Below are 115,343 nucleotides of genomic sequence, written 5' to 3' on the forward strand. Positions count from 1 at the left end.
GTCGTGTCGCTCAAGATAAATGTATTCTCTATTTTATAGGACTTTGTGGTCGATACAATTTCCGGTTCGACTGCGAGGTGCGTTATGTGTAGATGCCTGAAAATATCAACCGAAAGACCTGCAATAGTCATATCTAAAGTGAGCCCTAACGTCAATGCAGAAAATGGTCTAATTTAAGGTGAAACCTGCTCTTTAAAAAAATATCACTTGTCATTATTGCGCCGCAGACCTTTCGGTTCATGGCAGACTGCGGGCAAAGGGTGAATCAGTTTATCAACACAGCCCGAAGGACATTCACGCTTTGTCCATAGGCCTGTCACGCGGCATGTCTACTAGCCGAGACTTCATGTGGTGCCGCGTAATTCAGGCTTTGATATAGATATTTTCATACTTAACGCTCCATAAGCGTTCCATAAAGACATTGGCGGCCTCACCGAACGGCCAAGAGCAGTCAGACGAAGTAAACGTGCCAATGGCAAGTGTAAGGCCAAAAGCAGCCGGTGTGGTGAGTTTACGGACTGCACCGATCACGAACGGCCTGTGCAGGTTGTTTACCAGCTGCGGGCTAAAGCCGGGTATTATGAATACGGCACAAGTTCCATGTAAATGGATTGGGTTACGTTGGTTAAGGATATGGTTGTAGCATCTTGAATTGTGTTCATATAAGATCCTATACAGCGGGCGCGAAACTGCCGTCAAACTGGTTTTACGGCACTAAATCCGTGAATACTTTCAAATCTATCTGTAATTGTTCTTTCAACGCAGAAAAATAACTATCTCTATCCTCCATTTCCTGAATCTGTTGGTAAATTTTGCTCTCCTGCGAAACTGAAGGCATGCATAATGTCGTTATTTGGTATTTTATTTTTTGTTAAATCCCTTGTGTGTTTAGCCTGATACATATCTTGATCAGCTTGGTGTATCAGGGCATTAATGTTTGTCGCGTCGTCTGGATAAAGGCTGATGCCGATACTGACACCGACACTGATAGTTTCAGTGTTAATCACACAAGGTTGGCAAACTAAAGCCCGAACATTATTAGCAATATTTTGTGCATTTTCCAGTGAGCCTATGTCTTGCAAAATAATCAAAAACTCATCGCCACCTAATCTACCCGCATAATCACTTTCGCGGATAGCTTGGGGGAGACGTTGGGCAACAGCCACCAATACTATATCGCCTGCTTCGTGTCCTAGCGTATCGTTAATGGCTTTAAAACCGTTTAAGTCGAGAAATAAAACAGCCGTTTTAGCTTTGTGTCTCGCTGCAGTTTCTATCGATTGTTTCAGCTTTTCTAGAATCAAGGCGCGATTTGGCAGCGAGGTTAGCTTGTCATAATGTGCGGCGTGTTCAAGAGCTTCTTTCAAACGGTTTTGTTCGGTAATGTCCTGCGCCATGCAGATAATGAAGTCAGATTGATTTTGATTGTGCTTAAACGGGGCGTTCATCCATTGACATAAAACTTCACTGCCATCTTTTCTGATGTTGATATTTTCGTGGTGCATAATACGGTGATTTTTACGCACAGCCGCTAGAACCGCTTCCACTTCCGCGTGTTTTTCTGGAGGGGTAATGAGTAAAACGTTTTTTTTAATTATGTCTTTAGCCTGCCAGAGAAAAGTTTTTTCGGCTTCAGTATTCCAGCGTAGCACTCGGTTGTTCGCATCCAGCACTATCATACTTAATGGCGTATTATTGAATACGGTGTTGAGCTTGGTTTCATTAATACGCGCAGTTCTATAAAAACGAAACAAAATAATCCACAATAAAATTAACAGCGTTAAGCCAGCTGCCATATAGTAGAGTTTGATTTTAAGATTTTTTAAATAATCTGCCGAGAGCGGAAAATGTAACATGGGTTCAACATCGAAATTCTCTGGCAATAGGCCGAGTTTATGATACGTTTCAGCAATATGCTGCCAGCGACCCATATTCATATAACCCACTTCAATCAATTCAGGCTGCATTAAATCGTGCATCATCGCTGCTTCAAATCGTAAATGTTCAATACTGTGGCGTTGCGAATAATTTTTATAAATTAACTGCACAATTTCGTCAGGATGCTGCATGGCATAATGCCATCCGCGCATCGTTGCCTCTCTAAATGCCTCCACGCGTTGTGGGTGTTTTTCTAATTCGGTATCTGTGGTGAAGAAATTATCACCATAAAAATCGATACCACTCATTCGCGGGCTAAATTGATTGAAAGCGCGTTTTTGTTGCTTGAGTAGATAGGGTTCGTCAGTTTCATAGATTGACATTGCATCGATTTTACCCGCCAGTAAATCGCTTAAATCAAAGTTATGAGGCTCTAACTTAAAGGCCTTTTTAGTAAAGCCTTCTTGTTGTAAATAGGCGAACAACTCTGAGGAATTGGCTTCAATCATCACTTTTCGATCAAGTAATTTATGAATGTTATCAATACCCGATTCTTTTAAGGTCACTAGACTTAACGGCGAATGCTGTAAAACAACGCCAAGTACAAGCACTTTTTCACCTCGATGACGATTTAAAACCAATTCGCTAGTGCCAACACCAAACTGAGCGCGCCCCTTAATCACTTCTTGAACAACATCTATATCAGGCGTTGCTTCAATAATCGTGACATCCAGTCCTACGTCTTTATAAAAGCCTTTTTCCTTCGCGGCGTAGTAGCCAGCGAATTGAAATTGATGTTGCCATTTTAATTGCAGGGTAACTGAATCTAGTTCTGTCGCCCACACTGAAAGACTGCTGAAGACTAGGCAACCTATCGTCAGAAGTTGCATAAGTTTAGGCAAGGTCGCATTCTCCAATATCTTCAAGCCAAATGTGCGGCGACTTCTGGATAAATCGGTGCATCAACGCGATACAGTTGGCATCGTTCAAATCAATGATTTGAATGCCCGCTTCGGTGAGCCACTCTTTATGGCCTGCAAAATTAACCGATTCACCGATAACTACTGTGCCAATATTGAATTGCATAATCAAGCCAGTATAGTGGACCCCATTGTCCAGACAATTTATCACCGAGTTTAAGAGGGTGTTGTCTTTGTTACAGCTGACTGGCGCTGCCCCAATTCTTCTCTATTGTCTAAACCAATGACTCAAAAATTAAGTCATTTCCTTTTTCATTTTATTAAATTGTTATTATTGCGCCGCAGGCATTTTGATATTCCATCATGCTTGCTGCGGCGGAATGTGGTCAAAGGGTGAATTAGTGTGGGTAAGCTCGTGGTAAACTGCCTAAGCAGTTTTCTATCAGCTTATCCACACGTTCCGAAGGAAATTCACGCTTTGTCCACATGGAGTCCGCCGGTAGTCTCTTTATCTGTCCGTTCGTTAAATTTATCCACAATCATTGCCCCACCGCCTTCCGCTGTCTGATAGATTTGATCAGGTGTTTTATAGCCTAATGCCTGGTGATATCGCTCACCGTTGTAGAAGGCAAAATACTCAGTCAACCCCAACAATAGCTCAGGCATATAAACATAGTTTTTCGGATAAATATCCTCGTACTTAACACTCCGCCAGAGACGTTCAACAAAGATATTGTCCAATGCTCGCCCCCGTCCATCCATGCTGATTTTGATGCTGTTTTCTTGTAACACAGCGACCCATTTGTCACTGGTGAATTGCGAACCCTGGTCGGTGTTGAAAATCTCCGGTGCTCCGTATTGCTTGAGAGCAGCCGTTAAACAGTCCACACAAAACCCAACATCCATCGTGTTCGACACCCGCCAAGCCAAGATTTTGCGGCTGTACCAATCCATAATCGCCACCAGGTATACAAAACCATGTGCGAGCCGGATGTAGGTGATGTCCGTACTCCAGACCTGATTCGGGCGAATCACACTGAGCCCTCTGAGCAAATACGGATAAACCGTATGTTCAGGATGTTTTTTGCTAGTATTCGGGCCTGGAACCATCGCAATCAGGCCCAATATCCGCATCAAGCGTTGCACACGCTTTCGGTTCACGGCGTGACCTTGCATGCGTAGCCAAACCGTCATTTTCCGGCTGCCATAAAAGGGATGCCGAGTATATTCTTCATCCAGTAAGCGTAGCAACATCAGTTCGACTTCATCTACTTCGTGCTTGTCCGTATACACTGTCGATCGTGCGATGCCAGCCAGTCGGCACTGTGCGGCTACCGACAGTCCAGCACTTGAATTAATCCAGCCCTGACGCAGGCTTAAAGGTTGATCCCGGACTTTTTTTTAAGCCATTCCAGCTCCATGTTGAGCTGGCCAATCTTGGCGTACAAGCGCTCTGGATCGCTTTGCGGATCAATGGCCTTGGGGCCACGCTTTACGTCAAACAATTGACTGGCATTTTCCAATAAAGCCTTCTTCCATAGACCTACTTGGGTCGGATGAACACTATAGTCTTGTGCTATTTCATTAACCGTTTTACTCCCTTTTACAGCCTCCAGTGCCACTTTAGCCTTTTGTGTACTGGTCATCAACGTGCGCTTTTTTTCACTCATTCTCGCCTACCTTTTTTATGATAGACACCATCTTAAACTATTGTCTGGATTTTGGGGTCCACTATAATTGGAAAAAGCTCAAGCATTTAATAACAAGCGCGCCAAGATTTTTCGCGAAAGCTGAAATGGGGTCCGTCCGATTTCAGCAGCGAAAAATTACTTGGCGATTATTGCCTTCGGCGGCCCCGATTCGCCCTGCGTCCGTGCCACTACGCCACATCATCGTAAACTCGATGCGGCTCCGTAGCACTCCCACAAATGGCTTTACGCCGTGTCGCGATGCCTTGTATTTTGCCTCCGCCTGCGCTATTCGCGCAGACTCCGGCAAAACACCCGGCGCTACGGCTATCGGGGACTAAAAATCTTCACTTCGCTGGCGCTCCGTTTCCAAGATTTTCAGCGTCGGTGCAACGACAAAATGACGGCCGAACCGGCCATGGCTTTACTTCGGATAGTGCCCAACAACGAACATTGATGGCATCTAAGTCGTAGGCCGATTTAAAGGGCTGTTTCGGTTATACGGTACAAAACCGTTTTGTCACTTCCTCAGAGTGTTAAATTGGCCAATACCGTCAGTCGATAGCATATTGAGAAAACGTGCAATGACGATCATGGGTTGTTACAGGCTACAGGTCGGTGGAACTTTGATTAAAGAGTTGTAGGTTATTTCCAGGGCGCAAGACCTTTGCACGGCATCATTGTATTCAAACACGCGATTCTTCAGCCATAATTGGAGTAAAATCAGAATGAATGCCTTATGGCGAGGCTTAAATTATCGTTTACCTTAGGCTTGCTATGCTTGCCGAGCAATAGGAGTTGAAATCCATGGACACTATTCATCACATCGCCGTTCAAGTGGGAAATATCAAAGAGACCTCGGAGTGGTACAAAACACAATATGACGTAAAAGTGGTGTATGAGGATGAAACATGGGCTTTACTTCAATTTTCCAATGTTGCATTAGCCTTGGTTTTGCCGAATCAACATCCACCTCATTTCGCTATTGTCTCTGAAAACGCAGACCATTACGGTACTTTAAACACTCATAGGGACGGAACTGCTTCGGTATATATTCAAGACCCTGCAGGCAACCATATCGAAATGATTCAGCTGGACGGCAAGAATTGACTTCAGTTATCTGTAAGATAACTTATAGGCAACGAATTTTTTCAAATTATGTTGATGACATTGGTTCCTTCATGAAAACTAAATTTTTACTGATAAGCCTTTTATTCTTTATAACGCCAGTCGTCTGGGCCGAACCATGCACTGAATTATTGAATTACAAAATGACCAAATTAAGGTCGCGTGAGCAAGTTGATTTTTGTCAAGCCTATCAAGGGAAGATAATTTTGGCAGTTAATACGGCCAGTAATTGCGGCTATACGGGACAATTTAAAGGCTTAGAAGCACTGTATCAAAAATACAAAGATCAAGGTTTGGTTATTCTGGGCTTTCCATCCAATGATTTCAATCAAGAGTTTGCCGAAGAAGCGAAGACCGCAAAAGTCTGTTACATCAATTACGGTGTTACTTTTCCAATGTTCCAAACGAGTAAGATCAAGAGCCCAAATGCAAATAAATTCTTCCAAGACTTGATCGAATCTACCGGTAAGGCACCTGAGTGGAATTTTTACAAATATCTTATTAGCTCAAACGGTAAAAACATTTCAGCATTTGAAAGCAGTGTCACACCCGAACAGCTCGATGCGAAAATTCAAGCCTTAATTACGACTCAGTAAAGTTTTAAATTTTAGCCCATTGAACGATTTACGGTGAGTTATAACTCAACTTGGTGTTCAGACCCAGGGTGTCGAAATTTACCGATTCTCAGGTCAGAAAAATGACTGCTTTATAGATTTTGAGATAATAACTGGCGCTTTATAGCCTATGATCACCAAAAATTTCCAAGATATTCCCTGATTAGCAAGATGCTTAAACTTGCCGAAGCCAAGTGTCCGAGCGGAGGCCAGTTGTAGCCGCAGCCACTTCTGCGGCACGGGGTTGCAAACCCATACGCATCAAGCTAAAAATCGCCATCCTCGATTTGGTGGTCGAGAGCGTACTACGCGGTTTCACAAATCCGCTTTGGGATGTATAGTTTGCGGTCCACATTACTCAATGGATAACCAGAAATGGAAGCCGCCCCGATTGAAACGCTCACACATCAAATTGACCAGTATTTAGCAACTTGGTTCGACGAAGAAACCTGTGAAACCCTGGCCAAGTCTAGCGGATTTATTCAACGCAGCACGAGTCGCTTGACCGGCAGCGATTTTTTTAAATCTGCTGACGGTCGATACGCTTAGCGAGCCGACGATTAGCTATGAAGGTTTGTGCGATAGCCTGGAGGAACGAAGCGGCGTGGATCTGACGCCGCAAGCCTTGTGCGGGCGAATGAACAGCGATGGTGCGGTACAGTTTATGGAAGCGGCGCTGACCAAGACTTTGCGCGAGACGGTCGGTCCGCCGTTGACGGCACAAGAAGCCGCATGGCTAGCTCCGTTTCCTCGGGTTTTACTGCAAGACAGTAGCCAAATCGAAGTGAACGAAGCCTTGACCGAAGCGTTCCAAGGGAGTGGCGGTAACGCCAGCACGGCCAGCGTTAAAATCGATTTCAGCTATGACGTCAAAAACGAACGGGCCGAACATATCGCGATACGTCAGGGCACCGACAGTGATCAGGGTTTTGCCACAGACGTGCTCGCGCGAGTGCGTAAGGGAGATTTGATCATTCGAGATTTGGGCTATTTCAGTTTGGCCGCCTTTGCTCAAATCATGCTGATCGGTGCGTATTTCTTAAGCCGACTCAGCTATACCGTCAATCTCTATAAGAGCGCCGATGAAGCCGCGTCACCGATTAATCTGATCCAGTACATCAATCGTTTCGGCGGTGGTCAGCAAACGATGGAGTTTTCGCTGTTTGCCGGTGAGAAACACCGTCTGCCCATCCGCTTAGTGGTTTATCGGCTGCCGCAAGAGGTCTACCGGAAGCGACAAAAAGCGGCGATTAAAACGGCCAAACGCAAAGGGCGCCGGGCGCGCTTGTCCTACTTGAAATTTCTCAAGTATAGCTTCTTCATGACCAACGTCCCCGCCGATGTTTGGCCGAAAGAAGCGTTAGGTACCCTGTACCGCTTGCGTTGGCAAGTCGAATTGACGTTTAAACACTGGAAATCGTTGTTCTGCATCGACCTCTTGAAAGGCACGCGTCCGGAACGTATCCGATGTCTTCTCTATGGGCGTCTGATCGTCATTCTGACCGTGCAACGGTTGCTCGCGCTGGCTGCACGGCAGGCGGAAAACGAAGGTCGCGAACTGTCTTTTGACAAAGCTATCCAATGGTTGTTGCGACAGAATCGGTTTTTGAAAGCCTTTGTCGCGCGGCAGTTCGACACGCTGATGCGTAAGCTGTTAGGTAACCTGCGAAGGCTGCTTAAAGCCAAGCGAAAGCGGCGCACGACTCGGCAATTGATTGCACAACAAGTAGGATACTTGGACAGCTTCTCAGACTCGTCGGAGGAACTCGATAACGGTTTAGCTGCGGAGAGCTACGCTTAGCTTGATGCGTATGGGTTGCAAACCCCGGCCTGCTAGGGATATCCTGGTTTTTGGGCTTTAGATGAAGAAACTTGCTAATCAGGAGATATTTTGAGATTAAAAAGCGGGAACACAGAAATTAGCTAAAATGGCTTTTTTCGACAGCGTAATTCAGAACGACTTGAAGACAGGTCACATCTTCTGCTGAGTAAACCGTTTGTGCTAATCCAAGACGATTGAAGCATCCACTTTACACTTTATTCAATAACTTCTACGCCACGCCAGAAAGCGATGTAGTTTTTAATATTTAACGCTTCCGGTTTGCGATCGGCATAGAACCATGCGGCATCGCGATTAATCGCATCTTCCACGACAATGTCGTAATAGCTTGCTTTGCCTTTCCACGCACAGTAAGTGTGCGTGTTGCTTTCTCTAAGGAATTGGTCTTTGACCGAATCTGCAGGAAAATAATGATTTCCCTCGACCATCACTGTGTCATTGCTTTCGGCAATGATAACTTTGTTCCAGATAGCTTTCATAATTTTGCTCCTTGTTGTATTAAATGATTCAGGCTTTCAACTAGCTTCAAGAAAGTAAATACTGAAGAGATGCTTGTCATCAGACCATATTTTGAGCAACCTAAAGCCGCTGGAATTAGCCAGGGTAATAAATTCATCAGGACTATATTTGTATGAATTTTCAGTATGAATGTATTCGCCTTTTATAAATCGGAAATCTTGGTCGGAAACTCTGACATCATGATCTTCGCTACTGACCAGGTGCATTTCAATACGGCCTCGCTGATCGTTGTAGTAAGCACGATGTTCGAAGCGATCGAGGTCAAAGTTACCGCCCAGTTCATTATTGATACGGGTGAGCAGATTAAGATTGAATTCTGCGGAGATGCCGGCAGCATCGTTGTAGGCAGCATTCAAGACGGATGGATCCTTTTTGCGATCAAGTCCAACCAGCAAACCACCGCCTTTGCCGGTTATCCGGTGTATACCGGTCAGAAAATGCTGAACTTCCAGCGGGTCAAAATTACCCAGACTAGAACCCGGAATGAATACGACACGCCTCCCATGCGGGATACCATGAGGTAATATCATCTGTTGAGTAAAATCAAGGCAGGCTGGATAAATAGGTAACCAGGGATACTTCTGACTTAAACTGCAGGCCGATTGCTTGAGAAACTCACGGGAAATATCCATCGGTACATAGGCGGAAGGATGCAGACTTTCAAGCAGTAACTGTACTTTCTCGCAACTACCGCTTCCGGGTTCGATCAATACCGATCCCGGCTCAATCAGTCGACCAATTTCATCCGCGTATGTTTGTAGTAGGTCGCGTTCAACATTAGGAATGTAATATTCCGGCTGTTCCAGAATCGCTTCAAACAATTGAGATCCGGTTTCATCATAAAAAAACTTGGGAGGTATTTGTTTTTGTCCGCGGGATAGACCTTTAATCACTGCATCACGAAAGTTTTCCAGTTCAGGCTTGAAATCGTAGAAACTGATTTTTTGGCTTAGTAGGTTCATAAGTCTTCCGCTAAACGAATACCGGCAAATTGCCAGCGATCCTGTGGATAGAAAAAATTACGGTAAGTTGGGCGGATATGATTCTCTGGTGTGACACAGGAACCACCTCGCAATACCCACTGGTTGCACATGAATTTCCCGTTATATTCACCCATACTGCCCTCTAACGGTTTAAATCGCGGATAAGCCATATAAGGCGAAGCCGTCCATTGCCACAACGAGCCATAGAATTGACCTTCACCGGCTTGCGGGTGAAGAATGCCACTTTCACTAAAATGGCCTGTTACCGGTATTTCCAGTAATTTTGTTTCAATTTCGACTTCCGATGGCAGCCGCTTGCCAGCCCATCGGGCATAAGCATCTGCTTCATAATAACTGATATGCACGACAGGGGCGGACGGATTCAGCGTCTCAAGTCCATAAAGGGTGAACTCAAGCCATTGGCCGTCATGGCTTTCCCAATAAAGTGGCGATCTCCATTGGTTGTTTTGGATGTGACTCCAGCCATCTGATAGCCACAATTCGGGGCGGGAGTAGCCTCCGTCTTTTATGAAGTCCAAAAATTCGCTGTTTGTAATCAGCCGAGAACTTAAGAGGTGTGGTTCCAGCCAAACCTGATGCCTAGGTGTCTCGTTATCAAATGTAAAGGCATCATTATTATCGATTCCTATCTTTACCAAGCCGCCTGGTCTTTGCTCCCAATCTAATTTTCCGGTTATTTTAATCGCCGGTTGGAAGCGCTCCAGATAGCGCGGTTTAGAGGGATTATTCCAAAAGTTGTGTTTGATATCCATGAACAGCAATTCCTGGTGCTGCTGTTCGTGGTGTAAGCCCAGAGTCAGACGAAAAGCAGCTTGTTGCCACAGGGATTCGTCGCAGTCATCCAGAAAATTCAAGATGCGGTTATCGATTTCAGAACGGTAATGAAACACCTGTTCAACCGTCGGACGTGACAATAAACCGCGTTTCGCCCGGGCATGCATTGCACCAACCGTCTGATAATAGGAATTAAACAAATAACTGTATTCCGGGTTGACGGGGCGATAATCCGAATCGAATGCTTCCAGAAGAAAAGTTTCAAAGAACCAGGTCACATGCGCTAAATGCCATTTGGGCGGACTGGTTTCAACGCTGCTTTGAATTTGATAATCATCGACCATCAACGGCGCACAAACTTGAAGGCTGATATTGCGGACACGCTTATAGTCTTCAATTAATTTTTGCCGCCAATTTGCCGGTCTAGCCGGGTGAGGTTTTAATAAAGATGACATTTGGAATTCGTTAAAAGTTTAAGCAATTGCAAGCGATGCAAGGAGAGAGACCATAACAACCAAGGCTGTGACTTCATGAGGCAATGTACTTCCTGATCCCCTTTTGTCAACTAGCTGTAAGCTGTTCGGCAATATTTAACTTCAATAAAATGCTTTCTGGTCAGTGACATTCTGTTGAGATTTTTTGCGGCATCGAACTTTTTACGGATTAACCAGTCACCAAAAGAAGGGTTATGTCTGACTGTCAAACTCTTTACGTTCAGCTATTCAGTAAGCAGCACTGCTTCTTAACCGTTACCGGCTAAGTTGTAGTGTCACTTTAAATAAATATAAAAGGGTTTTGCAATAATGGGATATAAAAAAGCGTTAAAGGTCGGCTCGATGGCATTAATCTTGCTAATTAATCATGCCCTGCAAGCGGCGGATAAAAGTGATTCTTCCAACTATGCTCCAGGTGATGTTGGCCCTCATGGCGGCATAGTCTACTTCGTCGATGCTTCAGGTGAGCATGGCTTGGAAGCTAAGGCCTCCGATGAAATAAATACGCTTAATTGGAATGAAGCGGTTATAGCGTCCAGTGCTTATGGAGCTGAATGGCGATTGCCGTCAAAGACCGAATTAAAATTACTATATGAACAAAGAAGCCTGGTGGGTGATTTTGCCAATGACGACTACTGGAGCGCTACGGAACTCGACAGTAACAGCGCATGGATTCAGGGCTTTTTCAACGGCGATCAGGACCGTTACAATAAATACAGTACACTTAGAGTCCGGGCGGTTCGCCCCTTTTAATACAATTACCCTTCATGCCCAAAGCGGGTCATGCAAACCGATCGACCATCTTCCATAATCATGGCAACCCGATTCCTGACCTGATCTTGCATGTGAATTTTTCGTAGCATAGCGGTTCCCCTGGACACTGTTTTTATCGTTTGACAGCATAGGAAAATCAGATTAAAAAGAGAACATAACAAGAACAAATAAACCCGTTTTGTTCCATCCTTCTCATCATTCCGCTATGTCCAGCAATATGCCAACGACTGTTTTATCAGCCGCACCAGACCCAAAAACGGTGACCTTGCCGCTGTTTTCCGGCAAAGTCTCGGCCGGTTTCCCCTCGCCGGCCGACGATTACGTCGAGAAAACGCTGGATCTGAACGAGCTGTTAGTGCAAAAGCCCGCCGCGACGTTCTTCGTGCGCGCGCAAGGCGAATCGATGCTCGGCGCCGGCATCCACCCGAACGATATTCTGGTCGTCGATCGCTCGCTGGAACCGGTGCCGGGCAGGATCGTGATTTGCGCGCTGAATGGGGAGCTGGTCGTCAAGCGTTTGAAGCGCCGGGGCGGCCAATGGGTGTTAGGTTCGGAAAACCCGGCTTATAAAAATATCGTGCTTCGTGAAGAGATTGATACGGTGATTTGGGGCGTGGTCACCAATGTCATTCACCCGCTGTAATGCCCACGCAACGGCTTATCGCCCTGGTCGACTGCAACAACTTCTATGTGAGTTGCGAACGCGTGTTCAGGCCTGACCTGATCGGCAAGCCGGTTGCCGTACTCAGCAATAATGACGGCTGCGTCGTGGCCCGCAGTGCCGAAGTCAAGAAATTGGGCATTAAAATGGGTGTGCCGTTGTTCCAGATTCAGCAACTGGTCAACCAGCACCAAATTAAACTTTTCTCATCAAACTACACGCTGTATGCCGATATGTCGGCGAGAGTCATGTCCACTTTGGAAGAATTCGCCCCCAATCTTGAGGTGTATTCCATCGACGAAGGCTTTCTGGACTTAACCGGCGTTTACCCTTGCGGCAAAGACCCGATTGCTTACGGCCAGCTGATCAGAAAAACGGTGGTTCGAACCACCGGCATTCCGGTTTGCGTGGGGCTAGGACCGACCAAAACGCTNGCTAAACTGGCGAACTTCGCCGCCAAAAAATGGCCGCAAACCGGCGGTGTTCTGGATNTNTCCGACCCGGTGCGCCGGGAAAAACTGATGCGCATTGTGCCGGTCGGCGAGGTGTGGGGCATAGGCCCGCGCACTTCGGCCAAGCTGAACCAGCTTGGCATTCATACCGTTTGGGATTTGGCGTCCCAATCCAGCAAGCGCATTCAAGCCCAGTTCAATGTTGTGGTGGCCAGAACCGTGATGGAGTTAAATGGCACGCCTTGCCTGGCACTGGAAGCAATCGCCCCGGATAAACAGCAAATTGTCTGCTCCAGAAGCTTTAGCCGCCGCTTAACCGAATACGCCGAGCTGTCGCAAGCCATGGCCGAGTTCTGCAGTCGGGCCGCCGAAAAACTCCGGAATCAAGACTCAGTGACCGGCTGCATTACGATATTTATCCGGACCAGTCCATTCAATCCGGATGAGCCGCAATATCAACGGGCGGCCAGTAGTAAGCTGAATGCGGCTACGCAAGACACGCGGTCCATCATTGCTACCGCTAACCAGATGCTCAAAGAGATCTACAGGCCAGGCTATAACTATCAGAAATGCGGCGTCCAGCTGAGCCATATCCAGCCGGAAACCACGCCAGGGCAAATGGATGTATTCGACTTGACGTTTGACGGGCTATCTTCTGAAAACCGTCACTTGATGAAAGCCATTGATCAGATAAACCACCGCTTTCCGAGTGCCGTTTCGATCGCGGCAACTGGTTTTGATAAAAGCTGGAAGCCGAAGGCGGAGCGGATTTCGCAGCGTTATACGACCGATTGGGGGGAGTTGGTGGGGGTGAAGTGTTTGTGAGGTCCATGTCTGTTGACGACCCAAAAGAGCCAGACACTAGGTTCCAGTGAACGACTATAGTGGACCCCAAAATCCAGACAATAGTTTAAGATGGTGTCTATCATAAAAAAGGTAGGCGAGAATGAGTGAAAAAAAGCGCACGTTGATGATCAGTACACAAAAGGCTAAAGTGGCACTGGAGGCTGTAAAAGGGAGTAAAACGGTTAATGAAATAGCACAAGACTATAGTGTTCATCCGACCCAAGTAGGTCTATGGAAGAAGGCTTTATTGGAAAATGCCAGTCAATTGTTTGACGTAAAGCGTGGCCCCAAGGCCATTGATCCGCAAAGCGATCCAGAGCGCTTGTACGCCAAGATTGGCCAGCTCAACATGGAGCTGGAATGGCTTAAAAAAAAGTCCGGGATCAACCTTTAAGCCTGCGTCAGGGCTGGATTAATTCAAGTGCTGGACTGTCGGTAGCCGCACAGTGCCGACTGGCTGGCATCGCACGATCGACAGTGTATACGGACAAGCACGAAGTAGATGAAGTCGAACTGATGTTGCTACGCTTACTGGATGAAGAATATACTCGGCATCCCTTTTATGGCAGCCGGAAAATGACGGTTTGGCTACGCATGCAAGGTCANGCCGTGAACCGAAAGCGTGTGCAACGCTTGATGCGGATATTGGGCCTGATTGCGATGGTTCCAGGCCCGAATACTAGCAAAAAACATCCTGAACATACGGTTTATCCGTATTTGCTCAGAGGGCTCAGTGTGATTCGCCCGAATCAGGTCTGGAGTACGGACATCACCTACATCCGGCTCGCACATGGTTTTGTATACCTGGTGGCGATTATGGATTGGTACAGCCNCAAAATCTTGGCTTGGCGGGTGTCGAACACGATGGATGTTGGGTTTTGTGTGGACTGTTTAACGGCTGCTCTCAAGCAATACGGAGCACCGGAGATTTTCAACACCGACCAGGGTTCGCAATTCACCAGTGACAAATGGGTCGCTGTGTTACAAGAAAACAGCATCAAAATCAGCATGGATGGACGGGGGCGAGCATTGGACAATATCTTTGTTGAACGTCTCTGGCGGAGTGTTAAGTACGAGGATATTTATCCGAAAAACTATGTTTATATGCCTGAGCTATTGTTGGGGTTGACCGAGTATTTTGCCTTCTACAACGGTGAGCGATATCACCAGGCATTAGGCTATAAAACACCTGATCAAATCTATCAGACAGCGGAAGGCGGTGGGGCAATGATTGTGGATAAATTTAACGAACGGACAGATAAAGAGACTACCGGCGGACTCCATGTGGACAAAGCGTGAATTTCCTTCGGAACGTGTGGATAAGCTGATAGAAAACTGCTTAGGCAGTTTACCACGAGCTTACCCACACTAATTCACCCTTTGACCACATTCCGCCGCAGCAAGCATGATGGAATATCAAAATGCCTGCGGCGCAATAATAACAATTTAATAAAATGAAAAAGGAAATGACTTAATTTTTGAGTCATTGGTTTAGACAATAGAGAAGAATTGGGGCAGCGCCAGTCAGCTGTAACAAAGACAACACCCTCTTAAACTCGGTGATAAATTGTCTGGACAATGGGGTCCACTATACTGCGATGCGTCGAAAAAATCGAACCGCTGACCAAAGACAGCGGCAATCGCATCCGGATGACCGGCGAGGCGGCCGAGATCGACACCGATCAAGACAAGGTAGCGCATATCGTGATGAACCTGTTGAGCAATGCCAATAAATTCACCCAACAAGGACGCATTGAGATCGCCTGGTCGATTCACCGAGCGCATTTGAACATCCGGGTCTGCGATACCGGCTGCGGTATCGACGAAGCCGACCGCGATAAGATCTTCGAGCCCTTCTGGCAGGCGGACATGAGCCTCAGCCGCCCGGCCGGCGGCACCGGCCTTGGACTGGCCATCACCAAACTGTATTGCGAATTGCTATCGGGCGAAATCGACGTCACGAGCAACAAGCCAGGGAGCGTCTTTACCGTGACGCTACCGATTGCACAAGCTTGAATTGTTCGTCGTCACTCGGCGATAGGGCCGGAATGATCGCTTGCATGCGTTGCATGACGCGATGACTGTTGACATGATCGTTTTTGGCTAGACACCGGTCCAACAGCCAGAGCTGATGGCCGATCAGTTTGAATTGGTCTTCCCGGTAATGAATTTCTGTGACCAAGCGCGCCCGATGATGAACCGTTTGGCATAATTTACGCAGTTCGGTCAATGAATAGGGCTTGCCGAGAAACTCGCTGGCGCCATTGATCAGTAGGTTCTTGTGATTTTCCAGGCCGGAAAAGGCGGTCACGATGATGACCGGCTGCTCGCAGTCGACCGCCAGTATTTCGGTCAGCAAGCGGTCGCCGGAAAGCCCGGGTAACATCAAATCCAACAGAATCAGATCATGCCGTTGCCGCAACCACAACTCAAAACCCTGCCGCCCTTCTCTCGCCACATCGATCCGATAATGATCCGCCAATGCATGAAAAGCGATATTGGCGGCATCCGGCTCGTCTTCGATGATCAACAGGGTCGGCTTGAACGCATCGAGGTCCGGCGGGGTGATGAGCATCCGCGTCAATTGGTCCAAAGCGGCGACCTTGAATCGGTATTCATTGGCCAAGATGCGGGGAATTTCGGTCTCGCAGCTTTCCTGAATCAGATAGATCGGCACCGCTGGATCGGCGAATCGGCCGGAACGAACCAGGGTCGACAGTTTCCAGATATCGATGTCGTGGAGCGTATAATCGGCTATCAAGCCGTCGAAGCGCTGTTCCAACAAGGCTTCCACCAACTCATCGGCCGATTGAGCTGACGTCAGATCGGCGACTATGCCGTCAGTGCGGAGCTGTCGTTCGAGTTGCGCCGTGAGGTCACCGAAAGCGGAGGCTACCAGGAGATTCATGTTCTTTTCGAGTATTGGATCGTGATGCCCTTTCGGGCCTTCAGTGTCATGTGCGGAACGAACTTCACCGGGTAATTTTCCGGCAAGGTCCATTGAAAATGTTGCAGCAATAAAGCCACTACGGTCAGGATTTCCACGCGCGCCAGGTTCATGCCCAGACAGGTGCGCATGCCGCCGCCGTAGGGCATAAAGGCGAATCGTTCCTGCGCGGAACCGCTTATGAAGCGTTCCGGGTCGAAGCGCTCGGGATCCGGCCAGAAATCCGTGTGGCGATGGGTCAGATAGGGTGAAAACACGAGCAGTGACCGGTCGTGAATACGCACATCCCTCAGTTGCCGGTCGCCGATGACATCTCGGTAGGCGGCATAGGCCGGCGGCGCCAATCGCATCGATTCATAGATGACGCTGTTGGTATAGGGAAGCCGTTTCAAATCCCGATAGGCCAATGGCCCCGTTGCTCCCAAGACGGACTCGACCTCAGCCGCAGCCCGTTGCTGTATCATCGGATGCTTACCCAAATAATAGAGCGTAAAGGCGATGGCGTTAACAGTGGTGTCCTGTCCGCCGAAAAACAACGTGAATAAATGATCGCGCAGTTCCTGAGCATCGAAATGCGGCGCCAATTGGGCGATCAAACTGCTGTCATCGCCGGCCTGCTCGGCCTGCTCGGCCTTGACCCGTAAATTCGTCAGGGTCCGATCGATATCATCGAGCGCTCGATGAAATTTTCGATTACCGGGCGTGGGCAGGCGGTTGAATACGCCGTTCAGAATGAATGCCGATATCGAGCGGGTCACGTTGTAGCGGCTGACCGTATTGATCGCTTCCACGGCGCGGCGCGAATCGTCGTCGTCCAAGGGTCTGCCGAACAGTATCCGGCACATGATCGATTGCACCAGCGGCAAGATCTCGCGTTCCACATGAATGTGCGGTTGTTGCCGCGTTGTCAAACGCTGTATCGTTAGCTCTGTTTCCTCGCGCAGAATCGGGAACCAGGTTTCGATTGCCCGCTTCTGGAAGTAGGGCTGCAGGATCTGGTGCTGTTTTTGCCAGGTTTCACCGTAACTGTTAAAAATACCGTTGCCGAACGACGGCTTGTAGGCCTCATGAAAAAATTGCCGGCTGTAGCCCCCTTTTCTTTCATCGGCGAACAGCGTCGCCAAGTCTTTCGGGTGACTGATCAGATAGACCTTCTTTCGGCCCAATGTGAATAAGGCGATGTCGCCATGCTTGGCCGTCACGCGTTCAAAAAACCGCAAGATATTCGAGGCCAGCATCGGTAACGAACCGGTCACCGGGCAGCCTTTCGGTCCCGGCGCCTCCCGCAGGCGGTTTTGCGGGTCGCTTGTGCGGTTCAAAAGCTTAACTCCGCTTGCCCGAGAAAGGCGATCCCTGCGATCGGATAATCGTATGGGACCGCCTGGCCGTTGATGCTCGGATGCCGGGCTTTGACCTCGAATAGGTTATCGACCTTGAAGCTGAGCGCCAGGCCGTCCATGAACTGCTCGCGGCGCAAGTTGAATCCGACCAGGACATAATCGCCGATCGCATCACGTTCGTCACCCGCCGCCCGATGCCGGCCGATGATCCAATCGGAACGCACATTGACATGCCAATCCTTCACGAATTGCCAGTTGATCTGCGCAAAGATATCGTGCTGCGGTGCGCCGATGATGAAACTGTCATTGGCGCTGTTCTTCGGCTCGAGTCGCAGATAGGTGTAATTGAGATCGAACGTCAGACTTTCGTTGTATCGGTATTGACCGAGCCACTCGAAACCATAACCGATCGCTCCGGCGGAATTTTCGAAGGTGCGTAGCGTGCTACTCGTCTCGGCAATCAGATCGGCGCTGGAATACCCGAAGAGATTGATACCGGTCGAGAGGCCGTATTTCCATTTTTTGGCGACCGACAACTCTACGGTATCGATGGTTTCGGGCTTCAAGTTCGGGTTGCCCCGTAATTGCAGACCCTCATTACTGTAGAGTTCGATGAAAGACGGCGCCCTGAAGGCGCGCCCAACCATCAGTTTGGCCGACAACGCGGGGCCGACTTGCCAAACCAGACTGGCTCTGGGATTGGCCGTCAAACCGAAATCGGAATAATGATCGAGCCTGAGCCCGGTGGTCAAGGTCCAGTCATTGGCAATGTTCCATTCATCCTGGACGAGGCCGAATACGATGTGTCGGTCCGCGTCGTCGGATAAGGCTTCGACCCCGAGGCTGTCGGTGCTTTGCAACGGCCCGGCAGGTACGATCAGGCTATTCGGCAGGATCAAGAAATTGCGGTTTTCCGTGAGATCGTGTGCCACCGCATATTTATAGCCCGCTCCGACAGTGACTCGGTGATGCTTGAATCCGTCATAGAGTGTCTTGAAGGTCGCATCGACGGTATGAGAAAAATACTGATATGTCGAGGTCACCGGGTCGGAAAAAGTTCCGCCGAAGGCTCCGGCAGGAAAATGATGATTGAGACCGGTGGCTTTGTAGAAAAAATAGTTCAGATTGAACTGCGGTTCGAAATTGCCAAACCGTTGTTTGAGATCGAGCCCCGACGTCCAGGATTGATAGCGGATTGAACCGTCAGGATCCAACGCCAAGGTTGTGCCCACACCATTGGCGGATTCGAAATCCTGATAACGCAGATGCAGTTTGACCGTGTCACGATAGCGTAGCGACGCACCCACATCGATGTCGTTACGCGCGACATTGATCGGCCCCGGCGCCAATGATGCCTGCGTATTGAACAGCCGATCCATTCGGGTTTGCGCATCGGCTTTGACGGTCTCCCGCTGACCTTTGGTGGTTCGGCCTTGAGCCGAAAAAGCCAGATCAAAATCACCGAACTGCTTACCCAACAATGCCCAACCGCCATAGCTGTCGAAACTGCCGGCCAACGCACCGACTTCGCCGCCGCCGATTTCCCGACCGGTTTTGGTGATGATATTGATGACGCCGGCAAAGGCATCGGCACCGTAGAGCGCCGACCCCGGGCCTCGGATGATTTCGATTCTTGAGATATTTTTGGTCAGATGCGTGTAACTGAATAGCTTACCGGAATTGACCGGATCGTTGACGGGCACGCCATCCTGCATCACTAAAACATGAGAACTCAGTGGCGAAAAAATCCCTCGAACGACATAGGCCGGGACAAAACCGTTGGCCGAAGACACATGGAATCCCGGCACGGTTTCCAGTAACTCTTCAATCGAGACCGCGCCCCTCTTTCTGATGTCGTCTGCCGTGATGACCGTGACGACCGACGGGGATTCGGCCAAGGGACGGGAATAGCCGGTCGCGATACCTACCGTTTGTTCATCGCCATAGAAATGACGAAAATCATCGAGCTCATCGGAATAAACGATATGCGGCAAGGCCAGTGAAAATGATAAGGCTGCCTTAAGCGTTGTCGTCATGATAGTAAGCTCCTAATGAAAGTTCGGAACTGATACGACTCACATAGGCCTATTCAACAGACAAACCATTCACACAAACGGCAATGACCGAGTCAACTTAGCAGTAGGCCATGGATTTGCAAAGCAATAACTGCTCAAAAACAATTGCTTTTTTTGGATTATAGCCAGTCATTTTAAAAAAGCAACTTAGTTTAGATGAAAGCGTTGGATTTTTCAGACTTCATCCAGCGAATTGTTTCCGCACGCACTACAGAACTTGGTAAACGAATGGAACTCACGATTCAAAGGTTCCTCGGATTCATGAGGGACCAAAAGTACACGGCAGTAAAAAACCATCGAGGAAAGAAGCAAGAAGTTCGGCGGTTACCCATTGGCAAAAGTTAAATGCATTAAGTAGTCGGATTAGCCAATTCCCTGCTAACCGACTCAATACCAAAATTTTAATTGAAGGAATATTTCCGCCCGATGCCGATCGGGAGACCATCAGAAACGCAGCCAATAAAAAAGGGCCTAAGCGTTAACGTAAGCCCTTGCTTTATTATTAACCCCGGACGAGATATACGACCGATTGAGCGTCTATCTTTGACTGTTTAAATCGGTCTATGACCAAAATTGGAGGTTTTATCTAATTGGAAAGTCGCAGAAAAGATCGCTTTTGCCATCTTGGCGCCGTTTGCCGGTTTGTTCAGAAAATGACTCAACTCATTATCATCGATCCGGTCAATTATCCGTTTGACCTGCTCCACCTGGAGGATTTCTTTGCTGAGAAAAACGGTTCCTCCTGTTTGAATCGAAAAACCATCGAAATCGACCAAATAGCCCGCCAGAACCACTCCTAAACTAGTTGCTTTCGCCATGTTGTAATCGATAATCTGAAAAGTCGCTTTGCTGAATATATTCTCCGCTTTGATGGTATCTTTGCGATTCGTTTCATCCAGTCGGTAAATCGCATAAGGCGCTTGGCTCATGCGACGCAGCAATTCCAATTCATATTCGTCGGCTTCTTTGCTGAATAGACGCAAGAACTTCTCCGCCATGTTGAAGTCGTTCGGACGATAGCCGTAAATCGCATAATCGGTAAACAAGTCCATTTCGTTTTCTTTTTTGACCATCAATGTCTTTTGATGCCAAATCCCTAAATGCTTGCCGCAGGTTTTAATGTCGTCCTTCGTGAGCTTTCTGAAAATCTTACTGTTCAAATCCATCATACGATGACGAATCTCGGGATAATCGGCTGGAGTAAAGGTAAAATCGGCCATGAGCTATATTGAATGATGATGCGAAGTTTGTTCTTAACAGGTCGTGCAGATTTTTCCGACCCGATACCGCCCCCACCGGGAGACTGTTGGAATTATGGAGTAATACTGTATTTTTTCAAAGGCACTATAAAAGGCACTACAAATAAAAAAGGCCTGTAGAGAAAAACTCTACAGGCCTTAATTTATATGGCTCCCCCGGACGGGCTCGAACCGCCGACCTAGTGATTAACAGTCACCCGCTCTACCGACTGAGCTACAGGGGATTAATTCGGTATTGTCAATGGCGCGCCCGGAGAGATTCGAACTCCCGACCGCTCGGTTCGTAGCCGAGTACTCTATCCAGCTGAGCTACGGGCGCCTTATTGAGCCGCTTATTATCTTCTCTTTGTCTTATCTTGTCAAGATTTTATTTTAAAAAATAATCGATTTTAAAATCGATGGCGGAGAGTGAGGGATTCGAACCCTCGATGGGAGTTAAAGCCCATACTCCCTTAGCAGGGGAGCGCCTTCAGCCTCTCGGCCAACTCTCCGAAACTTCCTTAGGTCACTCGGAATCGCTTCTATCCGTTGATTCCGATTGTTCCTTTTTAATTCTTTCGTAAATTTCTTCTCGGTGAACCGATACTTCTTTTGGCGCATTGACACCGATGCGAACCTGATTTCCTTTGACTCCAAGAACAGTGACGGTTACCTCATCACCAATCATCAAAGTCTCCCCTACCCGACGAGTCAAGATAAGCATGGCTTCTCCCTATATTGTATGTAATTTCTACTGCTTTGCATGCAGTAACCAACCAAGAGCGCTATTCTACCAGGTTTTATTGATAAATAAAACTAACTTTCTACCGGCTCTCTATCCAGCTCGAAGGCCGAGTGCAGGGCTCTAACCGCCAATTCCAGATATTTTTCATCGACGACGACCGAAATCTTAATTTCCGAGGTCGAGATCATTCTAATATTAATACCTTCGTCTGCCAAGGCTTTAAACATCGTGCTGGCGATTCCCGCATGCGAACGCATGCCGACGCCGACGATCGATATTTTGACGATTTTGACATCTCCGGTAACGGCCTTGGCACCTAATTCGGCGCAAACCGAATCAAGCAGCCCTTTGGCTTTTTCGTAATCGTTGCGATGCACCGTGAAGGTAAAGTCGGTCGTCTCATCGCCGGCGATATTCTGAATGATCATATCGACTTCGATATTGGCATCGGCAATCGGTCCCAAAATTTTATAGGCGACGCCAGGCAAATCAGGCACACCGGTTATCGTTAATTTGGCCTCGTCCCGGTTAAATGCAATTCCTGAAATTAAAGCTTGTTCCATTTGATCGTCCTCATAGCTAATCAGCGTACCCTTGCCTTCTGTAAATGATGATAAAACTCTTAATGGCACATTGTATTTGCCGGCGAACTCGACCGATCGAATTTGCAATACTTTCGAACCTAAACTGGCCATCTCAAGCATTTCCTCGAAGGTGATTTTTTCCAATCGCCTGGCATTCGGCTCGACCCGCGGGTCGGTCGTATAAACGCCGTCAACATCGGTGTAAATACAACATTCATCGGCCTTTAAGGCTGCCGCCAAAGCAACTGCCGTCGTATCTGAACCGCCGCGACCCAAAGTCGTAATATTACCCTTCTCGTCAACGCCTTGAAAGCCAGCAACGACAACCACGCGTCCCGCCGCCAAATCCTCGCGCATTCTTTTATCGTCGATATTGATGATTCTGGCCTTCGTATGACTGCTATCGGTCAAAATTTTGACTTGCCCGCCGGTATAGGAGCAGGCTGGGCATCCCAGCTCATGCAAGGCCATGCTCAGCAAGGATGTCGTCACCTGCTCGCCGGTCGACAATAAAACATCCATTTCCCGGGTATTCGGATACTTCTGGATTTCATTCGCCAAAGCGGTCAAACGATTGGTTTCGCCGCTCATGGCGGAGACGACAACGACTAATTGATCTCCCTGGTCATGAACTCTTTTAACTTTTTCCGCTACCGCTTTGATTCGTTCGACCGATCCGACCGATGTTCCACCGAATTTATATACGTATAATCCCATTATTCAATAACCTTTAAAATAAGCACCGAGTTGTTCCCGAACCCATTGCGCAACCGAGTTGAGCGCCTCCGGCAATGCCGCCGGATTATTACCTCCCGCTTGAGCCATATCGGGTCGACCACCCCCTTTACCGCCGACTTGCGTGGCTACCACATTGACCAAATCACCGGCTTTGATTTTAGAAACCAGGTCTTTCGATACTCCCGCTATCAGACTGACTTTATCATCTTTGACTGTCGCAAGCACGACTGCCGAGCTGCCGAGCTTGTTGCGCAATTGGTCAAGCATGTCACGGAGCGCTTTCGGGTCACTATCGTCGATTTTAACCGCCAAGACTTTAACACCTTCAATATCAACTGCTTGACTACTCAACTCGCCGCCGGCGGAACTGGCCAATTTCGACTTTAAACGTTCCAACTCTTTTTCTAGTTGCTTATTTTTTTCCAGCAATTGCTCGACTTTATCGGCCGCCTTTTCCGGCGCGCTTTTCAAGCATCCGGCAATGATAGCTAAGGCCTTATCGCGACTGTCGATCCAATCCAATGCCACATTGCCTGTAACCGCTTCGATTCTTCTGACGCCGGCGGCAACACCGGTTTCGCCGATGATCTTGAACAAGCCGATATCGCCGGCCCGATCGACGTGCGTGCCGCCGCACAGTTCGGTCGAAAAACCGCCGATACGCAAGACCCTGACTTCATCGCCGTATTTTTCGCCGAACAAGGCCATTGCCCCGGCTTGCATCGCCTCTTCCTTGGCCATGACTTCTGCCAATACCGGCTCGTTCAAACGAATTTGTTCGTTGACCAAGCGTTCGATCGTAGCGATTTGCTCGGGCGTCACCGGTTCGAAATGAGAAAAGTCGAAACGCAGGCGATCGGCATTCACTAAGGATCCTTTCTGCGTTACATGATCGCCTAAGACTTCACGCAAGGCCGCATGCAATAGATGTGTCGCAGAATGGTTCAACTCGGTCGCTTTTCGTTTGATCTTATCGACGCTTGCGGTACAGTTTTCACCCACCGACAAACTTCCCGACAACAGTCTGCCGCGATGCAAGAACAAGTCGCCGCCTTGCTTTTGCGTGTTGACGACTTCGAATACGCCTTGCTCGGTCGCAATGCGTCCGCTGTCGCCGACCTGTCCGCCGGATTCGCCATAAAACGGCGTTTTTTCCAAGACGACGATGCCCTCATCGCCTTCGTTCAAGCTCTCTACCGCTTCGCCTTCTTTAAACAAGCCGATGATCTTGGTGCTGTCTTCAAGATATTGATAGCCTGTGAATTCGGTTTGACCATCGAGTTTTAAGGTTTGATTGTAATCGGCACCGAAGCTGCTTGCCGCCCGCGCCCGATTGCGCTGTTCGGCCATTTCGGTCTCGAAGCCGGCGTGATCGATCGTCAACTGATGTTCGCGCGCAAAGTCGGCGGTCAAATCGACCGGAAATCCGTAAGTGTCGTATAACTGAAACACGATGCTTCCGGGTATCGTCGAACCTTCCAGCTTGGCTACGCAAGCCTCCAGAATCTTCATCCCTTGCTCGAGTGTTTCGGCAAAGCGCTCTTCTTCTTTTTTTAGTACGCGCTCGACTTGGTCTTGAGCATTTTTCAATTCGGGATAAGCCTCGCCCATTTGTTCGACAAGCGGCGCTACCAATTGATAAAAGAAAACTTCACGGATACCCAATCGGTAACCGTGGCGAATGGCCCGGCGAATGATTCGCCTCAACACATAACCGCGCCCTTCGTTAGACGGCAAAACACCATCCACGATCAAAAACGCGCATGAGCGGATATGATCGGCGATCACGCGTAGCGAACTCTTGGTCAAGTCCTCGGTGCCGGCCAATTTCGCGGCCGCCTTCAGCAAGCCTTGAAACAAATCGATTTCGTAATTGCTATGCACGCCCTGCATGACCGCGGCAATTCGCTCCAGCCCCATGCCGGTATCGACCGACGGCTTGGGCAATGCATGCAGATTACCTTCGCTATCGCGTTCGTATTGCATGAACACTAGATTCCAGATCTCGATGAAACGGTCGCCGTCTTCATCGGGAGAACCCGGCGGTCCACCCGGAATCGATTCGCCGTGATCATAAAAGATTTCGCTACACGGACCGCACGGACCGATGTCGCCCATCGCCCAAAAGTTGTCTTTCGCGCCGATACGGGAAAAACGCTTCGGATCGACACCGACATCTTCCAGCCAGATTTTTTCGGCTTCGGAATCTTCATCGAAAACCGTCACCCATAATTTATCCGCAGGAATACCCAGTTCTTTGGTCAAAAAATCCCAAGCCAAGTGTATTGCTTCTTGTTTGAAATAATCGCCGAAACTGAAGTTACCGAGCATTTCAAAAAAGGTATGATGCCTCGCCGTGTAGCCGACATTTTCCAAATCGTTATGCTTGCCGCCGGCACGAACGCAGCGCTGACTGGTCGCGGCACGTGTGTAGTCGCGATGTTCGCGTCCAAGGAACACGTCCTTGAATTGCACCATACCGGCATTGGTAAACAATAGTGTCGGATCGTTACCCGGAACCAGCGAACTGGAAGGTTGGATCGAATGTCCGCGTTGGCGGAAAAAATCCAGGAATGCGGAACGCAATTCCGAGCTGGTCATATTTTTCATCATCTTTGAATACTAAATGTTCTTGGAATTACTTAATTTTGATGTTCAAGTGTTCGAGCAAAGCAGCGATCATGCCACCGGAAAACCCTCGTTGCAATAAAAAACGGCTTCGTTTACTCCATTCCGATAAGGTCACCTGTTCGTCTTGACGATATTTTTTGAGGTAGACCCGCTGCAACACGTTAAACCAACTCCCCGCCGCATCCTCTCCGGCTTCGTCCAAATCGAAGCGGTCTATGCCCAATTGCCGCAACTCATAATCGATACGGCTCGGACCGAAACCCTTTTCGATCCTCTGTCGAACGTAACATTCGGCGAAACGCCTGTCGCTCAACCAGTCATTCAGGACTAGTTTATCCAGGACATTATCGATATGCGCCTGTTCAAACCCTCTCGACAATAATTTATTATTCAGTTCCAATCGACTGTGTTCGCGCCGTGCCAACAATCGCAGACACACTGCTTCGATTTTTTTGAGTTCAGCATCCATGTCGAATAAAAGCACCTACCTTAATTTATACTCGACTTTATTCTTCCGAAAAAACCTCTTCGCCACTCTTCTCGGCCGGTGCTCGCAGTCCTCCAAAAGCCTCGGCTCTGATTTTTGCTTCGATATCCGCCGCTTTCTCCGGATGTTCTTTTAAAAATTGCTTGACGTTGTCCTTGCCTTGCCCGATTTTTTCGTCATTATAACTGTACCAAGAGCCGGCTTTTTGAATGAGTCCGTAAGACACGCCTAAGTCGACCAGTTCTCCATAAAACGACACGCCTTCGCCATAAAGAATCTCGAATTCAGCCTGCTTGAAAGGCGGCGCGACCTTGTTTTTGACGACCTTGACGCGGGTTTCGTTGCCGATCACTTCGTCGCCTTTTTTAACCGAGCCGATGCGTCGAATATCCAAACGCACCGAAGCATAAAATTTCAAGGCATTGCCGCCGGTCGTAGTTTCCGGACTGCCGAACATGACGCCGATTTTCATGCGAATCTGATTGATGAATATCACCAAGGTATTCGAACGCTTGATATTAGCGGTCAATTTTCTGAGCGCCTGAGACATCAAGCGGGCTTGCAAGCCCATGTGCGAATCGCCCATATCGCCTTCGATTTCGGCTTTCGGGGTGAGCGCTGCAACCGAATCGACGACGACGATATCGACTGCTCCCGAACGAACCAGCATATCGGTAATTTCCAGCGCCTGCTCGCCGGTGTCGGGTTGAGAAACCAATAAATCGTCGACGTTGACGCCGATTTTTTCGGCATAACCGGGATCGAGTGCATGCTCGGCATCGACGAACGCGGCTGTCCCGCCCAGTTTTTGCATTTGCGCGATAACCGATAAAGTCAATGTGGTTTTACCTGACGACTCCGGGCCGTAAATTTCAATCACCCTTCCACGCGGTAGCCCCCCGCATCCTAAAGCAATATCCAAGGATAAAGAACCGGTCGAGACAACCTGGATATCTCGAGAAGCGGCCACATCGCCCATCCGCATCACCGAGCCTTTGCCGAATTGTTTTTCGATCTGCATCAAGGCAGCGCCAAGTGCTTTTTTCTTGTTCTCATCCATTTATATTGCCCTCATCTAAACTAGTTTCTATTTCGAAAACACTCTGCGCAAAATGTCTTCTGTTAGGCGTTCGCTGTTTCTTTCCAAAAGTACATTTCATACTCAATTTTAAAAACCACCAATCCGATGCTTACCATTGGAAGAATCGGCATTGCTAGTCATCGCCTTTCGATTAAGCGGTAACAGCCATCGCTAAAAAGGGCTTATTATGACATAGCGTATTTTATTTGGCACAGCTAATATGTCTCGTTCAATTTAAACGACTTACTATACCTATCGCACTTCAAATTTCGGCATTAGCGTATGGAGGCGCCGGGGTGTTCGGCAAAGGCTTTGGCAGCATAGATGCTGTCATAGAGTCTACATGGACGTATTCACGGCGTCCTTTGACGGGCACCACGACGCCGAAATTTGACTAGCAAAGCGTATAACTATTCACTTGGTTATGGCAATGCTGTTTTGTTCGACGCTTACACCAAATGTGATCGGTAAACTGCGCCTGGAATTGCCAGTCTACACATACAACAATGTAAGTTTCGGTATCGAAAAAAACCATTTTAGCTAATTGCTGTGTTCGCGCTTTTCAACTGAAATATTTCGCTCTTTCCCAAGCTCCAGCTTGGGAAAGACACCCCGGAAGCTCCAGCTTCCTGAGACCGACACAACCTCCGCACATTCTCAATCAACCCCGACTCGCTCGTTCAATCTTTCTTGATTGTCGGGAAGCTAGAGCTTCCTGAACAGGTTACCCAAGCTGGAGCTTGGGTAACAGCATATTTTAGTTTTTGCGACTGCGTCTGCCCCCTGTGCCAATATGACCTGAGACACTTACCCCTCGGAAATTAGAGTATAAAGGTAGGCCAGAATCATGAGCAAATCAAAAGCAGAGACCATGGAATCACCACAATTAACTGCGCCGGAGGTCGCGTTGGAAGACGCCCGTAGGGCGGCTGGAAACGCGACCTCCGGCGCGCGGCCCGATCCGGAGGTGGTTGCCACCGCCCAGCGCCGACAATTTACCAGCAGCGACAAGCGCCGCATCCTGGATGCCGCTGATCGCTGTACTCAGCCGGGTGAGATTGGCGCCCTATTACGCAAAGAAGGGATTTACTCCTCCCAATTAGCCACTTGGCGCAAACAGCGTGCTGCCGATCAGCGTGCCGCGCTGGCGCCGCAAAAGCGCGGGCGCAAGGCCGACTCGGCTCAGGCCGAGGACCGTCGTGTGCGCCAACTTACCCAGGAAAATGAGCGCCTGCGTCGCAGACTCGCTCAGGCCAATGCCATTATTGATGTCCAAAAAAAACTTTGCGTCTTGTTCGGACTGCCGGCGGACGAGACGCCGAGCGAGTCCAACTGATGCAAGCCCTTAACCAGCTGGCCCCGGAGGTCGGCCTGGCTCCGGCTTGTGCAGCCCTGAATTTGAACCGCAGTTCGGTCTATCGCGAGGATGCCCGTCGGCGCCTCCTGACGCCTGTGCCGGTAACGCGGGTGCCTCGTCCATCCGCCCCGCTGGCTTTCTCGACTAATGAGCGGCAGCAAATGCTGGCGGTGCTTAACAGCGAACGCTTCGCCGACTGCTCGCCGTATTTTGTCTATGCCACTCTGCTGGACGAGGGGCGCTACATCGGCTCGGTGCGCACCTTGTACCGTGCTCTGGAAGCGGACGGCCAGTCAGCGGAGCGCAGGCGCCAACGGATGCACCCGGTCTATACCAAGCCTGAACTCCTGGCCACCGCGCCCAATCAAGTCTGGAGCTGGGATATTACGAAACTCAAAGGCCCGGCTAAATGGACCTGTTTCCACCTCTATGTGATCCTGGATATTTTCAGTCGCTATGTCGTTGGCTGGATGGTCGCCCCGCGGGAAACCGCCGAACTGGCCGAGCAGCTGATCGCCGAGACGGTGACCAAGCACAACATCCCGCCGCATACCCTGACGCTGCATGCCGATCGCGGTTCCAGCATGCGCAGCAAGCCCGTGGCTGCCTTACTGGTCGATCTGGATGTCGCCAAGACTCATAGCCGGCCTTATGTCTCGGATGACAATCCCTATTCCGAGGCCCAGTTCAAAACCCTGAAATATCGGCCTGATTTCCCCGTCCGCTTCGGCTGCATTGAGGATGCCCGCAGCCATTGCCAACGCTTCTTCCCGTGGTACAACCAGTCCCATTGCCACTCGGGCATCGGTTACATGACCCCGGCCACCGTCCATTTCGACCAAGCGGCTACGGTATACCAAGCACGCGCAAAAACCCTGGAGATTGCCTTCCTCGCCAATCCAAAGCGATTCAAAGGAAAGTGCCCTTTGCCACCCAGCTTGCCTAACGCCGTTTGGATTAATCCGCCTATTAACACAAAGGAGAACCTCGACTCATAAATACACAACAATTAGACACTAATTAAAACAACTTGGTGTCTCAATGTCATTGACACATTCCGCTGACCCCTGCTTGGACACTTGGCTTCGACAAGCTGAAGCATCTTGCTAATCAGGTACAACAATGTAAGTTTCGGTATCGAAAAAAGCCATTTTAGCTAATTGCTGTGTTCGCGCTTTTCAACTGAAATATTTTTGAAATTGTTAGTGATCATAGGCTTTTAAGCGCTTGATGTAATGTACTAGCAGTCGAGAGCAAGGCGCTAAACGACACCTTATAACTAACGCCTTTTATAGGCCGTTTCTCACCCAACCCACTCAACACTACCTCGCATCAATGACTTCACCCCAACCCATTAGAGTCTCCGCTCAAAAATAAATCAATCAGAATCAATATCCGATTTATCTTTCGACTTTTCAATCAATTGATCCATTTCTTCTCTAGGCAAATAATCCAAATCCCAATGACTGGTATAGTTTTCTTTTAAGCGCCGTCTTCCCGGATGTAATGCCTTCGACTCAGCGCGACAAGTTACCGCGGCGGTTTGTGACGACTCTTCGGATAATTCGTTATCTTTGTCATCGCCATAATGGTTAAATCGCGCAAAAACCGTTTGTTTGATGCTGTCGAACAGATGACTCATATCCTCTACTCCTAGCTTTTTACCGAATTTATGCCCGCAGATCAAAATAGGCTCCCCGAGGCCGAATTTTCATCTACGATGGGTATAACACAGTAGTCATGGAAACTAAAATTTCGCTTATAGTTTATCGCGCAATGCATTATAAGCAAATCCTAGTAATTTACTAGGAAATACAAACCCTAACCTCTGTCCGGTAGCTAAAACCGAACCGTCTTTCTTATTTTTCGGTCAACATTTCTAAAGCCAGGATCGCCATGTTTTTCGACCCTTCTCCACTTCCCAGCGTATTTTTAATGGCACTCAAATCGGACTTTACCGCATCGTAATAAGCTCGATCGCTCAATAGCTTGACGATTTCATCGGCAATATTTTTCGCGTTAGCTTGGTGCTGTATCAATTCTTTTACCACCGCCTTACCCGCAACGATATTGGGCAAGCCGATAAAAGGAGTTTTCACTAACAAACGTCCGAGCCAGTAGGTCAATTCGGATAGTTTGTAAACGATAACCATCGGCACCTGGAGTAACGCAATTTCCAGCGTAGCGGTCCCCGAACTTGACATGATCGCCGTACAACATTGAACCGCATCGTAGGTTTCGTTTTTAATAACCTTGATTGCCAAATCGGAACGATCGAGATATGACCGGAGCAGTTCGTCGCTGACACTTTGGGCTTGCGGCAAAATGAATTGCGCACCGGGCACAAGGGAAAGCACAATCGACGCGGCGTCCAGCATCACCGGTAGTAATCGTTCAATTTCTTGTTTTCTGCTGCCGGGCACTAACCCAATGACGGGGCGCTCGCCGTCTAGGCCGAAACGATCCAGATCCTCATGTTTCGTGTACCGAGGGTGCACTTTGTCGATCGAAGGATGCCCAACATAACTTACCGGAACGTTTTCCGCTTCATAATAGGCCGTTTCGAACGGAAAAATCACCGCCATCCTATCGATCACTCGGCCGTATTGCTTAACCCGCCCAGGACGCCAAGCCCAGACTTGAGGGCTCACATAAAACAACACCTTGACGCCGAAGCTTTTGGCAAATTTGGCCAATTTAAAATTGAATTCCTTATAATCGACGCAAACCAGCAAATCGGGCCGTTCGTCAACCAATAAACGTTGCATTTGCTTTAAGGCTTGCCGTATTTCGCGGTAATGCTTGAGCACTTCGACGACGCCGATTACCCCGATATTCGACGAATCGAAACGAATATCGATTCCGGCTTCGCGCATTGCCGCCCCTCCCATGCCAAGTCCTTCGATGCCGGGATGCAGGTTCTGCAATTCGAGAAACATATGCGCGGCATGACGGTCGCCGGAGGATTCGCCGGCGCTGAACATGACCTTAAAAGACTGGGTAGATGTCAAAAGCAGGTCTCTCAGCGATTGATCAAGCCGTTAGCACGGAACGAATCACGCCGACGATGGTTTCGATGTTTTCATCCGACAAATTCGGACAAATCGGCAGCGCCATGCAGTTCGCGGCCACCGATTCGGTCACCGGCAGCGACACATCGGCATAGGCTTCCTTGAAGACATTTTGCCGATGCAAGGGCACGGGATAATAGATCGCGCAGCCGATTTGCTTATCTTGCAAGGCTTTCAGAACGTCATCTCGCCGGTCGCATAATAACGTGTATTGATGATAGACATGCTCTCCTAAGCCGTCTTCGTAAGGCACGGTCAACGGCAAATCGGCCATTAATTTCGAATATAAGTGAGCGGCGCGGCGGCGGCCTTGATTATATTGTTCGATGCGTTTCAATTTGACACGCAGCACCACGGCCTGCATGTCGTCGAGCCGGCTGTTATAGCCGATCGCGTCGTGATAATAGCGCACATCGGAGCCGTGATTGCGCAGCATTTTGACTTTCGCGGCAGTCTCGTCCGAATTTGTCGTGACCAGGCCGCCGTCGCCGAACGCACCGAGATTCTTACTCGGAAAAAAGCTAAACCCGGCTGCATTACCGATACTGCCTGTTTGTTGACCGCCTATACGAGCACCGAACGATTGCGCACAATCTTCAATTAATTTCAGATGATGTTTGGCGCAAATTTCTTTGATTCTTGCCATATCGGCCGGCTGTCCGAACAAATGTACCGGCATCACTGCCTTGGTTTTCGGCGTAATCGCTTGCTCGATCGCTTCCGAGTCGATATTGAAGGTGCGAGGATCGATATCGACGAAGACCGGTTTTGCGCCGACATAGCAGATCGCCTCGGCCGTGGCAATGAATGTAAAAGCCGTTGTAATCACTTCATCGCCGGCGCCGATTCCTTCGGCGGCCAGAGCCAAATGCAGCGCATCGGTTCCTGAAGCCACACCGATGGCATGCTTGACCCCTAAATAATCGGCCGCTTCCTTCTCGAAGCCTTGAACATTAGGCCCCAATATGAAAGAACAATTTTCAATCGTTTGTGCAAGACCCTGCTCGATTTCATCTTTGATTTCGGCATATTGAGCTTGCAAATTTACCATAGGGATCATGTCGATTAACGCCTCTTTGTAGAACTATAGATTTTTTAAACTTGAATCGCTCAGGCCGAATAAACCGGACAAAATCTGCGCGCCCATCTTGCGTAACTATTCAGTCCCCCGGAAATTATCGTTCCCACGCTCTGCGTGGGAACGCCTGAGTACCGCTCCGGCGGTACGAGACGCTAGAGCGTCTCGGCCTTCATTCCCACGCCGGAGCGTCACTGCCATTAAGTTAAGGATTTTTCCGTTCGCCCTGAGCCTGTCGAAGGGTGAATGGAAAAATCCTGGGTCGATAAGTTAAGCCGTCCATGGTTCGACAGGCTCACCACGAACGGCTTAACTTAATGGCAGTGGCGCTCTGCGTGGGAACGATAGGGGGTGTGAATAATTACCATCTTGCTGTTATTTATTCAACGCCTTGGAAATTTCCAATGCTGTCGCCAACGCGCGTCTACCGGCCTCACCCGGTACCAGCGGGTTACTTCCTGTATGAATGCAATTGACGAAATGTTTGATTTCCTCAAGCAACGCATCGCCGTTTTCGAACACCGACTCTTCGGTTAATATTTCGGGAATACCGGGAAACATTTCTTTGGGGCCGGTTTTATGCTTGGTCAGCACTCGATTTTGGAAATCGACCGAGATATAAGAACTCGGTCTGAACATGCGCATTTTGCGCTCCATTTTCATACTAATTCGGCTGGCAGTGACATTCGCAACGCATCCCGTCTTGAATACCAGTCGGGCATTGGCGATATCGATATCGGAAGTCAAAACCGACGTACCGCTCGCGTCGATCCGCTCGACTTCGGAATCGACCAAGGCCAAAATGATATCGATGTCGTGAATCATTAAATCCAGCACGACGCTAACATCGTTGGCGCGCGGATTGAATGGAGACAAGCGGTGCGATTCAATAAAAAGCGGTTTTTCCTCCGCTTGCCCAAGACCTAGCACAGCCGGGTTAAAGCGCTCCAGGTGACCGACTTGCAAAATGACTTTGTTGCGCTCGGCAATGGCGATCAAGTCATCGGCTTCATCGACCGTCACGGTAATCGGCTTTTCGACCAGCACATGCGCGCCGGATTCGAGAAAATCTTTGGCAACCCGATGATGCAAGGTCGTCGGCACAACGATACTGACCGCATCAACCTGACCCAACAAAGACTGATATTCGGTCAAGGCCCTTGCACCATGTTTTTCAGCGACATTGCGCGCGGCCGTTTCGTTAATATCGACGACTGCCGTCAATTCGCAATCGGGCAGTGATGCATATTTCTCGGCATGAAACTTACCGAGATAACCGGTTCCAATAACCGCACATTTTAATTTTTTCATAGTGCCAACTAAAATTCTCGTCAGACAGCAACGCTACCGCATACTTCGCGTTCCTGTGAATTATGTAAATGATGCATTGTAGACTATTACGTTTAATCCATGAAATCAGCAATTCCCAGTTTGAGCAGTTTCGCCGATTTTAGGGTGTGGGGTATGCCTGTCGAGGAACGCCGTAAACCCATCCATGGGGGCTTGGCGGCAGCTCGAACGCCAAGGATGGCGTGAATGCAGATTTTGCAGGAGCAAAAATCTGCCCTGCTGCCGACATCCTCGCCAAGCATACCCCACACCCTTTTTGATCTCCAAATTGGGAATTGCTGCCATGAAATGGACTTTTACAAAGCGTCAAGCAATATGCTTCAGTCACAAGAGTCATCACGCACATCGACGTCCGACAACATTAAAACGGTCACATTGTGGTCATATCTGCGTTATATTGTAGCCATGGACCTGAAAATTAAGTTGGATCGCTAGTTTCCAGGAATTCTCGGACAAACCCTAAAACTTAGGAGTAACTTATGAGCACTGAAATTTCAACATCCGTCTCCGACCCCCTCGATGCCGAAGAATTAAGAAAAATCGATGCTTGGTGGCGCGCCTGCAATTATTTGTCGGTCGGCATGATTTATCTCCGAGCTAATCCTCTCCTGAAAGAACCCTTGTCGACCGAACATGTCAAACATCGTTTATTAGGCCACTGGGGAGCCAGTCCCGCGTTGTCGTTTGCCTGGGCGCATCTCAATCGTTTGATTAAACGTGACGAGCTCGATGTGATTTTTATCGCCGGTCCCGGTCATGGAGCCCCCGGCGTTTTAGGGCCGAGTTACTTGGAAGGCACCTATTCCGAAGTCTATCCCGATAAAAGCGAAGACACGGAAGGCATGCGTAAATTCTTCAAACAATTTTCATTCCCGGGCCAGATCGGCTCGCATGTCACGCCGGAAACGCCCGGTTCGATCCATGAAGGCGGCGAATTGGGCTACAGTCTCGCACATGCCTACGGCGCAGCATTCGACAATCCGGATTTGATCGTCGCCTGTGTGGTCGGAGACGGCGAGGCGGAAACAGGGCCATTGGCGACTGCTTGGCATTCGAATAAATTCTTGAATCCGATACGCGACGGCGCGGTCTTGCCCATTCTCAATCTGAATGGCTACAAAATCGCCAATCCGACAATTCTTGCCCGCATCAGTCACGAAGAACTGGAGGCCATGTTTATCGGTTATGGTTACCGGCCCTATTTCGTCGAAGGCAGCGATCCGGCAGAAATGCATCAAAAAATGGCTTCCGTTGTTGATGAAGCCATCGCCGAAATCAAAACCATTCAAAAGTCCGCCCGAGAAAGCGGAATCGCAGAGCGCCCGCGCTGGCCGATGATCGTGTTACGGTCTCCGAAAGGCTGGACCGGACCGAAAACAATCAACGGCCATCAATCCGAAGGCTCGTGGCGATCTCATCAAGTGCCCTTTGCCGACGCTGGCACCAGTTCGTCCGGCTTGCGCTTACTGGAGGAATGGCTGCAAAGCTATCGACCGGAAGAGCTATTCGACGACAACGGCCGCTTAGTGGCAGAACTCAGAGAACTTTCTCCACAAGGCCAGCGCCGAATGAGCGCCAATCTTCACGCCAACGGCGGCTTATTGCGCAAGGCGCTCAAATTACCCGATTTTCGAGACTATGCGGTCGAAGTCAACCGGCTCGGCCAAGCCGAACATGAAAACACCAAGCCGCTGGGCGAATTCTTAAGGGACGTTCTAAAAAACAACATGAACAATTTCCGGATTTTCGGTCCGGACGAAACCGCATCGAACCGCTTGCAAGCGGTCTATGGAGCGTCCAAAAAGACTTGGATGGCGGATTTTTTACCCGAAGACGAAGACGGCGGCGAATTGAGCCGGGACGGGCGCGTCATGGAAATGCTCTCCGAACATACCCTGGTCGGCTGGCTTGAAGGCTACTTGCTGACCGGCCGGCACGGTTTTTTCCATACCTACGAAGCCTTCGCCCACGTCGTCGATTCGATGTTCAACCAACATGCAAAATGGCTCGACACCAGTAAAAACCATGTGCCATGGCGAGCGAAAGTATCTTCGCAAAATATCTTGTTGTCCTCGACCGTCTGGCGTCAGGATCATAACGGCTTCTCGCACCAAGACCCCGGCTTTATCGATCTGGTCACGAACAAAAGCCCATCGGTGACCCGCGTCTATTTGCCGCCCGATGCGAACACCCTGCTTTCGGTTGCCGATCATTGCCTGCGTTCGACCGACTATATCAACGTCATAGTCGCGGACAAGCAAAAGCATCTTCAGTTTTTGACGATCGAAGAAGCGATTGTGCACTGCACCAAGGGTGTCGGACTTTGGGAACGCGCCAGTAACGACCAAGGTCAAGACCCGGACGTAGTCATGGCTTGCTGCGGCGATGTCGCAACCTTGGAAGCGCTGGCCGCAACGGCCATTCTGCGTGAGCATCTACCGGATTTGAAAGTCCGTTTTGTCAATGTGGTCGATTTATTCAAACTGCAACCGAACACCGAACATCCTCACGGTTTAAGTCATCGCGAATTCGATAGCCTATTTACGGTCGACAAACCGGTCATTTTCAATTTCCACGGCTATCCCTGGTTGATTCACAAATTGGCCTATCGCTTCAAGAATCATGAAAATCTGCATGTGCGGGGCTATAAAGAACGCGGCAATATCAATACACCCATGGAGCTTGCGATTCTGAACGAAGTCGATCGCTTCAATCTAGTCATCGATGTCATCGACCGGGTTCCGAAATTGCAAATCAGGGCGGCCCATCTCAAGGAGCTCATGAAAAACGAAATCATCGAGAATCTTCGTTATGCGCATCAACACGGCACCGATAAACCCGAAATCACCGGTTGGCAATGGCCGTTTTAACAGTAATCCTGAAAAGAGCAGTTGGCCTATGTTGTAGACCGTTCGTGCTGAGCCAAGTCGAAGCATGAAGGGTCTACAATACTTTCACCGGACTGGTGAAGCCTCAAACTACCGTTCACCCTTCGACAAGGCTCTCCTGAGCGTAGCCGAAGGGGCTCTCAACAGCTCTTTTTAGGGTAATGACAAACCTGATTAGCAAGATGCTTCAGCTTGCTGAAGCCAATTGTCCGAGCAGAGGCATAAGTATCTACACAATTTTTCTGCGGGACGGGTTATTTAACCCGTCCCCAACGTTTCGGTTTGCCCTAAACATTTCGGCTAACTTCGGCCAAAGTCAAAACGTTTAGGACGGGATTACAAACCCCGTCCTGCTAGGGATATGCTGGTTTTTGGGCTTTAGCTGAAGAAACTTGCTAATCAGATTTTTATTTGTAAAACGGCGTTTACCAAAATCATTTTAAGGATATGACAATACCAAACGGCAATATTCTCGTTATCAACAGCGGCAGTTCCTCAATTAAGTATCGATTGATTGCTCTGCCGCAAGAGCAGGTACTGGCAGACGGCTTGCTGGAACGCATCGGAGACCAGAAAAGCAGGATCATTCATAGAGCCGACGATTCGGGTCGTTTATATGAAATCAAGCAGTCGGTCGCCGCTGCCGATCATCACCAAGCCTTCAAGGCAGTCTTCGAGATTTTGGGCGAAAATTGCCCGGTCGATGCAATAGGCCACCGCGTCGTACATGGCGGTGACCGGTTCTCCGGCCCTGCCTTGGTCGATGACGATACGATAGCGTCGATGCGCGCGCTCTGCCGAATAGCGCCGCTGCACAATCCGGTAAACTTGCTTGGCATCGAGAGCTGCTTGGCTCATTTCCCGGGAGTACCTCAGGTGGCGGTATTCGATACGGCATTTCACCAAACGATGCCGCCCCACGCCTATCGTTATGCGATTCCGGAAACTTGGTATAGCGATTACGGCATACGCCGATTCGGTTTTCACGGCACCTCTCATCATTATGTGGCGAGACGGGCCGCCGAATTTATCGGGAAACCTTTCGATCGCAGCCATCTGATTACTTTGCATTTGGGCAATGGCGCGAGCGCAACGGCGATTGCAAACGGCCGTTCCATCGATACATCGATGGGATTTACGCCCTTGGAAGGTCTTGTGATGGGCACGCGTAGCGGCGATTTGGACCCGGCAATACCGCTATTTGTCGAACAAACCGAAAATACCGACACGAACGTAATCGACCGGGCATTGAACCGCGAATCCGGATTAAAAGGCTTATGTGGTACCAGCGACTTAAGAACCGTGCTCGAACAAACAAATGCAGGCGATGAACGAGCCCGCTTGGCTCTCGATCTGTATTGCTATCGAATCAAGAAATATATCGGCGCTTACTACGCGGTACTCGGCGAAGTCGACGCTCTGGTTTTTACCGGCGGCGTCGGCGAAAACGCGGCCGAAGTGCGCCGTTTAGCCTGCGAAGGCCTGTCGCGTCTCGGCATCACTATTGATGAAGCGGCCAATAGCGACGTGACCGGAGCTATCGCCGAAATCGGACATCCCGAAAGTCGAACCCGTATTCTAGTCATTAAAACTGACGAAGAATTGCAAATTGCCCGGGAAACCATGGTTGTACTTGATAAAGATCACGCATGAAAATATTTAGACTGAACGGTTTACCGGGCACCCAACACCATGGAAAAATTCTTCAACACGTTAGGTCCCATAAAAGCGGCCATGCATTATTATATTCCGCCGCTGGATCGCATCGATTGACCTAAAATTCAACACATAGCTTACGTAGGATGGGTAGAGGCGGAAGCCGAAACCCATCGTTTCAACCCCACCACCGAATCTCTCGCCGAACGGATTTTTAAATCCAGCCGCAATAGTTTCCTGCCGTTTGCGGGGTCTCCATGATGGGTTTCCGCTTCGCTCCTACCCATCCTACTGCCTCTTTCATCTTTCCCCTTTCTTCTTTCCTCTTTAACCTAAATCAAACATCTCCCCATAACCCTCCCGATAAGTCGGGTATTTAAACCGAAACCCCAAGGTCTTCAAGCGACTATTCCGACATCGTTTATTTTGATCTGGAACATTATCGGCAGGTTTTGCGATCGGCGGTTGGCTGTTCATTTGTTGAGCGAGCCATGAAATCACGTCCCACATCGGCGCGGGATTGTCGTCGCTGGCCAAATAAAAATTGTCCAGATGCCCTCCTTCGATATGCTTTTTCATTAAAAAAGCCAACACAGCCGCGCAATCATCTTGGTGAATTCGGTTCGTGTAATAAGGCGGGTCGACTTGAATGGCGGCTTGCCGCGACGCCATTTGTAAAAGGCGCTCTCTACCCGGGCCGTAAATACCGGAAAACCGAACGACGACCGCGCCGGGATCATGCTCCAACAGCTTTTGCTCGGCCTTACGGATGATTTGCCCGGTTACGGTATTCGGTTGGGCATCCGAAGATTCATCCACCCATTCACCCGCTGTTTGCCCGTAAACGCCGGTGGATGAAACAAAAAACCATTGCGGCATGCGGCCGTCGGCTTTAAATCGTTGTATCAGATTGTTCAATGCCGTATCGAAAACGGCACGATAGGCTTCGGCATCGCGTCCGCCGGGCGTTGGTAAGTAGAGCACTTGGTCAAAATCGCAATCGATCCGTTCGAGATCCTCAGGCCGTGTCAGGTCGGCTTTGATAAAACGCGTTCCGCCATCATTCCTCATAGGCGGATTTCTTTTAAGGCCGAAAACCTGATAATGATTGCTATAGAGGATCGAGGCGAGCCTAGCGCCGATGTCGCCGTAACCGGCAATCAGTAATTTTGTCATCGCTTTAAGTAGATTTGTTACTTCGAAATGAATGTAAAAAAAGCCAAAGCCGGTAGAAAAGCATAATTGCTATCATTGCCAACCCGCCGAATAAAAAATCCTGATGTTTTTGAGCTAACTGGCGGATTTGCTCAATCATGGCCATATCCGTTTCACGATAGAGGATAAAACTGCCCAACCCCAAAACGAACAAGCCGAAGGCCGGTTTTAGATATCGACTGTCGATTTTGCTGGAAGCAAAACTTCCGATTAAGCTACCGAGTATTGCAAAACCTGCGACCAAAGCTGTTAATTCTATATCGATATGCATGTGATCGGCATGACCTGCCAACGCGGCGCCGGCTTGCAGCACGATGATGAACAAAGAAGTACCGATAGCGGCGTGCATCGGCAGACCTGCCAAAAAATTCAGCGCCGGAACCAGCAAAAAGCCGCCGCCGACACCGACCAAGCCGGTCACGAACCCAACCAAAAAACCGTCGAACAAAATCGCCATGACCGGCAAATGAATCTTACAAAGATTTTTCGAAGTATCGGTCTCCTCTACGGCGACTTCAGACACCCCCCGTTTTCCCCTTAACATTGAAAACGAAGCCATAATCATCACGACAGCAAACAGCACCAATAAAATCGGACCGGGAATAAAAGCGGAACTGCGCCCGCCCAAAAAAGCGCCGGCCATACCGGCCGCACCGAACGTGAAACCGGTTTTCCAGCACACGAAGCCATGCCTCGCATGATTGATTACTGCAATGATGCTGGTCAAACCGACCACGACCAAAGAAGTGACGATCGCATCTTTAGCCGATAAATCGACTACATAAACCAGCACCGGTACGGTTAGAATCGAACCGCCGCCGCCCAACAAACCGAGCAGAATGCCGATCAGTGTCGCCAGCGCGATCAACAAGTACATGATTACCCCTGCCGAATCAAAGTATCCCGGCCCGGTTGACCGCAGGCTTGATTGGCCGGCAGCGCTTCATCGATATACTTAGGGTATGGCAAATCCAGATTATGCATGATAGTGATAAATTCGGCCTTGCTTTTACCTGCGCCGAGCCGAGCATTCGAATCGATCTCCTGGCGTATCGTCGAAACGGTTTTACGGTTGTAATCATGAGCGGGAAATACCAGCGTGTCGGGCGGCAGCGAAAACAGTTTTTTAGTAATACTGTCGTACAGGGTCCCGGCATCGCCTTCCTGAAAATCCGTGCGCCCGCAGCCGTTGATAAGCAAGGCATCGCCGGTAAAGACCCGGTCGCCGATCACATAACTGACGCAACCGGAAGTATGGCCGGGCGTATGTAGGACCTTGATTTCGATGTCGCCGACCTGCAGTTCCACACCGTCGGTAACGAGCAAATCGGCGCATATTGCTCCGGCATCGCGATGCACGATGCTTTTGCTGCCCAGCCTGTCTCTCAACAAGCCGGCCGCGGTAATATGATCGGCATGAACGTGCGTTTCCAGGGTATTGATCAGCGTCAAATCCAAATCGTCCAATAATTCCATATACATATCGGCTTCGCTTTCGACCGAATCGATAATAATGGCTTTTCGGGTACGTTCGCAACCCAGCAGATAGCTGTAGGTAAAGGTATCGGGTTCAAAAAGTTGTCTAAAAATCATGGCGAGTCTCCGAAGCAATGAGTCAGTCTATAATTAAATGCTAATATTGATTGTACGGAATGCGCTATCGAAAGTGAAGCATTGTTAACTCTAGAAAAAGCATTTCACCATGAAGATCATGAAGAATAATAAGTTAATTCAATAGCTTGTCATGCCTTTGCAAAACATTTTTGCACTCCTTAAAGGTTACTCGAAGTCTATAGATAACCTATTGAAATATACCCATCGTAGATCAAAATTCGGCACCGGGGTGCCCGTCAAAGGACGCCGTGAATACGTCTATGTAGGCTCTATGCCAGCATCCATGCTGGCAAAGCCTTTGCCGAGCACCCCGGCGCCTCCTTAAGCATCGCCGAAATTTGAAGTGCGAAAGGTATACATCGCCGCCGACACCTGTCAAACGAGCCGAACCCTCCGTAAAATAGGACAGTTATTTATGACCAAATCCAAAGTTAAGCAATAGATGCGTGGATACCATCAATGTTCAATAAAATGAGCCAGCGCTAAATCGATGAAACGTGAATATTACCGAGCGCAGAAAACCTATTTACATCAATGCGACCGGAATTTTATTTATCATATCCCTAAAATAGAGCACGATAACTATTAACGCACAATTTTAGTGCAAATAATTAGCCATTTTATTTGTTCGGTTGCAGGCATGAATACTGCTTAGTAGATTATACCCATCGTGGATCAAAATTCGGCACCGGGGAGCCCGTCAAAGGACGCCGTGAATACCTCCATGTAGGCTCTATGCCAGCATCCATGCTGGCAAAGCTTTTGCCGAGCACCCCGGCACCTCCTTAAGCTTTGCCAAAATTTGAAGTACGAAAGGTATATGAGCAACAATTATTTTTTAAACTTGCTTAAAATCGGAACCGCGCATTACGAAGCGCCGAAAGATAGTTAAGCGAATATAGGTGAAAGCGTGGCGAAATCTCAACCCATCATTCAAGAATTCCCTTTTTGGTTCACGCAACGCGCGGAATCACGACTGACATTTCTTTACGGCGAGGAACTAACGAAAGACTTGATGAACCGCTTACTCGACCGCATGCAACGTTTTTCGGTCCCGAAAGTCAAACTTCTCTCCGAATATTGGAACGAGCAGGATGTCATTCTGATCGCCTACGGCGATAACATCCGGCAAACCGACGCCAAGCCTTTAGCGACGCTCTACGAATTTTCATTGCTCCATCTAAAAGATTGCATCAATAGCATTCATGTTTTGCCTTATTTTCCGTTCAGTTCCGATGATGGCTTTGCAGTGATCGACTACAAAACCGTCGATCCGCAATTAGGCGACTGGCGAGACATCGAGCGTCTTGCGCAAGACTTTAGCTTGATGACCGACTTGGTGATCAATCACGTTTCCCGCGAAAATCTTTGGTTTATCGATTATCTGAGTCATAAAAAACCGGCCTGCGATTATTTTATCGAAATGCCGGGAAATACCGATGTTAGCTCGGTCGTACGTCCGCGCAGCACGCCGGTGTTAGTACCGGCACATACCCACCAAGGCGTACGCCATGTCTGGGCGACATTCGGCGAAGACCAGATCGACGTCAACTTCGCTAATCCCGACGTGTTGTTCGAGTTTATCGACATTTTGCTGCTATATATCGAAAAAGGTTCTCGGTTTATTCGACTGGATGCGGTCGCATTTCTGTGGAAAAAATTGGACACCCGCTGTATCAACTTGCGCGAAACGCACGAAGTCGTCAAGTTATTACGCGATATCGTCGATTTAATTGCACCAGGTACGGTACTGATCACCGAAACTAATGTACCGAACGGCGAAAACCTAAGCTATTTCGGTAACAGCGACGAAGCGCACATGGTCTATCAATTCACGCTACCACCCCTGCTCTTACATGCAATGTATCACGGTAACTCGCATTACTTGACCCGTTGGGCTAAGGACATGCCCCGTCCGCAAAAAAATTGCACCTATTTGAATTTTATCGCATCTCACGATGGGATCGGTTTGCGTCCGGCAGAAGGCATATTGCCCGAACAGGAAGTCACGGCATTGGTCGATGCGATGCACGAATACGGCGGCTATGTCAGCACGCGCACCGGTTTGGACGGGCGCCCCGCACCTTACGAAATCAATATCGCGTTATTCGACGCCCTTAAAGGTACGTCTTTGGGCCTCGATCAATGGCAGATTCAACGATTTATTTGCGCGCATACCATCATGATATCGTTGCAAGGGATTCCGGCAATTTACATCAATAGCCTGATCGCAACAGCAAACGATTACCATGGCGTCGAGCAATCGGGTAAAACGCGATCGATCAACCGCCATAAATGGGAATATAACGAATTGATGGACTTGCTGAACAATCCTCACAGCCCAAATGCGATTATATTTCATGAGCTTAAACGGTTACTAGGCATTCGGAGAAGGCAAGCCGCCTTTCATCCGGACTCGGCTCAGGAAACGCTAAGCGCCAACCCAGCCTTGTTCTCATTTTGGCGCACTAGCACGGACCATCGACAACGCGTTCTGGTCGTCAGCAATATTACGCCGCAACGACAAACCATGACTTTGCCGAATCATCCCCGCCCCGAAGGGTCGGGATTGTGGAGGGATTTAATCGAGCGCACAGCAATCAACAAGAACACGACCGAGTTGATTCTGTATCCCTACCAAACCGCCTGGCTCGAAGCCTTGGATTAGCATACTTCGCGAGAAGTTGTTTCGAACCCGAACCGAAAAACCTATAATGTCGAGAATAAACCGTTTTTAACGCCGACCTGCTAACCGGCAAATCCTATAAAATTCATGCTAATAACAACTGAAGTCATCGGTTATATTGCCGCGACACTCACGACCCTGTCTTTTTTACCTCAGGCACTATTGACGCTCAAAACGCGCAATACCGAATCGCTATCATTAAGTATGTATAGCCTGTTTACGACCGGCGTTTTACTTTGGCTTATCTATGGGGTGTCGATTTCAGACAAGGCTATTATCTTCGCTAATTCAATAACATTTTTATTGGCTTTATCGATACTGTCTTTCAAAATCTACAATACATTACGCGACAGACAGTAGCTTACGGGTTTTAACCCTACTCAAATGGAGATCGAACGAATATGACCAAGAATGTAACCCTAACCCGGTTCATCATCGAGCAACAACGCGAATTTCCTGGCGTTTCAGGAACTTTTACATTATTACTGAACGACATCGTCAAAGCTTGCAAACAGATATCGCACATGGTTAATCGAGGAGACTTAATCGGCGTTCTGGGCAGCGCGGGTTCGGAAAACGTTCAGGGTGAAGTACAGAAAAAACTGGACATCATCACCAACGACATCATGGTGGATTCGCTGATTTGGACGGGACACTTATCAGGCATGGCTTCAGAGGAAGTCGACGACATAATCCAAATTCCCGATCATTATCCGCGCGGTAAATACCTAGCGCTATTCGATCCACTGGACGGCTCTTCCAACATCGACGTAAATTTGACCGTTGGAACCATTTTTTCCATTTTGCGCTATAACGGAAGCGGCCAACCGCAATTGGAAGACTTTTTACAAAAAGGCAGTGAGCAAATCTGCGCCGGTTTCGTCCTTTATGGGCCATCGACGATGATGATCTTGACGACCGGTCATGGCGTCAACGGCTTTACGCTGGACCAGGACATCGGCGAGTTCATTCTGACGCATCCCAATATGACCATTCCAAGCGAAACCTCCGAATTCGCAATCAATATGTCGAACCAACAGTTTTGGGAAGCGCCGGTCAAACGTTATATCGACGAATGCGTGGCGGGCGAACAAGGCCCGCGCGGCAAAAACTTCAACATGCGCTGGGTGGCATCCTTGGTGGCCGAGGTTTTCCGGATTTTGACCCGCGGCGGTGTATTTTTATATCCCTATGATTTGCGCGATCCGGCTAAGCCTTGTAAATTGCGTCTGATGTATGAAGCGAATCCGGTCGCCTTTATCGTCGAACAAGCCGGCGGCGCCTGTTCAACAGGCCGGGAGCGCATGCTCGGTGTTCAACCGAAGGGCCTGCATCAACGCGTTCCGTTAATTCTGGGTTCGAAAAGCGAAGTTGACCGGATTATCGAGTATCATCAGTCGTAGGATGCCACTGCGCATCCTACTTGGGCGCTTAATCCGCGCGAAACGTTTTGCACACAGTACGCGAAGTATACTCATCGTAGATCGAAATTCGGCACCGGGGTGTCCGTCAAAGGAAGCCGTGAATACGTCCATGTAGGCTCTATGCCAGCTCCATGCTGGCAAAGCCTTTGCGAGCGCCATGGATGGCGTGAATGTCGATTTTGCATTACGCCACGGATGGCGTGTATTAGGGCAATGCAGGAGCAATTGCCGAGGAGCAAAAATCGACCGAGCACCCCGGCGCCTCCTCGGGCACTGCCGAAATTTGAAGTGCGAAAGGTATATCTTCCACCAAACTTAAATTCAGGGGTAACTCATGTTAGAAGCACAGCAAAAAGCACCGGATTTCCAATCGGTTAATCAGTACGATCAGCCTGTCAGCCTGTCCGATTATCTCGGCAAAAAGAACGTGGTCCTTTATTTTTATCCAAAGGACGACACGCCCGGCTGCACGATAGAAGCCAATGAATTTACTCAAAAGGCATCGGAATTCGCCGAATACGATACTGTCGTCATCGGCGTCAGCAAGGATAACTGCGAAAGCCATCGAGCATTTATCGACAAATTCGGTCTCAAGGTCGATTTACTGGCCGACACCAGCGGAGAACTCTGCGAAAGTTACGGCGTCTGGCGCGAGAGAGAAAAAAACGGCGTCAAGAGCATGGCGATATTCAGATCGACGTTTATTATCGATAAACAAGGCAATTTGGCCGATGTTGAATACGGAGTCAACCCCGAAGGCCATGCACAAGCGGTGCTGGAGAAAGTTAAAGAGCTTTAACCCAAGAAAAAGCGCTTCTGCGAGACGGGTTATTTAACCCGTCTCCAATGTTTCGATTTGCCCTAAATATTTCGGCCATGGTCTAAACGTTTAGGATTATTCATATCCAAGACATGGATACGATGCCATGCATTGCCATCCCTGACCCTGGTTTCCGCCACAAATCCGTATGGAGCGGATTTGCATTTACCCGAAGGGCTCCGGGCAGGATAGTCCGGAGTGAATCCATGGCGGAATGACGCGTTTTTTCCTTGAGTTGGCGCCCCTCTTTCCTCTTTCCTCTTTCCTCTTTCCTCTTGAACCTTGAACCTTGAACCTTGAACCTTGAACCTTGAACCTTGAACCTTGAACCTTGAACCTTAATCCTTTCCCCTCACCCCAATAAAACGCGCCAAACGCGCCATCGCTTCGCCCATTCTTTCAATCGACGTAGTATAAGCAAAGCGTATGAAACGCTCGGCTTGGTTAACACCAAAATCCTTGCCTGGCGTCACCGCGACGCCTTCGGCTTCGAGTAAATCCAACGCGAAACGGTAACTGTCGTCGGTAAAACGCGAACAATCGGCATATATATAAAATGCGCCGTCCGGCTTGGCCGGGAGTTTAAATCCCAAATCGTGCAACTGTCCGTAGAGAAAATCTCTCCTTTTTTGAAACTCTAATCGGCGTTTTTCCAATTCTTCTATAGTCGCGGTATCAAATGCCGCCAATGCGGCATATTGAGAATGACTAGCCGTCGCGATAAAAATATTTTGCGCAAGCTTTTCGACAACCTCCGCATAAGCTTCGGGCACAATCAACCAACCGACCCGCCAACCGGTCATGCCGAAATATTTAGAAAAGCTGTTAATCACAAAAACATCCGCACTGTACTGCAATGCGCTGACGGCATCGTTTCCGTCGTAAACCAGACCGTGATAAATTTCATCGGAATAAAACACACCATTACGCTCACGAACCGTCTCGATGGCTTGCCGCAAAACATCCGGAGCAATCACGGTACCGGTCGGATTCGACGGCGAGGCAATAACCGCGCCTTTGCAGTCGCTCGACCAATATTTTTCGATCAACGCCGAATTTAATTGAAAATCGCTGCCCGCATCGACCGGAATCGTTTGCGCTCGACCTCCCAAAAACTTAACGAAATTGCTATTGCACGGATAACAAGGATCGGCCATCAGCACTTTTTCGCCGGCATTGAGACTCGCGCCCAATGCCAGCAAAAAGGCGCCCGACGCCCCCGGAGTTATAAAAATTCGCCCTTCATCGACAGCCACGCCGTAGCGATCGCAATAAAATTTTGCAATGCTTGTCCGAAGCTTTGAAAGTCCGGCCGCAGGCGTGTATTTGACATTCCCCGCCTCAAGATAAGCAATCGATGCATCGGTGATGGTTCGCGGCGTCAAAAAATCAGGCTCGCCAATCTCCATATGAATGACATCCCTACCTTGCTGCTCTAATTCCTTGGCTCGCTCTAAAATCGCCATGACATAAAAAGCGCTAATTGTTTCGGTTCGATCCGCCGGTCGTTGATTCATCTTTTCTTGGTTTATTACAAACCGGCAAATAATAGCAATAATTCTTGCCATGCGCTTCCCGTTCTGATAAAAATGCGCAGTTTTTTAATTGAATCTTCCCGGGAGTTAACGGATGAGCGATAGCAATAAAACTGATTCCTCACCCTTCAGTTTTAAACCTTATCAAGAAAAAGAGGGCGAAGAGTATATGAACGAAGCTCAGCTTCGTCATTTCGAAAGCATTCTTAATAAATGGAAAGCCAACCTAATGGAGGAAGTCGACCGAACCGTGCATCATATGCAAGACGATGCCGCGAATTTTCCCGACCCTAACGATAGAGCGACGCAAGAGTCCGAGTTTAGCTTGGAATTGAGAACACGCGACCGCGAACGCAAGTTGATTAGAAAAATCGATCAGGCGTTAAAGGATATTGAATCGGGCGATTACGGTTATTGCGAGTCTTGCGGCATTGAAATCGGTATTCGCCGATTGGAGGCCCGCCCCACCGCAACGATGTGCATCGATTGTAAAACACTCGACGAAATTCGGGAAAAGCAAATGGGATAAGCCCGGCTTCCAGCCTTCACACCCGCTATATCGGCCGGTTCGCGCCCTCGCCTTCCGGCCCTCTTCATCTTGGCTCTCTTTATGCAGCCTTGGCAAGTTTTCTCGACGCTCGAAAACAACGAGGCCAATGGCTGGTTAGAATAGACGACATCGATACGCCCCGTAATGTCGCAGGCGCCGCCGACTCGATTCTCAAGACACTGGAAACGTTCGGCCTAACCTGGGACGGCGATGTTTATTACCAAAGCCGTCATCTTGAACACTACCGCTACTACCTCGATCTATTAAAAGACCAAGAATTACTTTATCCATGCCTCTGCAGCCGTAAAACGCTCACAGAGATAAAACATTCCGCAATTTATCCCGGATTGTGCCGAAACCGCACTTTTCCGGAAAAATCGCCTCATGCCGTGCGCATTCGGGTTGATGCTATCGATTCGACATTCAACGATCGCTTGCAGGGCACGCAGTCCGAAAATCTTGCCACCCAACACGGCGACTTTATCTTAAGAAGAAAAGATGCGATCTTTTCCTATCAATTCACGGTCGTCATCGACGATCATCTACAAGGCGTTACCGATATCGTTCGCGGCGTCGACCTATTGGATTCGACGATCAAACAGATCCATCTGCAACAAAAACTGGACTTTAAGCAACCGAGCTATATGCATGTTCCGTTGATTACCGACTCGCACGGCATCAAACTCAGCAAGCAATCGTTCGCCCGGCCTGTTGCTACCGACCATCCGCCGCGTGTTATATTTAGCTTACTGGAATTACTAAAGCAAGCACCGCCGCAAGAACTGGCCGATGCGTCTTTATCCGAAATATTGGACTGGGCCATCAACCATTGGCAACCCGGGCATTTATCAACGATGACCGCTATTTGCCCCGCTGCCGACCTTGATGCCTCTTGTATTTAAAACGACTACCCTGTTTTATCTTTATGTATACTTCGTGCGGCCACATTTGCGGCTTTCTGACGCGCTCTTTTGTCCGATAGCGGCGTTACCTACATGGATGTAGGTAAGGGGCGTGAGCAGGAGCGGAAGCTTTGCGAAAACAGTTACATAGCTTGCTATGCGCCTGTTTTCGCGCCTTGCTACCGAACAAAATAGCATTGCCATAAAAGCCGAAAACATGACCGCGCGAAGTATATCAGGTGACGCTGAAAGAAGTGTGTGGGGCATAGATGCCGCGCTCAAGCCTACACGGACGTATTCACGGCGTCTTCTGGAAGCGTTACCTGATACTGGGCGGTAAATCGGTAAATAAAAAAAACATAAGGACTCATCATGACTGAAGTGAAAACCTATCCTGTCGATCCCGAACTGTCAGCCCGAGCTCACATTACACCGGAACGCTATGAAACACTTTATCGACAATCGATCGATGAACCGGAATCCTTTTGGGCCGAACAAGCCGAACAATTTCTCGACTGGTTCAAGCCTTGGGATAAAGTCATGGATTACGACTATTCGAAAGGCTACATCCGCTGGTTCGAAGGCGGCGAACTCAATGTCAGCTATAATTGCTTGGACCGGCATTTAGCCACACGAGGCGATCAAACCGCAATTATCTGGGAAAGCGACGATCCCGCTCAAGACAAAAAAATCAGTTATCGTGAATTGCACCGAGAAGTTTGCAAATTCGCCAATGTTCTTAAAAGCCAGAGCGTCAAGAAAGGCGACCGGGTCTGTATTTACCTGCCGATGATCGTCGAAGCGGCCGTCGTCACCCTGGCATGTGCCCGAATAGGCGCAGTCCACTCGATCGTGTTCGGCGGTTTTTCGGCCGAATCTTTACGCGACCGCATCCAAGACGCCGACTGTCACACTGTTATCTGCGCCGATGAAGGACTTCGCGGCGGCAAAAAGATACCGCTCAAAACCAGTGTCGACCAGGCGGTTTCGCACTGCCCGAATGTCAAAAACGTCATCGTTATTCGAAACACCGGTAATGATATTCCATGGACACCGAAACGCGATATTTGGTATCACGAAGCGATGAAAACCGCATCGGACGACTGTCCGCCCGAAACACTATCCGCCGAAGATCCGTTATTCATTCTTTACACATCGGGCTCTACCGGCAAACCGAAGGGCCTAGTGCACACTACGGGCGGTTATTTATTATTCGCCGCGATGACGCATAAATACGTATTCGATTATCACGACGGCGATATATATTGGTGCACCGCCGATATCGGCTGGGTCACGGGCCATTCCTACATCATTTACGGACCGCTCTGCAACGGCGCGACGACTTTGATGTTCGAAGGTATTCCGACCTACCCCGAGCCCGACCGTTTTTGGCGCATCGTCGATAAACACCAAGTCAATATTTTCTATACTGCACCGACTGCGATTCGCGCCTTGATGGCGCAAGGCAACGACTTTGTCAATCGCACCGACCGCAGCAGTTTAAGAATCCTCGGCACGGTCGGCGAACCGATCAACCCCGAAGCGTGGGAATGGTATTATCACATCGTAGGCAACGAACGCTGTCCTATCATGGATACTTGGTGGCAAACCGAAACCGGCGGCATTTTGATCACGCCGCTGCCCGGCGCCATTGCATTGAAACCTGGCGCGGCAACACTGCCGTTCTTCGGCGTTAAACCGGAAATTCTCGACAATGCCGGTAATGTACTCGAAGGCGAAGCGGAGGGGATTCTGGTATTGAGCCGCCCGTGGCCGGGTCAGGCCAGAAGTATTTACGGCGATCACAACCGCTTTATCGACACCTATTTCAAAAATTTTCCGGGCTATTATTTTGCCGGCGACGGCGCGCGCCGTGACCGGGACGGTTATTACTGGATCACCGGCCGCGTCGATGACGTAATCAATGTTTCGGGCCATCGCATGGGGACCGCAGAAGTCGAAAGCGCGCTAGTCTTGCATGAAGACGTCGCTGAAGCCGCCGTGGTTGGATACCCGCATCCTATCAAAGGACAGGGCATTTATGCTTATGTTACGCTAAACGCCGGCGTCGAACCGAGCGAAACTCTCAAGCAGGAATTAATCGATCTAGTCAGAAAAGAAATCGGCGCTATCGCCCACCCCGATATCATTCAATGGGCACCGGGCCTTCCGAAAACGCGTTCGGGAAAAATCATGCGGCGTATTTTAAGAAAAGTCGCTTCGAACGAAATCGATAATTTAGGCGATACCTCGACGCTGGCAGACCCATCGGTTATAGATGAAATCATCGATCATAGAGCAAATAAATAACGACGACTTTTCGATCGAAAAACTGTAAATGAATAAAAGGTGAGCTAATTTTTTAGCATAAAGAGTCACTGCTCCTGCGGGACGGGTTATTTAACCCGTCCCCAACGTTTCGGTTTGGTCTAAGCGTTTCGATTTGCATCGACCAAGGTTGAAACGTTTCGGGCGGGGCTGCAAGCCCCGCCCTACTAAGAAAGGTGTGCCAATTTTAGTATAAGGAGTAGAAACAACCCATCGGCGTTTTTCTTAATTCACAGCCGCTATGGCAAATTGCCCGCTTTCAACTTAAAATGTAAATTATTTTCGCATTGGCTCTTCACGGTTAAACCGTGAAATATAAATAACGGATCATTGATGACTGACTATAAACTCACCCACCTCAAGCAGCTCGAAGCCGAAAGTATTCACATTATCCGTGAAGTGGCGGCCGAATTCGAACGACCCGTCATGCTGTATTCGATCGGCAAGGATTCGGCCGTCATGCTGCAATTGGCTTTGAAAGCCTTTTATCCCGGCAAACCTCCGTTTCCATTGATGCATATCGACACTACCTGGAAATTCCGGGAAATGATCGAGTTTCGCGACAAATTAGCGAAAGATTTAGGCCTGGAATTACTGGTTCACATCAATCAGGATGGCGTCGAACAAGGCATCGGACCTTTCACACACGGCAGCAAGAAGCACACCGAAGTGATGAAAACCGATTCGCTCAAACAAGCACTCAATAAATATAAGTTTGACGCGGCATTCGGCGGCGCTCGTCGCGACGAAGAAAAATCCCGTGCCAAGGAACGCGTCTATTCGTTCCGCGACAAGAACCATAGTTGGGATCCCAAAAATCAAAGACCCGAGCTTTGGAACATTTATAACGGCAGAATCGACAAAGGCGAAAGCATCCGCGTCTTTCCGTTGTCGAACTGGACCGAACTCGATATCTGGCAATACATTCATCTTGAAAACATCCCGATCGTACCGCTCTATTTCGCCAAGGAACGCCCTGTCGTCAACAAAGACGGCATGCTGATCATGGTCGATGACAACCGTATGCCGATAGGGCCTGAAGATAAAGTCGAAATGAAAAGGGTCCGATTTAGAACCTTAGGCTGCTATCCCTTGACCGGCGCAGTCGAATCGACCGCGACGACGCTACCCGAAATCATTCAAGAAATGTTGTTGACGACCAGTTCCGAACGTCAAGGACGGCTGATAGACTTCGACCAAGCCGGCTCGATGGAACAAAAAAAGCGCGAAGGGTATTTCTAAGGGGCAAGGAGAAAGGAGCAAACTGGAACTTAAACCTTGCTCCTTGAACCTTGCCCATGAGCTTTGAAGATTTAGTTGTATGGAAACGCGCGTGTAGGTTGTGTGTTAATGTTTATCTGCACCTCAAAGAATGCACAGACCTCGGTTTTAAAGACCAAATAACCCGTAGCGCGTTATCCATACCCAGCAACATAGCCGAAGGTTATGAACGAAACACCAACAAAGATGCTATAAAGTTCTTTTATTATGCAAAAGGCTCAGCAGGCGAATTGCGCACCCAAATTTATATTGGTATGGAAATCGGCTGTATCCACAAACAAACCGGATCAAGTTGGTTAGAAGAAGCCCAAGAAATATCGATGATGATATCCGGCCTAATCAAAGCCCGCTCAGCTTAACTCACGCATCCCGAACCTTATTCCTTGAACCTTGAACCTTGAACCTAACCCATGTCCCACCAATCAGAACTCATCAGCACCGATATCAACGCCTATTTGGCTCAACATGAACGCAAGGAGTTATTGCGTTTTTTAACCTGCGGCAATGTCGATGACGGCAAAAGCACGCTGATCGGCCGCTTGTTGCACGACTCAAAAATGATCTACGAAGATCAACTGGCCGCAGTAAAAGCGGACAGCGTCAAATCCGGCACCACCGGCGCCGGACAGATCGATTTAGCTTTGTTGGTCGACGGCTTGCAAGCCGAACGCGAACAAGGCATCACGATTGATGTCGCGTACCGCTATTTTTCAACCTCGACACGTAAATTCATCATCGCCGACACGCCGGGCCACGAGCAATACACCCGAAACATGGCTACCGGCGCATCGACCTGCGATTTGGCGATTATCTTGATCGATGCCCGATATGGCGTGCAAACGCAAACCAAACGTCACAGTTTCATCGTCTCGTTGCTCGGCATTAAACGGATTATCGTCGCTATCAACAAAATGGACCTGATCGAATTCAGCGAAGAAAAATTCAATCAAATCAAAGAAGATTACCTGAATTTCGTCAAAGCCCTGGATCTACACGATATTCGCTTCATCCCAATTTCGGCGCTGAACGGCGACAATGTCGTCAACCCCAGCGAAAGCATGCCGTGGTATACCGGCAAGCCAATGATGGAAACATTGAACACGATCGAAATCGCCTACGATCGTAACTACAGCGACGCGCGTTTTCCGGTGCAATACGTCAATCGACCCAATTTAGATTTCCGCGGTTTCTGCGGTACCGTTGCATCCGGAGTTTTCCACAAAGGCGATCGTATTACTGCTCTGCCTTCCGGAAAATCCAGCAAAATCAAATCCATCGTGACTTACGACGGCGAACTGGAACAAGTCTTCCCGCCGATGGCCGTTACCTTGACGCTCGAGGATGAAATCGACATCAGCCGTGGCGACATGATCATCGGCAAACAAACGGATTCACCAACCATCGCCGACAAATTTAAAGCGATGATCGTCTGGATGACCGAAAAATCTCTGACACCGGGCCGACAATACATTATCAAGCTCGCGACGCGAACCGCTTCGGGATCAATATCGATGATTCATCACCGAGTCGATGTCAACACGCTGGAACATCACGATGCAAGCGAGCTCAATCTCAATGAAATCGGCCTATGCACGGTCAACCTGAACGCACCGGTCGTCTTCGACCCATACAAACGCAGCAAAGGCACCGGCTCGTTCATCGTTATCGACCGACTAAGCAATGTCACAGTCGGCGCAGGCATGATCACCGATAATGCCGATGAGTTCAATCTGCAACCGGTTACACCGGAAGACCGCACGGCACGATTCGGCCAAAAAGCCACGGTCATTTTATTGAAAGGCCATAAAGCGCATGAAACGGCTTATTTGTTGGAAAGAAGACTATTCGACAACGGCCATGCCGCAACGGTCGTCGAAACGCTATTCAGCGAACCGGACGAATTCGCTGAACTCATTAAAAATGCCGGCTTGATCGCTCTATGCGTCGGGTTGAATTACGAAGCTGCCGACATTGAATTCGATAGCGAAACCGACTCGATCGATGATATCTATGCATCATTAAAGTCCGAAAAAATTATATTTTAACGCGTCAATAAACGCTTGATGACTATCAATCTATCCGTAGAACAAGTCTTTGCCTGGGCTGCTTTGCTAACCGAGCAGCCCGATTATCAGACGCTAACACACCAATTTCTGGACATTCTGCTTGAAATACCTGGGGTAAAAAAAGCCGCGGCTTATGAGATTTACAACCGGAGCCGAAAGAAAACAGGCGAAGCCGTCGCACCCTGCGAACAATTGGTGAGACGCTTCCCATTGGATTTTACTCGTGACGAAAGCAACGATCATAACGACTTAATCAACATCCTGGACACCGAATCACGCGTCATTCCGAAAATGTCCGATGCCAACGGGTGTTTTCGCCAAGTCTATCTCTCGCTCAAAGAGACGAAAGGCCCCGATCGCGCGATTGCCTTAGACGGCCTTTTCGACCAACCAGCGATAGATTTATTCCGCCAACTCCTTTCGATATTTAAAAACCAAGTTATATTGCACGACAGCAAAGAACGCGACGTACTGACCAAATTACCTAACCGTCAATCGTTCGATACTCGTCTTTTGCAAGTTTGCGAACATTATTTGAAACACCCGGTCACCGACACAAGCCATCAAAAAAGCTCCTGGATTGCTTTGCTCGACATCGATCATTTCAAGCGAGTCAACGATGATTTCGGCCATCTATACGGCGACGAAGTGCTATTGATTTTCAGCCAACTGATGGAAAAATGCTTTCGCTATAACGATTTTTTATTTCGCTTCGGCGGCGAAGAATTCGTCGTCATTCTCAACCTAACCGATATGGCAGGTGCCGAACATACGTTTAACCGATTTCGCGAAACGGTCGCCAACCATAACTTTCCGACGGTAGGACGCATTACAGTCAGCATCGGCATTACGCATATCGACAGCATGTGTATGCCGACAACGCTACTCGATCGCGCCGACAAAGCACTGTATTACGCTAAGGAAAACGGAAGAAATAGAGCCGTGATCTACGAAAACACCGATACGCTCATCAAAAATGCCGACACAAACGACGATATTGAGCTATTTTAAACTCAACGCCTTATCGATCTCATTGCAGCAATTCCCAATTTGGAGATCAAAAAGGGTGTGGGGTATGCTTGGCGAGGATGTCGGCAGCAGGGAGCTGCCGCCAAGCCCCCATGGATGGGTTTACGGCGTTCCTCGACAGGCATACCCCACACCCTAAAATCGGCGAAACTGCTCAAACTGGGAATTGCTAATCTCATTGCAAAAAAGAGACAGGAATCGCATTTTTTGATAATAACCCAAGAAATACGATGATATGGCAATCGCTTCCCAAACAAAAAGCGCTAAAATGCCAACAAATTTATCCAATAAGAATGAGTAATAGGTAAAAAACCCGAGCGCCGCCTTACCCACCTCACGCCAAACAAGGCCGTGTAGACATCATAATGAAATAAACGACCTCGTTTTAGTTATTATTAGTCAATTGCTTGAGTTATATTATTACTTCATTAAAGACTAGGGATCTCTATTTGTCCTTAGCCCAATCAGATCCGACTACTACACTTTAGGAGAACATCATGGCGAGTATTCTTGCAGTCGACGATTCCGCATCGATGAGACAAATGGTCTCGTTTACATTAAAAGGGGCCGGCTACGACGTTGTCGAAGCCGTAGATGGCGTAGATGCGTTAAATAAAGCAAAAAGCAAAAAATTCGACTGTGTCGTGACCGATGTCAACATGCCGAATAAAGACGGCATTGCCTTGATCAAAGACTTAAGAGCCTTGCCCGATTACAAATTCGTGCCTATGCTTATGTTAACGACAGAATCGGGCACCGACAAAAAACAACAAGGCAAGGAAGCGGGAGCGACCGGCTGGATCGTCAAACCATTCAACCCGGATCAATTACTGAAAACGATCCAAAAAGTACTTGGTTAAGCGGCCTCGATTCGACCATTAATCGTCAATACACCGTCGGCCGTTGTTAACGAGACGAAATTCGTAACAAATAGATATCAGCTATTGATGTTTTCTTTTGTTACCGCCGCATCCGTTTCAATCAACATCATTTGTAACAACAACCTTCAGATACGGACCACTTAATGTCTATTGATATGGCGCAATTCCACCAGATTTTCTTCGAAGAAAGCTTCGAAGGACTTGATATCATGGAATCCGGCCTATTAAACCTAGACATGGGCGATGTCGATGCCGAAACCATCAATACGATTTTCAGAGCCGCGCATTCGATCAAGGGCGGGAGTGGAACATTCGGGTTTTCCGCAGTAGCCGACTTCACGCATGCAATGGAAACACTGCTCGATGAAATGCGCGACGGCCGCCGAAAAGTCACTCAGCCGGCCGTCAATGTTTTGCTAGGATCGGTCGATTGCCTCCGCGAAATGCTAACTGCAATTCAAGACGAAAAAATCTTAGATGAAGCTAAAGTCACGGAGCATAAAAAAGCGCTCGACACCGAATTAAACGGTGGCGACAATACCGCATTGCCCTCTGTACAACCAACGCAACCTATCGCATTTGAAAACGAAAACGCAGGATGGCGTATCGCCTTTAGCCCCCATACCGATTTGCTTAAAACCGGCAACGACCCGGTCAGAATGTTTCGTGAATTGGCCGAACTGGGGCAAATCGATATTACCGTAGACCTACAGGGCGTGCCCGGACTTTACGAACTCGACCCCGAGGAATGCCATCTTTCCTGGCAAATAACCGTGCATGGCGATATCCCGCGCTCGGAAGTCGACGATATTTTCGATTGGGTCGAGGAACATTGCGACCTTGCCGTGCAAGACATCAAACAAACGACACAGGCTTCCTCGCCGGTATTCGACGAACCCCCTCAAACCGCTGCAATTGAAACAACGCCTCCTTCTTCGGCAACCAATCCTCCCATTGTCAGCGAGTCTGGTCAAAGCGAAAAAATAAACGCCGATAAAACCCCAAGCGCCGGCAAAAGCTCCGCCTCGATCCGTGTCGATACCGCCAAAATCGATACACTGATTAACATGGTCGGCGAATTGGTCATTACCCAATCGATGCTGAGCTTAATCGGCGAGCATTTCGACCTAAATAAACTGGATCAACTCAAAAACGGTCTCGCACAACTGGAACGGCATACGCGCGAACTGCAAGAAAGCGTCATGAATATCAGAATGCTGCCCATCAGTTTCGTATTCAGCCGCTTTCCTCGACTGGTTCATGATTTGAGCTCGAAACTGGGCAAAAAAATTGAACTACAACTCATCGGCGAACATACCGAAGTCGATAAAACAGTCGTCGAACTCATTAGCGACCCCCTGGTACATTTAGTTCGAAACAGCCTCGACCACGGTATCGAAACACCGGATGAACGCATTGCGGCAGGAAAACAAGAAACCGGCACCGTCACACTCGAAGCTTATCACCGGGGAGGTAATATCGTCATCGAAGTCAGTGACGACGGACGCGGATTGGACAAAGACAAGTTGCGGGCCAAAGCGCTGGAAAAAGGACTGATTCAGGACGATGCCGTATTGAGCGACAAACAGACCTTCGAACTCATTTTCATGCCCGGGTTTTCGACCGCCGAACAACTAACCGACGTATCCGGGCGCGGTGTAGGCATGGATGTCGTCAAACGGAACATTCAATCGCTTGGCGGCAATATCGATATCGTTTCGCAGTTGGGCACAGGCTCTACCATGGCGATCTATTTGCCGTTGACGCTGGCGATCCTGGACGGCCAATCAGTTGCGGTCGGCGATGAAACCTATATCATACCGCTCGGCTCCATTATCGAATCGATTAATGTCACCGAACGTATGATCAATCGCGTGGCCGGAAAAGGCGAAACCTTCCGGCTGCGCCAGGAATATTTGCCTATTATCCGCATGCATGAAATTTTTTCGGTCCCGAATGCGAAAGCGACCAAATTAACCGAAGGCTTACTGGTGGTCGTCGAAGGCCAAGGCATCCGCTGCGGCCTGTTCGTCGACGACCTTTTAACGCAACAACAAGTCGTCGTTAAGTCGCTCGAAGCCAATTACCGACATGTCGAAGGCATATCGGGCGCAACCATTCTTGGCGACGGCTCGGTTGCCTTGATCCTGGATATTCCAGGACTCGTCCGTTTATCGAACCATTGACCGAATGAACAACAAAATGGCAAACACAGACGATCAGTCCCAACAACAGCCGGACAGCAAAAAGTCGTCCGATATGGCGCAATATTTGAGTTTTACACTCGGCGACGAGGAATATGGCGTCGATATTTTGCGGGTACAAGAAATCCGCAGTTGGGAACCGGTATCCAGAATTCCGAATGTCCCCGCTTATGAAAAAGGCGTCGTCAATCTGCGCGGCGCAATCGTGCCGATCATCGATTTGCGCGAACGTTTCAACCTTGGCCACTCCCACTACACGCCGTTGACCGTCGTCGTCGTCCTGCAAGCCTTCATCGGCAGTAAACCTCGGGTGATGGGCGTGGTCGTCGATTCGGTTTCGAACGTAATCGACATTGAAAAAACCAGAATTCAAAGCGCGCCCGATTTCGGCGCCAAAGTCAGCACCGAATTCATCAACGGCCTCGCATCGTTCAACGAACGCATGGTGATGCTGCTGGATGTCAACAAATTACTTAAATTAGAAGGCGTGGATAACGATGAAAATTAACCGCCTTCGATTGAATGCCACAGTTTACGGGGAAACCTTACAATGAAAATGAATATGCCTGTTACCGATCGTGAAATCATGATGAAGCAGGGCACGATCCTGGTCACCAAAACCGACTTGAAAGGCTGCATCATCTATGCGAACGACGCCTTCGTCGAAATCAGCGGTTTCACCCGTGATGAACTCGTCGGCTCGAACCATAACATTGTTCGTCATCCCGACATGCCCCCCGCTGCATTCAAAGATTTATGGGAAACGATCAAAGCAGGGCGCCCGTGGATCGGTTACATCAAAAACCGCACCAAAACTGGCGATTACTATTGGGTCGAAGCCAACGTCACGCCGTATTTCGAAAATAAACGGATTGCCGGCTATTTGTCGGTTCGCCAAGCTCCTTCTCGCGATCAAATCGATCATGCCGAAGAGCTTTATCAAAAAATCGCCGCGGATCGAGCCAGCATCAGACCGACCGGAATTGCGGCTAAACTAACTGCGGTCAAACAAGGCGCATTGTCTAAAAAAGCCGGCCTCGCCTTTTTGCTGCTGTTATTGCCGTCACTTCATGCCGGCTATCAAGCCATGATCGACGGCAACATTATCGCCCTTGCCGGCTATTCGCTATCGTCATTGTTGGGCTTGATATTAGGCATTCATACCTTCCGCTTGATGCTCGGCTCAATCGAGCAGTCGATCGTATTTTGCCATAATGCCGCGAGCGGTTTCTTCCGTAATAAGGTCGACATCGACCGCTTGGATCAAATCGGCGACCTCAATCGAGCACTCCAATCGATGCAAGTCAAACTGAATGCCGATTTGTCCGCGACACTCGAAGCCGGAGCCGTCACCGAGAGACTCAAGCAAGCGCTGGATCAAGTGACCGGCAATGTCATGATGGCCGATGCGGACTGCAACATCATCTATATGAATCATGCCGCGAAACGCCTATTCAAACGTAATGAAAACCACTTCCGACGAGATTTGCCCGACTTCAATGCCGACACATTGATCGGTTCGAATATCGATAGTTTTCATAAAAACCCGGCCCACCAACGCGGTTTGCTGGCAAAATTAACGCAAACCTACAAAGCCGAATTGATGATTGGCGGCCGCACAATGGTGGTCATTGCAACACCGGTATTCGCCGGCGAAACACGGCTCGGCACGGTCGTCGAATGGATCGACCGCAGCGACGAAGTCAGCATTCAGCATGAAATCGCCGAAATCGTGCAACAGGTCAAGTCCGGCGAACTCGGCGGACGTGTGAATCTGGACGGCAAGGAAGGCTTCTTCGAAACCTTGAGCGAGGGTATCAATGAATTAACCGACGTCATCGAACGCGCCTTCAGCGATGTCGCACGCGTCATGCAAAGCATGTCGACCGGCGATTTGACGCAACGCATCACGAACGATTATGAAGGCGTCTATGCTCAATGTAAAAACGATATCAACGAAACGCTTGATAAGCTCAGCGAAATATTCGAACAAATCAGAAGCTCGGCCGACTTCATTAGCAATACCTCTCAACAAATCGCGAGCGGCAACAACAACCTCTCGCAACGGGTAGAAACCCAGGCGGCCAGTCTCGAAGAAACCGCATCGAGCATGGAACAACTGACCGGCACCGTCAAAAACAATGCCGACAATGCGCAACAAGCCAATCTGGTTTCCAGTAATGCCCGGCAACTCGCGGAAAAAGGCGGGACCGTAGTCGCTTCAGCCGTCTCGGCAATGGCTGAAATCAACGACAGCAGCAATAAAATCGCCGAAATCATCGGCGTCATCGATGAAATCGCTTTTCAAACCAACCTGCTTGCCTTGAACGCTTCGGTCGAGGCTGCCAGGGCCGGCGAACAAGGACGCGGCTTTTCGGTCGTTGCCACCGAAGTGCGCAATCTAGCGCAAAGAAGTGCCGTCGCGGCAAAAGAAAGTAAAGAGTTGATTCAAAATAGCGTACAAAAAGTAAGAACCGGCACCGACTTTGTCAATGAAACCGGCTCCGCATTGCAAGAGATCGTGCAAGGCGTCAAAAAAGTCGGCGATATCGTTTCGGAAATCGCCGCCGCCAGCATGGAGCAATCTCAAGGCATCCTGCAAGTCAATCAAGCGGTTTCCGAAATGGACGAGATCACACAACAAAATGCCGCACTAGCCGAACAGGCATCTGCCGCCAGCATGTCGATGACCGATCAAGCCACTCAGATGGCGAATTTATTGAGTTTTTTCAAGCTGGGGCAAAACATGGACAGATCTAAACAGACTTTCGAAACAATAACGGATAAACCGAAACCGGCAGTTGGAAAAACAACGGCATCAGCGCCGTCGAAACAACATTCAACACAAGCAAAACCAACGGCGCCCACATTCAATACACCGATACAAGACGACGATGAATGGGAAGAATTTTAAACCTTAAACAGACCCTATGACGGATCGATTCGAGTTTCGCGACGCGTATTGAATAGCGCTTTACCTAATCATTCCGACACACTCGGCGCGTGATGCATAAAACAGGAAGGTTTTCACAAAGGATCAACAAGTTATGACGAACAACCAAACCATCGCGAAAAACACCCCCGCCTCCGAACAGTTTTTGACTTTTGAACTGGCCGGCGAAATGTATGGCGTTGAAATACTAAAAGTCCAAGAAATCAGGGGCTGGGAGCCGATACGCAAAATCCCTAAAACGCCTGGTTATATCAAAGGCGCGCTGAATCTTCGCGGCGCCATCGTCCCGATTCTCGACTTGCGCGAACGCTTCGATATCGCCACCGTAGACTATTCGCCGACGACCGTCGTCATCGTTATCAATGTCGCAACGGCCTCAGGACAAATGGTCATGGGGGTCGTCGCCGATGCTGTGTCCGACGTATTGGATATTCGTCATGACGACATCAAAAAAGCGCCCGACCTAGGCACTAACATCGATACTCGTTACATGCGCGGGATGTATGTCGCCAAGCAAGGCATGATCATGCTGCTCGACGCCGATAAACTCCTGAATCCGGACGAACTCGATCAAATCGGTCATTTGTTATGAGCGACATGTTTAAAAACGCCCCCCACATGGAAAATCCAGCCATGAACCATGACACAACCACGACCGATGCGGGGGATTTAACAATGGCCGAAGGTCCGATAATGCTGGACGCCGTGTTAAATATCCGTCACATCAACGAATTACACGAGTCTCTACTCAAGGCCTTCGAATCCCGTGACACACTGGAAGTCGATGCATCGGCGGTAACGGCCGTCGATACTGCAACCTTACAATTACTCACCGTGTTAAAACAGGAGGCTGTCAAATCGGGAAAACACGTCGTTTTCGACTTTCCATCGGATAAATTCATCGATAGCGCTCGCTTACTCGGCTTGGCCGAACTGCTCGAAATCGACCACCCCGCATCCGGTTTATTCTAAAAATGAGCGTGCCGCCGCGACAAGAGCCGTCCTCACTACAACAATTTCGAGAGTTCGAATACACTCGTGCGGACTTCGATCGCTTAAGAGCTTTGTCGAACAAGCATTCCGGCATTTTAGTTCCGGACGACAAGTTCGACATGTTTTATTCACGCCTTACCAAGCGCATCAGAGCGCTGAGACTAAACAGTTTCAAGGAGTATTGCCAACTTCTGGAGGACGGTTCCACGCAGGAATTCACGAACTTCATCAACTCAATCACGACCAATCTGACCGCATTTTTCAGAGAAAACCATCATTTCGACTATTTAAAAAAAACCGTCATCCCGGAATTGATCAAAAAAAATCAAACTTCTCGGCAAATTAGAGCCTGGTCGGCAGGTTGTTCGACCGGCGAGGAAGCGTATTCGATAGCAATGACGCTGCTGGAAAATTTGCCTGCCGGCTGGACCGCCAAGATTCTGGCAACAGACATCGACACCCAAGTATTGGATATCGCGGCCAACGGCGTATATGAATTGAACCGGATCAACGGTATACCCGAGGAACATCTGAAACGTTGGTTCAAAAAAGGCACCGGCTCGCAAATCAACAAAGTCAAAGTCAAACCGGAACTGCGGCAAATGATTACATTCAAGCAACTAAATCTGATGCAGGATTGGCCGATTAAAATCCCTTTCGACTTTATTTTTTGCCGTAACGTTTTTATTTATTTCGACCGGGAAACCAAAAAAACATTGGCCGCGAAATATTCGAACTTATTAACTATCGACTCCTGTCTGTTCATCGGTCATTCGGAATCGTTGCAACAAGTTGCCGATCAATTCGAATTAATCGGTAACACAATTTATCGCAAGGTCGGATGACGATGTCTAACGAGATCAAACCGCCTGCCCTGCCCGGTTTCGCATCAATCAATCGTTATTGGGACCGTGAAAACGACATCATCGCGGCAAAACTGCTTCCCGGCGAATATTATGTAACCAACGAGAACGAAATGATTACAACCGTACTCGGTTCCTGCATCGCTGCTTGTATTCGGGATAGCGTCCTCGGTATCGGCGGAATGAATCATTTCATGCTGCCGGAAACCTCGACCGAACAAGCGAAAAACGCAGGTTATTCGCTGCTCGGTAGCGCAACACGTTATGGCAACTACGCGATGGAGCATCTGATCAACACGATACTAGCCTCCGGCGGCAAACGTAAAAACCTCGAAGTCAAAGTTTTCGGCGGTGGAAAAATCATCCCGAGCTTGAGCGATGTCGGATTGCGCAACATCGGTTTCGTGCTCGATTATATCGATACCGAAGCATTGAACTTATTGGCTCAGGATCTAGGCGATATTTATCCGCGCAAAGTCAACTTTTATCCGAAAACAGGGAAAGTCCGCATGAAAAAAATCAAAAATCTACACAACGATACGATCGCGTTACGCGAAAACAATTACCGAAGCCAAATTAAAAATGCCGCAGTCGAAGGCGAAATCGAGTTGTTTTAGGAAACAAGGCATGAAAAAAATACGATTATTGATAATCGACGACTCGGCTTTGATCAGAGCGCTGTTGACCGAAATATTCAACAGCTCGCCCAATATCGAAGTGGTTGGAACCGCCGCGGACCCTTACATAGCCCGTGAAAAAATCAAGCAACTCGACCCCGATGTCTTGACGCTGGATATTGAAATGCCGCGCATGGATGGCTTAACCTTTTTGCGCAACTTGATGCGTCTTCGGCCCATGCCGGTCGTAATGATTTCCACATTGACCGAACAGGGTGCCGACGTCACGCTTGAAGCATTGAAACTCGGCGCAGTCGATTTCGTCGCAAAACCCAAACTGGATCTGGCGCACACGCTGAAAGAATACACCGAAGAAATGATCGGCAAAGTCACCATGGCAGCCGGCGCGCGAATCCAGGATAATACTCCCGTTTCCATACCGGTTAAACCCGGAGTTATCAACCGAAACCGTAAAGGCACTCCACAAAAACCGCTCATTGCACTCGGCGCATCCACCGGCGGCACCGAAGCAATCAAACGGATAGCCGGTATTCTTCCTGCAAACACCCCGCCCATTGTCATTTCGCAGCATTTGCCTGCAGCGTTTAGCGCCTCGTTTGCCAGACATGTCGACGAGGTATCGGCAATGACGGTGATGTTGGCACAAACGGGGTTGAAAATTGAGCCCGGGCATATTTATATTGCACCGGGCGATAGGCATTTAAAGATTACTCGGGAGCACAAGGCTTATTTCTGCCAACTCGATGACTCCAAGCCAGTCAACCGACACAAACCTTCGGTGGACGTGATGTTTCATTCGGTTGCGGAACAAGTCGGCGATCAGGCCATCGGCGTCATGCTAACCGGCATGGGTGTCGATGGCGCGGCCGGCATGAAGGCCATGCACGAGGCAGGCGCTTTCAACATCGTACAAGACGAAGCCAGCAGCGTCGTTTGGGGTATGCCCGGCGAAGCTTATAAAATCGGAGCCGCCGATATCGTTCTGCCGATCGATCAAGTCGCGGAACAAATTGTGGCTTTAATCCAATAGGAGATAATCAATGGATAATTTGCTGAAAAAACCCGCCCTACCTATCGTATTGGCCATCGTCGCGGGAATTTCGCCGGCTTTATTTGCCGTAACGACTCTGTATTGGATATTCCTGCCCATCCTATCAATCGGTTGGTTATTAACGATATATGGGGGCAAATCCTCGGCGAAGCCCACGGAATCGAATTCGCCCAAGTTAGACAAAATCGAGACCGATCGATTACTCGAACGTTATATCAACGATCTACAAGCCTGCGCCGCGCAAGAACTCAATACCTTTAACGAAGAATTGCAACAAGTCAAATCGGTCGTATCGGACGCGGTCGTGACTATGTCCGACAGCTTCAATGGCATGCACACACTTGCCTCTCGGCAAAATGAAACTATGCTATCGCTGATCAATAACCTGGGCGAATCAAACGATAAACAAGAATCGGGCACCTTGAGCTTTAAGCAATTCGCCAAGGAAACCGATATCGTACTAACCGATTTTATCAACCATATTCTCGCGGTCAGTAAACAAAGCATCGAAATGGTCAATGTCGTCAACGATGTCGAATCGCACATGGAAATCATCAGCAAATTATTGGCCGATGTTCAGGGTATCGCCGACCAAACCAATCTATTAGCGCTGAACGCCGCGATCGAGGCGGCAAGAGCCGGAGAAGCCGGACGCGGTTTCGCGGTAGTCGCCGACGAAGTGCGTAAACTATCTAAAAACTCGGATAAATTCAGCGAGGAAATCAAAACCGTCGTTAGCGATTCGAAAACCAATATCGGTCAAGCCAAGCGCATGATCGAGACGATGGCATCGAAAGACATGACAACAACGATCCATTCGAAAGCTCATATCGATGAAATGATGACTGAAATTGCCAAACTCAATACCTTGATCGATCGAAAAGTCAAAGATGTTTCAGAGCTAACCCAACAAATAGAAAACAATGTCAACCATGCGGTCAGAGCCCTTCAATTTGAAGACATGACAAGGCAACTGATCGAATACATGCAAGCCAATACACAGCATTTTCAAGCCTTGATCGATGAAATGCGCATCGGTTTTGAAATATTGACGTCGAGCGATCAAGAAAACGTCGCCAATGAGCTGACTCACGGCATCAAGCGCCTCAACGATATGAAGCAACAATGGCGCACAAAAACCCATAAGGCCGTTATGCAAGGTTCAATGAATGAAGGCGATATCGAATTATTTTAACCGAAAGCACTCATTCAAGTTTTAACGATGCTCATATAGGAAGCAAGCAAATGGCATTAGAAATCATTCATCATCCGGAAAAAAAAGAATTGACCGTCCGCATTTCAGGACGCTTCGATTTCAGCGTTCATCAAGACTTTAGAAAAGCAACCGAATGGGATCGAGATACCGTCAAAACCATCAATGTGGATTTAAAGAATACCGAATACATGGATAGCTCCGCATTAGGCATGCTATTGATATTGAGAGATAAGATGAATAACGCCCCATCAGCTATTCGCTTACTGAATGCCAAACCGGAAGTCAAAAAAATTTTGGAAATTGCCAATTTTCAAAAATTGTTTACATTGGTTCCGTGAAAGCGCTTGATTTGAAAATGAAGTTCATTAAGTATTTCAAAGCGATTATACCCATCGTAGATCAAAATTCGGCACAGGGGTGTCCGCCAAAGGACGCCGTGAATACGTCCATGTAGGCTCTATGCCAGCTCCATGCTGGCAAAGCCTTTGTCGGACACCCCGGCGCCTCCTCGGGAACTGCCGAAATTTGAAGTGCGAAAGATATACCTAAATATTCCCGCTAACCTTTTTGTGCGAACGACAGTTCTATACAAACACATAACAAGTTTTCGGATTAACTGCTTATTCTTCATGATCTTCATGGTGAAATGCTTTGTCTAGGTTTGTAGCCGTTGCAACGCCTCAATAAATTGGACGATTCTTAAATGCCGCGCAATAATCCTGTACCGGTTTCCGTATCCGCGAGAATTCTAATTGCATCTCCGAACCAAACTTTTACCGAAACCCTAAAAAAAAATTTAGTTAATCAAGGATACCTTGTCTCTATCGCATGCGAGCATAAAGAAGCCCTTAGTCTCATTGCTGCACAAGACCTCGATCTCATCGTCACCGCACCATTGCTAGACTATCGCTCTGGTAATATCGACGACGAGCCGAGTATTTCGACATTAGCACCGAACATCTCACAAGCAATTTTCATCGTCGAACCGGCCGGCTCGAAAGCGATGCTGAGTCGTTGTCTAAAAAATCCTAACCAAGCAACTGACATCCTGTTGTTCGATCCCGAATTTATTGAAAATCAAATAGCCCGACTGCTCCGCCATCGGCTCAAGCAAGCAACGAAATCGCCTACCGAACTACGCGCTTGCCAATGGGCTATCGCAATGCAGTTTAATATTGAAGGATTACGCCTGATGAATCCGATTCCGGCTATTATTGACGAATTGACAGAGCTGCATGGATTACACGGTCCGCGAGAAATGATCTTCACAATTGTCAGCGAATTATTTACCAATGCACTGGACCATGGGCTGCTCCGAATGGATTCCCTGCAAAAACAAACGCCCGAAGACTTTTTACATTTCTATGAGCTTCGCCAGGAACGATTGAACAGCGCCATGTCCGGCAAGATAGAAATAGCGATCGACTATCTTCCTAAGTCGGACGGCGGCCAATTCATCGTTGACGTCCAAGATAGCGGTGAAGGATTCAATATTGACGACATTTTTTCCGATCTCGATAACAACCAAAGTTTTTTCGGCCGGGGTATTCAATTAGTCACGCAATTGTGCAGCACCATCGAATATAACCCTTGCGGCAATCGAGTCAAAGCAGTATATGATTGGTATCACAAACAAAAAGACCAGGATAACTTGTGTTCTTGATTATTCAATATATTGCCGGTAAAACATAGAATGCGCGACCGTTGAAAAACAAAACCGATTTTTTTTATTTCCAACACCATCACTCAGTTCAAGCGCCATGACCGACAAAACGCACCAAACCAAATCCCAATTCGTTGCCGTTGCATCCATTGCCGCGGAGTTGAGCGCTGTGATGGAAGTTGCCAAAGAAATCTCGCTGGCCGCCGCAAACGCCAAGGCCATCGCCTTCCGAGCCGGAGAAAAAGCCAGAGGATTTCAGCCAATCACCGATTTCATCAACGAATTGGCCAAGGAAACGATAACATTGGTCAATGCCATCAACGAACACGCCTTATTGCTTTACCGTTTGACCGTCAATGAATATCGGACTTCGACCGCATTCGACAAATTCCAAGCCGCGACAAAAATGGCGGAAGGCGCGCAGTATCAATCCTCACTGCAAACTTCGACCGAAGCTGTCGAACAAAGAATGCTGGAGTGCCGAAAACAATTCAGGCGGCATGTCGGACAATTGCTCGATCAATTACAAGAAGTCATGCATCCGGCCCGAGCCGCGCGCGTCATTGCCGCCAATTCCCGAATAGAAGCGTCGCAAGCGGGGGAATACCTTCTTAGCTTACAGGCGGTTGCCGAAAGCGTCGATCGCGCCGCGCAAATCATTCACAATAACGTACAACGTTGCCGCAGTGCTTTGAATGTCATTAATATTAACGAATAACCGTAAAAAATAAGGCGAAAAAACCATGAAGATGACCCCAATATACGAGGGAGCGCACCGTTGGATCATGTTCGGCCGGGATACCAATAAACCTGCCAACATTATCGATACCAATCAATATATTGTGCGAACAGCGAATCGTTGTTTATTAATGGACCCCGGCGGTATCGAACTGTTCGCACCGATGCTGGCAGCCGTCTTGCATCATGCGCCGGTCGAGGAAATCACCGATCTATTCGCATCGCATCAAGACCCCGACATCATTTCCTCGCTGGGTTTGTGGGACCAAGCCCTGCCGAAAGCCAAACTACATGCCTCATCGCTTTGGGAAGGTTTCATCCGCCACTTCGGTTGCGAATCAATCGATTATGTCGGCATTCCCGATAACGGCGGCAAGATCAAGCTGGATTCTACCGAGCTGAAAATAATCCCGGCACACTACCTGCATTCATCGGCCAATTTTCATATTTACGATGCGGAAGCGAAAATCCTGATGTCCGGCGATGTCGGTGCGGCACTCGAAGCCTCCGGCGCGCCGATTTATGTCGATAATTTCGATAGCCACATCGATCACATGCGCTTCTTTCATCAACGCTGGATGCCATCGAATCAGGCTAAGAGAGACTGGATCGAGCGCGTTCGCAAACTCGACATCGACATGATGGCGCCGCAACACGGGCGCATTTTTAAAGGCGATAACGTTAAACGCTTTTTGGATTGGTTCGAAGGCCTGGAAGTCGGCATAGCCGTTTAAGCCAAAAACCCAGTAGGGTGCGCATCGCGCACCTTTCCATGGCACCTAACCCGACAACAGATTCCGACCCAAGTGCGCGATGCGCACCCTGATGCTTTATAGCCTTTTCAAAAGTATCTCTAAAACCAAGCCATGCAATCCCAATTTTCCGACGCCCTGAAAGAATTGCAAACTGAATTCATCGACCGACTGCCGGAGCGAATCGGCGCTATTCGTTCGCAATTTCAGAAGATAGATGCTTCAGCATGGCGCCCCGAAGAAGCGGCAACCTTGCATCGTCTGGTTCATGGATTAACCGGCTCGGCCGGTACATTCGGCATGCAGGCGCTCTCGGATGCCGCGCGCGACATGGAAATACGCTTGTCGGATTTACTTCGATCCGGCAAAACCCCTACCGATATGGAATGGCAAGCCGTCGGCCTAGCGTTCGATAGTTTAAGCCGTCTCGCCAGCCTAGAGTTGCCAACCGACGCCCCCAGCCTTCCTCCGCCGCCGACACCGAAACGCGCCAACCATTCGCCTTTGATCGACATAATTGAAGACGATGTCGATCAAGCGCTACATTTGCAAAGCGTTTTACAGAAAAACGGGTTTCGCACACGCGTATTCTCCGAACCTACGCAATTTCAAACCCTATTCACAGAGCCGAACGCGGAACCGCCGGCCGCCGTGATCATGGACATGATATTCCCCGATGGGAATCTTGCAGGCGCGGAAGCCGTTAGCCATATAAAAAATCTTGGCAAAGACTCCGAAACTCCGGTCATCATCGTCTCGGTACGAGACGATATCGCTGGACGACTCGCCGCGTTTCGCGCCGGCGCCTCCCGCTATCTTGTAAAACCGGTCAATTCCGAACGCATCGTCGATATTTTGGATGCACTGACCGGACGCCACCCGACCAAGCCTTATCGGGTGTTATTGATCGATGACGATCCGCTCATAGTCAATGCGCACGCGGCTGAATTGCAAGCGGCCGGAATGGAAGTCAAAACCTCGACCCAACCCCTCGACATATTGAATATACTGGACAATTTTTCGCCCGATGTCGCGGTGCTCGATGTTTATATGCCCGAAGCCAGCGGTCCGGAATTGGCCGCTATCATACGCGAGCGCGACGAGTATCTGCATTTGCCGATTCTATTTCTATCCGGCGAAACCGATATGACCCAACAACTGTTAGCGCTCAGTCTAGGCGGCGACGATTTTTTAGTGAAACCCGTACAGCCCCGGCATTTGATCGCCGCCGTTTCGGCAAGAGCGCGCAGGGCTCGACAAAACAGCGCATTACGTCTACGGCTCGAAACCACGCTCTACGAACGCGAGCGAGAACATCTGGCGATCAATCATCACGCAATCATCAGCATCGCCGACCGCTCCGGCAATATCACCTACATCAACGACAAATTTTGCGAAATCAGCGGCTACCGGCGCGAAGAGTTGATCGGACAAAACCATCGCATTGTCAAATCGGGCGAACACTCGCCCGAATTTTACCACGACTTATGGGAAACCATCGCCGGCGGCAGGGTCTGGCAAGGCGAAATTTGCAATCGGCGCAAGGACGGCAGTCTATATTGGGTCGAGTCCACGATTACTCCCTTTCTCGGCAGTAACGGAAAACCTTATCAATACGTCTCGATCCGCACCGACATCAGCCATGTCAAAAAGTCTGTACAACAATTAAGATTACTGGAGCGTGCGGTCGAAGCCAGCACCAGCGGTATCGTAATCGCCGATGCCAACCAACACGATATGCCTCTCATTTTCACTAATAAGGCGTTCGAGGGTATTACAGGCTACTCGCGCGAGGAAATATTGGGCAAAAACTGTCGATTTCTCAACAGCAATGACCGCCATCAACCCGGACTGGATCATGTGCGATCGGCTTTATCAAAGGGCGAAAAAGTCGAAACCGTGTTACGCAATTACCGCAAAGACGGATCGATGTTTTGGAACGAGTTGCGGATTGCGCCGGTCCATGACGAACAAGGCAATTTGACGCATTTCATCGGTATTATCAAGGATGTTAGCGAACGCGTGCGCAGCAACGAAGCGCTGAAAAAAGGCGAACAAAATCTACGCGCGACGCTCGAATCCACTCTGGACGGCATTTTAGCCGTCGACGATAGCGGCTCGATTCTTTTCGCCAACCGGCAATTTATCGAACTGTGGCGCATACCGGAAGAACTCGCCTTACCCGGCCAACCGGACCAACACCTACTGGATACTGCTGAGCATCAACTGGCCGACCCGCTCGAGTTTCGCAAGGTTGTACAAAACATTTATCGCTCCGGCCAAGATTCGCAAGACCTGCTTGAATTTGCGGACGGCAGAATAGTCGAACGCCATTCAAAACCGCTCGTTTCGGAAGGAAAAATCGGCGGCCGGGTATGGAGCTTTCACGACATCACCGAAATCAAACGCGCCGAACGCTCGGTGGAATATCACAAAGAAAGACTGCGCCGCGGACAAATTTTCGCGAACATCGGCACCTGGGAATGGAATATCCAATCCGGCGATCTTTTTTGGTCCGAACGCATCGCGCCGCTGTTCGGCTACCCGGACGGGAATTTAGAAACGTCCTATGAAAACTTCCTTAACGCGATACACCCCGAAGACCGGCAAGCTGTTGTCAAGGCTGTAAGCGCCTGCCTTGAATACGATGAGCCTTACAACATCGAACACCGCGTCATTTGGCCGGACGGCACCGAGCGCTGGCTGCTCGAGCGAGGAGCCGTGGTGCGCGACGAGGGCAAACCCACGCAAATGCTTGGCGTGGTACAAGATATCGACGACCGCAAACGCGCGGAACTGGCGCTAGCCGAGCGCGAAAAATATCTGCGCATCTTTCAGCATATTGTCGATTCGGTCGTCGACGGCGTCATCACAATCGGCGCCGACGGTATTATCCACTCATTCAATCCTGCGGCATGCGCTATCTTCGGTTATCGAGAATCGGATATCGTCGGCCGCAAAGTCAATGAACTGATGCCGGAGCCTCATCGATCCGAAATCGACAACTATCTCCAGCGTTATTGCGCGACCGGAACCGGAAAAATCATCAATCAGCAACTTGAAGTAGCCGGACTCAAAGCGGATGGGAACATTTTTCCACTCGAAATTGCCTTCAGCCAAATCAAACTATCCGATGACCTCCTCTTCGTCGGCCTCGCGCGAGACATTACCGAGCGCAAACGAGCCGAACAGGCATTAATTACCGCCCGAGTCATCGCAGAACGCGCCAACCAGACTAAATCGGACTTTCTCTCAAACATGAGCCACGAGTTGCGCACGCCGATGAACGCGATTCTCGGTTTCGGTCAACTGCTGCAATACGACGAAACCTTGAGCGATACACAAAAAGAGGATGTAGGGGAAATTCTCAAGGCCGGCCGGCATCTACTCGATTTAATCAACGAAATATTGGATTTAGCCAAGATCGAATCCGGTCGGATTTCGTTATCCATAGAGCCCGTAAGGGTCGCACCGATTATCGAGGAATGCCTGAGCCTGGTATCCACACAAGCGGATAAACGCCGAATAAGCCTCCGCAACAATGCGCAAGAAGACTTTACTGTCCAAGCCGACCAAACACGGCTCAAACAAACGCTACTCAATTTGATCTCTAATGCGATCAAATATAATCGCGAAGGCGGCTTAGTGGCCGTAGAGGCCATGCCTAAAGACAGCGAATACTTGTCAATACAAATAACCGATACCGGACGCGGTATCCCGAAGGAACGTTTACATGAACTCTTTCAACCGTTCAACCGTCTCGACGCTGAAAACAGCGCTATCGAAGGCACCGGCATCGGACTGACCATCTCTCGCCGCATCGTTGAAATGATGGGCGGCGCGATCGAAGTCGAAAGCGAAGTCGGCGTGGGCAGCCGTTTCATGATTACGCTTCCGGCGGCATCGAACCCGACCTTATCGGAACCGCCTAAAACATCTGCAGCCATCGAAAAACCGGCATTGCAGAGTCGCTCGAGGCAACAGCTCGTGCTCTATATCGAAGACAATCCGTCAAATATCCGGCTCGTCTCTCAAATACTCGAAAGACAACGGCACATTCGTCTCATCACGGCCCACACACCGGAACTGGGCATCGATTTAGCCCGAGCGCACCGCCCCGACCTCATTCTACTCGACATCAACATGCCGAATTTGAACGGTTTTCAGGTATTATCCATTTTTCAAAACGATCCTATCGTTAAGTCCGCACCGGTCATCGCAATCACCGCCAATGCGATGCCGCGCGATATCGAACAGGGCAAAGCGGCCGGCTTCGCGGACTATTTAACCAAGCCGTTGGACATCACGCAATTCAACGCCGTTTTGGAAGATTTGCTTAACCGCATTCAAAAAGATCCGGATTCATCATGAACGCGTGGTGCGAAACCTATCTCGGCATGATCTTTCAAATCTACGCTTTAGCTTTTTTTTGCTTGGGCGCGGTAGTTTCCGTATTACCGAAACCAAACAACGCCTTGTTTGTTTTCCGGCATTTAAATTGGTTGGCGGGGTTCGGTTTTTTGCACGGCTTTCTGGAGCTAATCGAAGGAGAGCGCTTACACAACGATGCGAGCTGGCTAACAATCGCAAGCGCTCTACTCTTAACCGTCTCATTCTGCGCGCTCTTGGAATTCGGACGGCGCAGTTTGAATTCGATATCCGCTGCAATACGTCTACCGGCATTACCGCTCTACGGCATGTTAACGGCCCTCAGCATAGCTATCGCCGTCAATTCAAACGACCCTTTCGCGGGAATAGAGTTTAGTCTTCGCTATTTTGCCGGTGCTCCGGGAGCGTATTTGGCAAGTTACGTGCTATTGGCAAGCCGCCAAGATCCCGCCTATGGCGGCAAAGGCGAAATAAATATTCGTTGGTTATTTGCCGTAGCCGCGGCATTCGCCGTCTACGGTTTCTTGACTTTATTCGTATCAACCGGTTTGTCTTTGTTGCCATGGCTACCGACCGCGCAACACTTTGCCGAAATCACAGGACTGCCGGTGCAATTGCCGAAAGCGCTATGCGCGATCTTGATCGCACTTTCGTTTGCGTGGTTGATACACACGACCGGTCGATTGGCCAACGATACGCTATCGCGGGTGCTCGATACGCTCAACGGCTTCGTCTACCGCTGCCGCAACGACCGGGCTTGGACTCTGGATTTCATGACCGGCGGCGTCGAACAGCTTACCGGTTATTCTACAAAGGACTTTCTAGCGCCGAGAAGCCTGAATTATAACGAACTGATTCACGCGGACGACACCGAACGCGTTTGGAACGAAGTTCAGGCCGCTATTAGCAAGCGCCGCGAATTTGAAATCGATTATCGAATTTTGACTCGAAACGGAGAGATTCGTTGGGTCTGCGAATACGGAAGAGGTGTCTTCGCCAGAAACGGTAAGCTACTTTTTATTGAAGGTCGAATCACCGACAATACCGCTCGACGGCAAGCCGAGGCCGGCTTACATATCAAGAATGCAGCAGTCGACGCTTCCATCACCCCGATCGCGATCGCCGGACCGGACGCCAAGCTTTCCTATGTCAATCCGGCTTTCGCCGAGCTATGGCATTTACCGGATACTGGATCGGCCATCGGCCGCTCGGCACTCGAATTCTGGAAATACCCCGACGAGGCGGAAGCGGTCATCGATAATCTGTCCGTAAAGGGCCGATGGCAAGGCGACTTAATCGCCAAGCGCTTCGACGGTTCGACGGTTGAAGTACAATTATCGGCCTGCATGGTAAACGACCAAGATGGCGCGCCTTTATGCATGATGGTCTCGTTTCTCGACATCAGCGGCCGCAAACAGGTGGAAAAAGAACTATTGCAGGAACGCGATTTCACTAACAGCTTGATCAACACCGCACCGGTCATCGTACTACTCCTCGACCCGCAAGGATTCATTCTGCATGTCAACCGATATTTCGAAGAGTTAACCGGTTATCGGTTGCACGAAATCATTAGTAAAGAATGGTTCGCATCATTCTTACCGAAACGCGACAGAGATCGAATTCGTCAAATATTCCGCAGTGCCGTTCACGAAGAACCGGCACAAGGCAACATCAACCCCATCGTTATTCGAAACGGCGAAGAACGGGACATCGAATGGCATTCCGAGATTATGCGCGATGCCAATGGAACGACTTCGGGGCTACTCTGTACCGGCCAAGACGTAACCGAACGCCGGGCGATACAACAACGCGCAGAGATGTTGCAGATGTTGGCGGACGCCTCGGTCCAAGGCATCGGCTGGGCGAATCTTACCGGTAAAGTCAATTATTTCAATCCTGCCCTGAGGCGCCTGTTGGCAGTTCCGGAAAACGCCGAGGTCGGCGATTATACATTTTTCGATTTCTATCAAGAAAATCAAATAATGGAATTGAAGTCCCGGATTTTACCGGAAGTATTGCAAAACGAGTTCTGGACAGGCGAATTCGACATTACCGCCGTCGACGGACGCGTGATATCGACTATCCATAGCGTTTTCTTAATCAAAGATAGCGATGGTAACCCCATCGCTTTCGCCAATGTAATCACCGATCTCACCGAACGGAAACGCACCGAAATAGAACTGAAACGGCTCAACCTGGAGCTCGAACAACGCGTGCTCGAACGCACCGCGGAACTGGAAAGACAAAGCCGCCGCAATGCAATGATCGTCGACGCCGCGATCGACGGCTTTTTCACCGCCGATCTGCAAGGCAGAATCCGCGATTGCAACGACGCTTATTGCGCCATGCTCGATTACACCCGAGACGAACTGCTCGGTTTGCACATAGCCGACATCGAAGCATTGGAAACGCCGAAACAACTCGAGGCTCATATCGCTAAAGTGATAGAGCAAGGCAAGGACCGATTCGACACCCGCCACCGCCGCATAGACGGGACTTTGCTGGATGTGGAAGTTAATGTCACATTGAACGAGCTAGGCGGCGAGCGCCTGTTTTTCGCCTTTGTCAGAGACATTTCCGAACGTAAACGTTCCGAGGCCATGCTAATCGCCGCCCGCGAAGAAGCCGAGCGCGCCAATGCCGCCAAATCGGAATTTCTCTCGCGCATGAGTCATGAATTGCGCACGCCGCTCAACGCCATTCTCGGTTTCGGACAATTATTGGAAGCCGACGCCGAACAACCGTTGACCGTCATGCAGGCCGACAACCTTCAAGAAATACTCCAGGCCGGCAGCCATCTTTTGACGCTGATCAATGAAGTCCTAGACCTGAGCCGCATCGAAAGCGGTCGTATCGAGCTCAACCTCGATATCATCGCGATCGGCCCGCTTCTCCAATCCTGCGTCAAACAGATCAAACCGCTGGCCGAACAACGCGGCATCGCAATCTGTTTTGAATCAATCGACAATTGTTCGGTTGTGGCCGATTCGACTCGACTCAAGCAAGTGTTACTGAATCTACTGTCTAATGCGGTTAAATACAACCGCGACGGCGGGCGGATAGCCATCGATTGCATCTCCGCCGGCCCCGATAGACTCCGAATCGGTGTCAAAGACACCGGCTACGGCATATCCGAGAAATTGCTGCCCCGCCTGTTCAAGCCTTTCGAGCGACTCGAATCGGCCTATCAGGGAATCGAAGGTACCGGAATCGGTCTGGCGCTGGCGAAAAAACTGGTCGAATCCATGCATGGCGAGATCGGGGTAGACAGCACCCCCGGCGAAGGCAGTGTTTTCTGGTTCGAATTGCCGTCGGCCGTTTTGCTCGATACCGAAGCCCCGACCGTTCCAGCTAAACTGCCGGCAATAAACGCCTCGAATAACATCCCTAGCCAGTGCAAATTGCTCTATGTCGAAGACAATCCGGCCAATTTGAGACTGGTACAAAAAATTCTCGCCGCTCGCCAAAACATGGAATTGTTTACTGCCGTCAATGCCATGGACGGACTGGCAATCGTCGCACACGAACATCCGAATTTGATCCTGCTCGATATCAATCTGCCGGATATAGACGGATTCGAAATGTTGCGCCACTTAAAGAATAACCCCGCCACCCGAGACATTCCGGTGATCGCGGTCACCGCCAATGCCATGCGCAGCGATATCGAACGCGGCATGGCCGCAGGCTTTGCCGATTATCTGACGAAACCCTTGGATGTGCTAGAATTTCTCAAATGCATAGACCGTTTTAAACACAACGCCGACGGAAAACCTCATGCCCTCTGATTCTCTAAGCAATGAACGCATTCTGATCGTCGACGACGAACCGGCTAATCTCAAGCTATTGGACAGAATGCTCGGACAACAAGGTTACCGAAACCGGATTTTGATCGACGACCCGCGCCAAGTCGTCGATCGCTTCCGCGAAGCGCGAACCGATTTGATTCTACTCGACATCAATATGCCTTATCTGGACGGCTTCCAGGTGATGGAACAACTCATGGCATTAAACGATCCTTTGTTACCGCCGATCGTGATTTTGACCGCTCAACACGGCAAGGATTTTTTGCTTCGCGCATTGACGGCCGGCGCGCGCGATTTCATCACCAAGCCTTTCGATCGTAACGAATTATTGATGCGCGTGCATAATCTGTTGCAGGCGCAATTGGCGCACCGACTTTTGCACGATCAAAAAACGGTGCTGGAAAACATGGTGAGAGCGCGCACCGAAGAACTGTACCGCACTCGTCTACAGATAGTGCAACGCTTGGGCATGGCTTCCGAATACCGCGACGAGGAAACCGGCAATCACATTTTACGCATGAGCCACATCTGCGCCCTGCTCGCCCGAGCACTCGGCTGGAGCGACGATCAATGCGACTTGATTTTGAACGCCAGCCCGATGCACGATATCGGCAAAATCGGTATTCCCGATTCGATACTGCTAAAACCGGGCAAATTCGAACCGCAGGAATGGGAAGTCATGAAAACGCATGCCGTCATCGGCGCGAAATTATTGGAAGGCGACGATTCGGATTTGCTACGCATGGCACGCGAAATCGCATTGACGCATCACGAAAAATGGGACGGCAGCGGTTACCCCAACGGACTGTCCGGCATTAACATTCCGATAGCTGGACGCATCGCGGCATTGGCCGACGTATTCGACGCCTTGACTTCGGTACGCCCCTACAAAAAAGCCTGGACCGTCGAGGCGGCCTGGGATTTAATCAAGGAAAATCGCGGTAAACATTTCGACCCGGATCTGGTCGATATTTTCGAACAACAGTTTCCGGCCATCCTCGAAATCCGCGGGCGTTTCGCGGAATCTTCAGCGCATTGATAAAGACACAAAGCCACACCGAGGTCGAGCGGATAAAAGCATTACACACGCTCGGCATTCTCGATACCGAACCGGAAGAGCGATTCGACCGACTAACCCGCCTGGCCCGGCAGAGCCTCGGCGCGCCTATTGCGCTGATCGCGCTGGTCGACGAACATCGGCTATGGTTCAAGTCCTGTTTGGGCCTCGACATCACCGAAACGCCACGCGAACTCTCGTTTTGCGCGCATACCCTCCTCAAAAACGAAATCTTCGAAGTCCCGGACGCCCGGATCGACAATCGCTTTAATGCACACCCTCTCGTCGCCGGCCCGAGCACTATCCGCTTCTATGCTGGAGCGCCGTTATTGACCGAAGACGGCTTGGCTATCGGAACCTTTTGCATCATGAGCCGCGAGCCGAAACGGCTGACGCCGGAACAACGCAAAGTGCTGAGCGATCTTAGCGCTTGCGCTCAAGATATTGTGAGGCTCGTCGCTCGATCTTTGCTGATTTGCCGTAACATTAGCGACATAAAATCGGCGGAAGCGGCTCTCGATCGACAAAAACATATAGCCGAGATCATTTCGCGCGCCCAATCTCAATTCATTCTCGAATCGAACCGTAGCCGGGCTTTCGATGACCTGTTGTCGGACATACTCAATATAACCGATAGCGAATACGGATTCATTGCCGAGATATTACATCGCGAAAACGGAATTCCCTACCTAAAGACTCGGGCGATTACCAACATCGCTTGGAACGACGAAACGCGCGCATTTTACGACGCGAATGCGGAGCAAGGCATGGAGTTTTCCAACCTTAAAAATTTATTCGGTACCGTCATCACTTCTGAAAAACCGCTGATCGCCAACGATCCCGAGCATGACCCGAGACGCGGCGGACTGCCTCCCGGCCATCCTCCGTTGAAAGCCTTTCTGGGCATTCCGATTCATTACGACCGAAAGCTCGTAGCAATGATCGGCATTGCCAACCGTCCAGGCGGTTACGACTCCGAATGGGTGGAATTCCTGCATCTGTTACTGACGACGCTAGGTCAATTAATCGAAGCCGCACGCGTCAAACGGCTGCATGATCGAAATCAAGCCGAATTGACGCGCCTATCGCGCGTCGCAAGCCAAACCACCAACGGCGTCATCATCACCGACACCGAAGGCCGCGTGGAATGGATCAACGAAGGCTTTACCCGGCTTTCAGGCTATCGGTTGGAGGAAATGCTCGGCCGCAGACCCGGCGACCTACTCCAGGGAGAGCTTACCGACCCGGCAGCCGTTGCCGAGATACATCGGGCGCTGATTGAACGACAACCCTTCAATGTCGATGTCATCAATTATCATAAATCCGGCCAAGCCTATTGGGTTCGTATTCAATGCAACCCTCTCTACGATACGCAAGGCGCATTACAAGGTTTCATGGCGATCGAGTCGGATATCAGCCGCGAAAAAAACGATGCCGAACGTATTTTGATTAATCAACGCCGGCTTTCAGCAATCATTGAAGGGACTCATATCGGCACCTGGGAATGGAACATTCAAACCGGGCAAACCGTTTTCAACGAACGCTGGGCCGAAATCGTCGGCTATACCTTAATCGAGCTAGAGCCAATCAGTATCGAAACCTGGCTCAAACTAGCCCATCCCGACGATTTACAGCAGTCCGAGGACTTACTTCAACGACATTTTTCCGGCGAACTCAAATTCTACGATGTGCAATGCCGAATGCGGCATAAACAAGGTCATTGGGTATGGGTCCATGACCGAGGCCGCGTCGTTAGCAGGACGAAAGACGGCAAGCCTTTGATGATGTACGGCACGCATGCCGATATTTCCGAGCAAAAGACGGCCATTCAGGCTTTGAACGAGAGCGAAACCCGGCTACGCGGTCTGTTCGAACTCTCGCCGGTCGGTATCGCGCTCAACGATTACGCCACCGGCCGCTTCGTCGAGATCAACAATGCCTTGTTGGCGCCGACCGGGTACAGCCGCGAAGAATTTTTGGCACTCAGTTATTTTGAAATAACCCCTCAAGAATACGAAGCGCAAGAAAGGCAGCAATCGGAAAGCATGAAGAACACCGGTCGCTACGGCCCCTACGAAAAAGAATACATCAAGAAAAACGGCGACCGATATCCGGTTTTGCTAAACGGCATGGTCGTCGAAGACTTGTCGGGCAAGAAAATGATTTGGTCGATCATCGAAGATATCTCCGAACGCAAACGCAACGATCGCATGAAGAACGAGTTCATCTCGACCGTGAGCCACGAATTGCGCACGCCATTGACCGCGATAGCCGGCTCGCTAGGATTGCTGGCCGGAGGCGCCTTGGGCGAACTCCCCGGCACCGTTGATGAAATCGTAGCGATCGCCTACAAAAACAGTCGGCGCTTGTCCATGCTGATCAACGATTTGCTCGACATGGAAAAATTGATCGCCGGCAAATTAAATTTCGATCTTCGCCCGCAAGCGCTGATGCCTCTGGTCGAACAAGCTCTCGAGGATAATCAAGCCTATGCGGACCAATTCGGCGTTACCCTCAGAATAACGCAACGCGATGATGCCTTGCATGTCGATGTCGATGCCCAGCGCCTTCAACAAATCTTCGCCAATTTGTTATCGAATGCGGCTAAATTTTCCCCAAAAGGCGAAACGGTGGATATCGCCGTTCTGAGTACCGGCAATCTGGCTAGAATCGAAGTCAGCGATCGGGGTTTCGGCATACCGGCCTCATTCCGCAAACACATTTTTCAAAAATTCGCTCAAGCCGATGCCTCGGATTCCAGAAAAAAAGGCGGCACGGGGCTCGGACTGGCAATTACCAAAGAATTGGTCGAACGCATGAACGGCATTATCGGCTACGAATCCGAACCAGATAAAGCCACGACTTTTTTTATTACCTTACCGCTTGTCGCCGGCGACTCGTCAAAAATAGCCTTATGATTTCGATCGACCGTAAAACCCTTGCGCTTTCCGCGATTTTGGCCTTTCTAGCATGGACCGGCAACTGGCTGAACATGCCGCTTTTCTACGGCGTCGATTTCATTTTCGGGTCCATCGCGGCAATGCTTGCCGCGGCTCTACTCGGTCCTGTCGCCACCACGGTCATTGCCGCGGTCGGCGGTCTCTACACCTTGGTGCTCTGGAACCAACCCTACGCTCTGATCACTTTTACCGCTGAAGCGTTGACCGTGGCATTGCTTTATCGCCGCGGACTGCGTAATTTAATCCTGGCCGATCTCGTCTTCTGGGTTTTTCTTGGCCTGCCGTTGATCTTGGTGTTCTATCACGGCATCATCGGCATGGAATGGCAATCGACGCTATTGATTGCGCTTAAACAACCGTTGAACGGACTGTTCAATGCCTTGGTTGCCGGCATTATTCTCCTCGTCGTTCAGACAGTATTCCGGTCTACAATGCAATCCGACCGCGTTAGGCCGTCGTTGTTCGAATTGTTATTCCATGTCTTGTTATGCTCGATACTCTTGGCCGGCGCCATACCGATTATTGTCGAAAGCAACGCCCAACGAGATCGCCATGAAGCGTTCATGCTCGAACGGTTGGAACAAATCGCGCAACGAGTCGCTGCCGATATCGCTTCCGTGCCTGGCGTCGAGATTAAGACCTGGCAAAATCATCTAGCACGAGCGCAACTGTCGCCACAAACGAGCCTGGCCTTGCTAGACCACGATGGACGCGTATTAATCGAGCAGGGTAAATTAGCTGCCATCGACAAGCAAACCGGCCAAATCAAACCACTCGACAAAGGTCTAGCCATCTGGCTACCATACGGCAAATTGGCCGCCATGGAACGTTGGAAGCGAGGGCGTTACTTGACCAGCATAGCGCTCACCGGTGTTGCGGATGTCGCGCAAGTGTATATCGAACAAGATGCCGAATCCTTGGTGCTGGATTTCGAAAAAGGCCGCCTGCCGTTGTTCTTGTCATTGGCGCTGCTATTACTGTCGGGCATTATCGTTTCCTACCTACTAAGCCGCTGGCTGACGCATTCGCTACGCAATCTCGAGGCAGCAAGTTTCGGTTTGGCCGATGCCATCGGCAACGGTCTCAAACCGAATCTGCCTGCCAGTCCCATCATGGAATACGACAACCTGAGCACGACGTTGAATGAGATGGCTCAACGCTTGACGGACAGTTTTAACGAGCAATCCGAAATCCTAGCGGGATTAGAACGACAAGTTCAAGCCAGAACGGCCGATTTGAAACAAAATCGCGACCAATATCAGTCGCTGGTCAACAACATTCCCGGCATCGTTTACCGCTGCAAACTGGACGAGAATTGGACGATGCTCTACATGAGCGCCATCGTCGACAACATCAGCGGCTATCCGGCCAGCGACTTTATCGACAACTCGATGCGCAGTTACGCCAGCATTATTCACCCCGACGATACAGAGCGAGTGGAGCGATCGGTTTATGACGCGATCGCATCCGGAACCGGGTGGGAATTAGAATACCGAATCCTTCATAAAGACGGATCGATCCGCTGGGCTTACGAGAAAGGAACGGCAATAGCCGGCATTGCCGGCAATATCGACTTTCTCGACGGCTTTATTCTCGACATCACCGACCGTAAACAAGCCGAAGCTGCGCTTCGTGAAAGCGAAGAAAAACAACGCCATATAACCGAAAACATCAGAGAAGTATTTTGGCTCCGCAATGCGGATAACGACCGTTTAATTTACATCAACCCGGTCTACGAAAAGATATGGGGCAGAAGCTGCCAAAGCTTATACGACGACCCGAGCTCTTTCGCCGAATCGATCTTTGAAGACGACAAGCCGGTTTTTTTCCAAAAAATGAACCAATACCGGCACAGCGGCCAATTCGATATGGAATACCGTATCGCGACTCCGGACGGCAACATCCGCTGGGTACACGCGCAATCTTTTCCCGTTAAAGACGGTAACGGCCAAATTATCCGCCACGCCGGACGTGCAGTGGATATCACTGAAAGCATGCGTGCCGAAAGCGAACGCAAACGCGTGACTCATTTGCTGACTAGCGTATTGAATGCGGCCTCGGAAATGTCGATTATCGCTACCGATGTAGCAGGCATCATCACGACCTTTAATCCGGGAGCCGAACGCATGCTGGGTTTTTCCTCGGCGGAAGTCATCGGCAAAAAAACGCCCGCTCTGTTCCATAAGGCCGAAGAAGTCGCGGCACGCGGCCTGGAATTGAGCCAGGAATTCGGTCGCCCGGTAGAAGGCTTTCGAGTCTTTATCGAAAAACCCGAACAAGAGGGCGCGGAAACTCGCGAGTGGACTTATATTCGCAAGGATGGCCGGCACATTCCGGTATCGCTTGTGGTCACGACAATGCGTAGCGATAAGGGCGACGTTACCGGATATCTCGGTATTGCCCAAAATATCACCGAACGTAAGCGAGCCGAAGCCGCGCTCAAAGAACAAAGCCTACATACCAAAGCCATTCTCGATACTATTGTGGACGGTATTATCACGATCGATCGAACCGGCAAAATCGATTCCTTCAATCCGGCGGCGGAACGAATTTTCGGCTATCAAGCCGCCGATATCGTCGGTCGTAATATCAACATATTGATGCCTAATCCGCACCGCGACGCCCACGACAGTTATTTACACAATTACCAATCGACAGGCATCGCCAAAATCATCGGTATCGGACGAGAAATCGAAGGCCTTCGTAAAAACGGTGAGTTATTCCCAATGGAGTTGGCCATCTCCGAAGTTATCCTTCAGGGTCAGGCCATGTATGTCGGCATGGTCAGAGACATCACCGAGCGCAAGCGCGTCGACCGCATGAAAAACGAATTCGTTGCCACCGTCAGTCATGAACTGCGCACGCCGCTCACGTCGATATCCGGCGCATTAGGCTTGCTTAATGGCGGCGTACTGGGCGAATTACCCAAACCCGTGCTTGAGATAATAAGCATTGCCTATGATAATAGTCGACGCTTGGCCGACCTGATCGACGATTTACTCGACATGGAGAAAATCGCAGGCGGCAAGATCCAATTCAATATGCAAAAGCAAGATTTGATGCCGTTGATCGAACAGACAGTCGATGCTAACCGAACCTATGGTATCGGACGTCGAGTATCGTTAATACTGACCGGCGAAAGTCCAAAGGTCGATATCTATGCGGATGCACAACGTTTACAACAAGTATTATCGAACTTATTGTCCAACGCCGTTAAATTTTCTCCCGATGGAGGCGACGTTTACATCAACGTAAAACAAATTAACGAATCCATACGGATAACGGTCGCCGACCGTGGTCCCGGTATTCCGGACGGCTTCCGCGATCGTGTTTTTCAAAAATTCGCCCAAGCCGACGCTTCGGACACGCGAAAAAAAGGCGGCACCGGATTGGGCCTGGCCATCTCCAGAGAATTGATCGAACGTATGGGCGGCCGGATTGGTTTCGAGTCGATCGAAGGCGAAGGCGCAAGTTTCTATTTCGAAATGCCGATATGGAAAGTGTAAAATTCCTGTTTTCGATTGAACAAACGTATCAAACCAAAACGCCTTCGCTATCCGTAATTAACCCATTCCATCCAGGGAATTCTTTTATGAGCACATTTCAACGCATACTCTATGTAGAAGACGAACCCGACATTCAGACCGTGGCGAAACTGGCATTGGAAATGGTAGGCGGCTTCACTGTAAAAATCTGCTCTTCCGGCGAGGAAGCCTTGACCGAAACGGCCGATTTCATGCCGGATTTAATCCTACTCGATGTTATGATGCCAGGCATGGACGGCCCGACGACTTTCAATCGTTTACGCGAACAACCTATCATCGCTGAAATTCCGATAGTCTTTATGACCGCCAAGATTCAACCGTCTGAAATTGCGTATTACAAATCGTTAGGCGCAGTCGATGTCATCGCCAAACCGTTCGACCCGATGACCTTGGCCGACCAAATCCGCATAATTTGGGAAAAACGAGAACAAAATGCCCCGATCCAAGCAGTGTGATGCCCAGGAACAACTATCGCGATTACGCGCCCAGTTTTTAAAGCGTTTACCGGTCGAATTAAACAGCTTAAAGGCCATCGCCGAAAACCTGACCAAACCCGGCATCGATGTCGCCGCTCTTAACGAATTGCATCATCGCCTACATAAACTTTCAGGTTCATGCGGTACATTCGGAGTGCCTGCGCTTGGCAAAGCAGCGCGAATTTTGGAAATCCGCCTCCAAGCATGGCTTGAAGACCGTTCCGGCGAGATCGACGATAAAATCCGGCAATCGATTATTAAAGGCATTGGCGCACTTAAAGATGTCATTCAACCGACTGAAAATCAATCGGACGCCTCGCTTGCAATGGCATCGGACATGCCTATCGACAAGACCGTGCGAGTTTGGCTGATCGAGGATGATGCGGCATTCGAACAAGAGTTGGTTCGCCAATTAGAGTCTTTCAACTTCGAAGTCCATTTGTTCAAATCTATCCGAGACGCGGAAACCGCCTCGCAATTCGAGCGCCCGGATTTGCTGATCATGAACGTATTATTACATCGCCCGTCCGAACAAGACTCCATCCTTCTCCAGGATAGAATCACCTTAAAGTCGCTAGACTGTCCGCTTTTGTTTGTCTCGTCGACCGACGATTTCAACTCGCGGGTTCGCGCGGCGCGGCTCGGGGCCGAGGGGTATTTTGTCAAACCGGTTGACATCACGATTTTGATCAATCGCATGATGCACATTCTGGAAAAAAGAAGAGCGCCTCCCCAGCGTGTTTTGATCATCGACGACGACAACGATCTAGCCGCCCACTATCAATTGGTTTTGGCTATCGCTGGCATGCAGGCGGAAGTTTTGCAACAGCCCGAAGCCGTTATAACCAAAATCGCGAATTTCCGGCCGGAAATAATCTTGTTGGACTTGCATATGCCCAACTTTACCGGTCTCGATCTTGCCGGAGTCATTCGCCAATACGACGAATGGTCGGGCCTGCCGATAGTCTTTCTTTCCTCCGAAAGCGATCTCGACATACAAATTCTGGCCATGGGCCAGGGGGCCGACGATTTCTTAATGAAACCGATATCGGATGCGCAATTGATTGGCGCAACACGCGCGCGTATCGAAAGAGCGCGCCGATTGACTTCTCTCATCACTAAAGACAGCCTGACCGGCTTATTGAAGCATGCCAGTATCAAAGAAGCAGCCGATTTGGAAACGGCCCAAGCTCAACGTAACGGCAAACCGGTCTCGATCGCGATGCTGGATATCGATAATTTTAAATTAGTCAACGATACCTACGGACACACGGTCGGCGATAACGTCATCGCCTCGCTGGCCATGCTGCTACGTCAACGCCTTCGCCATTCGGACATCATCGGCCGTTACGGCGGAGAGGAATTCGCCGCAGTCCTAGCGGAGTGCGATCAAGACGATGCCTATCGGCTTTTGGACGACATCCGCCATCAATTCGCCAATATTCATTTTCAAGCTCGGAACCAACGATTCAACTGTACCGTGTCCATTGGCCTGGCAGACTCGGCGCACTTTCCTCGATTAATCGGAACAGAACTCCTTGCCATCGCCGATAACGCGTTATATCAAGCCAAGCGGGAAGGACGCAACAGAACCTGTATCGCCCGCACCATGGAATAAAAAATAAGATCATAATCCGGCGAATTATACCCATCACAGATCAAAATTCGGCACCGGGGGGCCGTCAAAGGACGCCGTGAATACGTCCATGTAGGCTCTATGCCAGCATCCATGCTGGCAAAACCTTTGCCAAGCACCCCGGTGCCTCCTTAGGCAATGCCGAAATTTGAAGTGCGAAAGGTATAATCCTTAAAAGAGCTGTTGACATGTGTTGTAGACCGTTCGTGCTGAGCTAAGTCGAAGCATGAAGGGTCTACAACACTTTCACCGGCTTGGTGAGGCCTCAAACTACCGTTCACCCTTCGACAGGGCTCAGGGCGAACGGTAGTTTGAGGCTCTCAACTGCTCTTTTTAGGATAATTTAACTGCGTTATTTAACTCACAAGCAGGGCATATGCCGCACATGTGAGCCATATGCCTCACTTCAATTTATCTAAAAAATCAGCTTTCTAATGACAGGCACGCTAAATTCAACGAATATTGATTCCCTCTAGTAGTTTAATTTAAATAGCCTTTTTAAATTATTAAGCTTGGAAAATGTTTTACTTTTAGAAAATGGCCTTCTTATTGCATAAACTATCTTGGTGTATTGATACAGGGTGTCTATTAATAAAAGGCGGCCGAGTTAATTGTAATTATTCGTACTTCTTGAACATTTTCCTGGCTTATTGCCCTAAAACAGTTTTTGGGGGCTGAATAGTTACATAATTACAGTTAACTTATTCAATACCGAGGTAATGCAAACAAATTGAGGTTAATTGTTCAGTCTCCTATCTCAAAAAACAGGTTGATCGCTGAACTCGCTCTTTAATTTACAAAATAGGACCTGATTAGCAAGTTTCTTCAGCTAAAGCCCAAAAACCAGCATATCCCTAGCACGACGGGGTTTGCAACCCCGTCCTAAACGTTTTGACTTTGGCCGAAGTTAGCCGAAATGTTTAGGGCAAACCGAAACGTTGGGGACGGGTTAAATAACCCGTCCCGCAGAAGTGGCTACGACTGGTCACTGCTCGGACAATTGGCTTCAGCAAGCTGAAGCATCTTGCTAATCAGGAAATAGGAAGGCAGATAAAATTGCAACCATATAGATTCTATCAATTGGGTTGCACTGAACATTTTTGTTAATCGAAAATATGCCAATGCTAAAAACTAACGCATGGCTATTATTAAAGTAATGGAGAAATAATGAAAAAAACAAGCAAACTGAAAGCCTTAACCTTCGCCGCAGCCGCCATGGGGGCTTTGGTCAGCCTGCCCTCGAATGCAGCAACGGTAATCACGCCGGATGTTCATTTATTTGAGTTTACGCCAGACAATAGTTCTCGTACGCTAAATGTCAGGGCGGACGCATGGTATAATTTGACGATGGGTTATCTGGGCTGGACGCATCATGCCAATTGGGGAACCATGAGCTTAAGAAGAGGCCAGCCGGTCACTATTACCGTCGATGCCTCGGATATTGACGGCTTCCATCCAGGTATAACGGTTTGGTTCAGGCAGCAAGGTCGAGCTTTTGCTGGGCCGTATATTGTCGACGCGCACTCCTATAGCCAATCTCAGGATGTGATAAATCTGAATGCCGTTGTCGACGATGATCCGGTAAACCCGAGAAATAGTGGTAGATCGCAAAGAATTCACATGGAATTTATCGCTAATGCCTTCGATCGCGATGGCATGGGTGATGTATTGCCTGAAGCATTCGACCAGTCGGCGATTAACAAAGTTTTGGATGGCGAGCCCGGCAAAGTCAGCTTGACTTTTACGCCGCCTAGAAACGGGCTGTATCAGTTCGTCGTCGGCGGCATTAATCCCGATGAAGACATCGACACATCTAAAATCGGAGCTGGAAATCGCTATCCCGTCAATGTTCATGTCAGCTTTCCAAGCCGGTAATTGACGTTTCCGATGTTCAGCCAGCTTTCGCTGAAACGGGAATAATGGTTAATGCTAAAGTTGCCCCGGCATGATTGCCGGGGTAACGACACTCCGAGTTGATGGCGAATAGGTTCAAAGTGCTGGCTAATCGTATGGGCTTTATCCTAGAAAAACTCTTTCAAGATGAAGATCATGAAGAATAAGACATTAAGTCAAAAGCTTATTGTGCGGTTGTATAAAGCTTTCGCTCAACGATGAGGTTGGCGGGATGTTTAGATCAACTCTTGAAATACTTGTATGGCTAAACTACCGAGTTTAGCTTTATATCTTAATCTTGGCCGACTGGTCTTTTGGTCGCGACTGTTTGGAGGCTCAAGCCTTCTCGGTTGCATCTTGGCTGAGCGGTTCCTCTCGTAAAAGGGAGGCGAGTCAAGGCTTGCTTCCCCCTCGCATTTTTTGGAAGATCATGTTTATCAGCGTAAAAAAAACCTCTGTCCGTCAATTCGCATTATCGCTAGCGTGTTTGTTGACGGTTTGCGTGGCTCACCCAAAATGGGCACTGGCGCATGGTTTCGCCGAAGATCATTCATTTGGTTTAGTCACATTGCCCGAGACTCCGGGCTTGGTTGGCCGGCGCGCTTCAATTGTCGTGGACCAAGAGGCCGCGATTCAATTGGGCAAGGCCTTATTCTGGGATGTCAATGTCGGTAGCGACGGCATTGCATGCGCCAGTTGCCATTTCCATGCAGGAGCCGACCGGCGCACGCGTAATCAAATAAATAGCGGTCAGCGTCATACTACGGATACCGAAAGCGCGAAACGTTTCGAAATTGGCGGACCGGATTATGAGCTTAAAGCCAGCGACTTTCCTTTTTTTCGTTTAAGCGATCCCGCCGACAAAAACTCGGAGGTGCTGTTCGCGACGGACAATGCGGTCGGTTCCTCCGGCGCTTTTACACGTGTATTTGAAAGTGCTCAAGAAACGGGCGACGGCATCGACCAATGCACTCCTCAAAACAGCGATATTTTCCACGCTAACGGCTTAAACACTCGTCAAGTCACCAATCGCAATACGCCGACGGTCATCAATGCGGCCTTCAATTTTCGAAACTTCTGGGATGGGCGCGCCAACAATATTTTTAACGGCGTATCGGGCTTTGGACATCGAGATCCCAATGCCAAGGTTTGGGTAACCGGAAAAGGCAGAAGAGCCCGGCAAATCGGTTTATATCTGGAACATGCTTCTCTCGCATCCCAGGCTGTCGAGCCGCCATTGGATATGATAGAAATGTCCTGCCAAGGACGGACCTTTTCCGAAATAGGCAAAAAATTAGTTCGGCGCCGTCCGCTCGAAACACAGCTTGTTCATGCCGAAGACAGTGTATTGGGTGTGGTGCGGCATGAATCCGGAAAAGGTTTGAATAGCACTTATGGCGAATTGATCGAAAAAGCCTTCCATAGAAAATTCTGGCAGGGTAATGCGGATTTCGGCGTTTCGAATACGGGCGAGCCTTATTCCCATATCGAGGCAAATTTCGCCTTCTTTTTCGGCCTGGCTATTCAGCTTTACGAAAATACGCTAATCTCCGATCAAGCGCCTTTCGATCAACCTTTGGACGATGAAGGCTATCCCTACGGCTTTACCGCCCAACAAAAAGAAGGACTCGATGTATTTTTCGATGCGCATTGCCAGAATTGCCATTCCGGGCCGACATTCTCGGCGGCGATCAATCCTCAGTCATATTTTAGCGGACGTAGAAAGCCGCGTTATTATCGATTGGTCGACAGAACTGTCCTTGGCGCGCAAACCAGTGGTGTGGGTATTGATAAAACATTGATGGACATAGGTTTTTTTAATACCAGCGTGACACCGGACGACTATGACGTGGGCTTGGGCGGCAAGGATCCGTTCGGTAACCCCTTATCATTTTCGGAACAATATTTGTCGGTCTTGGCAAACCCCTCTGCGGCAATGGTTGATCCCGTTAGGGTAGTCGCCTGTGAATTTGTAGAGTCCTTCGTCAAGGACTTCGAGTTTGGCGACAGTGAGACGATTCCTGATCGGCGTTTTGGGCGTGGTCCGGTATGCGGCGGTAGGACCCTAAGATCGCTAGCCAGAGTGCCGTCTCCCGCTGTCGTTGAGGCGGAAATGCGTAAACCCTATAACGGTCGGCTCTCAACCTTGACCAAGGGCGCCTTTAAGGTGCCGACCCTAAGAAACATCGAGTTGACCGGGCCTTACATGCATAACGGCAGCATGAAATCGCTTGAAGAAGTCGTGGAGTTTTACAATCGAGGCGGAAATATACAAAATCGGCGCCATGCGGGCACTTTGGTATTCGATCAGGGTTTTTCCGAAGTAGAAAAAGCGAGTTTGGTCGCTTTCATGAAAACCTTGACCGATGAGCGGGTGCGCTGGGAAAAAGCGCCTTTCGATCATCCCGAGCTCTGGGTGCCGCACGGACATGAGGAAGGTGTCGGCGGTCAGATCGACCCCAGTTTGGCGGAGGACAAGTTTCTCTATGTCCCGCCGGTGGGCCGAAATGGTCGCACGGTCGATCAGGGCCCTTTAAAGCCTTTTGATAGTTTTTTACAACCTTGAAGCGACTCGCTCCGGATTCGTAGTATTCCGTTAAAAATATACCTTTCGCACTTCAAATTTCGGTAGTTCCCGAGAAAGCACCGGGGTGTCCGACAAAGGCTTTGTCAACATGGAGCAGGCATAGAACCTACATGGACATATTAACGGCGTCCTTTGACGGGCACCCCGGTGCCGAATTTTGAGCTATGGTGGGCATAAACAAACGCACCAAGATTATTTGCGAAAGCTTAAAGACTCCAGAAGCCTACTCCCGATCGGTTATAATTTGTAATCCACTTTCGATGACATATTGACCAAGGGCGCCTGGAAGCAATGAATACACAAAGCAGCACTATCGAACCGAATGCCCCCTCTATTCGTGCAGACTTCGACGCAACTTCTCCCGAATGGTACCTAAACCGAGAATTGACTTGGCTCGAGTTCAATAAACGCGTCTTGCACGAAGCTGAAGACGAGCGAACGCCGCTACTGGAAAGAGTCAAGTTTATCGCGATCGTTAGCTCCAATCTGGACGAATTTTTCATGAAGCGCATCGGCGGACTGAAACAACAGCTCGGCGCCGGCATCACCGAGTTGACCGTGGACGGTCGTAGCCCGCAACAACAAATCGCCGAATGCTACGCGGTCGTACGCGAAATCGAAGCGAAAAAACAGCAATTATTCGTTGAATTAATGAGGCATCTCGAGTCGCAAGACATCCGTATCCTTCCTTTCACCGAATTAACGCGCACTCAACAAAAACAAATGCGCGATTACTATATCCAGAATATTTTTCCGCTAGTGACGCCTCAGGCGATCGATCCCGCGCATCCGTTTCCGTTCATTTCGAATCTAGCGTTGAACCTACTAGCCGGCGTCTATTGCACGGACCCCGAACTCGTCACGCTCGTCAGGATCAAAGTCCCGGTCGGTCCCAGACTGCCGCGTTTCATTCAGGTCAGCAACGAGCTTGTTTATGTTGCGCTGGGCGATTTGATCGCGAACAATTTAGATTTACTGTTTCCGGGCATGAATATCGCTTTTGCGGATTTGTTTCGTGTAACTCGAAACGCTATCACCGAAAAGGACGAGGACCAGGCCGACGACTTACTGCAAATGATCGAGTCGGAATTGCGCGAACGCAAATTCGCCTCGGTCGTTAGACTCGAAGTCGCTTCAACGATGGGTGAGTCACAACGCGGCATGTTGACAGCCGAACTAAATCTGAATGAGCATGATGTCTTCATCGTCGACGAGCGCTTGGCGATGTCCGATTTATTTCAAATCGCCGCGATCGACCGGCCGGACTTACTCGACGCCCCGCATCACCCCTGCGATCACCCTAAATTAGCCGGTTCGCCGAATATTTTTCATGCCATTCGCGAACAAGAGACGATACTGCTGCAACACCCTTATGAGTCTTTCGTCACGACGGTCGAACGCTTCGTCAAGGAAGCCAGTCGCGACCCGAATGTTAGGGCCATTAAAATGACGTTATACCGCACTTCGGCCGGCACCAAAATCGTCCAATATTTGATCGACGCCGCATTAAACGGCAAGCAGGTGACCGTATCGGTGGAACTAAAAGCGCGTTTCGATGAATCGGCCAATATCCAATGGGCGCAACGCATGGAGCGTGCCGGGATTCATGTCACTTACGGCGTGGTCGGACTCAAAACGCACAGCAAAGTGATTTATGTCGTCCGCCAGGACTACAACGGCCTGCGTCGATACGCGCATATCGGCACAGGAAATTATCATGCAGGAACCGCCAGGCTCTATACCGACCTCGGCATTTTGACCTGCGACCAAGACATCGGCAAAGACCTTACCGAGTTATTCAATTATTTAACGACGGGCCTGGTTCCGAAGCGCCAATACAACTGCCTACTCACTTCGCCAAAATTTCTAAAGCCCGCCTTAATTGAAAAAATCGAACGCGAAATCGCCAAACATTCGCCAAAAACACCCGGTTTGATTCAATTCAAGATGAATGCCTTAGAAGATGTCGATATCACGGCCGCGCTCTACCGGGCAGCTCAAGCCGGTGTCAAAATCGATTTGATCGTCCGCGATACCTGCCGACTGCGCCCCGGCATTCCGGGTATTTCCGACTCGGTACGCGTCATCAGTATTGTCGGCCGTTTTCTTGAGCATTCGCGGATTTTTTATTTCCAAAACGGCGGCGACGAAGAATATTTCATCGGCTCGGCCGACTGCATGAAACGCAACCTGGAAAGCCGCGTAGAAGTCGTCACACCGATCAGGAAACCCGAATTACAAGCCGAGCTACGAGAAGTATTGAACGTACAATTAAATAATCAAAGAAGCGTTTGGGAGATGCAGTCCGACGGCAGCTATGTTCAGCGCCAACCGAAAAATGAACAGGACGCCGTTGGAGCCCAAGAAACGCTGATTAACTTAGCCCAGACACGCCTTAAACAAGCCGGCTCTGAAAAAAAACTCAAGAAATCGAAAAAAAGCCAATCCAGTTTGCGCAAAAACTAGACAATTCACGATAAACCACTACCTTTGAGCGTTAAGCTTAAAGCCGCCGCTGCAATATCGATTCGATCTCGGTATCGGTCAACACGATCGGATTGGTTTGCATGCTGCTGCCCCGGCTGTTCGCAACGATTTTTGCAAAATCGGCCTCTCTGATGCCGTAATTGCCAAGGCGCGGCAATTGTAAAGTTTCGCTCCATTCGGCAAGCAACGCGATCAATGAATCGCGCGCACTCGAATCGCCGATATCGTTCCGTCCGGTCAGCAAACGCCCGACTTGCGCGTATTTAGCCAACGCCGGATTATCGGGTTCTCGCGCTTGCATCGCTTGAATATTGATTTCGGTGGCGGCGGCAACCATCGTTCCGCAAACCACGCCATGCGGTATCGGGAAAAAGGCGCCCAACGGCGAAGCCAGGCCGTGAACCGAACCCAAACCGACTTGCGCCAACGTAATACCGGAAAGCAAGGATGCATAGGCCATCGCGGCGCGGCCGTTAGCGGCTTCCGGCTCCTGGCCTTCCCAAGCGGCAAAGAAACCTTCCTTGAAGGCGGTCATGCCGCTCCAAGCCAACGCATCGATGAAGGGATTGGCCTTTAGCGAGACGTAGGATTCCAATAGTTGCGTGAAGGCGTCCATGCCATCGGCCGCGATCAAGTCGCGCGGGCAGCTTTCCAGCAAGTCGGGATCGATTACCGCATATTCGGGAATCAAACATTCGTCTCGAAAAGACTTCTTGAATCCCTCCGGACCTTGCACGCTCAACACCGAATTTTTGGTCGCTTCGCTGCCGGTACCGGCCGTGGTCGGAACGGCGATGAACGGTATACTAGGCCCCCGGTAAGGAATATTCCTGCCGACGCCTTCCAAGTGATCCATGACCGAATTACCGTGCGGCAAAAGCCCTGCTATCGCTTTCGCGGCATCGAGCACGCTACCGCCGCCGATACCGACAACGACCGCAATCGTCTCGTCGCAAAACCGGTTAACCGTTAGGTCGACCAGCTCCGGCGACGGTTCGCCCGAAACCGTGACATGCAACCAGCGAACGCCTTGCATTTCCAAGGACTCGATAAACGACGGCCAACGTTCCGTACCGCAAAAAGATTGCTTACCGGTAACCAACAAGGCATTGCCGCCGTAACTAGCCGTCAAGGCCGGCACTTCGCTAAGCCGTCCCCTGCCGTAGCTAATGCGCGGCAGGCGTGAAATCGAAAATGGTTTGAATTGCATCGTTTACCCCTGCGGAAATAGTCCTTCGTAACGAATCCCTTGACGGGGCTCGGCCATCCAATCGGCGACCGTATCGCGCCAAGCCAAATAATGCTCGGTTTGTTTATGAGCCGCGGCATCTTCGGCGGAAACGTAGGCTTCGTATAAAATGAACTGCCCCGGATTTTCGGGCGATTGCAATACATCGAAGCGGCGGTTGCCGGCTTCGCGAATCGACGCTTCATGATTGCGTTTCGTGGCGGCGATAAAATCGTCGATATGATCGAGTTTAACGTGAACATGAACCAAAGTTACGTGCATAAAGACTCCTTGATAGGTTTTTAAAGGTAAATGCATTCAGTGAAAGCTGAATCGTTTTTCTTTCCGGTTGCTATGGAACGCACTGCGTATCCTTCGAGGTTTAGCGAGTGTGACCTCGATACCGTTTGTTGTCACCTAACGCTCCGGCTTCGAAATCGCGACGAAGGCGTCGCTCCCACAAGGGGCGGATGCTCCGTGGGAGCGATCCCCAGATCGCGACTTCGAAGCCGAGAGTGTTAAGCAGCAATAAATGATATCGAAGACTCGTTAGTCAAAACGACACCTGATTAGCAAGTTTCTTCAGCTAAAGCCCAAAAACCAGCATATCCCTAGCAGGACGGGGTTTGCAACCCCGTCCTAAACGTTTTGACTTTGGCCGAAGTTAGCCGAAATGTTTAGGGCAAACCAAAACCTTGGGGACGGGTTAAATAACCCGTCCCGCAAAAGTGGCTACGACTGGTCACTGCTCGGACAGTTGGCTTCGGCAAGCTGAAGCATCTTGCTAATCAGGAAACGACAAAAGGTAATACATGACTTGTGTATACCTATCGGAGATCAAAATTCGGCACCGGGGTGACCGTCAAAGGACGCCGTGAATACGTCCATGTAGGCTCTGTGACAGCATTCCTGCTGTCACAGCCTTTGCCGAACAACCCGGCGCCTCCTAAGGCACTACCGAAATTGGAAGTGCGAAAGGTATGGTCGTCCTCCCTGGCAACCAGCAAAACAAGCGAATTACTCGCTATTGTTCTTCTTCGCCAAGCAATTTCCGATAGTTCGCCATGGCTTGCTCGGCCTCTTTCAGCAGGCCTTGGTAGCGAAGCCATTGCGCCTTTTGCAAATTGAAACCGGCTTGCGGCCATTGCTTCGAAGGCTTCGGAACATCGATCATATAATCCGAAGCGCTAGGTTGTAGCGCCTCCATTAATTCGATCAATTTAGCACCGACCAGCCACTCCTGCCGTCCGGTTTTAATCGAGCGTTGACTCACCGGCGCGGAAAACTCGATGATAGGCCTGTCGTCGGTATTCAGCCGCGCCTGTTCGAAACGGCTTCTTATGGAAACCAAATCGCCGGCAAAATGCAACAGTAGTTTTTGATGACGCCCCGCCGACAATGCCGCGAAATCTTGATTGCTCTTGCCGCCCAACAAACCCAAGACCGGCCTCAATGCTCCGAAATCGGCGCGCCACACCGTCGCATAAGGAAAAACTTCCAAAAAGGTTCTGGCGATCACATCGAATTCGACTTGCGACAATTGATAAGCCGGCAGCCATTGCATAAACAAACCGTTTTCATTCAAGCGTTCGGCGACCGTCCTAAAATGTTCGAGCGAATAAAGACTTCCGGTACCGGCTTCCCAGGGCACGAACAAATCGCCGATCATCACATCGAATTTTTCACGCGCGCCGCGCAAATAATTACGGCCGTCCTCATGCAAGACACGCACTCTCGGGTCGTAAAACAAACCGTTGGTGTAGGCGCCGAAATATTTATCCGATGCCGCGACGACATCATTCAGCAACTCGGTCACGGTCAGGCTCTGAATCGGGTGTTCCAACACGCCGCCTGCGGTAATGCCGGTACCGAGGCCCAATATATAAACCGAACGCGGCTCACGATGCAAGGCAACCGGCAACGAGCCGGTCAATTGCTCGAGCTTGAAAGAGCCTGTCCCGCCCAACGTATAGTGATTATTAACCTTGATTTTTAAATGTTCGCCGCGCCGGATCACCGCGACCGTACCGGCGCTGCTTTCCCAAAATTCCAGCAGGCTTTCTTCTTCATTGACCGGATCGACTTTAACCAAGGGCAACTTGCCGGTGTCGAAAACCGAAACCGCCAATAAAATGCAGATTGCCGGTAAATACAACCTTCCCCGTTGACTCCACCAGTCTGATCGAAATAAATTCTGACTATCGGAACGACCAGGCTGTCGATAGTTGGAAGTCATCCCCGTCGTCCGACTGAACCAATAGGCGGCCGTCAAAAAATACAGAACCGCAACCAATCGAATTCCGGCCCATAGCCCCACCCATTCCAATATCAAAAAACCGGCAATGATGGAACCGGCTATCGCGCCGAAGGTATTGATGCCGACCAGTTGCCCGACCAGCGTTCCGCCGCTTGGTCCGTGATTTTGAGCCAAACGAATCGACAGCGGCAAGGCCATGCCCAACAATAGCAAAGGAGGCCCCATGATAACCGCTGCGGGTGCCGCGATTTGCAGCAAATAAGCATACCAACCGACATCCGAACCGATATAGTGCAACTCGTCGGTCCACGCCAAAAACACAAAAGGCCCAATATTGACCAGAAGGCCGCCGGCCATCAGCGCAGCGAACAAAAGCTTTCCGGCATCGAATCGAACGGCCATCAACCAGCGCGCCAGAAACCCCGACAAAGCCAAACAAATCAGAAACACCGATAGAATCAACGCGAAGGTATAGACCGAATTTTGCAGTACCTGCGCGAACATCCTGCCCCACAATACTTGCAGCGCCAGCATCGAGAGTCCCGACATGAACGCGATGACGGCGAGCGGACGGAAGGCGATGCCGCCGGTTTCAATCGGCGCTTGGCTTTGCTCAGTGTGCGGTTTCGATAAGACATAAGCGCCCGCCGCGACCGTCAACGAAATCGCCATCGCCAATCCGTAACTGGCCCTAAAGCCTAGCCAAACCGGCAAATAAAACCCTGCCAACAGCGCACCGGCCACCGCGCCCAAGGTATTGACGCCGTATAGCAAGGCCGTGTTGCGGCCTAAATCGTCTCGATTCGGCGCCGCGAAATGACTCAGCACCGGCAGCGTACCGCCCATGAAAAAAGCTGGTGGAAACAACACCGTCAACGACAAGGCGAATTTGACGCCGGTAAACAACCCGGCATGATTGCCGCAGCAATCGAATACCCACGGATAGATCCGGCCATAGGCCTCGAGTAATATGAAATAACCTGCCGCGCAAACGGCAACCGCAACCTCGAGCCCGGCGTACAATTTTAGCGGCTCCCGGTAAGCTGCGACTTTCCGCCCCCAATAATAACTGCCGGCGGCCAGCCCCAAGAAAAACGCGGTCAATGTTGTCGCCATTGCCTGAGAGGTATTGCCGAACAACAAGCCCAGCTCTTTTAGCCACAACACCTCATAAATCAGCGCCGCCATGCCGGTCATGAAAAACAGCGCGGCGACAGACGCTAGCGGCCGGCTTGACGATCTCATCTTGGACTCGTTCACGTTCAAAGCCAAGCGGCCAGCCAAAGCCTGAAGCGCAAGCCCCATTCGGTACTGTAGCCGACCGACGTAAAAACGATCTCGCCTTCAGGATTTAAAATAAAAACGGCCGGCACGCCGCGAATTCCGAAGCGATCGCCGATCAAACCGTCTTCGTCGATGACCGCAGGCCAATTTAATGCTATTTTATCGAGATAGTCCTTCACCTCATCCGCATCGCCCGATCTCAAAGCCACAGTCACGCCCGGAAAATCGTTCAATACCGCACTGACCGGCGCCTGCATCATCGCGCAAATTCGGCACCATTCGGCCCAAAAGTAAATCAAGCCGGGACCGGCCGCGATTCGGTCGGAAACACGCTCGCCCTGTATGGTAGTTTGCGCTAGTTCAGGCGGTTTTCCGGTGGCAAGTCCCCGGCTGTATAGAAACTGCCCGGCAAACAAAATGCAGGCAATCGTGCCGTAAAACAAAAGTTTTTTGATTGTCATCGGTAGCTATAACCCCATCATCAGCCGGCTACCTTGCTCTTTGAGCCAATGCCGCCGCTGCCGGTAATCGGGTAAATGGTCGGCAACCAACTGCCAAAACCGGCTCGAATGATTTCTGACTTTAATATGACACAACTCATGCACGACGACATATTCGAATACGTCGGGCGGAGCCAAGATTAAGAGCCAATTGAGATGGATGTCGTTATGAATGCCGCAACTTCCCCATCGGCTTTTTTGCGAGCGGATCGAGATCGACCGGGGCGATAACAAGTGTTTGTGCGCATGTTTTTCGACATAATGTTCGGTCTTGAGCTTGGCGTCGATCTTCATCCAACGAATCAAAGTGTCCCGTATCGCCTCGCTATGATCGCCCAAAGGCATGACTTCCGGCACATGTGCAATGAATCGATCGGAAAATTCAATTTTGATTCGCTTCAAACGAGTCGGCATGACGTTGAGCCGATAGCGCTCGCCCTGATAAGGAATCTCGGCACCGTCTATATAAAATTCCGGCGCCAAGCTTTCCACCTGTTGGACGCGCGCTTCCAAGCGGTTCAGCGCTTGAACAACCCACTGCTGTTTTTGCTCGACGAAACGATGCAACGTTCGCTCGGAAATCCCGGCCGGCGCGACGACTTGCACCTTACCAGGCGCTACCGTAATCCGCGCTTTAGTCGCCCTAGAACTGCGGCGAATTTGATAAGTAAAAGGTAAATTGGAAATGGTTGTGTCTCGGGTTGGTTAGCAGTTAGCAGTTAGCAGTTAGCAGTTAGCAGTTAGCAGTTAGCAGTTAGCAGTTAGCAGTTAGCAGTTAGCAAAATAATGCTGCATTTAAAACACTTGTCAAGTCATAATTTCCCCTTTCCCCTTTCCCCTTTCCCCTTTCCCCTTTCCCCTTTCACCTTTCACCTTTCACCTTTCACCTTTCACCTTTCACCTTTCACCTTCAACATTAATCATATGCGTCGCCAATTGCTGAAGCGCCTCGCTCAATTCGGCTCTGAGCCGAGCCTCCATCGGCAGTTCGCTCAGGGCTTTTTTCATACACAGCATCCATTGATCGCGCTCCGACTCGCCGATCGCAAACGGAAAATGCCGGGCTCGCAGTCTTGGATGTCCGTATTCGCGCACGAATAAATCTGGCCCGCCGAGCCATCCAGTCAAAAACTTGAACAGTTTGTCGCGCGCGCCGGACAAATCCGGTTGATGCATTGCGCGAATCCCTTCGGCCTCGGGCAAGGTATCCATAAAAAAATAAAATCGGTCGACCAAGCCCAACAAGGCTTTTTCACCGCCTATCAACTCATAAGACGTTAATCCGGTAGGTTCTGACATGGAATGCAAAGGTTTAATGGAAAACCGCTTATTTTACTGTAATCCTGCATTTAAAAAAGGTTAATCCATTGTCGATCACTCCGGCAGTTATCCATTTATACCTTTCGCACTTCAAATTTCGGCAGTGCCTGAGGAGGTGCCGGGGTGTGCGGCAAAGGCTTTGCCAGCATGGAGCTGGCATAGAGCCTACAGGGACGTATTCACGGCGTCCTTTGACGGACACTCCGGTGCCGAATTTTGATCTACGGGTATATGCGCAAACAGCTTACAACCGCAATGAAACTCTTGTACTATTGGGCCATCATTACAAGCCATTTGTTTTGTCGTCCTTGCCGTAAGGAATTGACTTTTTAAGTAGCCTCAAGAGCAAGTATTGTAAACCTTCCGGATATCTTGAAACTCTCCAAACCATTGAAACAGTTCAACTCGCCGATTTATCTCGATTATGCCGCTACAACGCCGATTGCCCCCGAAGCGGTTGATGCAATGCTGCCTTATTTAACTCAAACAGGACTGTTCGCGAACCCTTCCTCCATACAACACGGTATGGGCGAAGCGGCCGAATCCGTTGTCGAACGTTCACGCTCTCGAATCGCGGAGCCATGTCACGGCAATGCCAAAGATTTCGTTTTCACGTCCGGCGCAACGGAAGCCAACAATCTCGCCATCAAAGGCATCGCGCTCGCTCACCGCGATCGAGGCCGGCACATCGTCACGACCGCAATCGAACACAAGTCGGTTTTAGACACCTTTAAACACCTCGAAAGCCAAAGCTTCGCCGTTACTTATTTACGGCCGGACAGCAATGGCCGCATCGTACCGGATGACCTCCTGAAATCGCTCAGCGATGAAACGATTCTGGTATCGGTCATGCAAATCAACAACGAAACCGGCGTCATACAACCGATCGAACAAATCGCAGACGCCCTCGCCGACAAAAACATCTTCTTTCATGTCGACGCGGCACAAAGCGCCGGTAAACTGCCGATCGACCTATCGGCCATTCCGATCGACTTACTGTCGATTTCCGCGCATAAATTTTACGGTCCGAAAGGCATCGGTTGTCTGTTTATCCGCAATCGCAAACGGACCCCGCTTGCGCCGTTACTTCATGGCGGCGGCCAGGAATTCGGCCTGCGTCCCGGGACGTTGGCGACGCATCAAATCGCCGGCATGGCCGAAGCGTTCGGTATCGCGCATGAACGACAAGCGCAAGACCTCGATCATGCCGAGCGCTTGCGAAAGCTTTTGCTGGAATCATTGCAAGCCGCCGGCGACTTCGTTGTGAACGGCGATCCGACGCACTGTTTGCCGAACATCGTCAATCTCAGCTTCGCCAACGTAGACGCGAGCGCCCTGCTCATTGCCTTGCGCGACCAAGTCGCGATCGCTTCCGGTTCGGCCTGCAACAGCGGCGCCGTTGAAGCCTCGCACGTTCTTCGCGCGATGGGCATCGAAGGCGACCGCCTCTACGGCGCGGTCCGCATCAGTTTCGGGCGCTACACGACCGAAACGGAAATCGTATCGGCCGGCCGATCGATCGCCGAAGCGGTCGAACGTCTCAGAACGCTTGCGCTCGAATGATGCAGAAACCATGATCGGCAAAAAAGTTCTGAACCATGTGTACTGGCATTGCAGCGTGACCGCCGAGCAAGGCGGCGATATCCGGCAGCGCGTCGCCGACGCCGAAAACCTGTCCGGATTACGAGCGGCCCGCGATTACAACGTCGTCAAATACGAAATCAGCGGACAAGCCTTATCCTTGCTGAATTATCCGAACTTTTTCGAGACGCCCTTCCCGTCTCTCGAAACCGCCTATCGCATCGATCTCGACAAGGGCCGCGTCGACAAACGCAGCTACAAATATTCCTCGAACCCACCCATCCTGCACCGTAAAGAACTATTACTCAGCGAGCGGGATACTCGAGCGACGGAATACCGCGAGCTGACCGAAACCGCCGAGCAATTGGGATTGTTCGACGACACCGTGTCGATCGGCTTTCGGCAGGCCTGGGAAAACCTGATCGCCGACAAGGGTTTTCAACTGATCGACGGACAGTTCGTGCCGATCGGCAACGTCGAAACGCTCGACGAAAACAGTGCCGAATCCGAATCGACCCAGCAAATCGCCCGACATTTGACCGCGCTGTCGCGCAGCAATTTATCCGCGCCGATGCAATGCCTCGCCCGGCACGGTTTTTTGAACGGCAGCCTGTCGGTGTTCGATTACGGCTGCGGCAAAGGCGACGATATTCGAAACCTCACAGCCAACTCGATTCCGGTCGCAGGCTGGGACCCGCATTACGCGCCCGACCAAACGAAACACGAGGCCGATATCGTCAATCTGGGCTTCGTCATCAATGTGATCGAAAATTATCAAGAACGCACCGAAGCCCTGCTCGGCGCCCACGCATTGACCCGTCAAGTCCTGGTCGTTTCGGCGATGCTGTTCAACCAAAACGCGTGGAAAGGCCAATCCTACAACGACGGCGTCATCACGCAACGCAACACCTTCCAGAAATATTACACGCAAAGCGAACTCAAGGAATTCATCGGCGAAACCCTCGATGCGGACCCGATTCCAATTGCTCCCGGCATCTTCTTCGTATTCAAGGATACCGACGCCGAACAACGTTTTCTGCTGAACCGGCAGAACAGCCGCCGCAATGTGCTCCGACTGACGCAGCGGCCGTATTCGCAGGCGCAGCCGAGATTGACGCGTGCTGAACAAAAATACCAAGCTGCCCGGCACCTGCTCGAACCGCTTTGGCAACAAACGCTGGAACTCGGCAGACTGCCCGAAAAAAGCGAAATCGCAGCGCTCGTCGAAGTCACCGAAGCCTTCGGCACGGCCAACAAAGCCCTGCGTTTCATGCTCGAATGGTTCGGCGAAGACCTGCTCGAAAAAGCCCGGCAAAGCCGCATCGACGACTTGCTGACCTATTTCGCCCTGCAAGCCTTCGCCAAACGCAAAGCCTACAAACATCTCGACGCGACCCTGCAAAAAGACATCAAAGCCTTTTTCGGGGACTACAATACGGCAACGGCAGCCGCGCAAAAAGTGCTGTTTAAAATCAGCGATGCCGACTTGCTGATCGACACTTGCCGGCAAGCCGCCGAAAACGGACACGGCCATCTCGACGACGAAGATGCGCTGTTCATACAGACCGGCTTAGCCCTGCAACTCCCGGCATTACTGCGCATTTACATCGGCTACGCGACGGTGCTGTACGGCGATCTCGAACAAACCGATCTGATCAAGATTCACAGTCAGACCGGAAAACTGAGTCTGATGCGCTACGACGACTTTACCGGCCAACCTCTGCCGCGCTTGCTCGAACGCGTCAAAATCAACCTGCGCGAACAAACTTTCGATCTGTTTCAATACGGCGAGGAATTCGAACCGACCTATTTGTACTTGAAATCGCGCTACATCAACGAAGAATTCCCGAATTACGCACAACAATTAAATTTCGACGAACAACTTCAAGCGCTGAATCTGTTCGACCTGAGCAGATACGGCCCGAAACCGGACGAGTTTCGCGAAACCTTGGCCAAGCTTCGCTGGGAAATCGACGACTTCGAACTGATCCGCAGCCGAAGCCTTCCGAATCTCGACGACAATTGCGGCGGTTATTTGACCTATCGGCACTTGATCGAATGCGGCGAAACGCAACAAAACACCGGCCTACCGAATCTGCCCAAACAGCCGGACAGCTATAACGCACTGTACGACTTGGCCGTCAACATACTCGATCCTGCGATCGAATATTTCGGCATGTTTCGCCTGACCTACGGCTTTTGCTCGCACGAACTTGGCAAACTGATCAAGAAGCGTGTCGCGCCGAAACTCGACCAGCATGCCGCCCACGAACGCAACACGCGAAACAATTTGATCTGCCCTCGTCTCGGCGCTGCAGTCGACTTTATCGTCGAGGACGAAAACATGCGCGAAGTCGCCGACTGGATCGCCGAAAACACGCCGTTCGACCGATTGTATTTTTACGGCGAAAACCGGCCGATTCATGTCAGCTACGGGCCGGAACAAAAAAGGGAATACATCGACATGGTCGCGACCGAATCTGGCAAACAAGTGCCGAGGAAAAGGCGATTGGCCTAGATGTAGATAGCGTCAGCGCTAATTCATAGCAACAAAGCGCCAAATAGCCTGAATCGCCAATCGAAAAGGTAACAATAAATGGTATCGAGGTCACATTAGCTAAGACGGCAAGATGACACTCCCTTTTGATCGAAAAACCGTATACGAATAAAAGGTGTGGGGTATGCCTATCGCTTTCTCAGAGGGAGGCGATTGATAGCAGGCTCATAAGTCTCTTGATATTCCTGCTTCAAGAATTGGTATAAAGCATAGAGCTGTAGATAGCCTTCATCCTGCTTTTCGGGATATTCTTTTTCATTGTCCAGTACCATTTCAAGAACGCCTAGCAAGCAATCCAAATCCCATTGATAAAGCGAAATTGGCCTAACTCCCTTGTAATTGCCAATCTTGGTATCCAAACCATAAGCCTCACTCATAAACCAAGTATGTTTTTGCAGTTCCTCTAATTGTCTGCCCGATATCTTACATTTAACCGGGATATCTCGTTTTCCAGGTTTCATCAGTTTTTCTCTTTCTTATATCATTGTAACGAAGGCAGCAAGTACGAGCCGCCCACCAATTCCAAAGTTTAACTGTTATACCGAGCCTGTAAAATGCTATGTTCGCGTTAATAGTTTTCGTCGCTCCATCAAGGATTAAGGCACGGGGCGGGTTTGAATACAAAAAGCACACGATGTGCTACACTTTTTTCCATGAAACCAATCACATGGAATCCAGAGAAGAACAAGCTTCTGTAAGAGGAACGGAATATCTCTTTCGAGGATGTGGTTTTTCACATCTCGGTTGGGGGAATTTTAGACACGTTCGAGCATCCGAATCAGAGACAATATCCAGGCCAACAGATACATGTGATTGAGATAGAGGAGTATGCTTATCTGGTGCCCTTTGTAGAATCGGAAGATGAGATTTTTTTGAAAACAATCATTCCGAGCAGGAAAGCAACCAAAGCTTATTTGGGAGGTCCGAAATGAACAGACTGGATAAAGAAGAGCAAGAAATTCTGGATGCATTCGATGCTGGCGAGTTGCAGCGAACTCCAGATTTTGAAGAACAGAAAGCGCGGCATCAGCAATACGCAGAAGCCATGTTCAAGAAAGATGCCCGTATCAACATCAGGCTTTCATCGAAGGATCTTCGTGGACTCCAGAAGAAAGCCCTGGCGGAAGGCATCCCTTACCAGACGCTTGTTGCCAGCATCCTCCACAAATATGTAGAAGGTCGTTTGCATGAAGAACGGTAAGAGGTAATTCATGCGCAACATTGACCCTGTAACACCCGGCAAGTTATTGAAAGAAGAGTTTCTTGAGCCCATGGGTATTTCTCAAAACCGCCTAGCAAAAGAAATTGGAGTCCCTGCGCAGCGATTCAGTCAAATTATTGCTGGAAAGCGTTCGATAACCGCAGATACTGATCTACGACTCTGCCGTTTCTTTGGCTTGTCCAACGGGTATTGGCTGCGGGCTCAGGCAAGCTATGATACCGAAATTACGGAAGATGCTCTTGAGGCCCAGTTAAAAAACATTCGTCCTTGGAATTCCGGGCCACCGATAAGATACGGGACATAACCAACGGTTGCACAGCGACCGCTATCAATCCTAAGCTTTGGCCGAAATAGTAACAAATATCAATTAAACCGCTTCCCACTCAAAATGAACAATATTTCGCTCAGATTTATCAAACTCGATACCGATTAACATCACCTGAAACTCACCGGTAGCGTATTTTTGCCAATATTTTCTTGCCTTGATCTGCGCCAATGCTCGCCCCGACTCGCGCTTTCCCTCCAGTACTTTAAATTCAATAATAAAAATCTTTTCAGCCAACTTGACGGTCAAATCAACCCTACCCTGGTTGCTCATATCTTCCGCGATCACATTCAACCCCAAGGCCGCCAGACAACAATAAACGATAGACGCATAATAACCCTCATATCGTGCCAATTGATTTTGTCGATACCAATCATGAGGCAAAAAAGGGGTCAGGTTACTTTCTTGTCGCCTGCTCTTAATCCAATCAGAAAGCAAAAAGTAACCTGACCCCTTTTGGGTATTAATCCAATCAGAAAGCAAAAAGTAACCTGACCCCTTTTTGGTAGACGAGGGACGTTCAGGGGATCGCTCCCACAGAACATCCGGCCCCGCGCGGGATCGAACCCAACATCTCAACTAAAACCGCTCATGATCCTTTTTGTACTCAGGATGATAAGGTCCCGCCGGCAAGCCCTTTGGAGGCGCAAAGGCCATGAAATTGGCTTTCCTCGCCAACGGCAAATAATCGGTAACCAATGCATTGATCGCTGCCGCTACCGCCATCGCAATCGGATGACCACCGCCGCCGGAATCGTGCGTGTAAGTCTGCTGGTTTTCCCACAAAACCAAGCCCGTTTTGGCATCTTTCAGAACGTATTCCATCGTGACCACGACCGACGAGGCCACCACCAAGTATTTGGTACTCCAATCTTTGATCGTGACAAACAACACCGCATCGGCGCCGAACAACTCAAAAAACCGATCCACCGGCATTTGATGAATATGTCCGGCTTCCACGAGACCGAAATCGCGCAGTATCATATCCGTCAGATAAACCGGAAAAACATAATAGCCCCGTTCAGCCAAAGGCCGGCTTATGGTGCTGATAAAAACCGATTGCGCAGTGACTTCGGGAGACTCGTTAACGACCGGCACGACTAAAATCGACCTCGGCTGATGCGCATAAAACGTATCGAGATCGAGCCGTTGACGCGGCACGCAACCGGCCATAAGCCATGCCGTTAAAATAATCGCACCCCATTTCATCGCTCTTCTCCGGCTAATTTCGCGGCTGGCAACTCCGCAGCACCCGACTTATCTTGCTGTTCGATTCGTTCTATCAATTTATTCATCAAGGCCGTGGATTCGGGATAAAGCTCGCGTTCACGGCGAAAATAGTCGATTGCTCCCGCCTTGTCTCCGCGTTGATACAACACAAAACCATAATCCGCATATAACCCCGGCGGCACAGGCATGCGATTAGCCTCTGCCTCGGTCATCGATTGCCGTAAATAAGCTTCGACTTGTTCGCCGCTGTTTTCGACATACCGATCGTAAAGCCCGTCTTCATAAGCTCCCCAATAATACAACCCCTGAGGAACGCAGCCGGCCAAAACAAAGACCGACATCACGCACCAACCAACAACCCGTAATGGAGCCATGATTAACGAGGCCGGCTTTGGCGCCGTGCATCCAGCGTCGAAACCACATTATTGATCATGTTGACAATCGCGGCATCGATAGCCTTGCCTTCCAGGGTCGAATCGAATCCGGCCGTACCGCCGAAACCCAAAGTACTGGTGGCCGACATCGTCGCATCGCCGCTGCCTTCTTGGCTGTAAAACACTTGACCGGTTTTCGGATCGACCAAACGCAATACGACACGAGCGCGAGCGCGCTGGGTTTTTTCTTTACCCAACAACCAAACGCCGCCGGTGGTATCGCGCCCTAATTCCACGACCGAACCCATGATCAAGGCATCGACTCCAAGCAAATTTTGCTTGAACTGCTGTTCTGTCGCGCCCATCAACTCAGCCTCCGACTTGAGCCTTCCGATGTCTTGTCTTTCCACGATATTGAAACGTTGCGTCGCCATCAAATGCCGCGACAACATATCCGCGGCTTGTTTGCCGATCCTATCGCCGGAAGCGTCTGTAAACAAACCGCTGCCGTAAACCGATTCATTGGTAAAACGGGACACGGCAATGGTCATCCGTTCTTCCGGCGCCAATGGAGCAACCACGACTTGCGGCCCCTTGTCGACGACATTTTCACTAATACCGCGACTGACACAGGCAGCCAAACTCACCGCCGACAATGCAACTGCATATATAACAATTTTTTTCATCAATTTACGCGAGAGCCCCGGAGCTTCAGCCGGTTGGGATAGCACCCGCCCTCAGGCGGCCTGTCTCGCTTTCTCCTTTGGATTCAATGCTATCTTCATTTCAAATAATCGTATTCGCGCAACCCGAAACGCGTGCTTTATAAAAATAAAAAGTCATCAAATCAAATTTACCGGATAGTTGGCAAACATCCGATCAGCACTGATGAAATGCATTTGCTCTTTGACGCTTTTGCTTGCTCCCAAACTCTTGTTTGGGAGTGTCTACCATCAAGCTCTGCTTGACGAACGATAAGCAGAGCTTAAAGGTAGGCATTCCCAAGTAGAACTTGGGAACGAGACAGAAGGTCGTTTGCATGAAGATCGGTAAGAGGTAATTCATGCGCAACATTGACCCTGTAACACCCGGCAAGTTATTGAAAGAAGAGTTTCTTGAGCCCATGGGTATTTCTCAAAACCGCCTAGCAAAAGAAATTGGAGTCCCTGCGCAGCGAATCAGTCAAATTATTGCTGGAAAGCATTCGATAACCGCAGATACTGATCTACGACTCTGCCGTTTCTTTGGCTTGTCCAACGGGTATTGGCTGCGGGCTCAGGCAAGCTATGATACCGAAATTACGGAAGATCCTCTTGAGGCCCAGTTAAAAAACATTCGTCCTTGGAATTCCGGGCCACCGATAAGATACGGGACATAACCAACGGTTGCACAGCGACCGCTATTAATCCTAAGCTTTGGCCGAAATATACCCATCGCACTTCAAATTTCGGCATTGATGCGTGGAGGTGCCGGGGTGTTCGGCAAAGGCTTTGACAGCAGGGATGCTGTCACAGAGCCTACATGGACGCATTCACGGCGTCCTTTGACGGACACTCCGGCGCCGAAATTTGACCAGCAAAGGGTATAGTAACAAATATCAATTAAACCGCTTCCCACTCAAAATGAACAATATTGCGCTCAGATTTATCAAACTCGATACCGATTAACATCACCTGAAATTCACCGGTAGCGTATTTTTGCCAATATTTTCTTGCCTTGATCTGCGCCAATGCTCGCCCCGACTCGCGCTTTCCCTCCAGTACTTTAAATTCAATAATAAAAATCTTTTCAGCCAACTTGACGGTCAAATCGACCCTACCCTGGTTGGTCATATCTTCCGCGATCACATTCAACCCCAAGGCCGCCAGACAACAATAAACGATAGACGCATAATAACCCTCATATCGAGCCAATTGATTTTGTCGATACCAATCATGAGGAATCGCAGCAAACAAAGCAGTCAAAGCCTGTTGCAATTGTTCCGGATCGGCCTGTTCCAAAGCCTTATAAATGCGCATCTGCTGACGCGTCGCCTGCCCGGATTGCACCAACTCCCGCAATAAATGACTATTCAGACCTGCCTTGACCTCGCGGTTTGGATAAGTCAGGTGATAAAAACGCTCCCCGCCCAAATCCTCCACCCGTTCAATTGTCAAATAGCCGGTCTGAAACAACAGGTTTTCAAGCGTAATGTCATCGATATCAAAACGGCTGAGCATCGCCTCATCGACAACCACATTCTCTAAATCGGGAATGGCATATTGCCGTTCTCTAACCAAACGAATCAAAAAATCCGGGCTACCGCTCTCGAACCAATAATTCTTGAACAAACGCTGTTCCAGATACAGCAACACATCAAACGGGTTATAGACCTTCTCACCCAAAAAGTTATAACCGTTATACCACTCGGCCAACTGGCTGAAATCCACGTCGGACAAACGTTCGCTAAACACCGATTGAATTTCCGCCAAGGTATAGCCGCATAATGTGGCATAGCGGCCATCCAACGAAATATCCCGTAAATTGTTCAAGCCACTAAACAAACTGACTTTGCTGAATTTACTCACACCGGTGAGCAACGCGAACTTGATAAAAGCATCCCTGTCTTTAATTACTGAATAAATGTTGCGCAAGCCTTCCCTAATCGCAACAGCCCGCGCCGAATGCTCAATATTGTCCAAAATCGGCTTGTCGTATTCATCGACCAACACAACGACCCGCTGTTGAAATTGATCCGCCAGCTTTTTGATCAACTCGGCAAAACGATTCGCCAAATCATCATGATGTAAATCAACCCGATAGAACTCAGCCGTCTCGTCTAAAATAGCCCGAAAACGTTCATCCAACATAGCAGCGGAATTCACGACACCCCCGCCGAAACTGATATGGATCACCGGGTAATTCACCGACCAATCCCAATGATTCTGCAAAAATAAACCGTCAAATAGCGCTTTCTCACCGGCAAAGAGCGATTTTAGCGTACTAACCAATAACGACTTGCCGAATCTTCGCGGGCGCGCCAAAAAATAATACTTGCCCGAATCAATCAACTCGGCAATCAGGGCCGTTTTATCGACATAATAATAATTGCCCTCGATCAGTTCCGAGAACGTTTGAATACCGATTGGCAGCTTTTTCATGATCTTCCACCGTGTTTAACAAAAAAAGCGGTTAAACACGATCGCCTAAAACCGCTCATAGTCCTTTTTGCATTCGGTATCATATCAATCGACAACCTGTTTATGATCATCGCTTAATGTCGCGATAGAAATTCTCGTGGGAGCCTAAGGCCATCAATTCAAGAACCAATGTGCCATCATCAAAACTGTATCCTAGCAGAGTCAGTTGCTTGTTCATTTTAAATTTGTATACCCTCAAAAACGCTAAATCTCCCTTTTTCTGCTCGCCCAAGTCAGGGTTGGCCATCAGCGCCTTGACGGCCGAATCGAGGTCGCTTTTTTGATTAGGATTAAGCTTTTTTACCGCCTTTTTGAATGTAGGTGTCTGAAATACCCTGGAAGCTTCAACCAAAATCGTAAGCCTCGAGCTTTCCGGCTTCCCGCTCTGCTTTTGCAATGATAGCCTGCCTCACAAACTCGTATGGCAAATCGGGATTGTCTTCCATCATCTCGCCGATTTTCGCCCAATGTTCAATCTGCTTCGGAGGGGTCCGGTTAAGCGCTTTAGCCATGATAGTGGCTTTTTCGATGAGGTCTTGATCTAAGCGTATGCTGCTGGTAGCCATTTGCAAACTCTCCAAAAGGTTTCCTGATTATTTGATAAAGGTCAAACGACCCGATGAACTGAATTAATGGGATCGGTAACGTTCCGGTTTTGCTAAAGCTCGTAAGTAATCGGGTAAAGTTTTCCCGATTGTAGCAATGTGCCACAATCGAGGCAAATCGCAACAAGCGCCGGAAAACTGAATTTTGATAGCCTTCTCTATCAATCAGAACTACCAATAGCCGCTACCCTTTGCTGAGGTACGGCACAACTAAAGCCTTCTCACCGGCAAAGAGCGATTTCAGCGTGCTAACAACGATTTGCCGAATCTTCTCAGCCGCGCCAGAAAAATAATATTTGCCCGAATCAATCAACTCAGCAATTAGGGCCGTTTTATCGAAATAATAATAATTGCCCTCGATCAGTTCCGAGAACGTTTGAATACCGATTGGCAGCTTTTTTATGGTATGGGTAAGGAGGTTTGAAATACGAGTACACTCAATCACTTGCCGCTTGCTTGCTTAAAAAATCAAGCATCTCTTCGTTATGCACCCGCGCGTAAATCGCCTCGACCGGCAAGTTAAAATCGATCGATTCAAAAGTAATTTCATCCCCCAAAAAGCAACCTGATTAGCAAGTTTCTTCAGCTAAAGCCCAAAAACCAGCATATCCCTGGCAGGACGAGGTTTGCAACCTCGTCCTAAACGTTTTGGCTTTGGCCGAAGTCAGCCGAATTGTTTAGGGCAAACCGAAACGTTGGGGACGGGTTAAATAACCCGTCCCGCAGAAGTGGCTACGACTGGCCACTGCTCGGACAGTTGACTTCGGCAAGCTGAAGCATCTTACTAATCAGGAAAAGTAATGCCTTGGCAGCCATGACTCATTCCGGCGAATAACTTGGATATCGACAAAATCCTGCTCGATCAACACATACTCTTGCAAGCTCGGAATATTGATGTAAGAAAGCAATTTAACCGTTTCATCCATCTTGCGTGTTGCCTTGGACAACACCTCGACAATGATAATCGGCGACTGCACATAATAAGGCTGCGATTCATCGAAATCGCAATCGACACTGACATCGGGATAAAAAAAGTTTGCCCCACTTTGACCTTCATATCCGACCCGAAAGGTTCGCAAGGCAAGCCCTCCAAATGATTGCCGAACTTTCTATAAACATTCCCAGCAATTCGCTCATGGTTTGCGCTGGGTGAATGTGACCTCGATACCCTTTATTGCTGCTTAACGTAACCGACTTCGAAATCGCGACGAAGGCGTCGCTCCCACAAGGGGCTGGATGCTCTGTGGGAGCGATCCCCAGATCGCGATCTCGGAGCCACTGATATCCAATATCCGCAGATTTATCAAACAACACCGTTTCCAGTTATACGATGACCTCTGTTTAGCAAGTTTACCGATATTTGTGTATGATATTTGTGTATAACGGTGAGCGCAGTGCATGGGAACGAGCGTTTTGTGGGGATACATCAGGGTCAGGTACCAGTTAAACGCAGGCCAATTCAGTATCATTTAGCTCGTACCTGACCCCAGTTATTAGCAATCAATCAGCTCGTGCTTTACATCGCCTATTAGCTCGCCTTGCAAGTAATCTTCTTCGGTAGTTAATTCTGTAACTTTCGGCTGTAACATGGCATATTTTTTTAGAATAGCGATTTTTTTCGTTTTTTAAAACATAATGGCCGGCTCTGCGGCAGGCAAAAATGAAGGCCGTTTTTTGGCCGGAGCTTTTGTCTGTCCGACAGAAGCCGATTGTTAACAGCTCACTGCCACTCAATCTTAAGATCCTTATGTGACTGGGCGCAGTCACGCAGATAGAGGTTGATAAGGCTCTGATACGGTAGGTCTTTTTCCTCCGCAAGATTCTTGAAGTACGCCACCGTATCTTCATCCAACCGGATCGTAACCTGCTTCTTGAGCTTCTTGGCGTATGGATTTTTAACGGAGTCGGAAAAGTCGTAATTATCACGCATGTCTGTACCCTTCATAAGTTTTTCGTTCTCGCCTATTCGCCTTACGGGCAGAGATAATTCGGATAACCTCACCATCTCTTATGCAGTGGCACACCACCAGCAAGCGAGAATGTATGCTAGTGCCGAGGAGAATGAACCGGTCCTCCTCTTCAGAATGGTCGGGGTCAGCTATAAGACGTGCGAACTCATCTGTAAAGGCAGTTTTGGCCTCCTGGAACGAGACGTCGTGCTTCTTGCGATTAGCGGCATCCTTACGAGGATCCCAGCCAAAAGAATAATGGCTCATCGTTACATTGTAGTTACATTATAATTATTATCAAGACGCCGAGTCGGATACTGTTAACGACAAGGGTAACTTGACGGCGAAAGCGTAGCTACGATAGGCGCGTAACTTTTGCCGGTCAAGTTGACCCGCTGGTTGGACAAAGCCGCTAACGCGGAGAAAAGAACCGTCGCTTGATTGACGATAAAATGTAACCACACGCCCTCATTACACGAGGGAACATTCCACGACGAATCATGCGGTTACATGGCTATGACAGCATCATCCACGTTCGATATCAAGCAAAACTATCAATCCCATCTCAAACATCTGAAACTCAAAGGGCTTCAGCCGAAGACGGTCGCAAATAACTAGGGTCAGGTACCAAATAAACGT

The 115,343-nt window shown here is 49.5% G+C and carries 94 protein-coding genes and 3 tRNA genes; 53 read left to right on the forward strand and 44 right to left on the reverse strand.

From position 1 onward, the window contains the following. Window positions 1–779: 779 nt before the first annotated feature. The 3 genes from METBU_RS0107230 to METBU_RS0107240 form a co-directional block, all read right to left on the reverse strand. Window positions 780–2,723, reverse strand: coding sequence for a diguanylate cyclase domain-containing protein (locus METBU_RS0107230; RefSeq protein WP_017839976.1), 1,944 nt, complete (start codon window positions 2,721–2,723; stop codon window positions 780–782). Window positions 2,724–2,772: 49 nt separating this feature from the next. Then, window positions 2,773–2,964: a hypothetical protein gene (locus METBU_RS23575; RefSeq protein WP_017839977.1), complete on the reverse strand. Its 192-nt coding sequence runs from the start codon at window positions 2,962–2,964 to the stop codon at window positions 2,773–2,775. A gap of 305 nt (window positions 2,965–3,269) precedes the next feature. Beyond that, window positions 3,270–4,468 (reverse strand): IS3 family transposase gene (locus METBU_RS0107240; protein ID WP_085986395.1). Its coding sequence is split into 2 segments (ribosomal slippage): window positions 3,270–4,192 and window positions 4,192–4,468, totalling 1,200 coding nucleotides; the frame shifts between segments, so codons are not numbered across the junction. Between the two features lie 825 nt (window positions 4,469–5,293). On the opposite strand from METBU_RS0107240, the gene METBU_RS0107250 reads away from it, so the two are divergent. The 4 genes from METBU_RS0107250 to METBU_RS0107265 all read left to right on the forward strand — a co-directional run bounded on the left by METBU_RS0107250 (window position 5,294) and on the right by METBU_RS0107265 (window position 8,029). Next, the gene (locus tag METBU_RS0107250; RefSeq protein ID WP_017839980.1) at window positions 5,294–5,596 is read left to right on the forward strand and encodes a VOC family protein; all 303 of its coding nucleotides are present in this window, start codon (window positions 5,294–5,296) and stop codon (window positions 5,594–5,596) included. A gap of 71 nt (window positions 5,597–5,667) precedes the next feature. Beyond that, a complete protein-coding gene (locus tag METBU_RS28980; protein WP_017839981.1) occupies window positions 5,668–6,210 on the forward strand; it encodes a glutathione peroxidase in 543 nt (180 codons plus the stop codon). Between the two features lie 393 nt (window positions 6,211–6,603). Further along, window positions 6,604–6,777, forward strand: a complete 174-nt coding sequence (locus METBU_RS28005; protein WP_017839982.1) for a hypothetical protein — start codon at window positions 6,604–6,606, stop codon at window positions 6,775–6,777. 25 nt (window positions 6,778–6,802) lie between these two features. Then, entirely contained in the window at window positions 6,803–8,029 is a 1,227-nt protein-coding gene (locus METBU_RS0107265) for an IS4 family transposase (RefSeq protein WP_235726387.1), read from the forward strand. Between the two features lie 236 nt (window positions 8,030–8,265). Here the strand turns inward: METBU_RS0107265 and METBU_RS0107270 are convergent, their stop codons facing one another. Genes METBU_RS0107270 through egtB form a run of 3 tightly spaced genes read right to left on the reverse strand, consistent with a single transcriptional unit; the run spans window position 8,266 to window position 10,820 of the window. After that, the gene (locus METBU_RS0107270) at window positions 8,266–8,547 is read right to left on the reverse strand and encodes a DUF427 domain-containing protein (protein ID WP_017839984.1); all 282 of its coding nucleotides are present in this window, start codon (window positions 8,545–8,547) and stop codon (window positions 8,266–8,268) included. Window positions 8,548–8,583: 36 nt separating this feature from the next. Continuing rightward, the gene (egtD, locus tag METBU_RS0107275) at window positions 8,584–9,549 is read right to left on the reverse strand and encodes an L-histidine N(alpha)-methyltransferase (protein WP_017839985.1); all 966 of its coding nucleotides are present in this window, start codon (window positions 9,547–9,549) and stop codon (window positions 8,584–8,586) included. After that, window positions 9,546–10,820: an ergothioneine biosynthesis protein EgtB gene (gene egtB / locus METBU_RS0107280; RefSeq protein WP_017839986.1), complete on the reverse strand. Its 1,275-nt coding sequence runs from the start codon at window positions 10,818–10,820 to the stop codon at window positions 9,546–9,548. The genes egtD and egtB overlap by 4 nt, the downstream gene beginning before the upstream one ends. Before the next feature lie 348 nt (window positions 10,821–11,168). Here egtB and METBU_RS0107285 point away from each other — a divergent pair, with 348 nt between their 5' ends. From METBU_RS0107285 to METBU_RS23580, 5 genes are all read left to right on the forward strand, one after another. Then, a complete protein-coding gene (locus METBU_RS0107285) occupies window positions 11,169–11,612 on the forward strand; it encodes an Lcl C-terminal domain-containing protein (RefSeq protein ID WP_017839987.1) in 444 nt (147 codons plus the stop codon). 226 nt (window positions 11,613–11,838) lie between these two features. After that, window positions 11,839–12,276, forward strand: coding sequence for a LexA family protein (locus tag METBU_RS0107290; RefSeq protein ID WP_051056240.1), 438 nt, complete (start codon window positions 11,839–11,841; stop codon window positions 12,274–12,276). Beyond that, window positions 12,276–13,571, forward strand: coding sequence for a Y-family DNA polymerase (locus METBU_RS0107295; protein WP_017839989.1), 1,296 nt, complete (start codon window positions 12,276–12,278; stop codon window positions 13,569–13,571). The genes METBU_RS0107290 and METBU_RS0107295 overlap by 1 nt, the downstream gene beginning before the upstream one ends. A 121-nt stretch (window positions 13,572–13,692) precedes the next feature. After that, window positions 13,693–14,891 (forward strand): IS3 family transposase gene (locus METBU_RS0107305; protein ID WP_085986396.1). Its coding sequence is split into 2 segments (ribosomal slippage): window positions 13,693–13,969 and window positions 13,969–14,891, totalling 1,200 coding nucleotides; the frame shifts between segments, so codons are not numbered across the junction. A 279-nt stretch (window positions 14,892–15,170) separates the two neighbouring features. Continuing rightward, the gene (locus METBU_RS23580; protein WP_017839992.1) at window positions 15,171–15,608 is read left to right on the forward strand and encodes a sensor histidine kinase; all 438 of its coding nucleotides are present in this window, start codon (window positions 15,171–15,173) and stop codon (window positions 15,606–15,608) included. Here METBU_RS23580 and METBU_RS0107315 read toward each other — a convergent pair. The 12 genes from METBU_RS0107315 to recA all read right to left on the reverse strand — a co-directional run bounded on the left by METBU_RS0107315 (window position 15,577) and on the right by recA (window position 27,437). Then, complete coding sequence (locus METBU_RS0107315; protein ID WP_017839993.1) at window positions 15,577–16,500, reverse strand: response regulator; 924 nt, start codon at window positions 16,498–16,500, stop codon at window positions 15,577–15,579. The two genes, METBU_RS23580 and METBU_RS0107315, sit on opposite strands and share 32 nt — an antisense overlap. Further along, on the reverse strand, window positions 16,497–17,858 hold the full coding sequence (locus METBU_RS0107320) for a cytochrome P450 (RefSeq protein WP_017839994.1): 1,362 nt from the start codon (window positions 17,856–17,858) through the stop codon (window positions 16,497–16,499). The genes METBU_RS0107315 and METBU_RS0107320 overlap by 4 nt, the downstream gene beginning before the upstream one ends. Continuing rightward, entirely contained in the window at window positions 17,855–19,915 is a 2,061-nt protein-coding gene (locus METBU_RS0107325; RefSeq protein WP_017839995.1) for a TonB-dependent receptor plug domain-containing protein, read from the reverse strand. Before METBU_RS0107325 ends, METBU_RS0107320 begins: the two co-directional genes overlap by 4 nt. A 590-nt stretch (window positions 19,916–20,505) precedes the next feature. Beyond that, on the reverse strand, window positions 20,506–21,174 hold the full coding sequence (locus METBU_RS0107335; protein ID WP_017839997.1) for a hypothetical protein: 669 nt from the start codon (window positions 21,172–21,174) through the stop codon (window positions 20,506–20,508). 187 nt (window positions 21,175–21,361) lie between these two features. Then, window positions 21,362–21,437, reverse strand: a tRNA-Asn gene (locus tag METBU_RS0107340). Between the two features lie 18 nt (window positions 21,438–21,455). Next, window positions 21,456–21,532, reverse strand: a tRNA-Arg gene (locus METBU_RS0107345). An 80-nt stretch (window positions 21,533–21,612) separates the two neighbouring features. Beyond that, a tRNA-Ser gene (locus METBU_RS0107350) sits at window positions 21,613–21,704 on the reverse strand. 14 nt (window positions 21,705–21,718) lie between these two features. Continuing rightward, window positions 21,719–21,916, reverse strand: coding sequence for a carbon storage regulator CsrA (gene csrA / locus METBU_RS0107355; protein ID WP_026130091.1), 198 nt, complete (start codon window positions 21,914–21,916; stop codon window positions 21,719–21,721). Between the two features lie 92 nt (window positions 21,917–22,008). Next, a complete protein-coding gene (locus tag METBU_RS0107360) occupies window positions 22,009–23,238 on the reverse strand; it encodes an aspartate kinase (protein ID WP_017839999.1) in 1,230 nt (409 codons plus the stop codon). A 3-nt stretch (window positions 23,239–23,241) separates the two neighbouring features. Next, complete coding sequence (alaS, locus tag METBU_RS0107365) at window positions 23,242–25,869, reverse strand: alanine--tRNA ligase (RefSeq protein WP_175421723.1); 2,628 nt, start codon at window positions 25,867–25,869, stop codon at window positions 23,242–23,244. A gap of 28 nt (window positions 25,870–25,897) precedes the next feature. Then, on the reverse strand, window positions 25,898–26,359 hold the full coding sequence (locus METBU_RS0107370) for a regulatory protein RecX (RefSeq protein WP_017840001.1): 462 nt from the start codon (window positions 26,357–26,359) through the stop codon (window positions 25,898–25,900). A 37-nt stretch (window positions 26,360–26,396) separates the two neighbouring features. Beyond that, window positions 26,397–27,437 carry a recombinase RecA gene (gene recA / locus METBU_RS0107375; protein WP_017840002.1) on the reverse strand — a complete coding sequence of 347 codons (1,041 nt, stop codon included), beginning with the start codon at window positions 27,435–27,437 and terminating at the stop codon, window positions 26,397–26,399. A gap of 892 nt (window positions 27,438–28,329) precedes the next feature. Between recA and METBU_RS0107385 the strand changes: the two genes are divergently transcribed. Next, window positions 28,330–29,813, forward strand: a protein-coding gene (locus METBU_RS0107385; RefSeq protein ID WP_412768467.1) for an IS3 family transposase whose coding sequence is annotated in 2 segments (ribosomal slippage) — window positions 28,330–28,773 and window positions 28,776–29,813 — 1,482 coding nt in all. Because the reading frame shifts where the segments join, the coding sequence is not laid out codon by codon here. A 380-nt stretch (window positions 29,814–30,193) separates the two neighbouring features. Here the strand turns inward: METBU_RS0107385 and METBU_RS23585 are convergent. From METBU_RS23585 to METBU_RS0107405, 4 genes are all read right to left on the reverse strand, one after another. Beyond that, window positions 30,194–30,457: a hypothetical protein gene (locus METBU_RS23585; RefSeq protein ID WP_017840005.1), complete on the reverse strand. Its 264-nt coding sequence runs from the start codon at window positions 30,455–30,457 to the stop codon at window positions 30,194–30,196. Between the two features lie 217 nt (window positions 30,458–30,674). Continuing rightward, a complete protein-coding gene (lpxB, locus tag METBU_RS0107395; protein ID WP_083877662.1) occupies window positions 30,675–31,826 on the reverse strand; it encodes a lipid-A-disaccharide synthase in 1,152 nt (383 codons plus the stop codon). A gap of 22 nt (window positions 31,827–31,848) precedes the next feature. Next, the gene (locus tag METBU_RS0107400) at window positions 31,849–32,946 is read right to left on the reverse strand and encodes a DegT/DnrJ/EryC1/StrS family aminotransferase (protein ID WP_017840007.1); all 1,098 of its coding nucleotides are present in this window, start codon (window positions 32,944–32,946) and stop codon (window positions 31,849–31,851) included. 393 nt (window positions 32,947–33,339) lie between these two features. Then, on the reverse strand, window positions 33,340–34,275 hold the full coding sequence (locus tag METBU_RS0107405) for a Gfo/Idh/MocA family protein (protein ID WP_017840008.1): 936 nt from the start codon (window positions 34,273–34,275) through the stop codon (window positions 33,340–33,342). 99 nt (window positions 34,276–34,374) lie between these two features. On the opposite strand from METBU_RS0107405, the gene METBU_RS28985 reads away from it, so the two are divergent. The 3 genes from METBU_RS28985 to METBU_RS0107420 all read left to right on the forward strand — a co-directional run bounded on the left by METBU_RS28985 (window position 34,375) and on the right by METBU_RS0107420 (window position 38,855). Continuing rightward, window positions 34,375–34,500 (forward strand): hypothetical protein, encoded by a 126-nt coding sequence (locus METBU_RS28985; RefSeq protein WP_268869769.1) that lies wholly within the window; start codon window positions 34,375–34,377, stop codon window positions 34,498–34,500. A gap of 293 nt (window positions 34,501–34,793) precedes the next feature. Beyond that, entirely contained in the window at window positions 34,794–37,184 is a 2,391-nt protein-coding gene (locus METBU_RS0107415; protein WP_017840010.1) for a phosphoketolase family protein, read from the forward strand. A 465-nt stretch (window positions 37,185–37,649) separates the two neighbouring features. After that, a complete protein-coding gene (locus tag METBU_RS0107420; RefSeq protein ID WP_017840011.1) occupies window positions 37,650–38,855 on the forward strand; it encodes an acetate/propionate family kinase in 1,206 nt (401 codons plus the stop codon). Window positions 38,856–39,185: 330 nt separating this feature from the next. On the opposite strand, the gene METBU_RS0107430 is transcribed toward METBU_RS0107420, so the two are convergent. The 3 genes from METBU_RS0107430 to METBU_RS0107440 are packed head-to-tail and all read right to left on the reverse strand — an operon-like array spanning window position 39,186 to window position 41,666. Beyond that, the gene (locus METBU_RS0107430) at window positions 39,186–40,034 is read right to left on the reverse strand and encodes an SDR family oxidoreductase (protein ID WP_017840012.1); all 849 of its coding nucleotides are present in this window, start codon (window positions 40,032–40,034) and stop codon (window positions 39,186–39,188) included. A 4-nt stretch (window positions 40,035–40,038) separates the two neighbouring features. After that, window positions 40,039–40,950, reverse strand: a complete 912-nt coding sequence (locus tag METBU_RS0107435) for a sulfite exporter TauE/SafE family protein (protein WP_017840013.1) — start codon at window positions 40,948–40,950, stop codon at window positions 40,039–40,041. Window positions 40,951–40,952: 2 nt separating this feature from the next. After that, window positions 40,953–41,666 (reverse strand): MBL fold metallo-hydrolase, encoded by a 714-nt coding sequence (locus METBU_RS0107440; RefSeq protein WP_017840014.1) that lies wholly within the window; start codon window positions 41,664–41,666, stop codon window positions 40,953–40,955. A 931-nt stretch (window positions 41,667–42,597) separates the two neighbouring features. Here METBU_RS0107440 and METBU_RS0107445 point away from each other — a divergent pair. The 4 genes from METBU_RS0107445 to METBU_RS0107460 all read left to right on the forward strand — a co-directional run bounded on the left by METBU_RS0107445 (window position 42,598) and on the right by METBU_RS0107460 (window position 46,596). Then, window positions 42,598–44,355, forward strand: a complete 1,758-nt coding sequence (locus METBU_RS0107445) for a sugar phosphorylase (RefSeq protein WP_017840015.1) — start codon at window positions 42,598–42,600, stop codon at window positions 44,353–44,355. Between the two features lie 105 nt (window positions 44,356–44,460). Beyond that, window positions 44,461–44,733, forward strand: coding sequence for a SemiSWEET transporter (locus tag METBU_RS0107450; protein WP_017840016.1), 273 nt, complete (start codon window positions 44,461–44,463; stop codon window positions 44,731–44,733). A gap of 41 nt (window positions 44,734–44,774) precedes the next feature. Then, a complete protein-coding gene (locus tag METBU_RS0107455) occupies window positions 44,775–45,776 on the forward strand; it encodes a class 1 fructose-bisphosphatase (protein ID WP_017840017.1) in 1,002 nt (333 codons plus the stop codon). 355 nt (window positions 45,777–46,131) lie between these two features. Continuing rightward, the gene (locus tag METBU_RS0107460; RefSeq protein ID WP_017840018.1) at window positions 46,132–46,596 is read left to right on the forward strand and encodes a peroxiredoxin; all 465 of its coding nucleotides are present in this window, start codon (window positions 46,132–46,134) and stop codon (window positions 46,594–46,596) included. 359 nt (window positions 46,597–46,955) lie between these two features. Here METBU_RS0107460 and METBU_RS0107465 read toward each other — a convergent pair whose 3' ends face one another. Then, a complete protein-coding gene (locus tag METBU_RS0107465) occupies window positions 46,956–48,185 on the reverse strand; it encodes an aminotransferase class I/II-fold pyridoxal phosphate-dependent enzyme (RefSeq protein WP_017840019.1) in 1,230 nt (409 codons plus the stop codon). A gap of 61 nt (window positions 48,186–48,246) precedes the next feature. Between METBU_RS0107465 and dksA the strand changes: the two genes are divergently transcribed. The 31 genes from dksA (at window position 48,247) to ppk1 (ending at window position 95,072) form a co-directional block, all read left to right on the forward strand. Continuing rightward, window positions 48,247–48,681 (forward strand): RNA polymerase-binding protein DksA, encoded by a 435-nt coding sequence (gene dksA, locus METBU_RS0107470; RefSeq protein WP_017840020.1) that lies wholly within the window; start codon window positions 48,247–48,249, stop codon window positions 48,679–48,681. 29 nt (window positions 48,682–48,710) lie between these two features. Further along, complete coding sequence (gene gluQRS, locus METBU_RS0107475) at window positions 48,711–49,604, forward strand: tRNA glutamyl-Q(34) synthetase GluQRS (RefSeq protein ID WP_026130095.1); 894 nt, start codon at window positions 48,711–48,713, stop codon at window positions 49,602–49,604. A gap of 372 nt (window positions 49,605–49,976) precedes the next feature. After that, window positions 49,977–51,914, forward strand: coding sequence for an acetate--CoA ligase (acs, locus tag METBU_RS0107480; RefSeq protein WP_017840022.1), 1,938 nt, complete (start codon window positions 49,977–49,979; stop codon window positions 51,912–51,914). Window positions 51,915–52,265: 351 nt separating this feature from the next. Continuing rightward, complete coding sequence (gene cysD / locus METBU_RS0107485; RefSeq protein WP_014149295.1) at window positions 52,266–53,174, forward strand: sulfate adenylyltransferase subunit CysD; 909 nt, start codon at window positions 52,266–52,268, stop codon at window positions 53,172–53,174. 56 nt (window positions 53,175–53,230) lie between these two features. Continuing rightward, entirely contained in the window at window positions 53,231–53,572 is a 342-nt protein-coding gene (locus tag METBU_RS0107490; protein ID WP_026130096.1) for a four helix bundle protein, read from the forward strand. A gap of 51 nt (window positions 53,573–53,623) precedes the next feature. Then, entirely contained in the window at window positions 53,624–55,258 is a 1,635-nt protein-coding gene (gene cysN / locus METBU_RS0107495) for a sulfate adenylyltransferase subunit CysN (RefSeq protein WP_017840024.1), read from the forward strand. 18 nt (window positions 55,259–55,276) lie between these two features. Next, window positions 55,277–56,290: a GGDEF domain-containing protein gene (locus METBU_RS0107500; RefSeq protein ID WP_017840025.1), complete on the forward strand. Its 1,014-nt coding sequence runs from the start codon at window positions 55,277–55,279 to the stop codon at window positions 56,288–56,290. Window positions 56,291–56,805: 515 nt separating this feature from the next. Further along, entirely contained in the window at window positions 56,806–57,168 is a 363-nt protein-coding gene (locus METBU_RS0107510; RefSeq protein ID WP_017840027.1) for a response regulator, read from the forward strand. 164 nt (window positions 57,169–57,332) lie between these two features. Beyond that, a complete protein-coding gene (locus METBU_RS0107515; protein WP_017840028.1) occupies window positions 57,333–59,375 on the forward strand; it encodes a chemotaxis protein CheA in 2,043 nt (680 codons plus the stop codon). A gap of 16 nt (window positions 59,376–59,391) precedes the next feature. After that, window positions 59,392–59,901, forward strand: coding sequence for a chemotaxis protein CheW (locus METBU_RS0107520; RefSeq protein ID WP_051056271.1), 510 nt, complete (start codon window positions 59,392–59,394; stop codon window positions 59,899–59,901). Between the two features lie 42 nt (window positions 59,902–59,943). Beyond that, complete coding sequence (locus METBU_RS0107525) at window positions 59,944–62,307, forward strand: methyl-accepting chemotaxis protein (RefSeq protein ID WP_017840030.1); 2,364 nt, start codon at window positions 59,944–59,946, stop codon at window positions 62,305–62,307. A gap of 133 nt (window positions 62,308–62,440) precedes the next feature. After that, entirely contained in the window at window positions 62,441–62,938 is a 498-nt protein-coding gene (locus METBU_RS0107530) for a chemotaxis protein CheW (protein WP_014149303.1), read from the forward strand. Window positions 62,939–62,979: 41 nt separating this feature from the next. After that, window positions 62,980–63,318, forward strand: coding sequence for an STAS domain-containing protein (locus METBU_RS23590; protein WP_017840031.1), 339 nt, complete (start codon window positions 62,980–62,982; stop codon window positions 63,316–63,318). Between the two features lie 2 nt (window positions 63,319–63,320). Further along, window positions 63,321–64,184 (forward strand): CheR family methyltransferase, encoded by an 864-nt coding sequence (locus tag METBU_RS0107540; RefSeq protein WP_017840032.1) that lies wholly within the window; start codon window positions 63,321–63,323, stop codon window positions 64,182–64,184. Next, window positions 64,181–64,819, forward strand: coding sequence for a chemoreceptor glutamine deamidase CheD (gene cheD, locus METBU_RS0107545; protein WP_017840033.1), 639 nt, complete (start codon window positions 64,181–64,183; stop codon window positions 64,817–64,819). The genes METBU_RS0107540 and cheD overlap by 4 nt, the downstream gene beginning before the upstream one ends. A 10-nt stretch (window positions 64,820–64,829) precedes the next feature. Beyond that, entirely contained in the window at window positions 64,830–65,870 is a 1,041-nt protein-coding gene (locus tag METBU_RS0107550) for a protein-glutamate methylesterase/protein-glutamine glutaminase (protein ID WP_017840034.1), read from the forward strand. A 10-nt stretch (window positions 65,871–65,880) separates the two neighbouring features. After that, window positions 65,881–67,086 carry a methyl-accepting chemotaxis protein gene (locus tag METBU_RS0107555; RefSeq protein ID WP_017840035.1) on the forward strand — a complete coding sequence of 402 codons (1,206 nt, stop codon included), beginning with the start codon at window positions 65,881–65,883 and terminating at the stop codon, window positions 67,084–67,086. Window positions 67,087–67,136: 50 nt separating this feature from the next. Further along, complete coding sequence (locus METBU_RS0107560; RefSeq protein ID WP_017840036.1) at window positions 67,137–67,445, forward strand: STAS domain-containing protein; 309 nt, start codon at window positions 67,137–67,139, stop codon at window positions 67,443–67,445. Between the two features lie 365 nt (window positions 67,446–67,810). Beyond that, entirely contained in the window at window positions 67,811–68,770 is a 960-nt protein-coding gene (locus METBU_RS0107570; RefSeq protein WP_017840038.1) for an ATP-binding response regulator, read from the forward strand. Window positions 68,771–68,867: 97 nt separating this feature from the next. Continuing rightward, window positions 68,868–69,488, forward strand: a complete 621-nt coding sequence (locus METBU_RS0107575; protein ID WP_017840039.1) for a hypothetical protein — start codon at window positions 68,868–68,870, stop codon at window positions 69,486–69,488. 25 nt (window positions 69,489–69,513) lie between these two features. Continuing rightward, window positions 69,514–70,242 carry an oxygen-binding di-iron domain-containing protein gene (locus METBU_RS0107580; protein WP_014149312.1) on the forward strand — a complete coding sequence of 243 codons (729 nt, stop codon included), beginning with the start codon at window positions 69,514–69,516 and terminating at the stop codon, window positions 70,240–70,242. 132 nt (window positions 70,243–70,374) lie between these two features. Continuing rightward, complete coding sequence (locus METBU_RS23600) at window positions 70,375–74,631, forward strand: PAS domain S-box protein (RefSeq protein ID WP_017840040.1); 4,257 nt, start codon at window positions 70,375–70,377, stop codon at window positions 74,629–74,631. Then, window positions 74,628–78,434, forward strand: a complete 3,807-nt coding sequence (locus METBU_RS25205; protein ID WP_017840041.1) for a PAS domain S-box protein — start codon at window positions 74,628–74,630, stop codon at window positions 78,432–78,434. Before METBU_RS23600 ends, METBU_RS25205 begins: the two co-directional genes overlap by 4 nt. Next, the gene (locus tag METBU_RS0107595) at window positions 78,424–79,491 is read left to right on the forward strand and encodes an HD-GYP domain-containing protein (RefSeq protein WP_017840042.1); all 1,068 of its coding nucleotides are present in this window, start codon (window positions 78,424–78,426) and stop codon (window positions 79,489–79,491) included. The genes METBU_RS25205 and METBU_RS0107595 overlap by 11 nt, the downstream gene beginning before the upstream one ends. Then, the gene (locus METBU_RS0107600) at window positions 79,488–82,427 is read left to right on the forward strand and encodes a PAS domain S-box protein (protein WP_017840043.1); all 2,940 of its coding nucleotides are present in this window, start codon (window positions 79,488–79,490) and stop codon (window positions 82,425–82,427) included. Before METBU_RS0107595 ends, METBU_RS0107600 begins: the two co-directional genes overlap by 4 nt. Further along, window positions 82,424–85,975: a PAS domain S-box protein gene (locus tag METBU_RS25210; RefSeq protein WP_017840044.1), complete on the forward strand. Its 3,552-nt coding sequence runs from the start codon at window positions 82,424–82,426 to the stop codon at window positions 85,973–85,975. Before METBU_RS0107600 ends, METBU_RS25210 begins: the two co-directional genes overlap by 4 nt. Window positions 85,976–86,061: 86 nt before the next feature. Next, window positions 86,062–86,469 carry a response regulator gene (locus tag METBU_RS23620; RefSeq protein WP_014149319.1) on the forward strand — a complete coding sequence of 136 codons (408 nt, stop codon included), beginning with the start codon at window positions 86,062–86,064 and terminating at the stop codon, window positions 86,467–86,469. After that, window positions 86,447–88,108 (forward strand): diguanylate cyclase, encoded by a 1,662-nt coding sequence (locus METBU_RS0107615; protein WP_017840046.1) that lies wholly within the window; start codon window positions 86,447–86,449, stop codon window positions 88,106–88,108. Before METBU_RS23620 ends, METBU_RS0107615 begins: the two co-directional genes overlap by 23 nt. 1,185 nt (window positions 88,109–89,293) lie before the next feature. Then, on the forward strand, window positions 89,294–90,001 hold the full coding sequence (gene corA / locus METBU_RS0107620; RefSeq protein ID WP_017840047.1) for a copper(I)-binding protein CorA: 708 nt from the start codon (window positions 89,294–89,296) through the stop codon (window positions 89,999–90,001). A 448-nt stretch (window positions 90,002–90,449) separates the two neighbouring features. Beyond that, the gene (locus METBU_RS29120; RefSeq protein WP_017840048.1) at window positions 90,450–92,585 is read left to right on the forward strand and encodes a cytochrome-c peroxidase; all 2,136 of its coding nucleotides are present in this window, start codon (window positions 90,450–90,452) and stop codon (window positions 92,583–92,585) included. Between the two features lie 312 nt (window positions 92,586–92,897). Then, the gene (gene ppk1 / locus METBU_RS0107630) at window positions 92,898–95,072 is read left to right on the forward strand and encodes a polyphosphate kinase 1 (RefSeq protein ID WP_017840049.1); all 2,175 of its coding nucleotides are present in this window, start codon (window positions 92,898–92,900) and stop codon (window positions 95,070–95,072) included. Between the two features lie 37 nt (window positions 95,073–95,109). On the opposite strand, the gene METBU_RS0107635 is transcribed toward ppk1, so the two are convergent. From METBU_RS0107635 to METBU_RS0107660, 6 genes are all read right to left on the reverse strand, one after another. Then, a complete protein-coding gene (locus tag METBU_RS0107635; protein WP_017840050.1) occupies window positions 95,110–96,303 on the reverse strand; it encodes an iron-containing alcohol dehydrogenase in 1,194 nt (397 codons plus the stop codon). Window positions 96,304–96,306: 3 nt separating this feature from the next. Next, window positions 96,307–96,603: an antibiotic biosynthesis monooxygenase gene (locus tag METBU_RS0107640; protein WP_026130099.1), complete on the reverse strand. Its 297-nt coding sequence runs from the start codon at window positions 96,601–96,603 to the stop codon at window positions 96,307–96,309. 742 nt (window positions 96,604–97,345) lie between these two features. Next, the gene (locus METBU_RS0107645; RefSeq protein ID WP_017840052.1) at window positions 97,346–99,823 is read right to left on the reverse strand and encodes a fused MFS/spermidine synthase; all 2,478 of its coding nucleotides are present in this window, start codon (window positions 99,821–99,823) and stop codon (window positions 97,346–97,348) included. A 17-nt stretch (window positions 99,824–99,840) separates the two neighbouring features. Then, on the reverse strand, window positions 99,841–100,323 hold the full coding sequence (locus METBU_RS0107650) for a redoxin domain-containing protein (RefSeq protein ID WP_017840053.1): 483 nt from the start codon (window positions 100,321–100,323) through the stop codon (window positions 99,841–99,843). Between the two features lie 6 nt (window positions 100,324–100,329). After that, window positions 100,330–101,049: a M48 family metallopeptidase gene (locus tag METBU_RS0107655; RefSeq protein WP_026130100.1), complete on the reverse strand. Its 720-nt coding sequence runs from the start codon at window positions 101,047–101,049 to the stop codon at window positions 100,330–100,332. A 210-nt stretch (window positions 101,050–101,259) separates the two neighbouring features. Beyond that, the gene (locus tag METBU_RS0107660) at window positions 101,260–101,661 is read right to left on the reverse strand and encodes a group II truncated hemoglobin (RefSeq protein ID WP_017840055.1); all 402 of its coding nucleotides are present in this window, start codon (window positions 101,659–101,661) and stop codon (window positions 101,260–101,262) included. A gap of 393 nt (window positions 101,662–102,054) precedes the next feature. Here METBU_RS0107660 and METBU_RS23625 point away from each other — a divergent pair, with 393 nt between their 5' ends. Both METBU_RS23625 and METBU_RS0107670 read left to right on the forward strand, forming a co-directional pair. Continuing rightward, window positions 102,055–103,245: a cysteine desulfurase family protein gene (locus METBU_RS23625; protein WP_235726390.1), complete on the forward strand. Its 1,191-nt coding sequence runs from the start codon at window positions 102,055–102,057 to the stop codon at window positions 103,243–103,245. A 10-nt stretch (window positions 103,246–103,255) separates the two neighbouring features. Continuing rightward, window positions 103,256–105,781 (forward strand): DNA phosphorothioation-associated putative methyltransferase, encoded by a 2,526-nt coding sequence (locus METBU_RS0107670; RefSeq protein ID WP_017840057.1) that lies wholly within the window; start codon window positions 103,256–103,258, stop codon window positions 105,779–105,781. 167 nt (window positions 105,782–105,948) lie between these two features. On the opposite strand, the gene METBU_RS0107675 is transcribed toward METBU_RS0107670, so the two are convergent. Continuing rightward, on the reverse strand, window positions 105,949–106,281 hold the full coding sequence (locus METBU_RS0107675) for a hypothetical protein (protein ID WP_017840058.1): 333 nt from the start codon (window positions 106,279–106,281) through the stop codon (window positions 105,949–105,951). Between the two features lie 467 nt (window positions 106,282–106,748). Between METBU_RS0107675 and METBU_RS0107685 the strand changes: the two genes are divergently transcribed. Together METBU_RS0107685 and METBU_RS0107690 are read left to right on the forward strand one after the other, a co-directional pair. Beyond that, window positions 106,749–107,021, forward strand: coding sequence for a CopG family antitoxin (locus tag METBU_RS0107685; RefSeq protein WP_017840060.1), 273 nt, complete (start codon window positions 106,749–106,751; stop codon window positions 107,019–107,021). Between the two features lie 10 nt (window positions 107,022–107,031). Next, the gene (locus METBU_RS0107690; protein WP_017840061.1) at window positions 107,032–107,346 is read left to right on the forward strand and encodes a HigA family addiction module antitoxin; all 315 of its coding nucleotides are present in this window, start codon (window positions 107,032–107,034) and stop codon (window positions 107,344–107,346) included. A 63-nt stretch (window positions 107,347–107,409) separates the two neighbouring features. Here METBU_RS0107690 and METBU_RS27380 read toward each other — a convergent pair whose 3' ends face one another. The 4 genes from METBU_RS27380 to METBU_RS0107710 all read right to left on the reverse strand — a co-directional run bounded on the left by METBU_RS27380 (window position 107,410) and on the right by METBU_RS0107710 (window position 109,657). After that, on the reverse strand, window positions 107,410–107,850 hold the full coding sequence (locus tag METBU_RS27380; RefSeq protein WP_235726391.1) for a PD-(D/E)XK nuclease domain-containing protein: 441 nt from the start codon (window positions 107,848–107,850) through the stop codon (window positions 107,410–107,412). Between the two features lie 96 nt (window positions 107,851–107,946). Beyond that, window positions 107,947–108,576 carry a GNA1162 family protein gene (locus METBU_RS0107700; protein WP_017840063.1) on the reverse strand — a complete coding sequence of 210 codons (630 nt, stop codon included), beginning with the start codon at window positions 108,574–108,576 and terminating at the stop codon, window positions 107,947–107,949. Then, entirely contained in the window at window positions 108,573–108,971 is a 399-nt protein-coding gene (locus METBU_RS23635) for a DUF4810 domain-containing protein (protein WP_026130101.1), read from the reverse strand. The genes METBU_RS0107700 and METBU_RS23635 overlap by 4 nt, the downstream gene beginning before the upstream one ends. Before the next feature lie 2 nt (window positions 108,972–108,973). Further along, a complete protein-coding gene (locus METBU_RS0107710) occupies window positions 108,974–109,657 on the reverse strand; it encodes a CsgG/HfaB family protein (protein WP_017840065.1) in 684 nt (227 codons plus the stop codon). A gap of 377 nt (window positions 109,658–110,034) precedes the next feature. Here METBU_RS0107710 and METBU_RS0107720 point away from each other — a divergent pair, with 377 nt between their 5' ends. Then, window positions 110,035–110,349, forward strand: a complete 315-nt coding sequence (locus METBU_RS0107720; protein ID WP_017840067.1) for a HigA family addiction module antitoxin — start codon at window positions 110,035–110,037, stop codon at window positions 110,347–110,349. 223 nt (window positions 110,350–110,572) lie between these two features. On the opposite strand, the gene METBU_RS0107725 is transcribed toward METBU_RS0107720, so the two are convergent. From METBU_RS0107725 to METBU_RS26050, 7 genes are all read right to left on the reverse strand, one after another. Further along, the gene (locus METBU_RS0107725) at window positions 110,573–112,111 is read right to left on the reverse strand and encodes an ATP-binding protein (protein ID WP_017840068.1); all 1,539 of its coding nucleotides are present in this window, start codon (window positions 112,109–112,111) and stop codon (window positions 110,573–110,575) included. Window positions 112,112–112,217: 106 nt separating this feature from the next. Further along, a complete protein-coding gene (locus METBU_RS0107730) occupies window positions 112,218–112,502 on the reverse strand; it encodes a type II toxin-antitoxin system RelE/ParE family toxin (RefSeq protein ID WP_017840069.1) in 285 nt (94 codons plus the stop codon). Further along, complete coding sequence (locus METBU_RS0107735) at window positions 112,495–112,716, reverse strand: TA system antitoxin ParD family protein (RefSeq protein ID WP_017840070.1); 222 nt, start codon at window positions 112,714–112,716, stop codon at window positions 112,495–112,497. The genes METBU_RS0107730 and METBU_RS0107735 overlap by 8 nt, the downstream gene beginning before the upstream one ends. Window positions 112,717–112,939: 223 nt before the next feature. Next, window positions 112,940–113,200, reverse strand: coding sequence for an AAA family ATPase (locus METBU_RS0107740; RefSeq protein ID WP_017840071.1), 261 nt, complete (start codon window positions 113,198–113,200; stop codon window positions 112,940–112,942). 343 nt (window positions 113,201–113,543) lie between these two features. Beyond that, a complete protein-coding gene (locus METBU_RS23640; protein WP_051056241.1) occupies window positions 113,544–113,834 on the reverse strand; it encodes a Uma2 family endonuclease in 291 nt (96 codons plus the stop codon). Between the two features lie 641 nt (window positions 113,835–114,475). Continuing rightward, window positions 114,476–114,700 carry a BrnA antitoxin family protein gene (locus tag METBU_RS0107760; protein ID WP_017840074.1) on the reverse strand — a complete coding sequence of 75 codons (225 nt, stop codon included), beginning with the start codon at window positions 114,698–114,700 and terminating at the stop codon, window positions 114,476–114,478. Further along, window positions 114,678–114,971 (reverse strand): BrnT family toxin, encoded by a 294-nt coding sequence (locus METBU_RS26050; RefSeq protein ID WP_083877668.1) that lies wholly within the window; start codon window positions 114,969–114,971, stop codon window positions 114,678–114,680. Before METBU_RS26050 ends, METBU_RS0107760 begins: the two co-directional genes overlap by 23 nt. Window positions 114,972–115,343: the final 372 nt, after the last annotated feature.

It is taken from the genome of Methylotuvimicrobium buryatense 5G (genome assembly GCF_000341735.1).
GTDB classification, from domain to species: domain Bacteria; phylum Pseudomonadota; class Gammaproteobacteria; order Methylococcales; family Methylomonadaceae; genus Methylotuvimicrobium; species Methylotuvimicrobium buryatense.

Bases quoted from the DNA above. Each gene is read 5' to 3' on its own strand.
- METBU_RS23575 (WP_017839977.1), bottom strand. From the start codon at position 2,964: ATGCAATTCAATATTGGCACAGTAGTTATCGGTGAATCGGTTAATTTT.
- METBU_RS0107250 (WP_017839980.1), top strand. From the start codon at position 5,294: ATGGACACTATTCATCACATCGCCGTTCAAGTGGGAAATATCAAAGAG.
- METBU_RS28980 (WP_017839981.1), top strand. From the start codon at position 5,668: ATGAAAACTAAATTTTTACTGATAAGCCTTTTATTCTTTATAACGCCA.
- METBU_RS28005 (WP_017839982.1), top strand. From the start codon at position 6,604: ATGGAAGCCGCCCCGATTGAAACGCTCACACATCAAATTGACCAGTAT.
- METBU_RS0107270 (WP_017839984.1), bottom strand. From the start codon at position 8,547: ATGAAAGCTATCTGGAACAAAGTTATCATTGCCGAAAGCAATGACACA.
- egtD (WP_017839985.1), bottom strand. From the start codon at position 9,549: ATGAACCTACTAAGCCAAAAAATCAGTTTCTACGATTTCAAGCCTGAA.
- egtB (WP_017839986.1), bottom strand. From the start codon at position 10,820: ATGTCATCTTTATTAAAACCTCACCCGGCTAGACCGGCAAATTGGCGG.
- METBU_RS0107285 (WP_017839987.1), top strand. From the start codon at position 11,169: ATGGGATATAAAAAAGCGTTAAAGGTCGGCTCGATGGCATTAATCTTG.
- METBU_RS0107290 (WP_051056240.1), top strand. From the start codon at position 11,839: ATGTCCAGCAATATGCCAACGACTGTTTTATCAGCCGCACCAGACCCA.
- METBU_RS23580 (WP_017839992.1), top strand. From the start codon at position 15,171: ATGGGGTCCACTATACTGCGATGCGTCGAAAAAATCGAACCGCTGACC.
- METBU_RS0107315 (WP_017839993.1), bottom strand. From the start codon at position 16,500: ATGAATCTCCTGGTAGCCTCCGCTTTCGGTGACCTCACGGCGCAACTC.
- METBU_RS0107325 (WP_017839995.1), bottom strand. From the start codon at position 19,915: ATGACGACAACGCTTAAGGCAGCCTTATCATTTTCACTGGCCTTGCCG.
- METBU_RS0107335 (WP_017839997.1), bottom strand. From the start codon at position 21,174: ATGGCCGATTTTACCTTTACTCCAGCCGATTATCCCGAGATTCGTCAT.
- csrA (WP_026130091.1), bottom strand. From the start codon at position 21,916: ATGCTTATCTTGACTCGTCGGGTAGGGGAGACTTTGATGATTGGTGAT.
- METBU_RS0107360 (WP_017839999.1), bottom strand. From the start codon at position 23,238: ATGGGATTATACGTATATAAATTCGGTGGAACATCGGTCGGATCGGTC.
- alaS (WP_175421723.1), bottom strand. From the start codon at position 25,869: ATGAAAAATATGACCAGCTCGGAATTGCGTTCCGCATTCCTGGATTTT.
- METBU_RS0107370 (WP_017840001.1), bottom strand. From the start codon at position 26,359: ATGGATGCTGAACTCAAAAAAATCGAAGCAGTGTGTCTGCGATTGTTG.
- recA (WP_017840002.1), bottom strand. From the start codon at position 27,437: ATGGATGAGAACAAGAAAAAAGCACTTGGCGCTGCCTTGATGCAGATC.
- METBU_RS23585 (WP_017840005.1), bottom strand. From the start codon at position 30,457: ATGAGTCATCTGTTCGACAGCATCAAACAAACGGTTTTTGCGCGATTT.
- METBU_RS0107400 (WP_017840007.1), bottom strand. From the start codon at position 32,946: ATGATCCCTATGGTAAATTTGCAAGCTCAATATGCCGAAATCAAAGAT.
- METBU_RS0107405 (WP_017840008.1), bottom strand. From the start codon at position 34,275: ATGAAAAAATTAAAATGTGCGGTTATTGGAACCGGTTATCTCGGTAAG.
- METBU_RS28985 (WP_268869769.1), top strand. From the start codon at position 34,375: ATGAAATCAGCAATTCCCAGTTTGAGCAGTTTCGCCGATTTTAGGGTG.
- METBU_RS0107415 (WP_017840010.1), top strand. From the start codon at position 34,794: ATGAGCACTGAAATTTCAACATCCGTCTCCGACCCCCTCGATGCCGAA.
- METBU_RS0107420 (WP_017840011.1), top strand. From the start codon at position 37,650: ATGACAATACCAAACGGCAATATTCTCGTTATCAACAGCGGCAGTTCC.
- METBU_RS0107430 (WP_017840012.1), bottom strand. From the start codon at position 40,034: ATGACAAAATTACTGATTGCCGGTTACGGCGACATCGGCGCTAGGCTC.
- METBU_RS0107435 (WP_017840013.1), bottom strand. From the start codon at position 40,950: ATGTACTTGTTGATCGCGCTGGCGACACTGATCGGCATTCTGCTCGGT.
- METBU_RS0107440 (WP_017840014.1), bottom strand. From the start codon at position 41,666: ATGATTTTTAGACAACTTTTTGAACCCGATACCTTTACCTACAGCTAT.
- METBU_RS0107450 (WP_017840016.1), top strand. From the start codon at position 44,461: ATGCTAATAACAACTGAAGTCATCGGTTATATTGCCGCGACACTCACG.
- METBU_RS0107455 (WP_017840017.1), top strand. From the start codon at position 44,775: ATGACCAAGAATGTAACCCTAACCCGGTTCATCATCGAGCAACAACGC.
- METBU_RS0107460 (WP_017840018.1), top strand. From the start codon at position 46,132: ATGTTAGAAGCACAGCAAAAAGCACCGGATTTCCAATCGGTTAATCAG.
- METBU_RS0107465 (WP_017840019.1), bottom strand. From the start codon at position 48,185: ATGGCAAGAATTATTGCTATTATTTGCCGGTTTGTAATAAACCAAGAA.
- dksA (WP_017840020.1), top strand. From the start codon at position 48,247: ATGAGCGATAGCAATAAAACTGATTCCTCACCCTTCAGTTTTAAACCT.
- acs (WP_017840022.1), top strand. From the start codon at position 49,977: ATGACTGAAGTGAAAACCTATCCTGTCGATCCCGAACTGTCAGCCCGA.
- cysD (WP_014149295.1), top strand. From the start codon at position 52,266: ATGACTGACTATAAACTCACCCACCTCAAGCAGCTCGAAGCCGAAAGT.
- METBU_RS0107490 (WP_026130096.1), top strand. From the start codon at position 53,231: ATGAGCTTTGAAGATTTAGTTGTATGGAAACGCGCGTGTAGGTTGTGT.
- cysN (WP_017840024.1), top strand. From the start codon at position 53,624: ATGTCCCACCAATCAGAACTCATCAGCACCGATATCAACGCCTATTTG.
- METBU_RS0107500 (WP_017840025.1), top strand. From the start codon at position 55,277: ATGACTATCAATCTATCCGTAGAACAAGTCTTTGCCTGGGCTGCTTTG.
- METBU_RS0107510 (WP_017840027.1), top strand. From the start codon at position 56,806: ATGGCGAGTATTCTTGCAGTCGACGATTCCGCATCGATGAGACAAATG.
- METBU_RS0107515 (WP_017840028.1), top strand. From the start codon at position 57,333: ATGTCTATTGATATGGCGCAATTCCACCAGATTTTCTTCGAAGAAAGC.
- METBU_RS0107520 (WP_051056271.1), top strand. From the start codon at position 59,392: ATGGCAAACACAGACGATCAGTCCCAACAACAGCCGGACAGCAAAAAG.
- METBU_RS0107525 (WP_017840030.1), top strand. From the start codon at position 59,944: ATGAAAATGAATATGCCTGTTACCGATCGTGAAATCATGATGAAGCAG.
- METBU_RS0107530 (WP_014149303.1), top strand. From the start codon at position 62,441: ATGACGAACAACCAAACCATCGCGAAAAACACCCCCGCCTCCGAACAG.
- METBU_RS23590 (WP_017840031.1), top strand. From the start codon at position 62,980: ATGAACCATGACACAACCACGACCGATGCGGGGGATTTAACAATGGCC.
- METBU_RS0107540 (WP_017840032.1), top strand. From the start codon at position 63,321: ATGAGCGTGCCGCCGCGACAAGAGCCGTCCTCACTACAACAATTTCGA.
- cheD (WP_017840033.1), top strand. From the start codon at position 64,181: ATGACGATGTCTAACGAGATCAAACCGCCTGCCCTGCCCGGTTTCGCA.
- METBU_RS0107550 (WP_017840034.1), top strand. From the start codon at position 64,830: ATGAAAAAAATACGATTATTGATAATCGACGACTCGGCTTTGATCAGA.
- METBU_RS0107555 (WP_017840035.1), top strand. From the start codon at position 65,881: ATGGATAATTTGCTGAAAAAACCCGCCCTACCTATCGTATTGGCCATC.
- METBU_RS0107560 (WP_017840036.1), top strand. From the start codon at position 67,137: ATGGCATTAGAAATCATTCATCATCCGGAAAAAAAAGAATTGACCGTC.
- METBU_RS0107570 (WP_017840038.1), top strand. From the start codon at position 67,811: ATGCCGCGCAATAATCCTGTACCGGTTTCCGTATCCGCGAGAATTCTA.
- METBU_RS0107575 (WP_017840039.1), top strand. From the start codon at position 68,868: ATGACCGACAAAACGCACCAAACCAAATCCCAATTCGTTGCCGTTGCA.
- METBU_RS0107580 (WP_014149312.1), top strand. From the start codon at position 69,514: ATGAAGATGACCCCAATATACGAGGGAGCGCACCGTTGGATCATGTTC.
- METBU_RS23600 (WP_017840040.1), top strand. From the start codon at position 70,375: ATGCAATCCCAATTTTCCGACGCCCTGAAAGAATTGCAAACTGAATTC.
- METBU_RS25205 (WP_017840041.1), top strand. From the start codon at position 74,628: ATGAACGCGTGGTGCGAAACCTATCTCGGCATGATCTTTCAAATCTAC.
- METBU_RS0107595 (WP_017840042.1), top strand. From the start codon at position 78,424: ATGCCCTCTGATTCTCTAAGCAATGAACGCATTCTGATCGTCGACGAC.
- METBU_RS25210 (WP_017840044.1), top strand. From the start codon at position 82,424: ATGATTTCGATCGACCGTAAAACCCTTGCGCTTTCCGCGATTTTGGCC.
- METBU_RS23620 (WP_014149319.1), top strand. From the start codon at position 86,062: ATGAGCACATTTCAACGCATACTCTATGTAGAAGACGAACCCGACATT.
- METBU_RS0107615 (WP_017840046.1), top strand. From the start codon at position 86,447: ATGCCCCGATCCAAGCAGTGTGATGCCCAGGAACAACTATCGCGATTA.
- corA (WP_017840047.1), top strand. From the start codon at position 89,294: ATGAAAAAAACAAGCAAACTGAAAGCCTTAACCTTCGCCGCAGCCGCC.
- METBU_RS29120 (WP_017840048.1), top strand. From the start codon at position 90,450: ATGTTTATCAGCGTAAAAAAAACCTCTGTCCGTCAATTCGCATTATCG.
- ppk1 (WP_017840049.1), top strand. From the start codon at position 92,898: ATGAATACACAAAGCAGCACTATCGAACCGAATGCCCCCTCTATTCGT.
- METBU_RS0107635 (WP_017840050.1), bottom strand. From the start codon at position 96,303: ATGCAATTCAAACCATTTTCGATTTCACGCCTGCCGCGCATTAGCTAC.
- METBU_RS0107640 (WP_026130099.1), bottom strand. From the start codon at position 96,603: ATGCACGTAACTTTGGTTCATGTTCACGTTAAACTCGATCATATCGAC.
- METBU_RS0107645 (WP_017840052.1), bottom strand. From the start codon at position 99,823: ATGAGATCGTCAAGCCGGCCGCTAGCGTCTGTCGCCGCGCTGTTTTTC.
- METBU_RS0107650 (WP_017840053.1), bottom strand. From the start codon at position 100,323: ATGACAATCAAAAAACTTTTGTTTTACGGCACGATTGCCTGCATTTTG.
- METBU_RS0107660 (WP_017840055.1), bottom strand. From the start codon at position 101,661: ATGTCAGAACCTACCGGATTAACGTCTTATGAGTTGATAGGCGGTGAA.
- METBU_RS0107670 (WP_017840057.1), top strand. From the start codon at position 103,256: ATGATCGGCAAAAAAGTTCTGAACCATGTGTACTGGCATTGCAGCGTG.
- METBU_RS0107675 (WP_017840058.1), bottom strand. From the start codon at position 106,281: ATGAAACCTGGAAAACGAGATATCCCGGTTAAATGTAAGATATCGGGC.
- METBU_RS0107685 (WP_017840060.1), top strand. From the start codon at position 106,749: ATGAACAGACTGGATAAAGAAGAGCAAGAAATTCTGGATGCATTCGAT.
- METBU_RS0107690 (WP_017840061.1), top strand. From the start codon at position 107,032: ATGCGCAACATTGACCCTGTAACACCCGGCAAGTTATTGAAAGAAGAG.
- METBU_RS0107700 (WP_017840063.1), bottom strand. From the start codon at position 108,576: ATGAAATGGGGTGCGATTATTTTAACGGCATGGCTTATGGCCGGTTGC.
- METBU_RS23635 (WP_026130101.1), bottom strand. From the start codon at position 108,971: ATGGCTCCATTACGGGTTGTTGGTTGGTGCGTGATGTCGGTCTTTGTT.
- METBU_RS0107710 (WP_017840065.1), bottom strand. From the start codon at position 109,657: ATGAAAAAAATTGTTATATATGCAGTTGCATTGTCGGCGGTGAGTTTG.
- METBU_RS0107720 (WP_017840067.1), top strand. From the start codon at position 110,035: ATGCGCAACATTGACCCTGTAACACCCGGCAAGTTATTGAAAGAAGAG.
- METBU_RS0107725 (WP_017840068.1), bottom strand. From the start codon at position 112,111: ATGAAAAAGCTGCCAATCGGTATTCAAACGTTCTCGGAACTGATCGAG.
- METBU_RS0107735 (WP_017840070.1), bottom strand. From the start codon at position 112,716: ATGGCTACCAGCAGCATACGCTTAGATCAAGACCTCATCGAAAAAGCC.
- METBU_RS0107760 (WP_017840074.1), bottom strand. From the start codon at position 114,700: ATGAAGGGTACAGACATGCGTGATAATTACGACTTTTCCGACTCCGTT.
- METBU_RS26050 (WP_083877668.1), bottom strand. From the start codon at position 114,971: ATGAGCCATTATTCTTTTGGCTGGGATCCTCGTAAGGATGCCGCTAAT.